Source organism: Stenotrophomonas maltophilia (assembly GCF_002799245.1).
Classification (GTDB): domain Bacteria; phylum Pseudomonadota; class Gammaproteobacteria; order Xanthomonadales; family Xanthomonadaceae; genus Stenotrophomonas; species Stenotrophomonas maltophilia_S.
Genome location: NZ_NEQV01000002.1, coordinates 1 through 113062, shown reverse-complemented (window position 1 = coordinate 113062; position 113062 = coordinate 1). Strand labels below are relative to the sequence as shown.

Sequence of the window (113062 nt, the reverse complement as noted above, 5' to 3'; positions counted from 1 at the left end):
CAGCAGGGTCAGCCACAGCAGCTGGCGTGCTTCAGCCACGATCACCGCATGCGGCATCACCACGCCCAGCGCGAAGCGTTGCGGGGCGTTGCCCACGCGCAGCGGCACATACACGCGCACGTTGCCGGCTGCGTCGGGGCTGAAGGCCTCGAACGGTCGGTCGGCGGCGATGTCGGCCAGCATGCTGCGGGTCAGTGCATCGGTGCGCGGCGTGCCGATCTCGGCGGCATTGGCCGAGGCCAGCACCACACCCTTCGGCGACAGCAGTTCGACGCGGCCCGCCCCCATCGGCTTCAACGTTGCCAGGTGCTTCTGCAGCGCCGCCAGCGAGAAGTCCACGGTGAACACGCCCAGGAACCTGCCGTTCTCGATGATCGGCGTGCTCAACGTACTCATCAGCACCTGCTGCCCGGCAATGTCATAGGCATAGGGTTCGCTGACTTTCGGCAGCTTGTCGCGGCTGGGCACCATGTACCAGTCACCGGAACCGCTGGCGGTCTCGGTGTAGTCGGTCATCTGCGATTGCTGCGGCTTGCCGTCGTGCCAGGCCCAGTAGCTCATGTAGCGACCGGTGGCGTCATGCGCTTCGGTGTTGACGAACTCGGCATCCTTGCCGTCGAAGGCATCGGCCTCCCACATGGTGCTCTTGCCCAGCCATTCCGGATGGGTGCGCAGCTGCTCGCCGAGCACCGCCGCGAGGCTGGCACGATCGGGCACATCGCCACGGGCACGCTGGGCCAGCACGCTCTCGACCATGGCGTCATTGCTCGCGAAAGCAGTGCCCAGATCGGCCGAGACCTGGCGCGCTTCGGCGTTGGCCTCGCTGGCCATGGTCTGGCGCGAGGCGCTGATCAGACTGGCGCTGGCCTGTCGGTAGATCAGGAACGCGGTCAAGCCGAAACACAGCAGTGCGATCACGGCGGTGCCCAGCATCAGCTTGTGGGCGATGCTGCCCGGGCGGCGGGCAGTGGCGGAGCGGGAAGAAGGCATGGGAGGGTCCGCAAGGCAGTTCAGGACGACCGGCACCACGAGGGCACCGCGCAGGCGCGCGATCCGTCGCGCAGGCCACCGGCCGCCGGGGCGGGCCCGGCGCTGGAAGCGCACCGGGTTAGCGGCCGCCCGCCAACGAGGTTGAGGCGCCCCGCCTGCACATTCCTGAATCCGCTCAGGGTCGGCTCAGCTACCCGCCCATCGCGATACCCTCACTCGGCCACGCGGTCCTTGATCCACTGTGCGCGCGGCAGTACCTCGATGCTGCCGACGGCATACTGCTGCAGCACGTCGTCCGGCCCGAAACACGGCTGCCAGCCCAGCACGCTGCGCAGGCGGGCACTGTCGTAGACCCGGTCGATGCTCAACGGCAACGGCCAGCCACGGCGTTCGAACTCAGCCAGGAGCTGCGGCGCGCGACGGGCCAGCGCGCTGCGTGGGTGGGTGGCCAGTTCCAGGCAGTCCTCGCGACGGAACGGCGTCGGCGCACAGGCGAGGTAGCGGGCGAACCCGGCGCCTTCGTCGAGCAGCAGTGCTGCATGTGCACTGGCCACATCGCGGGCGTCGATGCCGCGATGCAGGCGGAACATCGCCATGCGTTCGGGCGGTTCCGGGAAGCACCGGCCCATGCGCAGCACGCGAACGCTGAATCCCGGCGTGGCGGCGGCTTCGGCCAGGGTCTCGGCCTGCAGCTTGGTGCGATGGTAGATCGTGCGCGGCAGCGGCTCGGTGTCTTCGTCGATCCAACGGCAGCCACCGGCCACCACGGCATGGCCGTACAGCGCCGTGGTGCTGGTCAGCACGAAGCGCCGTGCACCGGCTTCGCGTGCCGCCTGCAGCAGGTGCGCGGTTGCATCCACGTTGATCTGCTGGAACACCGCGTCCGGCACCAGGCCGACATGCGGGGCATGCAGCGCCGCGGTATGGATGACCGCGTCGACGCCCTGTACCGCGCGCGCGACGGCCTGGCGATCAGTGACATCGGCAATGATGCGCGTGGTGGCGAACGGGCTGCGGTCCAGCCCCACCACTTCGTGGGCGGCCGCCAATGCACCGAAGATCGCGCGCCCGATGCGCCCGGAACTGCCGGTCAACAGAATCTTCATTGAGTCCATTCACTCGAAGCGCCCGGGAACTACCGGGATGCTTCGATTCTAGGCATGCATTCGCGCATCTGCGATAGCACGGCCATGCAATGGTGCGTTCATCTTGACGACTTCGCAGGGGCCAGCAGTTGCCGTGCGACGAACAGCGGATCGTCGCCACCGGCCACATCAGGCTTCACACCGGTGCGTTCCCAGTTGCCGCCGGTGCGCAGGTTGATCGGTTGCCGGTCGGGAATGCTGATCTGATAGCCATCGGGAAGCAGCACAGGATCTCCGAACATATGCGCAGCGCCACCGCTGCGCGTGCCGACAATGCGTGCGCGGCCGAATGCCTGCAGCGAATAGGCGACGAACTCGGCCGCCGAAGCGGTGCGGCGGTCGATCAGCACCACCAGCGGTTTCAGGTACCCGGGCAGGCTTGCGGGCGGCAGCGGTACCGGCGTGCGTCGGCCGCGCTGGTCCAGCTGCTGCACGGCGTCGATCTTCGCGTCCAGCAGCGTGCGTACCAGCAGGTCGGCACTTCCATCGTCACCGCCTCCGTTCTGGCGCAGGTCCAGCACCAGGCCATCGGTGTCGGCCAGCAGCGTGAAGGCCGCAGCGAGCTTCGGCCGGGCCAGATCCAGCGGGTAGAAGGTACTCAGCCGCAGGTAGCCAACGTTGCCCTCCAGCACCCGCACCTCGCGCACGCCGGCGCCATTGCTGCGGGCATCGGCGCGCCAGGCCATCAACCAGTCGTCCTGGCCGGCCGCTGCGTCCACGCGTTCAACGTGGAAGTGGCCATCGAACATGTCCAGGTCCTGGTTCAGGCGTGCACTGAAGGCCGCCGGATCCGCACAGCTGCCCGCATAGCGCTGCTGCGCCGACCAGGTGCGCAGGGCATCGGCGATACGGGCGCCCTCCGACGCGTCCAGGTACTGCGCCTGCACGGCAGTGGCTGCCGCCTGCAGTACCCCGTCCTGCGCCGGGCAGGCCGCCGCCAGCAACGCACCGAGCATCCAGGAGACCGCCATCATCCACCCCCGCATTGAATATATGTAAGTGCTTATATATCATCCCGGTCATGGATCTCCAACACGCCACGCTGGGCACCCTGCTGCGTGCCCTGCTCGACCAGCTGGACCCGGCTGTGGAGCAGGCCTACCGGGACCTGCAACTGGACTACCGGCCCCGCTACACACCGGTGCTGCGCACACTGATGGCGCAGGGCCCCTGCCGGATCAAGGACCTGGCACTGGCCTGCGGGCTCAGCCATTCGGCGCTCAGCCAGACCGTGGCGGCGATGGTGCGCGACGGCTGGCTGCACGCAGCCAACGGCGACGATGGGCGCGAACGGATCCTGCAGTTGAGCCCGCACGCGCAGCGGGCGCTGCCTGCGCTGCAGGCGCAATGGCAGGCCACCGCACTGGCGGCGCGAAGCCTGGATGCCCATCTGGGGCAGTCGCTGGAACAGGTGCTGCGCGAAGCACTTGCAGCGCTGGCACAGCGGCCCTTCGCGCAGCGCCTGCAGGACGCCCGCCGGCGCTGAGGCGTTACTGCTCTGCCGCCATTTCGATTTCGCTGAGGAAGGCCCAGCTGCCGTTGGCCACGCGCAGCTCCAGCGTGCGGCACTGTGCGGCCAAGGGGGCTGCATTGCCGAGCACATACTCTTCCTCGGTCGAGCCCGTCACACCAGCCTGGGTGAACGGTGCCGACAGCGTGCCGATCATCACGGCGGCAGTTCCCGGCTCGGCACACATCACCTCCGCCAACGTCGGCGTGACGATGCCCCATGCCGGACGGGTCATCGTGTGCAGGCCGATCCAGTCCACCCGTCGGCGCTGGCCCAGGTCGATGGTGATGCTGAAGTTGCCATGCAGGCCGACCCAACCCGCATCCATCGGATTGCGAGGGTCGCCTACCCTGCGGTCGAACAGCTCATGGCCGCTGCTGTCGGGATAGCTGGCCCCCGGCGCCACGCTGTAGTGGTAGGTGGTCTGCACCGGATCGACGATGTACGAGGCACCCAATCCGTACAACCCGCGATAGGTGTTCATCATCCGCGGCGCCTCGCCGTAGCCCTGGCCAGGGCCGACCACTTCGGACATGTGGTACTGGTTGAGCCAGGCAACGCGCTTGCCAGCCGAACGCGCACTCCACAGCTGCTGGTTGATGCGCTGCACCGAAGCCGGCCGGTAGGCACCGGACAGGCCGTGGCCGGTGTCCAGGAACAGCGGGCTGCCATGGTTGAACAGCTCGATGTCGGCCCACACAGCGCTGGCGCCCAGCTGCGCCGACAACGCCTGGTAGTACTGCTCGGTGGAGTAGCCCGGTCGATCCCACTGGAACAGCTTCGCGTGCGAGGCCGCGCCGATTCCGTCCTGCCAGATCTGCACGTCGACACCGGTGGCGGCGCGGAACCGCAGCGCAGCGCTGGCCACGCTGGCCGGATCGACGCTGGAGGACGCCAGGTAGGGCGCCACCATCACCGGCCTGGACGGCGTCGCCGCTTTCAGTGTGGAGACGATCGAACGGTAGAAGGACGTACGGTCGGCGGGCACCTGCGCGGGCTCATCGGTGATGTACCAGCCGGCGAACGCCGGATGCGCCGCGTACTGCTGGGCCAGCTGCGCCATCGACTGCGCAGCATCCTGTGCGACCGCGGCGGCGTTTGATCCCTGCCAGAACGTCGCGCACTGGCCCGAACTGTAGGTGGTGCCGACCACGACCTTCATCCCGCGCGCTGCGGCGGCGTCCAGCACCACTCCCAGCTTGGCCGGGAAGCCGGCGATCCATTCGAAATCCTGCGCGCTGTTGGCGCAGCCCACGCCGGCACGCGTGGCACGGGTCTGGCCGATGATGAGCGTGTCATTGCCCAGATCCTGCAGTTCATCGAGGAACAGCGGCAGCTGCGCCGCCGGCAGCTGCTCATCGCTGGACGAGTAACCGAAGTGGACGAAACTACCGCTCAGCAGCGCACTGTCCGCATGGGCCGGCGCAGCGCAGGCCAGCAGTACGAGCCATCCGAATCTGTTCATGGTGTCCTTTCCTGTCTGGGCCGCCTTCCGGCATGCCTGCCCATCCTAGCCAAGCGGCGCTGTCCGCACAGCCGCGTAGCCGCGCCGTGAACGACAGTACGGCGCGGCGTGAAGGCGGCGACGCCGGTGCGGACACTCCCTTAGCCGGGCACCGGCAAGGATGAGCTTCCCTTTCATGCAACGGGAGCCTTCCCATGGCCGACCAGCCCCACGGCACCTCCCATCGTGGCTTCGCCTCGATGGACCAGGACAAGCAGCGCGCGATCGCAGCAAAGGGTGGACGCGCCGCGCATGCGTCCGGCAACGCACATGAGTTCAGCGCGGCCGAGGCGCGCGTGGCCGGCCGCAAGGGCGGCGAGGCGATCAGCCGCAATCGCCAGCACATGGCCGCGATCGGCCGCGAAGGCGGGCACGCTCGCCACGCCAACGCACGGCAGCAGCAACCGCAGCAAGCGCCCGAACCCACGCCAGCAACGGAGGGGCCGCAACGCCAGCAGGGCTGACCGGGGCGCGCTCAGGCGCGCCTGCGCTGCCGGAACAGCCCGAGTGCCGCCAGCAGGGCCAGCACGCCGGCGATCGCCATCGCGCAGCCGAAACCGCTGGCGATTGCGCTGCGGTACCAGGCCAGCGCCTGCGCCCTGGGCAGCAATGACGACGGTTGCAGGATCAGCACCTGCGCCTGCGCGGCCAGCGCGGGCTGTCCTGCCGCGTGCGCCGTTGCAGCGAACTGCCGCACCGCGCGCAGGCCCATCAGGCTGCCCAGCAGCGCGATGCCCAGGCTCATGCCCGCCTGGCGCAGGGCGTTCATCGTGGCCGATGCAATACCGGCGCGCTCGGCGGGTACGCAGGCCATCACCGCCATGCCGGTTGCCGGCACCGCCAGGCCCATGCCAACGCCGAGCAGCATCAGCAGTGCGTTGGCATCGCCACGCCCAGTGCCCGGCTCGAAGGTGGCGATCGCGCACAGCGCCACGCCGGTCAGTGCATACCCCGACACCAGCGCGGCATGCAGCCCGATGCGTGCCACCAGACGGCCGAACAGCAACGACACCGCGCCCATCAGCACGAACTGCGGTACCAGCTGCGAACCCGCCTGCGCCGCATCGTGGCCCTGTGCCTGCTGGAAGAACAGCGACAGGAAGAACAGGCTGGCATAGGCGGTGAATCCAAGCACGAACGAGGCCAGGTTGAGCATGCCAAAACCGGGCATCGCCAACAGGTCCAGCGGCAGCAGCGGTCGCGCCACGCGACGCTCGACCCACGCAAACAGCGCCAGGCCGGATGCCGCGATGGCGAGCGCCAGCAGGGTGGAAGGCGCCAGCAGGCCGTGCTCGCCGATCGCGATCAGGCCGTAGCTGAGCGCACCCAGCGCGACGATGCTGAGCAGCTGCCCGGCCGGGTCCAGCGCGGCATGCTGCGGATGCCGTCGCTCCGGAATGCCCCAGGCGCCCAGCACCAGTGCAAGCGCGCCCAGCGGCAGGTTGATCAGGAAGATGCTGGGCCAGCCGGCGCGCTGCACCAGTTCACCGCCCAGCAGCGGCCCCAGCACCAACGCCAGCGCACTGAACGCCGACCAGCCCCCGATCACGCGCGCACGCGTGCGCGCTTCAGGAAACGCATGGCTGAGGATCGGCATTGCACTGGGAATCAACAGGGCACCGGCCACACCCTGCACCGCCCGCCCCGCCACCAGTGCAGGCAGGCTGCCTGCGCAGGCACACAGCAGCGAGCCGGTGATGAAGGTCGCCACGCTGAGCAACCACATGCGGCGGTGGCCGTAGCGGTCACCCAGCGGCCCCGCCGACAGCATTACGGCCGACAGGGCGATGGCGTAGGCGTTGATCACCCACTGCAGCCCCGCCATGTCGGTGTGCAGTGCCTGCTGCAGCGTCGGCAGCGCGACGTTGACGATGCTGATGTCCAGCGAGGCGAGGAACGTGCCCAGATAGGCCGCCAGCACCAGGGCCGGCCGTCGGAAGCGTTGCATGTACGGATCCCGGGGAGGATGTGCGCGCATCGTAGTTGACTGACTGACCGTCGGTCAATGACTGGCGGTCAGTCATTGCAGGGGGACGGCTAGAATGATGACCGTCGCACCCGGACCCCGCCCCATGCAGATCCCCGCCGTCGCCAGGCCCCGCACCAAACCCGCTGAAACCCGCCAGGAAGAGCTGATGGACGCCGCGCAGGCGCTGTTCCTGTCAAAGGGCGTGGAAGCGACCACCATCAGCGACATCGTGGCCGCCGCCGACGTGGCCAAGGGTACCTTCTATACCTACTTCGCCTCGCGCACCGAGATCCTGCAGGCGCTGGCACAGCGCTATACGCAACAGTTCATGGCCGAGGTCGACCACGCCGTGCAGCAGCATCCTGCCGACGATGGCGTGGCGCGCCTGCGCGCCTGGATCCGCGCCAACATCGAGATCTACGCACGCACTCACGCGCTGCACGACGTCGTCTATGCCAACCATCACCACCACCAGCGCGGCAATGCCGAGCGCAACGCGATCCAGCAGCAGTTGCTCGGCATCCTGGAAGCAGGTGTGTACGCGGGCCTGTGGCAGCTGCCGGCACCGCAGGTCACGGCCTCGCTGATCTATGCCGGCGTGCACGGCGCCACCGATGACCTGATCGCTGCGCCGGCACAGGACGCGGACAGCTTCATCGGGGCGGTGGTGGCCGACTGCCTGCGCATGGTCGGCGTGTCGCCGGCCCTGAAGCGTGGCGGCACGCGCCGCTGAAGCCCTCGCCGTCGCTCAGGAATGGGCGAGGATATTCAACAGCCGGCCGAACGGGTCGCGGACAAAGAAGCGCCGCACGCCCCAGGGCTCATCGGCCGGGCCATATTCCAGCGCAATGCCGGCCGCGTGCATGCGCTCCAGCACGTCCTGCAGATTGTCCACTTCGATCGACAGGTCCGGCACCGGCGTGCCCGATCCCCCTTCACTGGCGAAGCTGACCTGCGCCAGTGCACTGCCCTGCCCGCCATGGGTGACGATCCAGCCATGGTCCATCACCACCGGCATGCCGAGCAGCTCGCCATAGAACGCAGCGGCACGGGCGGGATCGGACGTGGCGATGTTTGCGACGACACGCTTGACGGCCATGGACCACTCCATCGGGAAGAATGCGTCGAGACTGCCCGACCCTGCGCACAAACAGAAGAGCCCCGCCACGGACGGGGCTCGTCATCCGCCGAACATGGCGGGGCTTACACCGCGCCGCAGCGCTCCATGATGCATCGGTCGTATTCGTACTGGCATTCCATGGCATCACCGCCACCGGATACACATGCCTGGTAGGCCTTCCAGCAGGGCAGATCGCAGGGCTGAACCGGTCCGGCCACGGCCACCGAGCCGCTGCAGGCCATGGCGAACACAGCACCGGCAATCACTTTCCTGAAAGTACGCATCGACATCACTCCTTGATAAGCCTGGTGAGCCCAGGCCGAGCCACAGTAAAGAGATCGAATGGAGACCAGGTGAACCCACGCGTCACACACGCTTAACGCGTTCATAAAATTTCCTTCACACTACTGGGGGATATCGCCATTCCTTGGCGTTAACGGCCTTGTTGTCCGTCAACCAAGGAAGTTGTCCGATGAATCACCCGCTGTACGGCCGTTCGTCCCGCTCCCTGTCGCACCGCCCGCTGGCGCTTGCCGTCGCCAGCTCGCTGCTGCTGGCCGCCGCATTGCCGGCCATGGCCAGCGAATCACTTGATGCCTGGCAGCAGCAGCGCCAGCTGCAGGCTGCATGGGCGCAGCCGACGAACACTTCTTCCCCTGCGGTTTCCGTCGCTGAGGCGATGCCGGCTGCCACAGGCAGCTCCTCGGTTCTTGGCACCCCCGGCGACCCCGCCAGCTGGCGCACGGCCGAGTTCAACGCAGATTGGGGACTGGCGGCGACCAATGCCGACTACGCGTACGCCCGTGGCCTGACCGGCACCGGCATCCGCCTGGGCGTGTTCGACAGCGGCACCGGACTGGATCATCCGGACTTTGCGGGCAAGAATCATCGCAGCATCCATATCGCCGACCTGCTCGCCGACGGCAGCCCCTGCACCAACACCACCCGTCTTACTGGACCAGGCGCGTGCTTCTCGAGCGACGGCAATGACGTGCAGGTGACCTATGTCGGCTTCAACGCCAACGTCCCGCAGAACATCCGTGACCTGATCCGGGCCGGCAACTACGTGCAGGCCGGCATCAAGTACGAGGTGCATGGCACGCACGTTGCCGGCACCATCGCCGCGAACCGCGATGGCAATGGCATGCATGGCGTGGCGTTTGGTGCAGACCTGAGCGTCGCCCGCCTGTTCTTCAACAGTGCGAGGGAGTGGCAGCGAGTGGGCACCAGCTACTCGGTCGTCTCTCTGGGCGGCGTGGGACCCAAACCCTCCGCCGTCATCGACATGTATGCCCAGATGAACGCACAGGGCGTGCGCGCGGTGAACCACAGCTGGGGCCTTACCAATGAACCCAATGCCACGCTGATGGACCAGATCTACAACGACCCGGATGACAGGGCGTACCTGGCCACCTACGCAGACGGTTCCCGTGCCAATGGCATGATCCAGGTCTGGGCAGCAGGAAACTCACCTGCCCGAGCCGTTACCGCACCGGTATCGGCCAGCCCGATCGCCGGCATGTACGCCACCCTGCCCCGCGCCTTCGCCGACATCGAGAAGTACTGGCTCAGCGTGGTCAACGTTGGCCAGGACTTCACTCTCAGCCGGACTTCCAACAAGTGTGGCCTCAGCGCCAACTGGTGCCTCGCCGCGCCCGGCTCGGACATCAACTCCACCGTCTACGGCAGCGATTCCGCACTGGCCGCAGCGCTGGGCATTGATGCCAACGGCAATCTTTCGCTCGACGTCAGCCAGCGCGTGCCGACCTACAGCTACGGACTGCTCAGCGGCACCTCGATGGCCGCCCCGCACGTCACGGGCGCATTGGGGTTGCTGTTCGAACGATTCCCCTACCTGGACAGCGCACAGGTCCGCGACATTCTGCTCACCACGACGCGTGACCTTGGTGCACCGGGAATCGACGAGATCTACGGCTGGGGACTGATGGACCTGCGCAAGGCCATCGAAGGCTATGGCTCGCTGCGCGTGGACACCAACGTGGTGATGAACCAGAAGGCCGGCGGCCTGAAGGTCTGGGAAGGCGATGCCTGGGACAACTGGACCAATGACATCGGCGGCCCCGGCAAGCTGACCAAATCCGGCATCGGCTGGCTGCGTTTGAGCGGCAACAACAGCTTCAACGGCGCGGTACTGCAGGACGGCACGCTGGAATTGAACGGCGTCAACACGCTCACTTCGGCAGTCGAGGTGCAGGGCGGCCGGTTCCTGCTCAACGGCAGCCTGGTCTCCACCGCCCTGACCACCACCGGTGGCGTCAGCACGGTCAGCGCCAGCGGCGTGCTGAACAACAGCAACCTGGTGGTCAACGGCGGTGTGGTGTCCTTCAACGGCACGCAGACCGGCGGCACCACCACGGTCGGCGCCAACGGCCTGCTGAAGGGCGTCGGCACGCTTGGCAACACCCGCGTGGACGGCATCATCGCGCCAGGCAACTCGATCGGCACGCTGACCATCAACGGCAACTACGTGCAGGGCGCTACCGGTACCTATGCAGCCGAGCTGGCACCGGGCGGCCGCAGTGACCAGCTGCACGTGACCGGTACTGCCACCCTCGGCGGCACCCTGGTCGCGCTGCCGGAACCGGGCGTGTACTACCTCGGCGAACAGTTCAACTTCCTGCGTGCAGACGGTGGCATCAGCGGCCAGTTCGCCAAGACCGACTTCAGCGCGTTCTCGCCCTTCCTGAAGTTCAGCCTGGCCTATGGGGCCAATGGCACACGCATCGATGTCGCCCGTGGCGCCTCGCTGACCACGGCTGCCAACACGCCCAACCAGCGTGCAGTGGCAGCGGCAGCCGACCTGCTGCCGATCGCCCAGGGCCTGCCCAAGCCGCTGACCCAGCTGTTCCCGCAGCAGGTCGGTGGCGTGCTCGATGGCCTCAGCGGCGAGCTGCACCCGGCCACGGCGATCGCCCTGGTCGAGGGCAGCCGCTACGTGCGCGACGCCGCGCTGTCACGCCGTGCCGGCGCGACCGCGCCCGGTGCCGACGTGGGTGATGCGACCGGTGCATGGGTGCAGGCCATCGGTGGCAACGGCAAGCTGGACGGTGACTTCAACACCGCCCGCACCGAAGCCAACAGCAACGGCCTGCTGGTCGGCATCGACCGTGAGTTCTCCGGCTGGCAGGTTGGCGTGCTGGCCGGCACCGGCCGTACCGACGTGAAGCAGCAGGACCGCCGCGCCAAGTCGAAGATCGACAACACGCACTTCGGTGCCTATGCCAGCCACAGCTGGGGCGGTTTCGGCCTGCGCGGTGGCGTGGCGTGGAGCAAGCACGAGGTAAAGAGCACGCGTGATGTCGCCTTCGCAGGCTTCAGCGACAGCCTGAGTGCGCGCTACGACGCCCGCACCCGCCAGGCCTTCATCGAAGCCGGCTACCGCTTCGGTGGCCCGGAAGCCGGGCTGGAACCGTACCTGCAGGTCGCACGCGTGGAAGTGGATCTCAAGCGTGTCAACGAACGCGGCGGCGCAGCGGCCCTGCAGGGCAAGGTGGACGATACCGGAACCACGATCGCCACCGCTGGCGTGCGCTTCGACAAGGGGCTGAAGGCTTCGTTCCAGCAGGACAGCTGGCTGCACCTGCGCGGTGGCGTCGGCTATCGCCGTGCTTCCGGTGATCGCAGCCAGGTCGCCAACCTTGCCTTCGCCAACGGTGCTACGACCTTCGCCGTCAACGGCGCACCGATTGCCGACAACGCGGTAGTGGCCGAGCTGGGCCTGTCAGCCTGGCTGACCCCGCGACAACAGCTGGAACTGGGCTACAGCGGCCAGTTCGGCAGCGAAAGCCGCGACCACGGCGCGAACGCACGCTGGTCCGTGCGTTTCTGATTCCGCAGCAGTGTGCCCTTGAAGGGTTGGGGCGGCCTCACGGCCGCCCCTTTTTTTTCAACACACCGGGAAAGGTGGCCGGGGCAGCGCACTGCCCCGGCCGTGGCGGTTCCGGGGAGAAAACCGCCTTGAAGCATCAGGCTGCCTTCATCGCATGCTTGCGTGCACGCATGACGTTGTGGCACTCCTGCACCTCCGGCAGCAGCTGGGTCACTTCCTGGCGTACCGCCGGCGGAAGCTCGTTGTCCTTCAGCACATCCTTGAACGCGCCCAGCAGGCGGTCCTCCGATTCTTCCAGCTCGGCCACATAGCCATAGTTGGTATCACCGAAGGCTGCACGCACCTTGCCGTAGAACTGCTGCATCGAACCGACCACGGTGCCATGCTCTGCAGGCTTGCCGCCGCTGGCGGCCACCGAGCTGCTCAGCGCCGCAACGATGCGGCCCTTGACGCCGGCGATGCGGGTGAACAATGCCGACAGCTCAGCATCCTTCACCTTGGTGGCCGCTTCCTCGTAGAACGTCTTGCCATCGCGGGCGATCTCGATCAGGTCGTTGAGGCGATGCTCGATGGTGGACTGGGTGCTCATATCGTCATTTCTCCATGCTCGGAAGTGAGTGCACGATGGCAACAATGGTGCTGTTGCCTGCGACTCCACCCTGGAGGATCGGATGTGCTCCCCGGGTGAGCAGCGATTGATCCGCGCATCACTCTGCACAACTGCAGCTGTCGATTTCACTTGACGCTGCGCAGCATTCACGCCGAACAAGCGAACGCACGTGCATCGCCAGGCGCAGCCGGCCACCCCGCGATGCAGTGCCCCGCGCTGCACGGCATGAACGCCGTGCAGGACGCGCGACGATAACGCGTCCATAACGTAATTGAAGTGTAAACGGGGTGTTAGGTTCCTCCCGATTCCGCACAGCGGAGTTTCAGATCGGTTCCGACGCAGCCATGTGCGGAACCCATACAACTGGATTTGGAGAGAGCCAAATGCATCACTCGTACACCCTGCTTTCGCTGGCAGTGGGAACCGCGCTGGCCGCTGCCTGGGCACCGGCCGCGCACGCACAGACCGACGGCGACAAGACACCGAAGAACCTCGACCGCATCCAGGTCACCGGCTCGGCCATCCGCAGCGTGGACATCGAAACCCAGCAGCCGATCATCGCCATCACCCGTTCGATGATCGAGCACCAGGGCTTCACCACCATCGCCGACCTGCTGCAGAACCTGACCTCCACCGGCGCGCCGGCCATCTCCCGCGCGCGTGCGCTGGCCTCCGGCGAGAACGTCGGCGGCTACTACGCCGACATTCGCAACCTCGGTGCCACGCGCACGCTGGTACTGGTCAACGGCAAGCGATTGGGCGCAACCACCGGCGGCCTCCAGGACCTGAGCCAGATACCGATGAGCGCAGTCGAGCGCATCGACGTCCTGAAGGATGGCGCCTCCGCGCTGTACGGCTCCGATGCCATCGCCGGCGTGGTCAACATCATCACCCGCAAGGACTACGACGGCCTGGAAGTCTCGGTGCAGCACGGCCAGTTCAGCCAGGGCGACGGCAAGGACAGCACGTTCTCGCTGGTCACCGGCGCACGCGGCGAGCGCGGTGGCTACACGCTGGCCCTGGAATACCAGAAGTCCGATCCGGTGTTCGCGCGCGACCGTTCGTTCTCGAAACATGGCGGTGCCGGCCCCGGCTATCCCGGCGCGGACTGGAGCAACATCAGCCAGAACGGCTCCTGGTGCGCCCCCGCGCTCTACAGGTGCAACACCGGCGATGCCGTGTTCAAGACGCTCAACCGTGGCGGCAACCCGAAGAACCCCAACGACTACCACCCGATCACTCCAGCCGAGTTCGCCAATGGCAATGAGCAGATGCTCCTGCAGACCGGCATCGAGCGCCGCTCGTTGTTCCTCAGTACCGACTATGCGCTGACCGACCAGATCAAGTTCAGCACCGACATCGGCTACAACGAGCGCGTCACCGACCAGCAGATCGCAGGTTACCCGTACCAGTCCACCAAGTTCGGCACGCCGCTGTCGGCCGCCAGCGTGTTCAACCCGGTCGGCCGCAACGTCGAGTTCAACCGACGCCTGTGGGAGCTGCCGCGCACCACCGAAAGCAAGCTGAAGTCACTGCGCATCGCGCCCAGCCTGTCCGGCTATTTCGAGCTGGCCACCAAGACCTACGACTGGGAAGTGGGCGCCTTGTTCAACCGCAACGAAGTCACAAAAACAGGCCGTGGCGACATGAGCCTGATCGCTTCCCGGCAGGCATTGGGGGCTTCCTACCTCGATGCCAACGGCGTGGCACGGTGTGGCACGGCGGCATCGCCGGTCTCCGGCTGCCTGGCCTGGAATCCTTTGCTGCCATTCGGTGTCGCGGGGGCAGGCTCTCTCTCCGACCCCGAATTGCAGCGCTTCTTGTTCCCTACCTTCACCGATACCGGCATCACCAAGACCCGCAGCTACTTCGCCAACATCTCCGGTCCGGTGATCGACCTGCCTGCCGGTGAACTGTCGGTGGCGCTCGGCTACCAGTACCGCAAGGAAGAGGGGCGCTTCGTGCCCGACGCCTTCGCGCAGTCGCGCCAGAGCACCGCGCTGGGCGCATCGACCACCGCCGGCGACTACAGCCTCAATGAGTTCTTCGCCGAAGTGAACGTGCCGGTGCTGCGCGACCTGCCGTTCGCCAAGGAGCTGACCGTGAACCTGGCCACGCGCTATTCCGACTATAGCAACTTCGGCAGCACCACCAACTCCAAGGCGAGCTTTGCCTGGCGCCCGATCGAGGAGCTGATGGTCCGCGGCACCTTCGCCGAGGGCTTCCGTGCACCCAGCATCTCCGACCTCTACGGCGGGCTGGGTACCAGCTTCGAAACCTACGTCGATCCCTGCGGCACGGGTGCCACCAACAGCGTCAACGGCAACGCGGCGTGCAATGCGGCCGGCGTCCCGCTGGGCTACCAGCAGCTGAACCAGAGCCTCAAGCCCTGCGCCAGTTATCCGTGTGCCACCCCCGACGAGTTCACCACCGGCTCCAACCCGAAGCTGCGCCCGGAGGAATCCAAGAGCAGGACGGTGGGCGTGGTCTGGAGCCCGCGCTGGGTCGACGGGCTGGACATCAACCTGGACTGGTACAGCTACAAGATCACAAACATGATCATCCAGGACAGCGTCGACCGCATCCTGCGTGACTGCTACGTGCTCGGCAATGCGCCGCGTTGCGGCAGCATCAAGCGCGCGGGCGACGGCCATATCACCAGCATGTTCTATGGCCTGGCCAATCTCGGTGCGATGGAAACCGAAGGCTGGGACCTGGGCATCCGCTACCGGCTGCCGGAGTTCTCGTTCGGCCGTTTCACTCTCGACCTGCAGAACAGCTACGTCTCCAGGTACGACGAGCAGAACCAGAACTCGGCCGGCGAAACGATCATGATGGGCCGCATCGGCCAGCCAGGCATCTTCCGCCTGCGCTCCAACCTCGGCGTGAACTGGCAGCTGGGCAACTTCACCACACAGTACACCCTGCGCTACTACTCCGGCATGGTGGAGAGCTGCGTGCCGAATCGCCCCTGCACCCTGCCCGACCGCTATGCCTACGGCGAACCGGACGCGCAGCGCAGGGTGGGTGGCAATGCCTTCCATGACATCCAGGTCAGCTACAAGCTGCCGTGGAACGGCACCGTCGCGCTGGGTTCGAACAATGTGTTCAACCACCAGGGGCCGATCATGTTCTCCAAGCCGTCCAGCTCCTTCCCCTATTACGGTGGATTCGATATCGGTCGCACCGTGTATGTGAAGTACTCACAGCGCTTCTGACCTGAACGGGCCGTGCGCGTGGCCGGCGGAAGGGGAGTCCGCCGGCCACGCTGCACACTTCCTCCACTCAATCTCCATCGTTATTCGACGGAATCTCCAAGGTTTCCGGCAACACTGATGTCATGACGGCAAAGGAGCCAGACCGCATGGATCGCCACGCGCGCCGATGCTGCATGCCCGTCTCCAGGTTCACCACTGCATGCAATGGCACAGCCCGGTCGGTCAATGCCGGTCGGGCCGTTGCAAGGGAAGTACGAGATGACGACGGCAGTTCGCACCGGCCTGACCGACCTGGTCGCTGACGCGCAGCGCTACCTGCGCAGGGTCCTGCCAGGGCTTGCCTCGGCGGTGCATCCGGTCACGGTGGCACACGCCATTCCGCACGCGATGGCCTCGCGCTACCACATCGCCGAGCTGACCCTGTACGGTGAAACACCCGCCATGCTCGCCGTGGCCCGCGAGCCGGGCGAGCCCAGCAGCCGCGTCATCCAGGACGTGCGCAGCCTGCGCTCGGCGGCAAATGCGCTGGTGTTGTATGTCTCGCCCTACCTCACACCTACCCAGCGGCGCTTCCTGGTCGAGAACCACATCGATTTCGTGGTGCCGCACGCGCAGCTGTTCGCGCCGAGCCTGGCCATCGAGTTCCGCGACGCGCCCGACCACGAGAAGAAAGCGATCTCGCTGCTGCCTTCGGCACAGGCCGTGCTGATCCACGTGCTGTTGTCCGGGCAGCCGCGCTGGTGGTCGCCCCGCGAAATCAGTGCCAGCGCAGGGTATACCTCGATGACCGCATCGCGATTGTCCGCCGAGCTGGTGGGGCGTGGCCTGGCCGAACGCTCCACCGGCGGCCGCGAACGCTTCCTGCGCCTGGCGGGCGATCGCCGTGATGTCTGGGCCAAAGCACAGCCCTTCCTGCGCTCACCGGTGCTGAAAGAAGTCGATGTCTGCTGGGAACAGGTGGGCACCCTGCTGGCCGATGCAGGCCAGCCGGCGCCGCGTGCAGGTCTGGATGCACTGGACGCGGACAGGTCACCCGCCGTGGTGACCACCCGTGCGCTGCATATCGATGCCTGGCGCGCGCTCGCTGCGCAGCCGGTGGACGCCCACGGCTGCGCACAGCAGGCGCGGCTGCAGGTATGGGCCTATCCACCGGCATTCACCGGGGGCGGCGCAGTGGTCGACCCGCTGTCGCTGTACCTGAGCCTGCAGGGCAAGCGCGGCCACGACAGCGATGCGCTGGAACGGCGGGTCGAACAGGCACTGGCAACCGCGCAGCACGCCTGATCGCCCGTCTCAGCCTAGGCCTGCGGTTCCACCGTGGCCTGTGCCGCGCGCTTGGCGCTGAACTCAGCAAATACCACGCCCGACACCGCCAGCAGGCCGCCCCCCAGCACCCATCCGCTGAGCGACTCGCCCAGCAGCAGGACCGCCAGTGCCGCCGTCACGATCGGCACCAGGTTGAAGAAGCCCGAAACGCGTGCCGCCCCCAACCGCGAAAGACCCGTCATCCAGGTCAGAGGCGCAAGGATCGACGCGCACACAGCGGCGAAACCGATACAGCCCACGGCGGTCAGGTTGTTCACCCCACTGCCGACCAGCAGCTGCAGTGGCAGCAGGATCAGCGACGCGGCCGTGGCCTGCAGGAACAATGACTCCAGCACCGACAGCGGAATTTTCCAGCGCTGCATGAGCACGTTGTAGGCGGCAAATGCCAACGCGCCGATCAGCATGATCGCATCGCCGCGATTCAGGCCGTGCGCCGCCAGCCGTGCCAGGTCGCCCTGCGATACCACCGCCACCACACCGACCGTGGAAACCACCGCACCGGCGATGGCGGCGCCGCGTACCGGATGGCCCATGAACAGGCGTGACAGCGCCAGCGCGATCAACGGGATCAGCGCCTGGATCACGCCCATGTTGGTGGCCGAGGTGAAGTGCGCCGCATAGTACGCCAGGCACTGGTACATCACTCCGCCCAGGCAGCCCAGCACCAGGAAGCGCCCCAGATTCGCGCGCACGACCGGCAGATGGCCGCGCAGCCGTGGCCATGCGAAGGGCAGCAGGATGATCGCGGCCACCAGCCAGCGGAAGAAGCCGATGTCGATCGGCCCGACCGCGCCGGAGGCGAGCTTGGTGACAATGGTGTTGGCGCCCCACAGCAGGCAGGCGAGGATCGGGAAGAGATAGTTCAAGACGGCAGGTGTACGTGGGAGAATGACCAGCGTACGCTTGGCGCATGTCAAGGACATCCTGAAAATGCGCCACTCCGACCCGGGCTTGCGGCAGCCGATGGAGCCCATCCCCACCTTCCGCCAGCTGCCCGGCCCGATCTACTTCCGGCAGGGTGCGATGGAACCCACCGACTGGGGCACGCACAGCCATCCCTGGGGACAGTTCAACTTCGTTGCGCAGGGCGTGATGGAAATGAAGATCGAGGGCGAGTGGATGGTGTCTCCGCCGCACTATGCGCTCTGGATTCCGCCGGGCGTGGCCCATTACTCGCGCAACCGCTCGGTGCTGGCCTATCGATCAGCCTACCTGTCGCCGGCGTTGTCGCAGCGCTTGCCCGCGCGTTGCCGGGCGCTGGAGGTCACGCCCCTTCTGCGCGAACTGCTGCACGAACTGGCGCGCCAGGGCGTGACCGATCCGCAGACGCCTGCACAACGGCGCATGGCAACTGTAGTCATCGACCAGATCGTCAACGCCTCGGTGCTGCCCAGCTTCCTGCCGATCGCCAGCAGCGATGCATTGAAGCAGGTGATGGCGTACATGGAGAAGCATCTGCAGGCCGCCGAACCGGTGGCCGACATCGCACAACGGCACCACATGAGCGTGCGCAAGCTGGAGCGCATGGCGCGCAGTGAACTGGGCATGTCGCTGGGTGACTGGCGCGGGCGGGTGAAGTTCGTGCGCGCCACCGAGGCACTGTGCACACGCAAGCCGATCAGCCGCATCGCCGAGGAGCTGGGCTATTCAGCAGTCAGCGCATTCGCCGAAATGTTCAAGCGGCATGCGCACTGCACGCCGGACCAGTATCGGAAGCTGCACCGGGCCGGGTGAAGGGGCGCGTCGAGCGCTATCGATTTCCCGCCCCGTCGTTCGTCGGAACAGGAAAGGCAGGCCCTCCGGCCTGCAGGAGCGCTCCAATGCCACCGATCCTCACCGCCTTCGCCACCTCCCCCGACCGCGGCCAGGGCCTGGCGCGCGACATGCGCGTGCGCTGGGCACTGGAGGAACTGGCCGTAGCCTATGACGTACAACTGCTCACCTTCGCCGAGATGAAGCAGCCTGCGCACCTGGCACGCAATCCGTTCGGGCAGATCCCCACCTGGCAGGAGGGCGAGCGGACCCTGTTCGAATCCGGCGCCATCGTCCTGCACCTGGCCGAACAGCATCCCGGCCTGCTGCCACGCAATCCCGACGACCGCATGCGCGCGATCATGTGGGTGTTCGCCGCGCTGAACACGGTGGAGCCCCCCATCGTCGAACGCTCCATGGCCTGGGTGCTGGAGCGCGAGCAGCCGTGGTATGGGCAGCGGTTGGTGATGCTGGACGAGCGCGTACGGATGCGCCTCTCACAGCTGGCCGCGTGGTTGGGCGCGGCGGCGTGGCTGGACGGCGATTTCAGCGTGGGCGACCTGATGATGGTCTCGGTGCTGCTGCGCCTGAAGAGCAGCGGCCTGCTCGACGAGTACCCACAGGTGGCCGCCTATGTGGCCAAGGCGACGCAGCGGCCCGCCTACCAGCGTGCCTTCGCCGCGCAGCTGGCGGTATTCCAGAACGCGTAATCCTGCGCCTCCTCCCAGGTAACAAGGGGCCGGCAATCACGCCGGCCCCCTGCGTTACTTCAACCGACGCGATCTCCAGTTCAGGTAGCCCCGCCAGCCAAAGGGGGCACTGAAAAGCGCAACTGCGCCGCACGCCAGCAGTCCGTTGAACATCCAGGGGGTCAGCTCCGGGGAACCTGCCGACATGGATGGGAACACGAACCCGCATAGCAGTGCTCCCACAAAGGAAGTGCCGAATATGACGGTGGAACCCAAGCCTGGTGAAACTCGCATCGATCTTTTCCTCATCCGTTCCGGTTGCACATCACCTTGACCTCGGTCAGCCTGATCGTGCTGGTGCAGGTGACAGACTGATTGCCCGCCCCCGTCACCGGGACACCGATGTTGTTGAGCGCATTGACGAAACTTCCCATATCGGTGGCATTCCCGTTCGGGAACTCGAAGCGATGCGTGCCGCCGCCTCGCCCCTCGCTCAACGGCGTGACGCCGAGCGGAATGGAGTTACCGAACCTATCCTTGTAAAGCAGGGCGTTTGGCTCCCAGCGACGGTACTGTCAGTGCAACCTGCGCCGGCAGGCGGCCTGCACCAGCATCAGCTGCGCCACCAGAATCAGCATCGCGCAGCCCGACAGCAGCCAGGGGTCGATGTACCACTGTTCGTTGAAACTGAAGTCGCCCGCGGAAATGCGCTTCCAGCCGTTGAAGTGCTGCATCGCCGCCACCACGAATGCGAAGGCGCCCATGGTGTACGACAGCCAGGGCACCACGATGCCGCCCGGGCGCGCGAACAGCGTCAGCAGGCCCAGCACGCCGATCACCGTGCGTTGCACGCGGCAGTACGGGCAGACATAGGCCAACCCGCTCCATTCCACCGCCCAGGCCAACAGGCTGACCAGCACGGCCGCGGCTGCGGCGGTGTACAGGACTTTCGGCGTGATCGTCATGCCGCCCTCGTGTGCCATCGCGTGCTCCTTGGTTGAAAGACCCGGGCAGCGTAGCAGTGCCGCAGTCTCATCCCTTCTTGATGACGGTCCGCTTGCCGATGGTGCTGGTCTTGCCAGCGGTCGGCCTGGCCAGGCCAGGAATCAGGAAATCGGTGGCCTTGTGGCCCATCGACACCTTGGACGCCAACCAGCGCGGCATGCGCCCGCGACCGGTCCAGGTCAGGCGCTTGTATTCCGGATCGCGATACTTGGGCGCGACTTTGCCGGATTTACGGCGGGTGGGTTTGCGGGCTGGCGCAGGTGCCTCCGAGGCTTCGCCACCGAAGAGTTCTTCGAGGGTGTAACCGGCTTCCGCCGCCGCGGCCTTCAGCATCCGCCGCACCGCACTGGCCGGACGGCGGCTGGAAACAAGCTGTTTGCGCTGTTCAGCGGCAACCACCAGGGCACCCAGCTCGCGAAGGCTGAGCGATTCAATATCGATCGTCATGGCGGGAAAGGTCTACTGCGGCGTAGCGGCTGTCAAGCAGTTCCGGCGGTCGACCTACACACCGGCTTCACCGTCGGTGGGCTCCGATCGCCTGCGTCGGCCATCTCCGAGGACATCGACGTGAGCCATTCATCGCATTCACTCGCCTACCTGCTGGCGCGCATCCTGCTGATGGCGTTGTTCCTGGTCTCCGGGCTGGGCAAGCTCGGCGATCTCAGCGGTACCCAGGGCTACATGGATGCGATGGGCGTGCCCGGCATCCTGCTGTGGCCGACCATCGCCTTCGAAATCGGCAGCGGCCTGTGCATCCTGCTCGGTTTCCAGACCCGGCTGGTGTCGATCGTGCTGGTGGGTTTCAGCCTGGTCACCGCTTTCATCTTCCACCACAACTTCGCCGATCAGACCCAGCAGATCATGTTCCTGAAGAACCTGGGGCTGGCCGGCGGGTTCCTGCTGCTGGCCTGCACCGGAGCTGGGCGCTACAGCATTGATGGGCGCGGGCGGCGCGGGCAGCTGTAACGAAAACGCTGCCCCGGGTATTGCTCAGCCCTGGCTTCGCGCGCGCAGGGCATCCTGTGCCTGCAGCTCGGCCTGGGGTGACGACGGTTCCCCTATGCCGACCGCTGGCGGACGTTCCTGAAGCCGCTGCAGGGACTCCTCTACCGGCGTCGCCAGCGCCGAGGCGGTGCTCATCTGTGCACGCCGGTGGGATGGATCGGCAAGATCGCCCTGGACGACGAACACCGTCTCGCCGCGCCCGGTGGTCGACGTCGGCTCACTCAGCAGGACGTGATCGATGCGCGACAAACCGCTGTCCCTCGCCAGGCAAGCCGCGCTGGCCGCCAGGCACCCACTCTGGGCATCAAAGGGGCGCCCACGGCCGGCCTCCATGCGAAGCACCGCATCCTGTGCCTGGGCCAACAGCGGAGGCAGCGCTGCGTGCAACACGCTGTCAGCACTCCCCTGCGGGTTCGGATAGGGCAGTCCAGGTTGATTCGTCGTGGGATGGAGCGTCGGCGGCAGCATTGCTGGCGCGATCCGCTGCAGCGTGGCCGGGTCGAGATCGCCACTGCGCGGCAGCTGCTGGGCCTCCTGGTAGTTGATGACCGCCTTCTGCATCGACTAGCGATAAACACCATCTTCGGCAAGTGGCTGACCGTCCGCACCGCGATAGCCCGCCGCATTCAGGCGCTGCTGCACAACCCTGACAATATCAGCCGATTCGCCAATGCGGATGATGCCGTCGTCGACGACAGCGCGCGGCTCGATACCCGCATCGCGCCGGCCAGGATCGATCGACAATCGACCGCTGGCCAGGTCCTCCACGTAGTTTCCATACTGCTGGAAGTAACGTGTATCCACTTCCAGGTGCACATGCTTGCCCGCGTTCGGCAGGCCCATGTTGCTCTGTGTCCCAAGCGCCTGGCCGTACTGGACGGTGTCACCTGGATGGACCAGGATCGGATCCATGTGCAGCACGCGCGCAATGAGTTCGCCGCCTTTCCGGTCATAGATGTCAACCACGCCAAGCGCGGGATTCACACGATTGATATAGCCAGAGAATGGCGACGGCACGTCGACGGATCGAACACCTCGCCCCCCTGCGGCGATCCGGCTGTCTTCAAGCATGAAGTCCTTGGTCAGCAACACCTGGTCCGGGCCCAGTGCGCTGCGACTTCCGCCATCGGTACGGCGCGTTTCCAGCTCCTCGATTTCGCCGCCGACCACGCCATACGATCGGGTCCTTGGATTCTCCACTCCGACAGGCACGCCATCGACCACCCGCGCACGCGCGTTGCTTCCCGGGTGATGCGTGACCAACCCATCCAGGTCGGCTACCGGCTGGTTGCCACGCGCGGGGCTGTGCAGCTGCGTCAAGCGATACCGAGGCAGTTCAGGCTGCGGCTGCTCCGTCGGCGTCTGTTCCTGTTGCGGCATGCCACTCTCCTTGTGGTGATGGGTGCAGGGATTCGCCTGTCGTCAACGGCAGCGGCGATAGGTCTTCGTGGTTTCACCATCGGTAACGGTGAGGTTGTCACCCTTCAATACATAGATGTCTTCCAGGGATACGCCTGGCGCGACGTTGGATTCGGATGCCACCGACCATGCCAGTACGCCCGTCGACAGACGGGTGATCCTGCGAGGGGTATCCACATTCTCGAAGCCGACCAGGCGCCGTGCCTCGATACGGATGACGGTATCCGAGTCTGCACTGAGTGGCAGCCTGCACGCCTCCGGGCCGATGTCCCAGGTTCCCCTCAGCTCCTTTGGGAATACAACGGCATCTGCAGCGCCTGCAAGCAGCAGCGCCGCCGGCAGAGCCAGCACCTTCAGCAATTGCGGAACCCGTGCATTCATCATCTGCTCCATGCTCCATTGTCCTATGGGCGTGTGACCACAAATGCCCACTGCCAGCGTCCTGTTCCTCGTGGCGACCCTAGCACGGGACCCGGATCTTCACGCCGATAACGGCGGGACAGCCGCCCGGTGACGGGCTCCGCTTACCGACGAAGCTCCGCCTCCAGTGCGAGCGTGTGGTATTCCTCGCCCTGCGCATCAGCGGCTGGCAGCCTCACCATCCTCTAGCGGCCAAATACAGACCCTGTCTCCCAGGGGACTATCTGGACGTCATAGATCTCGCATTCGGTTTGGTCCATCGGTTCCCAATGGTCGCTCGCCAGCTCAAAGAAGGCATCGGACACCTCCATGGAGAACGTTACGCCTTTCTCCCGATTGCGCTGACGGACGCGATCCCGACGAACGTCACGCGGGGCATCCAGGAGATACACGACCAGGTCGTAGCCCGCCTCTCTGACCTGCGCGTAGAAATGCTCGCGACTGGCCTTCTCCACCAGGCCCAGCTCAAGTACAACGTCCCGATCCGTATCGAGAACTTCGCGGGCCGTGACCCATATCTGATCCAGGCAGCGCGCCTTCCTTGCTGCATACCATTCCATCAGGTTGGCTGCGGGACGGTCCGGGCTGTATAGCCGTACGAACCACGCGTCCAGGATGAATCCCGCGGCTTTATGAAGTTCCCGCAACCCGGCAACAAACGTGGATTTGCCCGCACCGACGGGGCCTTCGACCAGGTGAATCCTTGCCATAGTGGTTGAGCCATCCTTCATGGCGTTCAGGAGCAAACCAACCATCGGACGCTACTGGAGACCCATCGCGGTATCGTGGTTGATAGTAGAGCCGTGCAGGATATCGCCGCAGACGGCCAAGACGGCGACGATCACGTTCGCCCACACTGCTGGCAACCAAGCGCCTCTGGCCCTCGTGAATGTTCCGGAGGCACAGAAAAGCAGTTGGATTCAGCGACACTGCTTCTCGACATCTATCCCGTCGCGATGCTTCAGCAAAAACTTTTCCAGTTTTCCGATTTGCACCGGAACAGGCCCAGCCACCCCCGGTTTACCTTCAGGCTCAAGGCGTTGATAAACATCCATTCGAAAGCGTGCGACATCAGGCGCACGAGAATCAGCCCCCATCATTACGTGAGACGTCAACAGAATAGGGCCGTTAATCACAAGCAACACCGGCACACCCTTGCAATAAATTTCGAAAGAAGATGAATTAGAATCCCCCGCGTTAATTTCAACCCCCTTAACCTCAAACTGATGCGCAAACTCCAGCGCATCTTTCCGCAACGATGAAAATTCGCTTTGAGACAAGATCCTGAACGTCTTCATCTCTGACTGCACCGAAGTAGGATAGAAAACCCATACACCCGCCCCCACAATCAGGCAAGAGCAAAAGATAATAATGGCCAACACCTTCATTTTGCAGATCCATTCTGACAACTCATAACCTTTGCACTCCCCATCACCCCCATGTGCCACAACCCAAAATATGAATATTCCGCAGCATAAATCTTCCCGAAAGCCTCTCCCACAGGTTCGCTCCTATCTGATGCTGATGAGCGACTCGAAAGACTGCTGGCGACGAACAGAACCAAAGCGGCCAATATGCCGCGCACTAGGCGAAGAGCTCAATAACAGAGGTCCGGCCCGGCCCATGCGGCAGGTTCCTTGGTACTTATGTACCAGGCTCCGGTGTCTCGACCTCCGCACAGAACCTGTCAATGCCTGCCTTCACCCAAACCGACCTAGCACCGATCTTGCGCGGGCCAGGGAAGGATCCCAGCGCCATTTGGCGGTAGATGGTCGCTCGGCTCAGGCTCTTTCTGGCCATCACTACCTCGATGTTCTGGAGGTCCGCCTGCAGGACCAAAATTTTCGCTTGCTTCCGAGCCATAGCCTCCACCTGTCACAGGCCCATACGGCCAATTCCGGGCCTACCCTCGGCCTTGCCCTGAACTCTCCCCGCCCTCTCCCATGCCTTCGGCGGGTCCTTTGCTCTGGGCTTGATCTCGGCTGACGACTCGCGCGGCTGAAGCGCGTCCTTGATTCGCGCCAACTCTCTTGCCACGGCCTCAGCAAGCCGTCGGGCCTGTCGCTGCTCAGGCTTTAGTGGCCGGCCGCGTAGCGGATGGAACGGTTCACTCGACGTGGTGTTCAGCAGCCTTGCAACGACCGCACCCTGGCGTGACTCAGGGTAGAGACGGCACGGAGCTCATGGGCCAAGCTATCGGCCATTTGATACAAAAGAATGCCCCACGAAGCTGTAACCATTTCTTCTCCATGGCTTCCGACTCACGCCCACAGATTCACGCAACCAAGGCATCAACGACTGGAAATCTGAAAAATTTGAGATACGGCGCAGGCTCAACATCGAAATCAACCGAATTCAACTGCCAACTACTGGGGTCCCCCTCAAAAAGGGCGCCTAGCCGGCCGTAAAGTTTCTCGCGTAGCAGATGATCAAGACCTTCCACATCTGATGCAGCGAGCAAGCCTCCAATCGTTCGCCTCTCCCGTGGCAGAAGATTGAAAACGAAATAAACCCTATCCAGTGCGGTTTCGCTAAAATCTGCGGCCACGCATATTGCATAGAAGTAACGCCCTCCATCTTCCATCACTTGCTGCAGCTCACCGTCGTACCACTCCACAAGCAAGTCGATCTTCATTTGTAAACCTCATTGAACTTTTGAGCCACCTTCTCCGTCACTGGCTTGGGCAGTTCCACAGTATGGTGGCTCGGATTGTTCCCTGTTTGAGGTGTATTGAACGTACTCTTCGCCTCCGCTTGATCGGCGACCCGGTGTTTGATTCTATCTGCCGCACTCACCTTCTCCTGCGCTTTGACCGAAACCCCATGCGGGAACCCGGCCTTCTCTGCCTTGGCGGCTTGAGCTGCCAGCGACTCAACGCTCTCTGCGCCTTTGCCAAATCGGACAAAGAACCCTGCCGCCTTGACCCCGCTTTTTCCGCCTGGGGCACGGGACAATATGGCGCCCACGATCATCCCCTTGAAATCCCCATTCAAGGCATCCGCAACAGTTCCCAGCGGGCTTCCGATCGTGTTCAGGACCCGACTTGGCTCCCCTTTCCACGCCTGTTCAAATTCAGCTTCCGACATACATGCGCCAGTGCTGGTATAGCAGCGTCCATCCGGGTCCTTGAATTTGTAGGGATTGTTCGCAGCATAGCGATACCTATTGAACATTCCGACGGGGTCCTCGTGGGCTGCCACAGGATCTACCGACAGAAATACACCCAACTGCGGATCCATGTACCGCTGCTGCATGTAGTTCAGGCCAGTGGTCGAGTCGCTCACGTGCCCGGTGTAGCCCGGCCCGTCGGTGACCTGACCATCCACCACTGCCCCATAGGGCTCGTAGTCGTAGCGCTTGATGACTTTGCCGCTGGCGTCAGTCTCCGCCACAACCGAGCCAAGCGCATCGGTATGAAGGTAAGTAACAGTCTGCGCCCGGACATCCAGAGATGAGGAAAGCGCAATCGCAAAGACTACTGCTATCAGCAATCCATCTCTGAAGTTCACTTGATCACCCCCGGGGATTTCGGGCTGACAGGACACGGCAATCTGGTGCAGACTTCCTTTGGAGCATCTGGCGGAAGCCCTTCAAATATAGCTGGATCTCTTACGGCGCCCCCCCATTCCGTGCATTCCAACGCAGTGCAGGCACGAACAAAGTAGCTGCCAAAAGTGATTCCCTGCCCCCGGGTGTAGGTCCAGGACTTAACAAGAGAGTCACCAACGTTGTAGGTCAGTTCGAAGCCATCAGGAGCAACATCCTTGACCTCATAGAACTGAGCCCCTGGAGATCCGAGCCAGGTCACCATTTCTCCCGCATCGCCCTGGAACATGAATGCTTGCACTTTGATGCTTTTGGGAATGGATAGGCGAACACGGTGATTCAAGGCATCACTGTAAGGCCCGCACCCAGCCTCGCTGCATCCTCTGACGCGGTAACTGTATATGCTTGGCAAGCGCGCCGCGAATGAGTGGGAAATCAAAATGTCGTTACTGATCCGAGTCCAACCGCCGCCTTCACTTTCTTCCAGCTGATAGAACGTTGCATCGATGGTTTCATTCCATGTCAGCTGATAGTCGCCATTCGATTCAGCTGGTCCCGACAAAACCGGAGCAGCACCAGGGACTGGAATGGGAAGATGTCGAACGAACATGGAGGCACTCCACGCACTGCATCGGCTCGCATCACAGGAGCGGACCTGATACTGCCTTACGCCCTTTGGCACACCCGTAAGTGCATGGGAAAGGGCACTCCCCGCATACAAGGTGCTCCAACTCAGCCCACCATTGGCCGTCATACGAAGCTCATAGCGTGAGGCCTGGCCAACAGCCCCCCACGACAGGGTGTAGCTGCCGGTTTCCACGGTCGCCGGTCCCGAGAGACGCGGCACGGCAAGACCGGTGCTTTTCTCAACCTGGGCAATCAAGTGAGTCCCCAAACTGATGTACTCGATCTCCTTCATCGTGCGCTTGTTGTCCTGCCGACGCAGCACGCCATCATTTCCATAGAAGGAGAGAATGTCGCCCTCCTGGCTGCTGTAGCTGCCAACGCGGCGACCATGCGCATCATAGGCATAGGTCTCCCGACCGGCCACATCGCGCAGGCGATTGCCCAGGTCAAACCGGAATGCCTCACCATTCTTCTTGGCCAGATTTCCCTGAACGTCGTAGTCCAGGCCGATGATCGCACTGCCATCATCGCGGTTTACGTTGGTCATCCGATTACGGGCGTCATACCAGTAGTTGTGCTGCTTCACACCGCCCAGCTTGGCACTGCGCAGGTTGTCCAGCACGTCGTAGGTATAGCGGTAGATCGTGTCGCCGCCAAAGGAGGCTGAGGTCGCCTGTGTCAGGCGATCCAGCGCGTCATACTGCATCTGCTTTGACTTGGCCGGAGCAATCGCGTCGGTAATGCTGGCTACGTTTCCGTTCCTGTCGTAGACGATGCTGTTATCCAGGACTCCAGCATCTACCGCCCTTGCCGGCAGACCCCGGCCATTCTGGGCCATGCTGTGCGCGATACCATTGCCATAGGTGAATGCACGCAGAGCACCATTCGGGTAGTAGCCGACGCCCGTGGCATAAGATCCGATACGAGTGGGCTGACCCAATGCGTTGGGGGCCAGCGCGAGTTGCAGGCCACTGGGATACTGCAGACTGGCGAGCGCTCCATTGGCGTCGTATCCATATCCCATGGACCAGCTGACGCCGCCTGGCTGCTGCAGCGTCTCCCCGATGATCAGGCCCCGCTTGCTGTAGACATAGGTGTTGGTGACTGCCTTGCCAGACGGATTGCTGGTGGTTACCTGGGTGGGTAGCCCTGAGCTGTTGTACTGCCACGCCTGATCGCCACTGGCATCAGCAAACACCAGTTGCTTCAGGCGGTTCCTTGCATCGTACGTCCGATCCACCCGGCGCCCTGAGGCCTGTTCTGCGGATGTGTCGCAGTTGTCGGCTACCCCCTGCGGAAGCCCCGCCGCCGACCAGGCAAGATTTCCGGCAGCATCGTAGCCCATGGCCATGGCTCCGGTTTCCGGCTCGATGCTTTTGCACAGCTCCTGTTGCGGGTTGTACACATAGGATCGCGTGAGGGCGATACCGCCACTGGCGTCTCGCCGCCTGATCGATGTGGTCTTGCCGAATACATCACGGCCAATGTCCGTGAACACACCGCCCGGATGCTCGATGGCAACCGGCGTATCGTAGGCTGGCGTGTCATACACCCGGTGCAGGGTCGTGCTCGATTGCCCACGGGCGTCAGTTGTCCTCACGCGCATGCCGGGAAGATAGGCAGTGACCGTCGTCAGTAAGCCCAACTCGCTGTCGGACGAACTGGAGGTGACACGGCCTAGTGCATCAAATTCTGACCACTGCCCCGCGCTCGGGTTGCTGGCCGAATCCGGATACGACTGGAACGTGGTACGGCCGGCATGATCGTAAGTAAATCGCTGGTAGCGCTGGGTCGCGGTCGGGTTGCTGGCATCCTGTTCACGAGTCAGGGCCGGCCGCCACATCGCGTCGAACCAGGTCACCTTGTTCCGATTGCCGGTATTGGTCGTCAGCCGCCAGTGGCCTGCACCCAACCCATGCTCCACGGCATCTACACGCTCGAAGATCTGTGTGGTCGGGTTCCACGCCACCGTATCGCCTTGGGCGAATGCCTTGCGGATCTGCCGGCCCATCGCGTCATAGTCAAAGCTGGTCTGGTAACCCAGCTCATTGGTTACCGAGCGGATCCAGCCATTGTCGTCCACGCTGGCCGACATCGACGAACCATCCGCAAAGCCAATCGACTGCGGGATGCCCCGCTTCCAACCGTTGAGTGTCGTGCTGTTGCCACGACCATCGGCAAAGCTGGCGACGTTGCCGTCTGCATGGTAGCTCAGCGTTTGCAGAAGCTTGCCGAAGCGCCGCTGCTCGGTCGGCATCGCCTGGGCATTGTAGGAAGTCTGCACCTCGACCAGGCCGGTGTTGTTGTTGATCTGGCTGGACACCTGGCCGAGGAGCCAGGCATTGGTGTCGTTGTAGTAGCTGGTTGTGTCGGTACGACTGGCGCCTTGCGAACTGCTGCGCGTAACGTTCGCGGGGCGGCCATAACGGTCAAATGAGTTGGCCTGCCAGGTCATCGTCACGCCATCGCGCGTGACCTGACGCCGTTGCAGTGGCCTGAGCAGCGCTGAACTTCCATCATTGCCCCCAAACGCCCAACCATAGCGATCCGGGAAGGGCATCGACGGCATCTGCGCATCCGGAACATACGTCAGGTCCTCAGATTCAAGCACCACTCCCGATGCTGCCCCGGTCCGTCGACCCAGGAGTTTTCCTTCATTGAACTGATAGACAATTCCGTAGATCTCTTCGATCCAGCTCCCGTCAGGCTGGTTGATTCTCACCGCCTTGGACTGCGTGCAGGTGGTGCAATAGCGGTCGCTGCCCGTCCAATAGTCCTGATAATCTCCCTTGTCGACATAGGTCCAGCGCATGGGAGCAACGCCCGGGCCTTCAATGGTCTTCTGCACCAGTCCGAAGCCATCAAAGTGATTTGCAAGCGCAAGATACTGAGATATCTGCCCGTCGCGGGCCTCGGTGATGCAGTAGCTCGCTGGAACGCCAGCACGGTAGTTTCGCCCGTGCTGGAACGCGAAGGTGCCCACTGCTCCGGATGGATGTTTCATCTGAAGTGTGTAGGTCTTGTCGCGAAGCGGCGGACTACCGCATCCCTGGGACGGATCCTCCGGCCAGTTCTCATAGGCGATACGCATGTCGGAGAGCTGGTTGATCTCCCACCAGACGCCATCCGGCTGGGTAACCCGCTGCAGTGAGTTGCCTGCATAGCCGTAGGTCCAAGTGCGGCCATTTGCCGAGGCGCTCTGCAGGCGATTTCCTGCATAGTTCAACGTGATCGAACGCCCATCGCTGGACGAGATGCTGGTCGGATGGCCGTTGCCGTTGTAACTGATGCTGACACTGTTGCCGAAACGATCCTCGATTCGACTTGCCAACAGGTAGATCTCAAGACGCGCCTGGGCAGCGTCGCCGCCGATAGATCCCATCAGACCCACAACGCGCTCGGTGCCAATGTTAAAGGTGTACTTGATGCCCGATGTGGTCTGCAGGATGAAGCCCTCTCCTTCCAGCCCGGCGATCATCGGCGTACAGCTGACGGTATCCATTGCACTGGTGGTCCAGCTCCAGTTCTCGCCCTGGCGGCTGGCTGGCTTCAGGCTGGCAGGTGGATCGCCCATCAGCGACCGGGCGCCTTCCCCGGGGAGATTGACGGTATAACCAGACCAGATGTCTTCAATGCGGAACGGCGGCGGCGTGTAGGGCAGGAAGTTGGCGCTGCAGCGCGGAACCTTCCGCGAGCCCCGGTAGGTCCATCCATACTGGGAATCGAATACGCCGGAGATGAAGGGCACATCGATGTTCCAGTCACCGGCACCGCCATAGATCAATGGCGGCAACCCGGACTCAGGGATGGGCCTCACATTCAATCGGCGCTCAAGACGAACCGGCAGCGCGTTGTTACCCGCCAGGTCGATATCGGTCTGCCTGAAGTATCCGCTCTGGTCGTATACATTGACCGAGTCACCGAAGAGCTCTGATGTCAGTGCACCGACCTGCTCTGCCGAGCGGAGCTTCTTGTCATATTCTTGATAGGGCTGCTGAACAGCCTGCTGTGCCTGCGCGGCGAAGGTGAGTCCGAGTAAAAGAGCAAGTCCCGCACATTCGCGCGTGCGCGGGCTGACCGCGACGTTCCTTGTGTCGATCCGCATTGTCGCCCCCTGATTGTTGAGAGCGACTCTTCCACAGAAGGCCTGAATCCGTCAATTCAGAATTCATTTCATCTCAGAAACATCTGGCAGATCTGCCCAGCAGTGCTTCACGACGCTCCGCCCTTATCACTAGCCATCTCCATCGGCCTCGTGTGGCTGGTCGACCCGACCGCACCGCTTACCCCTTCTGGAGATATCCGACCAGCAGACGATCTGCCAGCCACCTTCCTGCCCATCTGCTCGTTGAGGTAGCACGCCTGCAACTGTCCGGCCGCTATCAGGTCCGCCTGAGCCATGCCTAGCTCCGTCCCTCGCAACGGCTGCCCTGGCGAAGCCAGCTGGCCAGAAATGGGTTCCACCACATTAGGGCGACGATTGTCATTCTTGGCATAGGTAGTGGCCATCATCCGGCCGCTCTTGGGCGACCAGCCCCAAAGCGTCAGCTTGGCGGAGAGTTGCTCCATCGTAAAGTCCAGGCGGAGCTAGCCTGCAGGACCAACTCATAGACGCGAAGGAATAACTGGATAGAGCCGCGCATGGCCAACACCACGTTGTGCTGAGGGATCAGCAACAACTTTTCACCTGCGGAATGAGGACCCGTGCAGGCATCCTCACCCAAGTAGCGCAACGCCAATTGATACGTGCGTGGATCTGCAAGGGCCGTATAGAACTCCATGTTCGCAGAACGACTCATCAGATCGGCAATCCTGTTCCTCGCCTCCGTTGCAGTTCGACCAATGGCCGATTGATCCCATAAAGCGCTGCCCCCCCCCCCAGCTATGGTTCATAACCTTGACGCCCTGCTCGGTAGCCTGCACGTACATGTAACTGAAGGCATCTGCTTTTGCCTGAAGGCTCAAGCCCCTGCATGGATTGCCATTAGAGGAGCAGCCTCGCGCGTGCTTCAGCGTGTCGCCAAAGAGATTGGCAGCGCCCAGATCTGCGCCGAAGCCACGCCGTGCGTGCCTTTGACGCCCCTATTGGCGGCGACTGTCCCAGCCACATGTGTGCCATGACTCTGGAGGCTAAAAGAAAACTTCGGCTTTGGGGCACCTGGCGCAGTTGGGCCACTTGCTACGCCATCGATCTCAGCGTCATCGCCCTTCTTGTAGTAGCACGAGTCCGGGCCACCCAGGATCATCTGGTCACATCTTGATCCATCACCGCGCAGGCTTGCCATGATGAAAGCGCGATGATCCTTGCCCGCAAACTCAGGATGCTCCAACGCGGTGCCGGAATCGGTTACCCCAAGCCGGACTCCCTTGCCCGTCAAGCCGCGAGCGTAAGCGTACTCGGCCTTGATGGCGGCCAGACCCCAGTCTCGATTGAACTCTTCAGTACGCCAACTGGCCGGGTCCCCGAGGGTTCCCATGATCGTTGGCGGATCGCTCGCTTGAGACGACGGAGCGCCGCTGGTGCCAGCATTCAGGGGCTTGCTGTTCGCATAACTGCTTGACCACGCGGTCTGAAGCTGCCGTTGCTGCAACCACTGCTCATAGGTTTCACTTGCATGTGCAGAAACCAAAGGAGCTACCAGTACCGCAAAGCCCAAAGCCGCCGCCAGCGGAGTTGGATTCATACGGATCGTACGCAATGAACGGCAGTACAAGGCGTTTCTCATTAGATGATTCCTTCTGCTACGAACATTGACGTCTAGCGCCTTCAACGCTCCACCCGCGATAAGCGCGATAAGCGCGATAAGCGCGATAAGCGCGATAAGCGCGATAAGCATGAGCTGCCATGGGCTAGGCATAAGTTATGGCTTGGCGATTTTCATTCGGCACCGACGACCGCCAGCCGCTACGGCGTCCAATTGTGATGTGGCGATAGCTTTAGCTTTAGCTTTAGCTTTAGCTTTAGCTTTAGCTTTGGCTTTGGCTTTGGCTTTGGCTTTGGCTTTACGGAGTAAGCGCCATGCGCTTCGAATAGCAAGACGCCTGAAGGCAATCAATCGCGACTTGCCACCGGCTTACCTACCGAACGCCCCATGAAGAGTGTTCGGGCGAGCTTCTTTTGAACGCGTGGCAACGCTTCTTCGCACGGCGATGGGCGAGGAAGCGACTGAGGAGGAAGAGCGGTTCTCGATGTACGGTCTCAAGCACCGAGGCATCAGCGACACCAAGGGCGACAGGGGTAACAGGGGTAACAGGGGCGGCAAGCAGGATGCGGCCGGGCACAAATCGCCGACGACTACGGGCCGCTACGATCACGACGTGCCAGTCGTGAGACCACCGCGCAAGCGCTGAATTGTTCCGGCAGTTTTCCCGGCGGCACAAAAAAGGCACTTGGGCGTAAGCCCAAGTGCCTGTCTTTTATGGTGGCCCACCAGCAACCACAACGCAATATCAAGTAATTGATTTTATTAATATTCAATCTACTTTTATCTACTTTAGACTCACAAAACGACTCACTTAAGCGACTGGTATCCTGCCACTGTCTCCCTACAGGCCGCCTCGGCGGCCCCACCCAGATGGCGCCTCCGGACCCAGGATCATTTGTGGATTTGCCAGAATCTGACCCCGAAGCGCCTCCCCCTTGGAGCGCACTAGGAAAGTTTGCGACTGATAGAGAGCGGCCTTGGCTGTATGACTGTATCAGGAGGGCGAGCTTCGACATGGAAGTGGAGTTCCACCTTCGAGTGCTGCCACTGAAGCGAGGTGGCACCTACGCTGACATTTGGAACTCTCTGGTCGACCGTGTTGTTCAGGACCGCCACCTTGCCACGCAGCTGGACGACGAACTCCAGATGCGCAGAGCCATGAATGTCGTGCCAGAGGTCCACGAGTTGATCGAAGCGGCGATGCTGTTCCTGCTCGAAGCGCAGATGGCTCATGATGCCAATGATGCTGGCCGTGCTTGGGCCGCTCTTGTGAGGTGCAACTACTACCTCGGGACGTGCAGCTCGCACGCAACTCAGCTTGAGCTGACTGCTCTAGGCGGGCGAATCACCGGCAGCCGAATCGTGCCATTGAGGAACATGGTGGTGGAGATGCTGAAGGCGATGCCCGACAACTCCCGTGCCACAAAGCAAGATCTGTGGGCGGAAATCCTGCCGGCCATGGAGAAATTCGGAAAGGATCATCAGGCCCGAAGCACGAACCCGCGCCAGCTACTGCAGCGTTGGACCAACCATGACCCGGCGGTCCATCCTCAGATCGCGCGAGTAGTAGAGGGAAGCCTCAACACTCGGGCTCGCCGCAAGATGCGTTAAGAGCAGAAGGGGGGATATCCCCCTCCCCCACATCCACTACATCCTGGGCCTCCCTAGCTTTCGGCTCGAGTCGCCCCCGGCCTGCCCCTTGCCAAAGGTCCGGCCCAGACCAGGCTCACTTAGGCGAACGTAGTAATCCGCCTTGGTCAGGTAGAGCAGGCTGTACTCAAGCCGCCGCCGCTTGGCCTCATCATCGTGCTCAACCATCCCTATGCCTAGGGAGTTGGTCCGTTCGTAGAACTCCTTTCGGGCATTGCAGTTCCAATAGCTCCCGTCGAAATGCGTCACTTCGTCCTGCCAGAACTCACCTATCGCCTGCGCAATCCGCACATCCTGGCGAACCAGATGCCCATTGAGGAATGCCATAAGGTGAACGTGGTAGGACTTGCTCGGGCCGAACTCCAACTTCCAGACGTACCCCATCAAGGCTGGGTAGCTTCGGCGCAACTTGCGCAAGCAAGTGGCCAAGTCGCGCTTGATACGCACGGGATCCACGTTCCGACCTGGCAGCAGTTCGCGATGTGCTGCGCTGTAACCTACGTCCAAACGAACGACGCAGAGACGAGAGTGTTGCCGATACAGGGTCTGCAGGTAGCCCAAGGCAGCCTTTGCATTCTTCCGAGCACTGCGCTCCTGCGTAGCCACCCGGCGAGTGAATTCGCTGCTCCGTGCGATCGTTCGGATGTGTTCGACCCACGCGTTTGCTGCTGCCACTTCCGGGCTTGCGCCTTCGATAACATCCGCTCGATGGCTTAGGAATTCTTCCGCCAGCAGCTCAAAGTAAGGACTAAGCTTCTGCTTGCAGAAGTGACTCTTTATGCCTCCATAGTCCATGTTGGCGCATTTCCGGAGGGCCCTGGCGATCGGGTGTATCGCTGTCCGTGCCATCCCAGCAACACGGCGGCTCCAGAACATTTCAGACCTCGACTTCACAAGCGCGCGCATCACTCGATCAACGCGGACGATCTGCTCTGGGTAGTCGCTTGAGGGACGGAAGATCCAGGCGTCGCCCTCGTGCTCAATCATCCGGTCAGCCCATTGGGCGACGATGTTCTCTTCCTTCTTGTACATACCTCTCCATAGCGACCGAAGGGTCGCGTAGACAGGGAGAGAGGTAGGAGCGAACCGGCTCCATTGATTCATTGGAGACTAGCGTCCAATGGTAAAGATATAAGTTCCGGAACTACCCCTGCCATTCCCACCCTTTAATTGATGGGGTCGGTGCGCGAACTACCCCAAGGTTCTCTGGGGTAGGACGGCGGTTGAGTCCTGTCGAGTTGGTGACTAGACGGGGACCGCACCCCGCTCAGCAATGCGGAGTTTGATCCAGTCTTCGATCTCACTTTCGACCCAGGCCACCGAGCCCGGGCCGATGCGAACTGGTCGCGGGAAGCTCGGATCGAAGCGCTTGTTGGAGCGCTGCAGCGACGCATAGATCGTAGAACGACCTTTACCGGTCCGGCGCTCCACCTCCTGCCGGCGAATGAAGCGGATGTTCTGAGCAGAGTCCATGTGGTTGTCACCTCGTTGCGGAAGGGACACCCAAGGTATGAACGATTTCAGCAAGTGTCGATTACTTAAGCTACCTAGGTACGTTAACTATCCAATGACTACGTACCCCAACTCGTGCGGCCTGCGTCCGAGTTGGTTCTGCCTGCAGGGGAAGTTGGTTCCGTTGGAACGATTGGGCTTCGGTGGGACGCCTACACCGCCTCGGAGAGCAGGCGTCCCGGGCACAGTGGTCAGCGCGGCAAATGGGCGCTAAGCACGCCTGCCATGAAGACGACCGCGAAGGCGGCCAGGTACTCGAGGGGGGAATTGGATCGTTCGATGAACACGATAGGCTCCTAGTCAGTAGGGAGCCGGCATTGCGCCGGCATAGAGGAGAGGCTGCGGCCTCTCCCTATCGTGTTATGGGTTTGAAATCAGGTTGACTGATCTCCGGGCTTCCGACCTGGCTCGTGCTGTGGCAGGGTGCAGGTAGGCACGCAGGATCAGATCCAGATGGACACCTCTGAACCCGATATCTCCCTGCAGGACGAGATCAAAGCCCTGCGCCAGCAATTGGCGGCCCTTCGTTTCGACATCCGTGGAAAAGACTGGCTCACCGTTGACGAGGCAGCCCATTACTGCGGCGTGTCGTCCCGTCAGTTTCGAAGGAACGCCCCTGATCTCGGCCTAGTGCCCAGAAACTTCATGGGCAAGCAACTCTATGAGAAGAACGAGCTGTACAAAGCAATCGAGAACTCCGGCAACTGGAAATCCCGGGGGGCACCGGGCACCTCTCTGATCCCGACCTCCCCCCAGATGGAGGAGGCCCTTGCTCGACTGAGGCGCTACGACCAGCGAAGAGGAAAGGGGTAATGGTTCCGACTGACAAGCTAATGACGCTCGCTCAGGCTGCGGAGCTTTGTGCCTGCCACCCTCGAACCCTTCGCAGGGCGATCAACGATGGACAACTCACTGCGATGCGTCTGGGGCAAAGCGCGAAGTCCGATCGTATCCATGCTGCCGATCTAGAGGCTTGGTGGCAGCGATCTCGATATATGCCCCCACCCACAACAGTCTTCCCGAAAGCCTCTCCCCCAGGATCGCTCATATCTGATACTGATGAGCGACTCGAAAGACTGCTGGCGACGAACAGAACCAAAGCGGCCAAAAAGCCGCGACCTAGGTGAAGAGCTCAATAACAGAGGTCCGGGCTGGCCCTGGCGGCAGGTTCCTTGGCCCTCATGCACCAGACTCGGGTGTCGCGACCTCCGCACAGAACCTGTCAATGTCTGCCTTCACCCAAACCGACCTAGCACCGATCTTGCGCGGGCCAGGGAAGGAGCCCAGCGCCATTCGGAGGTAGATGGTCGTGGAGAGCCATGCCGACGAGCGTAGAGAAGCGACCAACGACTACCTCGATGGTCTACGCCAAGGCCTCAAGTTCGTTATTGAGCAGATTGACGCAGCCGCAGAACGGCCCTGCGCTCCTCGGAGATAGTTCCGAAGGCCGATCTAATCCTCGGTCACTTGATCGCGCCCTGCCCTAGGGAGAATTCCCTTCGATGGCCCAAGCGCTGTCCTGGTGGCCGACCTTTGCGCCCTTCCTACATTGCCTGGCCAGTTGCCAAAGAATGGCAGCAGCGACAAATGCGTTCGCGTCCACGGCGACCCCAGCATGCTGATTAGAGGAATTCTTCAGTTCCACGACCTGCAGGAACTCTGCCAGCCAGGCAAGAGGCCTAGGCTCGCCACTGTGATCCGATGGGCCAACGAATGCGGGATCCGCTTCTTGTATGACGGAAGCGGCGGGATCTGGACGACTATGGACGCGCTCCATGAAGCGCTCGGCCTAGCCAGAGCAACGCCACATCTTGAGCCCTACGATCCTGATGACTTCTGACGGGGCCATGGCGCCTGCTGGTCGAGAGCGCCCCCGACGAGGGGGATGATGGGCGCCCAAAGTTGGGGAAATGGCGTGAGGTGCCATTGAACACCCATGCCGCCGCAGCTCTAGCCCTGCCCGACCCACTGGTGAGCGTCCACAAGGACACCGTGAGCGACTGGTTCAGGGATGATGCGACTGCAGCAGGCGTTGGAGCCTTTTAACCAACTCCGCCATTAAAAGCCGGTTGAGCTATCGTGGGAACGCTAGAGAACGCCTCTCCCAAGGAGGCGCTAGGTTATCATTGCTGCACAAGAAGAATCGGCGTCCAAGATGTCAGCACTCCACACCTCCAGCGCCAACAGCGACCGCAAGCCCCTCGTGCCGTTTCTGAAATGGCCTGGGGGCAAACGCTGGTTTATACGCAACCACTTATCTGAGCTTCCCACAAGTTTTAACCGCTATTTCGAACCATTCATGGGTTCGGCGTCGGTTTTCTTCGCACTTCAGCCTCAAGAAGCAATTCTCAGCGATCAGAATGCAGAGCTAGTTAACCTCTTCAACCAAATGAAAACGAGGCACAAGCAACTGTACAAGGCGCTTAGCGATCATGCCAAGGCCCACTCTGAACTGCACTATTACTTGGTGCGAAGTACTGTTCCCACCGATGCCCTAAGCAGAGCTGCCCGAACTCTTTACCTTAACAGATCATGCTTCAACGGTATCTACCGTGTGAACATGCAGGGTGAGTTCAATGTACCCAAAGGCTCAAAGGAGAGCGTGCTTCTCGAAACAGACGATTTCTCCGCAATTGCCCAAGCTCTGCGTGCAGCGAAAGTCGTGCGTGCGGATTTCGAAAAAATCATTGCTAAAGCAGCGGAAGGCGATTTGATCTTCGCCGACCCACCTTATACGGTTCAACATAACAATAACGGCTTTGTCAAATACAACGAAAAACTCTTCTCTTGGAGTGATCAAGAGCGACTTGCCCTCAGCCTGCGTCAAGCTCGCGAGAGAGGCGCTCACGTCGTTGCCACAAACGCGAACCACTCGTCAGTTGTGAAGCTTTTCAACGATCACGGCTTCAAGACTACGCCGCTCTCCCGATTTAGTTCTATCTCGGGAAACGGCGCATCTCGAAAACAGTACGAAGAAATAGTGATCAAGGACTAGTTTTTCGTCAGCTAGAGCGGAAGACCCCACGCACAAACGCTTTCCACTTTGGAAAGACGCGCAGAGTATTCAGCCGCCTCACCCAGCCACAAGGTGCTTGGCAGCTCCGCACCTGCGGAGAAGTCGAGCTCGGCAATAGCATCCTCAAAGTCCACCACCAGATCTTGGACTTCAAATTCTCCAGCGGGAATCACGCCAATTGCGGACAACCAACACTTGATCCAACTCTTACAGCTGCGCGCCGAGCTTTCATCATTACCAAGAGCGCGCGCCACGCTAAGAGACGCAATTCGGACCAAAAAAAGCGCTCGTGCAAGCACATTTACAACATCCTGCTGCGGCTCTGAGGCAGCGGCAAAGAGACGGTCGTCAGCACCGGGGTCTGACAAGCGTCTTAACAGAGCCGTCGCGTCCTGACCAGTGGCACCCGCCACCTTAGTAGCAATTTCCTCAAGCTGCTGCTCACGAGAAATGATCTCGTCATCCGCTCCGCCAGATGCAATAGCGTCAGTGACGGCAAGGTCAACCAAGTATCTAACGAAGGCAGCATCGAACGCGATTGCGGAGTCATCACTGAGCAGCAGCCGCCAGATTGAGCGCACAATTGATACGTGGTCAGAAGTCAGAACAGGAATTGGGAACGGCGCTTTTGAATCATAGCTAGCGGCATTCCTCGCAGTTTTCTCCGTCGCGCCAACCGCGAGGTCAAAGCCCCAGCGTTCCAGCACCCCACCTGGACGCGGCGAGGGAACAATGTCAGAAAGGCTGACCAAGGGCATAAGCTTGATCTGGTCACCGATCAGATCCTCAGCCCGGCTGCCCTTAATCCACTCCCGCCAAAGCTCCCATACGAAGGTGTGCGTGCCAGCCGCTGAGAAATTATGCCTCGTGCCAGATGAGTCGAGGTAGAAATATGCCCCCTGCTGTACGAACACGCCTTCACCCGAGAACACTGCCATTGCCGCGCGTAGCTGGGCGTAATAGGCGAAATGAATTGCGTTGTATGGTGAATTGACGAGCAGAGCATTAACGGACGCGCCGAAGTACCGCCAAGCCTCTAGCATGTGCGACACGTGGGCACCGGCGAGCTGTACGGCATCCCCACCACCCGCAACAAGCGGCTGGTGCGCGTCCGCCCCAGGCGCAAGCGCAGGATATGCAAGCGCCAGCGAGGAGGGGGAGGCCGATGCACAGACTATAGAGGCGATACTCGGACTGGCCGAATGAGGATTGGGCGGCGAGGACCTGCGCGGCGCGCCAGCTCCCCGATTGCGTCCACCAGGGGCTCCACGGCTCCGCCGACCGGAACTCATTTCGACCTCCCTGTCATCTGCTGGACTGATGCGGCCGTCTCGCTAATTTCGCGGTTATCTGCTTTAGTCAGATGCTCAATGACGTTGCCAAACAGTGCAGTGTAGCCGCTACTACCACGATAAGATGCCTGCAGCGGCTTTTGATCACTCGTCAGACCCGGTCCAGTGGAGGTACGCCAATCAAACCCAGTCCAAGTCAATTCACGGGCGAGCGTTGCACTGTACTGAGTGATTCGGGTGTGCTTCTTCAATGAATCCAGTGCATGGGACACACCATCATCGGTCATCAGCGACTCGACGTCGTCCAGCACCCAAGAGTCCAGCCCAATTTCGTCGTAACGCACTTGGAACATGGCATTGAACACGTGCAGGATCGCGCGAACACCTTGGTCTGTACCTAGCAATGAGTGCGGACCGGCAAAGGCTGCATCCAATCCTTCCGGATTGGTCCGTTGTCGAGCTGCATCAGGTAGTAATGCATAAGCTTCTCGGCACGCAACAGCCCATTCATTCTGACTGCCTTTAGCTGCTGCAGCGACATCTGACCAGATCTGAATCAAAAAGGCAGCTTGCTGGGACCTATTCCATCGCAATATGCGCTCGTCGCCCGCCTTGTCGACAGCACCAAAAAGCCCCCCGACCTTGTGATCGCTACCCCATCTTCTGATAAATGTCGCGATCAGTGATCGAATGAACGCAGCGTTTGAAACATGCCCTTCCACGCGATTTCCGAGCAGCTCAATTCTGCCCTTCCACGGACTCTTCGCATGCCTCCAAAGTGCTTCTGTAAGCTCCTGGGCGCGGTGTTCTTGATAGATCTTTAGCCCCTCCCCTCGGTCCAGCCAAAGCTGATTCCGAAGCTCCGGATACAAGTCGAACGCGAGACTCGGATTGATCTTCTTGGGTTCGACGTTGATTACCCAGAAGAGGTAGGCTTGCCAAGATGTGGTCAAACCAGAGAAGAAGACGACGGGCACATCGTAGTCAGAAAGAAGACTATCAAGGCCATCGGCAGAAAAGACTCGATGCTGGCCGTCGATGATCTCAAGAGGCTCGATGTCCGTTGAAGCAACGCTCGGTAATTCGAGATGGTATAGGCCATCCGTTTCAACGACGTTGATCGCCGCGTTCCTAGCCAGCTCGACTGCCACGCCACCTCGATAGCGGACATCGCCAGGCTTCAAGATGTTGACCAAGATTGCCGTGGGCAGCCAGCCAGGGTGGATGAGATCCGGCGTGGTCAAGGGCACATCGCCCCGAGTGGATGACGCTGGATAGCCGTACTGGATATATCGAGCGATCTTGTCAGATCTATCTCGGTCATGCCCGCGCTGATAGCCTGCAGGCGCATCCTTCATGGCGCGTTCCTCCACTCGACGACGGCTCACGCCCGCCAGCTTGCGAAGTTCGGACAGCGACACAGAACCCATGAAGAAATGATCTTCAGGCTTAGGAAGGTGGTCGGTCCAATCGGACTGGTCCCACGTATTCACCCACTGCCGAACCTTGAGAAGCGGAATCTTTGCCGTCATAGCGCCCCCTGCGCATCCTTGTCAGAACATGATGATAGCTGGTAAAGGGCGATGAGAGAGATAGACAAGCCCCCGCTTCGTGGTCGTCACGCTGCCGCGTGGCAGTCTTGATCTGTACCACATGTGTCAATCGCCAAGCCGAAATCTAACCAACACACGGCAGTTCACAGAAGAAGGAGTTCCGTAAGCGATTGAATTTATTAGCATCCATGCAATTCGAACTGCCCCTCCCCTTTAGAACAGGGGGCGGGATCAGCTCTACCACGACATCTAGTCCTGTCTGTGCCAGCCATGTACCCAATCACCTCACCCGAACCGTCGCCATACCATCTGGCGCATTCAACGCCAAGCACCCTTTTATGACCTGACAAAACTCAGTTGATGGGGTGTGTGCGGTAGGCATATTGGCTATCCACCATGACCATGGCGGAAGGCCCTACGAAGGCCACGACAAGGCCACAGGCACACGCCTCACCGACCTCCCCAGGGCACCCGTCTTCATGCAGGAGGTAGTGCCAGTTGATCCTGCCGATCAGGTCCTTCGCCAAGCCGGCGCGGGTGATCAGGTCTACATAGTCCACCTCCCCCTCTGCCGAAAGGACTTGAGGGGCATCACAAAGCAACATGGAACCACTCCTGTTAGGGACTCCAAAAACTGGACGTAGGGCCTACCTAGGCCGTTCCGCTCGCATCGCGCGCCCGCGTAAAGGCGTAGGAAAACTCCGAAGACCCGGCCGGCCCCGCGCGCGTGTGCGTACTGGTCTCGAAACTCCGGGGTCGCGGTCGGCGGGCTCGCCCGCGTAGAGATGTCCATTAATTCCAGCGCCCTCGCCGATGGACCGATCCCGACCCGATAACTCATTGATTTCCAAGCACTACACAAAGCTGTTCCGCGTGAGGACTCCTGCGTTAACACCTGACTTCCCGGAGCACAGCGGCCAGCTGACGGAGCGCCTTCCGCTCCCCGCCCTTCCAGGCGTTCCTAGCCGCCTTGGCCTTTCCTTCGACGCTGCGCGGGCCGGTTGCCTGCTCCCACGGTCGCCAAGTCCGGATTGCCTGCGCCTGCCGCTGGCGCCGCTCTGGGGTCCAGCCATTGCGCATCTGAGATCTCCTCCAATAGTTCGTTCGGCCGACTTTTTGTTCCCGCGCGCCCGGCCTCTTCCGGGACTGGCCCGGGACTTTCCGGGGCAAGGTTGTTCACCTGCTGGTGGCCACCGGCAATATTGGCCTGCTTCACGAACGCCACGGCTCTGGGGTTCTTGATCTCGGCCAAGGTCTCCAGAGTCGTCCGGCACTGGGACTGTGCCTTCAGGGCCAGCCGCATGTATGTCTCGGTCGCCCTCAGGTGACCACCCATGTTGAGGGCCGCTCGCCGACTCATCTCCAGAAATACCGCGTTGAGGGCTATGGCCTGACTGGTGAGAAGTGAGTCGGCCTGCTCGGTTCCTCCACGCTTAGCTCGCTCCACAGCCTGTTGGGTAGCCTCAATCAGTTCGCCTATCTCCGAGCCCTTAGCGAATCCGGAATGCTGAGCGAACAGGAGGGCCAAGAAGGCGTTGCTGTTGACCCCGTCTACCAGTTGCTCGGCCTGCAGCTCCTCGTCCGATTGGCCAGGGCGGCGTGTGATCTTCAGCTCGGCGATGCTTGGGTCCATCTGGCACTTCCCCTAGATGTCTCATTCAGAATGCTGGATCTATATGGATGCTGCTATACGGCCCAACGCGCGCTTCCTGGTGTCAAGCGTCTCGGATGGCGGTAGGCAGTCCCGCATATACGGGCGTCCGAAAACTGCGATTCCATTGGAACTTGGCCACCCGAAACCTAGCCAAGGGCCTATATCTACCGCTCGCTTCGTTCGGGCAGAAACGCTGCCCTGCTAGTGCCACAAGAGGAATGGTGCTACCGCCGCGATTCCGTGCAGCAGCTTTCCAAGACCGAACATAGCCAGAACACCCAATAGAGAGTAGAAACGCCCTTGGGGAAGGTTACTTATGGTTTCACACAGTTCCTTTAGTACTTTGATATCTTTCAGCAATGCGCTCTCCTTGGTCAGGACAAGGTGGGTTGCGAGAGGGGTCACCAGTTCGTGCTGGTGGCCCTTCGCCGTTCTGGGCATAGCTCCGCCAGCAGGACCGATGTCGGCCCTGGACGAAAATCGCTGCCCCTCTCTGTTGCCGCCTATTCTCCCATTGGCGGTTCGGGCGTTTGCGTCCTAACTGCCACGAATGCATCCGGGGTTAGGAGGCAGGTCCTCTTCTGTTGTACGTGTACCAATTCATCCTTCGCATCAGCCCGTGCATGTCTAAACTCGCCCCGATCCATGTAGCGGATGGGGTGCAACCTTAAACGGTGGGTGTCTCGGGATCTGCGTCGGCTTTGGCTATATAGGTCCCAAATCAGCCCGGGGTGTTTCCCCACCCACTACGTTCCGATCTGCCCAGGCTCTCCCGCTATACAGGTACTGATTCAGAACCTGGCCCGGCTCAGGCCCTTCTAGTGTCCCGAAAATCCTGCTGGCGGCTGCTGTACTACTTCGTTCCGAATTAGGCCCCGCCAGCAGCCAGCCCAGACGGGTGGTAGGATTCCGGCCAATCTGACAAGGAAGGGGAGTTCCATGAGGGGGAAGACATTTGCCGCATCTGCAGTCTTAGTCTTGGCGCTACCGTGCTCAGGATCCTCCATTGCAGGGAATGTCTCGCAGCTTCGCGATCCGTCGGTGCAAGCATTTGTATCAGTCTGCTCTCCCGCAAGAGATCAGTTTGCCGGAAAGAACATTTCGAGTGACAACGCAATCTTGGTTTCATTCTGCTTCGGGTATGTCTTTGGAGCAGCTGAAGCATCGGCGGACAACCGGATTGATTGCGCTCCTTCAAATGTCACTGTTCAGCAGAGGATCCTGATCCTTCTCAAGTGGGCCGAGAAGAATCCAGAGCTAATCAACATGGATCGAAGCTTGGGTTTGGCGCTAGCAATGGCAGAGGCCTTTCCCTGCCAGAACAAACAGGAGAAATGATGAGCAGCAAAACGAAGTTCGACCTCTCCAACGTCGGCGGCCAGCCGAAGGACTGGATGCAGCAGGAGCATGAGAAGCAAGTCGCATCAAACGCGATTGATGGATGGAAGGTATTCCTATCAGTTGGAGCGATCATTGCCTTGTTCGTCTTCGCTGCCTGGATGCTGATCTCGGTCATTTTGGGCCCGTTCCACTAGGGCTTTTGCGATCTCTTCCAGTTCTGGATCGTTCGCGGCAGCTGCCTGCTTCTGCAGGAGAATCGCCTGCGGCACTGCCGCCCCACTCGGCATGTTGGTTTGTGAGGCAAGCCACCTCACTGCGATTGGGCTGGTGAATGCGCGAGCAGTCGCATTTGCTCCAACTCCACCCGCTGCCACGCCGGCTGCAGTCCTGAAATGGCCACTGCCCAAAGCATTGAGAAGGCCAACCCAGTAAGCGATCGCGGTGACCTTGTCGCCGCTGCCAGATGGGTTCGCATAGACCTTTGCGCCCTCTTTGATGTTGTGCGCAACCCGAGCCACCTGGTTCATCGACTCCCTGAAGTTCTTGCCATAGCGACCGAACAGCACCGCCTTGGCCTCCTCGCTCAGGTCATTCCAGTTGCGCATGAAAGTGGACGAACTGAAAACGTCGCCCTCTACGTTCTGATTCCCCGGCGTGGCTAGCCCCAAGCGCTTGATCACAGCTGCGGACACGGCCTTCTGCTCGTCCTGCGGTAGCGAGTACATCACGGCGCGGAGCGTGGTTGCACCATCCCTGGTGCCCGAAGTAGCTGCCTGGTAGACCTTCTCTGGGCCTCCATGTTTGTCCAGAATGCGCTGAACCAGATCATTCCTTTCAGCGACGTTCCGGGTGTAGTTGTTAGCACGTGCTGCGGCCCGCACTGCTGCCGGTCCACTGTTCTGTGCAGCTGCAAGCATGTCCTCCGACAGGGCCCCATAGACCTTCTGGAGCTCCTGCAGATCAGTGCTAGGGTTCAGGGGCGACGAGCGCCCGATCTGCTCACCGATGTCGGTGCGGATGCGCTTGAGCGCCTCATACGTCAGGTTTCCGCCATTCGCCTGGAGATCCGCTTCGAGGTTGTTCCGAAGCCTAGACATGCTGGGCTGGATCAAATCCCCGGTTGTTGCCCGTGCACTCGGGTTGGGAGTGGTGAGCCGCTGAAGAACGCGCTGCGTGTTGAACATGGGAGTCGGCGCGGTTCCAGGGATCTGCTGATCGACCGCCCAGTACAACGCGCGTTTCACCGCGTTTGTATCGCCCTTGAAGGCATTCATGCCTCTTTCAATTGCGAGACCAGCGTTCTCTGAGCCCGGATTTGGCGAAAGATTGGAAGCCTTTGCCTTAAGTCCTGCGCCGATCCGATCAGCCTGGTCCTCGGCAAATCGACCGAATACTCCACCACTGGTTGGCCCTTTTGATAGCAGGCCTTCCATCCCCTGAACCCACCCCGGTCCCGCAGCCTGGCCAACGGAAGGCGTCGCACCAAGTGCTTGGAAGTCAGCAAGCGTGTTCTGCATGCCTTGACCAGACCGGCCCCGAACCGCACCGCGCAATGTAGCCGCGCCGCCAGCCGTCGCAACACCGGGGGCGAGTCCACCCGCAAGCCCGGCAAGGAGCTGATTGCGTTCAGATGCTCCTGATTCGCGTGCTACAGAAGATGCTCCAGATCCGGCAATGGAAGACACAGTCTGCAGACCCGGCTGGGTGGTCAGGAGATCTGCAAGGCGATTCCTGACGGGAGCCACATAGCCCGGGGTTCGTATCGCGGCATTCCTACCAAGATTGGCAAGGGCGTTGATCCCGACGCCAGCACCCATGGTGAGGCTAGTGCCCGCTAGTGCTTCAGCAACATCGCCCAGAACACGATCAGCGCCAGTCTGCGCCTTGGGTAGGCCGAGCCGATCCGCCAGCGCTTCAGCCTCTTCGCGGTAGGGGCGGGCCTCCTGCATCCCCGCAGCGCGCGCCACTGGATTGGCGACATAGTTGTTGAAGGCGTCGCCGCCAACTGCCCCTAGCAGACCGCCAGCACCCTGCAACGCCGAGCGAACGCCGAATGCGAAGTCACGCCCGCTGCCCGGCATCCAGCCATCGGCTTGGCGACCATCTGCAGTACTGTAAACACTGGAGGTCACATCCGAGAAATCAGCCCGCTCGGGTTTCCCGCCAACAACTTCGAGCTCCATTGGAGCCTGTCCAGGCCAATTCACAGTGCGCGAGGTGTCACTGTCGAACGCCTGACGAACCTGAGAATGCTCATCAGCAGGCACATGCGGAGCAACAACCTCGTTCCAGTATTGATTACGAGCCTCCTCCTGCTGCTCTGGCGCAAGGGCCTGATAGGCAGGGGAAGCGGCTACGTCAACCCATTTCTTGGCCATTGGTCAGTTCCAGAGATTGCTGTAGTTGGAAGAAGGTGACGTTGATGAAGGAGCTGCGCCTCCGTAGTGCTGTCCAGCCCCTACAGCGGGCGCTGCGCTCTGAGCCCGTTCCTCGTCCGCCAAGGACTGTTCCACCGCGGACCTCCACTTCTTGTAGTGTGTCTTTACACGTTCAATGTTGTCTCTGATCTGAGCCTCAGACTGATTGGGATCGAGGTTGGCAATCGTTGATTGCAGCGCAACCAGCTCCTGTACCGCGATGGCGCCGAGCGCACCGCCCGTGGGCGACGAATCGCGCATCTGCTGCAGCCTGTCGAAGCCGAGGTTGGCCTTGATGGTTTCCAGTTCCGCAGCCAGGTTGTAGGAGGGGCTCCCCTCAACGTCACGAGAGCGAGCGCCTACGAAGCCAGTCGAATATGGGCTCACTAGGCCGAGCGCCTTGTCCAGCGACGTTTCCACGTTCCCGGCTGCGGTCAGAGCCTGCCTGTACTGCTGGATGCGCTTCGGGCGCTGCGCTGCGTCCTTAGCCTGTGCTTCCGCCGCTGCTGTTCCGGCTGCCTGAGTGATCGCCCCCTGAGTCTTCACATCCTGCAGCTGACGCTCCTGATTGAGCTTGTTCGGGAAGTTGGCGTTCTCCACATTCGTCGTAGCCTGCGCAGTACGCGCAGCCTGATCTTCGGGACTGCGACCAACTGCAAGTGCAGGATTGATATTGTTGGACGCGCCACGGGGGAGTTGTAGGTGAATGTGATCGCCCTCATCGATGGCGTGATAGCCGAGCTGGCGAGCGCGGGAAATAAAGGCAGGCTTTTGGTTTGCAGGAACGGCATAGTCAGCCGCGGTGCCGTTGAGATGCTGGCTGTTGGGCTGGCCGCCCACCTGGGCATTACGTTCGGCGGAACGCATACCGCTGGTCATCGTCACAGTCGGGAACTCGGTCGCCAGCTGGCTGAATGCCGCGTAGTGATTGCCGCCTGCTGGGGCGGCTGCGGCCTGTGAACCAGATGCGGCTTGCGGTGCAGCACCCATGCCAACGGCTCCCCCCAATGGGACAAACTCCCCAGTGGACTCGTCGTACACCTCACGCGAGCCCGTGCGCGGATTGTTTCGGCCCATGCGCTTAAGACCGTCCGCCCCTTGGAACTCGAAGAATCCGTAACCCGCGTTGGAGGCTCGTCCTTTCAAGCCAAGCTGGATCTGGCGTGCCTCTTCCTTCTGTTCCGGCGACAGGCCTGTAGTCATCATTTCGAAGGAGCGAACATCGGTAGGCGTTTGACCGCTGATGTTTGGGGTGTTGTTCGCTACCGAGAGGACCTGCTCAACGATGGGCATCACCGTAGTGGCATCGAATTGGTCGGGGATCTCTGCGCCGAAGTTCCTTTTGAGGTAAGGAACTGCGCTGCGATAGATACCCGCCTGCATCTGAGGGCTGTTGGCGTACTGCTTCAGGGATTTCGCCAAACCAATCAGCTTCTCGTGCTGACGGTCTCCTTCAGTCTGATAGGCCTGCGCGGTCTTCGGATCAAGGGCAAACGCCCGATCGGTCGCGGACAAATCTCCCGCGATGACCTTGGGTGCCAGCTGCTGCAACTCTGCCAGCATGTTCCGCTGATTGACTGCCTTTTGGCGCTCAAGACCGTTCTGCATGCCTTGAGCGAAAGAATCATAGAAGGTGGCCATTGGATTCGGGTACTCCGTCTGTAGTCGCCTGGCTGCGAGTGGAAAGGGGCGCCTGGCGCGCCTTCATCGGCAAAAAAAGAAGGCGGCAGCTCTCGGGGGCTGCCGCCTGGACCCGCCCTTGGGGGAACATGGGGTCCTACTAGATAGGTCGGGATTTGGGTGCTTCTGACTCCCGCGTCCACCTAGGTCTAAAGCCGTCCATTCACGAATGAATTCGATCTTGGTCATTTGGATCGCTCGCCTCACCTCACCCTTAGCGTCGATGTAGGTAACGGACGCAATATTGCGTCGGTTGAACTCCCTATCGCGATCCAGTCTGTCGTAGGCCCTCAAGACAACGCTGCGGCGCTTCTGTGCCTCACTCGCAAGCGCTCCCCATGGCAGCGGCGACTCTCCGGCTGGCGCGACTCAACCATTCAAGCAGGCGCCTCTCAGCGGACTGGACCTCGGTACGAAACCGTTGTTCTTGGAGGGCCTGGTCTTTCGCCGACTCCCGATAGGACCGCTGAGGCCGACTCACCAGCAATCTCCGCGCCGCCTCCAACGCAGCCCACTCCGGATGGCCGCATGCGGTCATGTGCATACAGACCAACGGCCAGCGTCTCTCGTCACCCATGGCATACAGCATCAGCCAGGCAGCAAGTGGACCGTCCAGTTGCGCGTCCGTCAGAGCATGCAGCACCAGCCTGCCCGGCCCCGTGACAGGCGCGGCCGTAAGCGATCCCTGTGTCTTCCAGCTCCGTAGCTGGCGAGTACGATCAGCCGCGGCCGGCGCGCGCATCACCGCCATCTGGTCAAAATCCAGCACTGCTTGGCGATCCTTCGGGCTGAACCTATCCAGCGCTTGCTTACGAGCCGCCACCTGCGTTGGTAGGTACTTGGATGCGGCCTGCTCAATCGAGTGCACGCGATGGATTGGCAGGTACGCACCGTCATCCGGGCAGCACTCCTCGCTGGAGCTCCGCCTCGTCGCATGCCGGATTGCGGGCCGTGTTGGCGCCCCGAAGCCAAACGCGCCAGCGATGCTCCTCACAACCAAGTCGACTGCCTCGTTCTCCAGCAGCACCATCTCCAAGTACCGCTCATGGTCTCGAGATGCCATGGGCGGCCTCCCAGCGCGACCCGTCCGGCAGACGGACTACTCCGCCTGGCGAATCGGTTCGCGCTTCTCCATGGAGGAGTCGCGAAACGACCGCCGTGATCTGAAGCCCTAAGGCCAATGCCTTGGAGCAGGAAGAGCTCGCTCCGCTTGGTATATATCTAGAAGGGTGTACACATAGCGACCTCGAAGGGGTGTGGATAACCGCCTGACTGGCCTGCATTGCGACCTCGTAGGTCTCTATGTGGGCCAACTCAAAGCTGGATTGGCCTGCATAGCGACCACATTGGCCCACATAGCGACTACCCATTGCGATTCCTCCACAGATTCGGTGGAGTTACGGTCGCTGGCTCAAGGTGCTTTCCGGACTCGTCGACGGCGTAGTAGGACAGCGCGTACAGGCTGCACATGTTCTTGCCACCTTTGCGCGTCTCGATGATCCAGCCTGCGGCAAGGAGCTCAAGCTTGGCACCGTGCACCGTCGCTTTGCTCCTCCAACCACGGGTCGAGAGCATCGACCAAGGGATGCTCAAATCACCGTTCTTGCCAGGCCTGTATTGCCTGGCCAGCTCCAGCAGCAGCTTTACGGCATTACCGGACAGTTGGCCGAACTCCGGAGAGTCGGAAATCCTGTGCTCAAGCATTAGGAACGGCGCACCCTTCGCCCGCCCTACGAACTTCTGCCGTCGCCTTTCATTGTTCTTCTTGAGTTGCGCCTGGCCATAGCTGGCGCCGCCCTCTGGAGAACGCTGGGCGCGGTCCTGGCTTGTACTCTGCATGTGCCCCCCAAGGGCTAGGAACACGGCGTCAGCCGCGTTTGGGACGTTTGGCTCTACAGGTCGTCCCTGCATCGACGTGATGCCAGGTCTTCTTCTTGCGAATACACCTGATGGTTGAGCTATTTACGCCGTAGCGGCGTGCCCAAACCTTGGTTGGAACGATTCCCACCGTGCGCAGGACCGCTTCCACCTCTGCAACGCTGAGCTTGCACTGGGAGGAGGGGCTGCCGAACTTGGCTATGTTCCGTGCACGTTGAAGTCGGCGATTCTCCGAACCAGTCACCAATTGCAGGTTGTCCAGCCTGTTGTTCGACGAATCACCATCGAGATGGTCCACCTCCATCCCCTTGGCTACAGGACCGTGGACGGCCTCCCACACGAGCCTATGGGCATACCAGGTTGTGCAGGATCCACCTGCTCGGCGTTGAATGACCCTGATGTACCCGTCACGGCTTCTCCGGCCTACTGCCCGTCCGCAGGCGCTCCATAGCTCCCCAGTACTCGGCGAGACAAGGAGGCCGCTGGCGCAGTGCTGTAGCCTGTCAGTCGCGCTAGGAAGCATTGGGGGCCTCCCAACCGATTTCCTGAGTGCGGCACCAAGTGACTGCATGCTGCTCAAGGAGAGGCTTGCGCTCACGGTATGCCATCCCCAGCCCGATCCACACCGCGTTCTGCATCCTGAGCTCTTGCTGCAGCTTGAGCTGGTCTGTAGAAAGCGAGTCCTCGCAGACACCGCCAAAGACCCCAGTGATGCAGTGATTAACGAGTCGATGCTCGGTGGCGTAGTCGTAACCCTTCGGGTCCCGGCCCAGCCCAACCAGCGTGTCGTGCAGGATCCGGCACATCACGGTGCCTGCAACGCGCTTTGCCATTGCCGCATCCTGCCTAGTGCCATTCGAGAGGAATGCCGCCGCGAGAACGTCGGCCGCCCGCTCCTGGAACAGAATCACTCGCTCCCTGATGGCAGCCTTCACCTTGTTAGGGTTCACTGTGGCCAGCCAGAACGGGAGCCTAGACAAGGGCAATGCCTGCATCTGGCGACCTTTGCCATCGCCAGCAACCATCCCCCTTAAGGTAGACAGTTGCCGAGCCAGAACGGGGTGAGATTTCAGCTTCTCGAGCTGCTTGGACCAATCCAGACCCATGCCTTCCACGATGGGCCGCATGGCGACAAAGGGTTGTCCTTGGTGGAGACGGCCGATGAGTTCGGCACCGTGGAACTCGACGTGGACGATTCCAGTTGCCATTAGGCAGCCCTCCCCTCTTCGCAGCGTGAGTCGATCCAGCACCGCACCGCCTCCGAGTCCCAGGCAGACAAGCGGGCAGCCACTCGGATCGGTCGGGGAAACCGGCCTTCCTTCGCCATCTTGTAGATGAGAGAGCGGGACATGCCGCAAGCGGCGATCACCTCGGGCAGGCGCATTAGGGTTCGGCCCTGAGCGGCCACGCGCCCAAGCCGGATAGCATCTGAGGTCATACCGAGCTCCCCTTATGCTGAGCCCAAGCCCGGCGGGCCGTGTCCGGCACCCGGTACTCCGTGAGGGAGTAAGAGCCGTAGCTGTCACGCCTCCGAACGCTGACAGCGAGAAGGAGCCCGCGCTCGATCAAGCCCCAGGCATCCTTACGGCCCGGCTTGGTCTCGGCATGGGGGTGATCTGCGGTCCAGCCACCGAGATCCAGCAGACGTCGCTGATCTGGGCTCAGATCGGAGAAGTCGAATCCGCTCATCGCACGGCCTCCAGTCTGGAGGACAGAACGCGCTGGAGATCGACCTCAGGGATCAGGGATCGAGTTCCAATTTTGACCGAGCGGATCTCGCCCGCTTTGATCAACTCGTAGAGGGTCGTCCGACTGACGCTTAGCCGGCGGCAGGCATCAGGGATTCGGTGGAGCAGGGGGTCGAGAGCGTTCGTGGAGATGACCATTGTCCGTACCTGTTAGCTGGGTACGAACAAGTGTCCGCACCCGCCCGGCTGTGTCCGGGCGGATGTAAAACTAAGCACACAGCATCTGCACTAGAAGGGCCAAATGAGGCCCTCATTTTGTTCCGGCCGTATTGCGACACTTCTACTTTCCGGAAGATTTCTCCCCCCCTGAATTTTCCTGCATCTGCGCCGCATCCTCATTCGCAGCCTGAACTGCCAAAGCCTCTATGTTTTCCTTGGAAGCCCAGGCTCGAGCGTTCGGCAGCAGAGTCTTTCGGATGTCATCAACCTCGACTCTACGCCCGGCTGGAAACGCCGCGTCGCACATGTCCCCGTACGTGATCTTGTCCCCCGTGAGTCGACGCCAGTGATCCAGTACAAGCAGTGGCACGTAGCCACTCTGTATCCAGCGGGAATAGTCTGCTCGAGAGAACGGGCGCTTTGCCGCACGGTGACTGTCTAGCTGCCTCATCGCCGCCAGCCACTTATCAAAGTCCTGCCGGATGGTCGCATCTGGGACGCTTAGATCAATCGCGACAGCCCTATTGTTGGTCAAAGGCAGTGCTGACTTAGCGAACTCAGTGGAGTCACGGAGCGCGACAAAGAACGGTATACGACCGAATTCTTCATAGGTCTGGACCTGATCCTTAGCTTCCAGCCAGGCTTCGTAATCCGCACTTAGCTCACATTCGATGACGCGCCGGGAGCTACGAACCAAGTCCTGAGAGCCCTCCAGTTGTTCTAGACGCGCTGCCATTTGCGCGACCGTCCAATTGGTGATAGATGCAACGCTCCCAAAGGCGTAGACCTCCGGGTTGGAGGCATACTTTTCTTTCCACCACTCGTGCCCCTGCCTTCCCAGGCTCTTCTGAAGGTTGCTGAACATCTTTTCGAGCTCCACTCGATGCTCAGCGTCATCCTCTACAACAGAATGCAGGATCTCGCTGACGTCACTCACGATGGAGAGCTCAACTATGAGATTCAACCAGTCCTCGGTAGCGAAGTCCGCCAAATCGCCGTAAGCATTCAGATCGAACCAGTCGGGAATTCGGCTGGCGGATTTCGTGCGGGCCACGTAGTTCCTCCTCAATTGAAACTGCCTCTTACCGATGCCCTGCATCCATGGGTGACAATTCAAAGGCGGGATGATCAGACCTATCAGGGATCAGCGACCGGACAGGAACGTTGCGCCTTCCTGCGTACTCCTCAACACTGACAGAAGACAGGTCGGTGAGTGCTGCCTCCAGTTGGTCCATTGTGTAAACCTCTTCGACACCCTTGTCAGCGCAGATACCGCGAAGCAAGGCCCCTATCAGCGGCGATCCGCACCCAAAGAAGCCATCTAAGATTCCCCTCTGTACTTCCCCAACGCTACCGCCGTGAACCTCAGCCACGGAGCAGACAATATCGGCCAGATGGGCACTCCCGCTAGTACGCGGGTCCGCTGCAGCCGCCCTGAGAGCTTGGAGGAAGGCGATGCAGCAGACCCTCCCCACCTCCCGGCCCATCAGATGCCCACGGGCTTCCGGCATCCGCCAGTAGTCCCCGACCTTGGCATGGCTCTGGCGGTAGAAGGGCAAGCGCTGGATTGGGTTTGCACGGGTCCGATTGAATCGGACTGGTCGTCTATGCCGGGGTGTGATTGATCGATTCACGCGATCCTCCTAGTCTTCGTAACGGCTTTGGCCGCAGCCAGGATGGAGACCGCCTCACACGGCAGCGATTGGCCTTGATCCATGAGGGACAGGCAGTACACATATAGCCTTCCACCACCTCGGTCCTGTACGAAGCGAACAACGGGCTCTCCGTTGATATCTACGACATAGACGCCGTCATATCCCCATCGGGTAACACCGAGATCCACCAACAGAACGTCGCCAGCCTCCAAGGCTGGTGCGTTCAGATCATCCTTGACGGACACGTAGGCAACACTTGCCCCAGTGCGCTCGCCGGCCGAGCAGTCACCCAAAGAGACCGCCTCCATGGCCGTCGACTGATTGACGAGCCCTCCTCCGTTAGAGCTTGTTATAGCTTGGCTGATTGCCCGGCTCACAGGACCTCCTCAATCTTCTTGGCAACAGCGGTGGCCCTTTCGTTGACCAAATTGACCACAGCCCGAACCGCAGGAGGGATCGCCGACTCTCCCATCTCGCCGGAGTTGAGGAGCAGGTCGGTTACACCCTGGATATCCCATACAGCCTGCGCTGCATCGTTGAGCGCATGGCGCAGCTCAGTGAGGCGCTCTTTCATCGCTGTCGCTTCCATTAGTCGACCCTCGATGCACGGCGGAGTGCTTGGGATTGCTCCAAGAGATGATCCAGAACGGCAAGATCATCGAACGAGGGAACCGAGTCGTTCTCCATGCAAGTCTTGAAGAAGGAACGAACAAAACTGACGTAGAGGCTGGCGTCGCCAAGTGCGTGCAGTGTGTCGATGCCGGCGCAGATTTTGTACGTGGGTGCGTTGTCCTGCACTGGGATCCCCCCATACGCGGCCTCAACGGTCACTTCAGAAGCAGCCATGGATCACCTCCAGGCATGTAGCGACTGACGTAGGGGAAGCAGTGGCCAACGCCAGGGCGGCGACAAACAGCACCGTGCAAAGCTTGTATGTGTTCGCGTCGTCGTTGAGGGCGAGCCAGCGGTGGACTCGGACGAACGTGGTGGGCCGAGCAGCCCTGCTGATGATTGACGGCCGTTTTTCGGCCAAGCGCGCCCGTTCAGGCGCAACAAGTACAATGCTGCAATCCATGATCGACTCTCCAATAGTCGGTTGTGGTAGGCCGAGCTAGGGGTTCCCGCCCCTTTCTCGGCCGCTTTGTTTATGCGGTTCTACTGCCCTGATGGCCCTCCTTAAGGCCTCTGTGAGGTTTAGGCGCGCTTGGCCTTGAAGGTCAGCACGTTCGGTTCTGCAACCCGCAGTTGGTCGAGGTAGTCGGACCAAGCCTGCATCATCTTCCGGCGTTCCGGCAGGTGAGTCGCCCGGTTGTAGGCCCGCCCAAGCGGATCCTTCACGGCATGGGCCAACTGATGTTCGATGTAGTCCGGGCGATAGCCAAGCACCTCATCCAGCACCGTTCTTGCCATCGCTCTGAAGCCATGGCCAACCATCGTGTCTGAGTCGAAGCCAAGGTTTCGGAGCGCCGCGTTCATCGTGTTCTCGCTCATTGGCTTCAGCGCGCTGCGGACGCCAGGGAAGACAAATTCGCTCCGCTTCGTATACGGGTACAGCTCCCGCAGAACCTCAACGGCCTGATCGGACAGAGGGACGATGTGCGGCGTTTTGGTCTTGCTGGTGACGTAGCGCCACTCTGCTGCATCAAGGTCGATGTCAGCCCACTTCGCCTGCCTAAGCTCACCCGGGCGAACAAACACCATTGGGGCCAGCTTTAGGGCAGCTTGCGTGACGAGTGCCCCCTGGTAGCCCCACAGCGCGCGCAGGAGCCCTCCTATGACGGCAGGATCAGTCACGCTGGCAAAGTGCTTGGTCTGAGGCTGTTCAAGCGCTCCTGTGAGGTCCTGAGCGGGATTGCGGTCTGCCCGCCCCGTAGCGATGGCGTAGCGAAATACTCGCCCAGCATGCGCCCGGGCGCGATGCGCGGTTTCTACGACACCGCGCTGTTCCAACTTCCGCAGTGCAGCCAGTAGCAAGGGGGCCGTGATGTCCCCGATGGGCAAGTCCGCGAGCCCAGCAAGGTCCTTCTCGATCAGACGACGCTCACGCACGACCGATCCAGGAGAAAGGCCTTCCTTCGTCCGCTTGGCGAGCAACTCCAAGCCGATGGCTCCGAAGGTGTTTGCGGCCCGCTCTCCTTGCACCGCCTTCTCGACCCTCGCCACTTGAGCGGGATTAGCCCCGCCGCGCAGTAGCGAGCGCAGACGGTCGCGTTCGACGCGGGCAGCCTGCAGCGACATCGACGGGTACTCATCGAGCGTGACGATGCTGGCCTTTCCCAGATAGCGGTAGCGGTAGCGCCACACCTTGGCTCCCGAGGGGCGCACTTCAATGCACAAGCCGTTGGCATCAGCCACACGGAAGGGGCTGGCCTTCGGCCTGAGCGAGCGCAACTTGGTGTCGGTCAGCATGTGAGTCGAGCGCCTGTGAGTCGTCCAGGGGCGTCTAGCCCGCTGACACACAGCCTGACTCACTTTTTTTGTGGATGCAAGTGGATGCCGCTGGACGGCTATGGATGCGTCGCAGCGCTGAAATCAAGCAACTCAAGGACTTCGCGGACGTCTCTGGACTTCGCTGGACGTCAATGTGGTGGGCCCACCAGGATTCGAACCTGGAACCAAGGGATTATGAGTCCCCTGCTCTAACCGTTGAGCTATAGGCCCTATAAGGGTTTCAGGCGGTTTTGCGCGGTCGCCGTTGTAATTTCGGTGTAATCGCGTCGCCGGAAAGCTGCTTCTGTAGGGCCGCCATAGCGTCCTGCATCGAAGCCGCGTGAGTGTACCGTTCGGCCATGGCTCTTGTCTTCCAGCCGCCCATTGCCTGGATAGTTGCCGCATCGAGACCGGCATGCGCAGCGTTGGTCGCAGCCGTGTGCCGCATCGTGTGCGGGGTCACGTGCTTGGTGATGCCCGCGCGCTGCACGCATCGACCGAAAACAGCATTCATCTGATAAGCCCGGCCGCTGCCCGCGCGCTGTGACGGGAATAGGTAGGCCTCAGCCTCCATGCCTTTGATGACCTTACCGAGATACTGCGCCAGTACCTGCGGCATAGGCTGCTCGCGCCGGCCCGCCTTGTCCTTGCCGATCCACAGAATCCTGCGCTGCACGTCCACGTCGCCCGCGCGCAGGTTGAGCGCCGCACTGTGCCGCAGACCGGTGTAGAGCGTCACCATCACAAACCGATGTGCCAATGGCGACACGTCCTCCTGAGCAGCCAGCAGCAGCCGCTGCGCCTCTTCCGGCGTCAGATACACCAGCTTTCCCTGCGGCTCGCGCTGGCGGGCCAGCAGCGGCGCAGCGTTGAGGATCTTCCGGCGCCGCATGGTGTTGAGCATGTGCAGCAGTGCGGAGCGCTCACGGTTGATCGTGCCCGGGCTCGCGCCCTCGCCTTTCCGCCTGGATACATAGGCAAGCCAGTCGTCATCGGTCAGCCTGGCCACTGGCCGGCGCCCGAGGTGAGGTTTGATGTGATCGCGGAACCGGCGCTCCTTGGTATCAATGTCCTTGCCGTCATGCCGGCGCAGATAGTCCAGGTAATCGTCCGCCGCCTGCGCGACTGTCTGCGAGGCGTTGCCCTTGCTTCCCTGCACCCCATGGGACGCGCTGCGCTTGGCGGCCTTGAGCGCCGCGACAACGTCTTCGGCCTGAGTCCGGGTGTACCCCTCCGACTCCAAGCCCACCACCTGGTGATGCCGGCGCCTGGCCACCATCACGTTGACGGACCAACGCCCATCACCGTTGGCGGTGCGGGTGTAGGTGATCCCATGTTCGCTGATCGCCTGCCCGGGCTTGAGCGCGCGCTGAGCCGACCTAGTGAGTTTTAGGAAAGCAGCCATGAGGCTGATTTCACTTCGCGAAGCTCAGCAAGCTTCTTCTGCAGACCATCGGCAATCACTTCAATGTCGTCCTCGACTCTGGCCAGGTAGACCTTGTTCTGCTCCAGGTGAGCTGTGGTCATCCTGAGTTCTTCCGAGATGGACTTGATGCCCCTGTCGACCATTTCGGCGATGCCCCCTTGCGCGGCATAGTTCGGATCAACCGTCTTGTACTCGTCCATCTCCTTGTTGAGCTTGTCGATGCGCTCCTGCCATTGACGAATTTCGTGAAGCAGAAACTGGCGTTCAGAGATCCGCGCGTACAGCAGCGAAGCCTCAAGAACGGATTCAAAGCTCGCCTCCAAGCGCAGAACGACCTCGGCAGTAAAGCTCCTGCCCGCCGACTCCGCCGCCTCAGTGATCCGCCGCTTCAACTGAGCGGGAATCCTCACATTTGTTTGCTGATCGTCTTTCTTGGCCATGGCCAACGATAGCACGTAGCAAAAATGCTTGCGCATTCCATTTCATCGGCGTAGCGTCAGCTATGTAGCACTTTTGCTATGTACTCGACGAAAAGGCCAATGAGTCCCACCAATGCCCACAATCCACCCGCCGAGAAGCTCAGCACAGCCCATGCAGCTGCAAGGCTTGGACTGAGCAAGAGCACGCTTGAAAAAATGCGCTGCGAGGGCCGTGGACCGCGCTATCTGAAGGTAGGGAAGCGCTGCTTCTACCGGCCTGCCGACCTGGATGCCTATCTGGAGGCCGCTGTAGTGGAGACGGCGGATAGCCGTGCCTTTGCCCGCTGAAAACAGAACGGCCCGGGAGCGCCAACTCCCGAGCCGTCGAAGCCATCGCCGGACCCTACCAAGGAACGACCTGACTATGAAGAAGACTGTACAGCAAACCGCCATCGAATCAATCGGGCAAACCCCTGCCTCACATTCAGAAAAATCTGATGCGCCCAGGAACTGGCAGGTGTGGTCGGACCAGGACTGGCTCGAGTCGGGAGCCCCGCCTTCTATTCACAACCGTCTGAGCGGGATCGACCGCGCGCTGCAGGGAATTCGAGCGATCCACGACCTGTTGGCGTTGAACTTTGAGCGCAACACGTTTATCCGCAATCACGGCGCAGAGGAAGCGGCCTGCTGCGCCCTCTATGGCCTGACGGATACCCACGAAGAAGGGTTGTACGTCGCCATGCGCGTGCTACTCGATACCACGGAAGGTCCCCTTCGCGAGCTCCGCAACAACCACGAATACTGCTGGGGCGGTAAGGGTGGCGCCAAATGAAGGTGCACTCCCTTGCCAGTAGACGCAAAGCCGGTTGCACGCCGGCGTTAGCCTCCAACGAAGCCGGCCAGCACAATGCTGGCCAACTGCTCGTGTTTCCGCGATCGGGCATCACCAGGATTCCAGAGGAGCTCCGTCAGGCTGCGGAATGCCTCGCCCATGCGGCATTTCATGCGATGCAGCGCCGCGGCAAACCCTGCTCGATGGCTGACTGCTACCGGCGAGCCTTCGGAGCCATCCGCGATCTGATCCCCACCGTTCCCATGGAAAGTGCCCGTCAGAGCCAGATCGTTTCCCAGGAGGCCAGAACGCTCGTAGGGAGCGAAGAAGGAGCTGGCGCCGCATCTCCAACGCCAGGTGGCCTGCCCTGGCGCAAAGCATGGGGTGGACAGCGATGAATACTCGCCGCCCTAAGATCGACCCAATCGCCTGTGATTGCTGTGGCAAGCCGCTGCTGCCGGTGTTCGGCACGTTCCATCGTGTGGAGCGGGAGTTCGGCTGGGCCTCCCTGCCCTACGTGCTGTGCGGCGACTGCGCCCTGCAGCACAGGGGCAACCCGTCTGAGGCCCGCGTGCGCGAATGGATCATGACGCGTGCGGCGCGCGCTGGAACGGCCTGGCTGCACGCGGTCACCAACGTGGTTACGCCACATGGCGGCTGAGAGGAACCGCCGCAAGATCACAGGTAGGCAGTCGAGCGACACATTCGTTCGGCTGCCTCACTCGATGATGCGGCACCCGAGCTTCTTCGCCCTCAGCGGGTCGGCGATGAAGATGCTCCTGTTCCTGGCCGCCCAGTACAACGGCCGCAACAACGGTGACCTGAGCGCCACAAAAGCGATGGTAGAAGCCGCCAGCGTGTGTGCGGCGAGCAAGAGCAAGGAACTGCTGACCCAACTGGAAGACGCAGGGTTCATCGTGCAGACGCGACACGGCATCAAGAAGCAATGCCACCTGTACGCACTCACTTGGGTGGGCATCGATCGTTGCCTGGGCAAGAACCTCGAGATCGCAGCAGGTCCACCTCGAAACGACTGGCTGAAAACGCATCTTCAACGCCCCTCAGGGGTGCAAACCGAAACGCAATCTCAACACCCCTCAGGGGTCCACGTAACACCCCTAAGGGGTGCAAAAGCAGCATGAGCCAGGCGATAAACACCCCTGAGGGGTGCAAATACAGGGAAAACGCCCGTTTTTTACACCCCTCAGGGGCCCCCCTTATAGATATCTACCAAGCGGGAGCGGAGCGGACGCTTGGCGCAGTTGCTCCACCGCTCATGCCGGTAACGCTCTCTGCGCTGCCGGCACTGCACCGCACGCCCCGCGCTGTCACGGGTAACGCACTGCCTCGGCTGAAATCGCAGGCCCGGGTAACAGGCCACACGCTAGGCACAACGCTGCACGGTCCGCAGTGGAACGCCGAGCAGCTGCGGCGCGCAATTCACCTAGGGCGCGCGCTGCACGATGAAGGCGAGATTCACCACCTGGTGAGCAACGTGCACCACCACTGCAGCCGGTGGGCGTCAAAGCCCGCGATCGGCGCGCGCTGCCATCGAGCCACCAAGGCATTGATCGCTGGTGGCCGTGGCAGCAGGCGCCGCGCGGTGACAGGCCATCGGAGGAACACGTGAGCAGTCGCGACGAGAGCACGCCAATTGCTTCCAGCACGCCGGCCTGCATTGCGGAAGTCCGCCAGCGCCTGGAGCGGGAAGGCCACTATGTGACGTTCGATGGACGCGTTACGGAGGCGGTGGCGGCCGCACTAGTCCCGTGTCCGGTGAGCCGTCTAAGGCGGTGGCGACAGGAGGGCAAGGGCCCACGCTTCTTCCAGCCAGCGAAGACACCGTGGTACTACCTGGGCGACGTGCTTGCCTGGATTCAGGCCGGCGAAGGATTTCGCTAGCAACCTTCTGTCCAGCGCAGACGAAAGCTAAATCCGGAGATCTCCGGATTTGAAGCAATGTCCCACCTACCACACCGACATGTCACACCTGCATGTCACGCGTGACAGGTGTGACATGCAGGTGTGACATAAGAGCGACGCGACAAGGCCGTGAGCCAGCTGCTGTGAGAGGTGAGTCGGCAGCCCCAAGCATCGATCGCCGGCGCGGCCCAGTAGAGAACAGCAGCCGATGAGGCCGCACGCAGGGGGAAGCGGTGGCCGCGAGGCCGCACAGTGAAACCGCAGCGGTGCGCGCGCTGCAGGAACCGGAGAACCTGACGCGGTGGCTAGCCTGCAGCCTAGTGCTGTCGCTGCTGGCTAAGCCGTGGTGTGGCCACCTGTGCCCGGCACTGGCCTCTGCTGGGCCAGGCGTTGCTGGTGCTGGTGCACCAGGTGCTGCTGGTGCTGGGGTTCTTCGCGGCGAGCCCGGCACGTGCGACAGGGGATGCTGCCGATGCCGATGGCGCCGCTGGCCGGACTACAGCCTTCTGCTGTTCGGCCACAGCCTTCTACTGCTCGCTACCGGCACGGGCGTGATGATGACCGACGGCCACTGGCGCTGGGCAGCTGACGCGGTGGTGATGCCAAGGCCGTGCGCGGGACCTGCGAGCACCACCAACAGCGTTTCACGCGAGATTGTTTCACGACACGGGGCCCCTGGCCTTATCCACAGCCACCGGGGGGAATTCGGACCCCGGTAATTGACCGTTTTTCGGCCTCCCTGATGCTCCACCGCAGGCCCCCCCGAATTCGCGGTTTTTCCCGGCGGAAAGTGCATGTTTTGACCTGTACACGCTGTACATCGCCCCCACCAATCGGGCGAGGCGGTGCACAGGCTCCTCTCCCCGAGTTCGCCATCAGCAAGTGCACGTTCCTACGCATTCCGAGGCGGCTCGGCATGGCCGCTTGGGATGAAATGGAACAGTCCTCACGGCCTGCCGCCATGCCTCGAATCGAGATCGACCTCCCCCAAGTTGTCAGCGACACCCTCTGCGACGCAGCGGCTGCAGCCGGCATCCCTCCGGCCGAGCTCCTCGCGGATGCGCTGCGCTGCCTGCCTGCCTTCCAGCGGGCGCTGGCGGCCAGGCCCGAACGGCTGCCCGCATTCGCCCACTCACCCAGGAGCTAACCGTGGCCGATCAAACCCACGATGTCCCGCAAACCCTTATCAAGCTGGAACAGCTGCGGATCCGCAGCGATCTGCATAGAGCCGCACGCGACGCACTGAACGAGCGCCGGAAAGATCTTCGCGCCCATCGGCGGGAAATCGAAGAACAGATGCGGGTTGAAGCCAAAAGCTTCAGCGGCCCGCAACCCGCCATTGGGAGCGCTCCCATGCGTGGTTACGACGCCGGCGTCCGCCAGGGCGGAAGCATTAGTTTTTCGAGTACCGCCAGCACGTTGACCCTCGATGAGCACCGGGAGAAGAGGCTCGCGGTGCTGGAACGTCACTTGGCCGCGGTCGATGCCGTCGCCGCCGTCGTGGAAGCCGCACTCGCTGAAACGGAGCGGACCAGCGGCGACGTCTCGGCGTTCCTAGCCGCCGAGTCCCACCTTCAGAAAATGCTGGCCGATTGGGGCCTGAGCAGCTAACCAGGAGAAGACCATGACCGATGCCCACCCCAAACTGACGCGCTTGCGCGCGCAGATATCCAAGCTGGCCGAGGATATCGAGGGTCTGCGCGAAGGCGTGCGGCCTGAGTCAGAGGCCCTCGCAGCCGTTGACCGGCATATCCAGCAGATGGCGGAGGGCGTGAGAATCCAGCCCTTTGCATTCGCGCACACCTCTGGCGGCGGTGACCCCGTATCGATGTATCCGGAAGACAGCCACAGGTATGCCTGCAAGTTCTTCCCCGACGTCATCCGGGCCCGCCTCTACGATGAAGTCAAGGCGCTCTACCAGAGCGGCCTGACGGTCGCCGATGACGCCGCTCGCGAAAAGATGGAAGCCCAGCTGCTGGACCTGGAGCATCAGGAAGAAGCATTCATCCGCCAGGCGGCTGCCGAGGGAAAGAGCATCCCTCGTCGCGCGGACGCGAACCCTGTCGTGCTTCTGGCCGACTAGCCAGAAGGGAGGGACCAGCAGGCGGTGTCCCCAACAACACCTGCAGCCCGGGCCGGCTCTCTGCGGATCCGCATACCTCGTGCCGGTGACTGGGCACCCCTCACCTCAGTTCCATCCGATAACTGGAGCCATCAATGAACCAGCTTGACACCATTTCTCCACCAAGCAGAACCTTGGAATTCCGAGGGAAAACGTTGCACCTTACACCGTTGCGCCTGCAACAGATCGGCCCCTTCATCACGGCCAGCCGCACCCTGATCGCTCGGGTCGCGATGATGGCCGGCGCGGTTGAGGGTTCGGAGCGCGCTGCTGTCGGCGCCATTCTGCTGGACCTGCTTGAGCAGGACGGGGCCGAGATTGCCGCCGCATTGGCGGTGGCCTCGGGCCGCGATGCCGAATGGATCGCAGGGGCAACCCTGGACGAGGTCGCCGACCTGCTGGATGCGGTGGTTGGGCTTAACCGGGATTTTTTCGCCCATCGCCTGCGGCAACTTCTGCTGCAGGCCAAGCTGCAGGCGGACGCGAATACGGGCTCGCCGACATTGTCCAGCACCTGATCGCCCACGGGCATTCCCGTGCTGACGTGATGACCTACACCCTTGCACAGCTGCGGGGCTTTACTGACGCAGCTGCCCAGGACGACCGCAATCAGATCGCGGAACTCGCAGTGGCCACCCGAATGGCCATGGCCGCGCCGCCGGCGGATTGGCAGCTGTACCTGGCCGCCCTGCGCGGCCAGACCCAACCACCGCCGAAATCAGGAACCTCGACCAATGGCTGAACCATCTGCAAATCTGCGCGTCCGCATCAGTGCGGATCTGGCCGACATCAGGCAGGGCCTGGGTATGCTCACCCGCCAACTGCGCGAAGTACGCGGTGAGGCGGCACGGCCGCTGCCGTCCAAGAACAACATCACTGATCTGGGCATCTCCGCCGGCCAGACTGCGCAAGCGATGCGGCAATTGCCCGCGCAATTCACCGACATCTTCACCAGCCTGCAGGGCGGCATGCCCTTCTTCACGGTGCTGGTGCAGCAGGGCGGCCAGATCAAGGACAGCTTCGGCGGGGTGGAACCTGCCTTGAAGGGCGTCTCGTCGGCGCTGCTGGGCATGGTCAACCCGTACACCGTGGCGGCCGCTGCTGTCGGCCTTGTGGTCGTTGCCTGGTACGACGCAGAGAAGCAGGCCGAGGCGTATACCAAGGCCTTGGTGCTGTCGCGCAATGAGGCAGCCGCGACGACCCTGACACTGGTCACCATGGCCCAGAAGACCAGCGAAGCACTGCAGGTGTCCGTAGGCGCAGGTGCGGAGGCGGCGCAGGCGGTCGGATCGAACGGCAAGATCGCCGCGCAGAACCTGCAGGCAGTGGCCAATGCGGCAGTGGCCATGAAGGAGATCAGCGGGCAGGCACTGGAAGACACCATTGCCCTCTATGCAAAGCTGGCGGAAGACCCGGTCAAGGGAGCGCAGAAGCTCAACGAGCAGGTCAACTTCATGACCGTGGCTCTGTACGATCAAGTCAGGGCGTTGCAGGAGCAGGGGCGCAATCAGGATGCGGTGACGGTGATCACCCGAGCGGCCTCAGATGAAACGGCCATGGCTCTGGCCAAGGTCCGTGCCAGCCAAAATCCTGTAATCCAGGGGTTCAAGGATCTCTGGAAGGAGGCTACGAAGGCATGGTCTGCGATGCAGGCAAGCACAGGCATGGGGCCGCAGGCACTGCAAATGCAGCAACTGTTGACTGCCAATGCACAGGATGTAGCGACGATGCGGCGCGGTGTTGCAGATGGAATGAGCGACGCTTGGGTTTACCAGTACACCCAGCAAATCAGGAGCAGGAACAAGGAGATCAACGCCATATCAACGGCACTGATCAAGGAGCGCAAGGACGCGGAAGTAAAGGCTGCTGAGGATGCGAGCCTTGAATATCTGCAACGCACTGACGCCATCATTGGCTCACAGGCCAGCAAAGAGCAGAAGAAGAAAGAAGAACTCTCGAGGATCACCGTGGAGGCGGAGAAGGTTCGTCGCCAGGCTGAAGCAGCTGGCTTGCTCGAAGAGGTGAAAAAGATCGAGGAACGGCGTGCTGCAGCTGTCGCCGCGATCGAGAAGAAGTACGCCGAGAAGCCGAAAGCCGGTAGCGGCACAGGGTCGGCAGCGCGGGCCGCTGGCCTGCAAGGCTACAAGGACGACCTGGTCGCGGAACAGGCCCAGATAACCGCCAGCACACAGCTCCTGCGTGCTCAGTTCTCGGCTCGTGAGATTACTGCCTCGGAGTACTACAGCCGCATGCGTGAGCTGGTGCAGCAGGGAAACGATGCTCAAGAGCGGTCAGTCCAGCAGCAGATCGACTATCTGAAGGAGAAGTCAGTCAGCGGCAAGGAATCCATCACCGTCAACCGTCAGCTGGGTGAGCTTGAGGTCCGCCTTGCAAAACTGCGTATTGAAGGGGCGGCGTCTCTCGAGGTGCTGAAAAAGGAAGAGGAAAAATCGGCCAAGGCTCGTACCAACGCAATCAAGGCATACGAAAGTGCACTTGATGCGAGCAATGCCGCTCTGCAGCGCCAGCTGGCGACACAGGTTGAACGTGTCGGTATGGGGGATCGGCAGTACGAGATTCAGCAACGCATCAACGAGGCGCTGAATGACGAGGCTGAAAAGCTGCGGGAGCTCAGTCTCCAGCGGAATGCGGACCAGATTGATGAAGCGACGTTCGGTGCCGAAAAGCTACTGCTGCACGCCAAGACCCTCGACCGCCTGCTGCTGATCAGGGATGGGTACGAAGAACTGCGCCAAGCCGAGGGCAACTGGTTGGCCGGTGCCAGCGCGGCGTGGGCGAACTACCAACAGACCGCGAGCAACTATGCCCAGCAGATGGGCGACACCGTTGGTACTGTCATCGGCGGGTTCGAAGATGCCTGGGTGAAGTTCACCACTACAGGAAAGCTCAGCTTCTCGGACCTGACGAAGTCGGTGCTTGCCGATTTGGCCAGGATCGCAGCACGCCAAGCCATCATGGGCATCGTGAACGCGGTGGCCAGCGCTTGGGGCGGCGGTGGCGTCACTGCCGCCGGCAACCAGGCCGTCAACACCGGTACCAGCAGCATCAACAACCAGCTGTTCCAGAACATGCGGCTCGGCGGCAGCTACTCCACCGGCGGCTACACCGGGGATGGCGGCGTGAACGAGCCTGCCGGCGTCGTGCATAAGGGGGAGGTGGTCTGGTCCCAGCGGGATGTTGCGCGCGCTGGTGGCGTGGACATTGTCGAGGCCATGCGCCGCGGCCTGGCCGGCTACGCAGATGGCGGCTCACCGGGCGCCGAGCCCAGCACCAGCGCATGGACCGCCAGGCCGGGCGATTTCAATCTGACCTTCAACTCGCAATTCGAGGTCAACAACGAAGGAAGTAGTTCAGACGAAGCCGCTGCAGGGAATTCCACCACCGCCCAGCAGGTGCGGGACAGCTTCAATGCCATGGCCAACGAGTGGGCCGTTAAGCAGATGCGTTCGGGGGGTGTCCTTTGGGCGCTGAAGAACGGCGGTTAAGAGTGCGGCAACAATGATGTCCTGAAGCCATTAGCGACTGCATTTGCGCCGGACCAACCGGGGAGTGTCCGCAACGCAATGGCAGTCGCTGTGCTGTTTCTCATGCCGGCGATCGGCGACCGGAAACGCCCCTGGGTCAGGGGCGGCATCGTCAATGCACGTAGGTAGGAAGATCCTCCCTGCGTCCCTGACCGGTGGCCAGCGGACCTACCAATCAGTTCAACACCACCCTCAATGTGGGCTCCGACGACACCCCCAAAAATCTCATCAGCGATGAGAATGGCGTGTTGTATAGTTCTCGCCGCAGGCATGCGCGAGACCTCAATCAGGTCGCTTTCGGGCGGCAGCGTCTAAGACGTGGGATCCTGATTCTCGGGGCCTGCCCTATTCAAGCCCAATCCGCCCCTTGGAGCCAGTCCGCTCCCGGGGGCGGATTGTTTGCGATGATCTCCGCCGGCAGGACTTTTAAGCCGTAGCCGAATCGTGCCCCCTTGTGGCGATACATCGTTCTCCGCAGCATCTCAGCATAGCGCGGCTCGGTGAATCCATAGCCATTGGGGTTGACGCCACTCCAAACCGCCGATGCAACCGCATCCGCAATTTGAAGACCCATTCGTTTGCTGTGCTCGAAGATTGCTACGTTCTGGCAATCAACAGCTGACCAATCAATTCGGACGTCGCGCCTCTGCTGCAGCCTGGCCAAGTAGGCGCACAGCTCGGTGTAGGACATGTTGCTACGATTCGAGAAAATCAACTTCGCTTTGTGTTGGGCATCGCGCCTCGCATCCCGGCAAAGCCAGGACACTCGCTCGAGCAACAGCCTGGTCGCATAGTTGTAGAGCAGCCCTTTTTCCGAGTACGCATCACTCTGTAGGGATGGCTTGTGAACAAGCACGCTTACCGTGCGCAGCGGCGCGCCCGATATCTCCGCGAGATAAGGGAGCCGCTGCCCGTGATTGAGTTTTCGGAAGTGGAGATCTGCGCGCGCTGGCTTGCCCAGCTGAGTCCTAACACGGTCTACGAGCTTCACGGTTTCCAGGTCGGTATCCGTCCTCGTGATGGCGGCAGACAATACAAACCATCGAGAGCTACCGCGATTATTGTCCCTGAACTGGAAGCCTTCGTCTCCTGACTCATCGATGTATACGTTGAAAGCGTGCATTCGCCTGCCCGTTAGCTGATGTCATCAGTCTAAGGGCATAAATCACCCACCGGCCATGGACAAGCCTGTGGATATCTTCCCGTGGCTGGAGTAGTCACCGAAACGACGGTGATTTAAATGTGAGGCCCACGCACTTTTGCACCCCCTGACTTGTATGGGGAGGAGCAGGGACAGAGCGCAATTTTGCGCAATGCACTCGCCCCACACTTACGCAAGAACCGGCTCAACGCCGGCATTTTGCGCACAGCGCTATTGAGAGGATTCCATCCCAAAATGGAGCAGTCACAAAGAGCGCGAGAATTGCCCAAAGAAGGAGCTTATCGGCGGCTATCATGGCCGACTGCATGTCGGCGTACGGCCGTGCTCGCAGCAAGGCGTATGCACTCTCTTTGTCTCGGTAGTAGGCGTAGTCCACTCCGCCATGCCACGAGCAGGTACCTTGGCCACGACTATCCGATCCCGTTCCGTCTATACAGCGGCTACTGTGAACAAAGGTTCCGTTCCGGATTTTGAGGGACGCTTCTTGCTGCGCAGCGACAGTAGCGGCGTACTTCCTCTCTATCTCCGGCCGAGTAATCCACGTATGCCAGCCAAGCATCGCGACAGCTAGGCCCCAGAACCCAGCAGAACGCACTCTCACTGAAATCCACCCAGCCTTGGACGCCTGCACCATTAGCCCACCTTGGTGTAATTCCGGTGTAACTGTGTCGGAAAATCCGGGATATCCGGTGCAATCAGCTGAAACACCGATGCACCGGAAACACTTATAAAAGGCTTGTTTCTGAGGGAAACGGAGAGATCCGGCGGCACCGTGAAACGGGGTGAGGGTGGATTATGAGTCCCCTGCTCTAACCGTTGAGCTATAGGCCCCGCGCAGCGTCACAGTGTAGTGGAGGCCGCGCTCGATCGGCTACCCGGCAGCAGCAAGAGCCTCCGAAACGCGCTCCAACCGCCTCTCTGCTGCTTCCGCAAACCATGCCTGCCGTCGCAGGTGGGCGTGGAACATCGCCACCGTCCTCCTGGCCTCTTCCAGCCCCTTCTGATTGCCCTCGCTGAAGCCGGCAAGCAATCCGGCCTCAGACAGCGTCAGCAGCGCATACGTCGTACGACGTGCAAACCCCAGACGATCCTCACACTCCTCCTGCATCACTTCATCCCAGCCCAGCAGCGGCGGGAAATCGGTTTGCACGGGCTCAGGCATATCGTGCTTCACATCATTCATGGCGTGACTCCAGATGCATGACGAATCAATGCAGCAGGCTGTACGAGGTGCACATGACCTGCCGCGCGCTTGCATCGGCGCCGGTGATGACCGGCCCGCCTACGGGATGTGTTGAGCATCTGCACGGTCAGCGTGCGGTCGCCGCAGGAAGAATTCAAACGGCATATGCGACATCGGAAAAATCCGCCGGACATGGCCCGGTGCTACCAAAGAAAAACCCCGCACCAGGCGGGGTTTCTCTCGAAAGAAGCAGTTGCCGAGCATGGCTCGGCACTACCTGGATATCAATCGATATCCAGGAAGCTGCGCAGCTGCTCCGAGCGGCTCGGGTGACGCAGCTTGCGCAGGGCCTTCGCTTCGATCTGGCGGATGCGCTCGCGGGTCACGTCGAACTGCTTGCCGACTTCTTCCAGCGTGTGGTCGGTGTTCATGTCGATGCCGAAGCGCATGCGCAGCACCTTGGCTTCCCTCGGGGTGAGGCCGGCCAGCACGTCGCGCACGGTTTCAGACAGGTTGATGTTGGTGGTGTTCTCGATCGGGGACTCCACGTTGGTGTCCTCGATGAAGTCGCCCAGATGGGAATCCTCGTCGTCGCCGATCGGGGTTTCCATCGAGATCGGCTCCTTGGCGATCTTCATCACCTTGCGGATCTTGTCTTCCGGCATGTCCATTTCCTTGGCCAGCTCCTCCGGCGTAGCCTCGCGGCCGTACTGCTGGAGCATCTGGCGGGAAATGCGGTTCAACTTGTTGATCGTCTCGATCATATGCACCGGAATACGGATGGTGCGCGCCTGGTCGGCAATCGAGCGGGTGATCGCCTGGCGGATCCACCAGGTGGCGTAGGTCGAGAACTTGTAACCGCGACGGTACTCGAACTTGTCCACGGCCTTCATCAGGCCGATGTTGCCTTCCTGGATCAGGTCGAGGAACTGCAGGCCGCGGTTGGTGTACTTCTTGGCGATCGAGATCACCAGGCGCAGGTTGGCCTCGACCATTTCCTTCTTGGCCTTGCGCGCCTTGGCTTCGCCGTAGGCCATGGCACGGCTGATTTCCTTCAGCTCTTCCAGGTCCAGCTGGGTCAGCTTCTCGATGTCGATCGTCGCCTGCTGTTCGGCGATGATCTGGTCCTTCACTTCGCGCAGGGCCGAAGACCACTTCTGCTTGCGCTTCAGTGCGTCTTCCACCCACTCCAGGTTGGTCTGGTTGCCTTCCCAGGAGCGGATGAAGTCCTTGCGCGGCATGCGTGCGGTGACGGTGGCCAGGTTCAGCACGCGGCGCTCATGGGCCTTGATCGACGCCATGGTGTCGCGCAGTTGCTTGGTCAGCACGTCGGTCAGCGGCAGCGGCAGCTTCAGGGTGACGAACACCGCCGACATCTCTTCGCGCAGGCGCGGCAGGTTCTTCTTGTCGCCCTTGGTCGCCGCCTTCCTGAAGGCGTTGAAGGCATCGCTCAGCGCCTGCATGCGCGCAGCGACTTCCTCCGGGTCCGGGCCGGTCGGTGCGGCTTCTTCCTCGCCACCCTCGACATCATCGTCCTCGTCCTCGTCGCTTTCGGCGTCGGCATCGTCGCTGTCATCAGTGGCAGCTGCGGCCGGCGCCGGGGCTTCGTCCGTCAGGTCGTTGAAGCCGACGATCACTTCGGCCAGGCGCTTCTTGCCTTCCTTGTGGGCTTCGTAGTCGGTCAGCAGCGACTCGACCGAGACCGGGAACTGGCCCAGTGCGGCCTGGACCTGCGACAGGCCTTCCTCGATGCGCTTGGCGATGGCGATTTCGCCTTCGCGGGTCAGCAGCTCGACGGTGCCCATTTCGCGCATGTACATGCGCACCGGGTCGGTGGTACGGCCACCTTCGGTGTCGAGCGCGCTCAGCGCAGCGGCGGCTTCTTCGGCCGCGGTGTCATCGACTTCGCGGTTACCGGTGTTGCCGTCGTTGAGAAGCAGGGTTTCCACATCCGGCGCAACTTCATGGACATCAATGCCCATGCCGTTGATCATGCCGATGATGTCTTCGATCTGTTCCGGGTCGACCATGTCGTCCGGCAGATGGTCATTGACTTCGGCGTAGGTCAGGTAGCCCTGTTCCAGGCCCTTGCTGATCAGTTGCTTGATTTCGGATTGGGCAGGACGTTCGTTGGCCATGTAGTGCTCGCGCCACCGGCTAGGGAGAAATAGGGAACGTAGCATTATACCAGCCCGGGGCCCCGCCTGCCGGGCGGTGGTCCCGCAGGCTCAGGGCCTGAGAAGGAAGGTCACGGGACCGTCATTGACCAGGCTGACGACCATATGGGCACCAAACCGGCCCGTTTCCACCCCTGGTGCGTGATTTTCACGACAGATCCCGACAAAACGATTGAACCCGCGTTCAGCCTCGTCCGGCGCTGCGGCGCTGGTGAAACTCGGCCGCATGCCCGAACGGGTATCGGCGGCCAGGGTGAACTGGCTGACCAGCAGCAGGCCGCCGCCGGTGTCGCGCAGCGACCGGTTCATCTTTCCTGCCTCGTCGGCGAACACCCGGTAGCCCAGCAGGCGTTCGGCCATGCGCTGCAGCTGGGCCTCGGTGTCGCCCGGCTCCATGCCGACCAGGGCCAACAGGCCGGGGCCGATCTGTCCCACCGCTTCGTCGTCGACGTGGACGGCGGCCTGGCTGACACGCTGGATCAGGACGAGCATCGTGGGCTTCCAATGAACGGGGCCGGCCACGATAGCAGCGCCCTTGGCTAAACTGGCGCCGATGAATCCGCAACGCAAAGCCCGGCTGGTCTACCGCGCCACCACCCTGTTCGCCCGCCTGCCCTGGCCGCTGCTGCGGGGGGTTGCGCACGCCCTGGCGTGGACCTGGGTCCGTCTCAACGCCCGTGAGAGCCGCGTCACCCGGCGTAATCTGGAACTGGCCTACCCGGAACTGGACGGTCCCGCGCGCGACCGCCTGCATCGCGAACTGCTGCGCTCCACCGCGCTGCAGGCGATCGAGACCCTGCGCCTGTGGAGCCAGCAACCGGCCGACAACCTGCGCCTGCACCTGAAGCAGCGCCATGGTGAAGCCCTGTACGACGCGGCCCTGGCCAGCGGCAGGGGCGTGATCGTGGCCGCCCCGCACTTCGGCAACTGGGAGCTGCTGAACCAGTGGCTGGCCTCGCGCGGGCAGATCGCCATCGTCTACAAGCCGCCGGAAGACGAGGCCAGCGACGCCTTCCTGCAGCTGGTGCGGGGCGGCCAGAACGTGCAGCAGGTACGGGCCGAGGGCCCGGCCGTGCGCCAGTTGTTCAAGGTGCTCAAGGACGGCGGCGCCACCGGCATCCTGCCCGACCAGCAGCCCAAGGCCGGCGATGGCGTGTTCGTGCCGTTCTTCGGCGTGCAGGCGCTGACCATGACCCTGGTCAACCGGCTGGCCGAGCGCACCGGCGCCACCGTGCTGTATGGCTGGTGCGAGCGCATCGGGCCGGACATGGAGTTCGCCCTGCACATCGAGCCGACCGACCCGGCCGTGGCCGACCCGGACCCGCAGGTGGCGGCCACCGCGCTCAATGCCGGCATCGAGCGCATCGCCCGCCGCGACCCGGCGCAGTACCAGTGGACCTACAAGCGCTATACGCTGCGGCCACCGGGCAGCGGCGAGGAAGACCCGTACGCGACCGAAGAGCATCCGCACTGAGGGCTGCCCGGTCGCCTGCGACCGGCAGCCGCACCACGTTGAATACGACGCCGGCGCCCCCATAGAGACTGCGATGTCCGCCTCCCCCGGTCCTGCCATGCCTGCTGCCTCTTCCCTGTTCGGCGACCCCGCCGCGATCCGCTGCGAACGTGCGGTGGCCGAACTGCGTGCCGGTCGCCCGGTGCTGCTCCACGATGGCCAGGGCCAGCGCCTGGCGGTCATTGCACTGGACAGCGCCACCGCCAGCAGCTTCGCCACTTTCGCCAGTGCCGCACGCCAGCGCCACTACCTGTTCCTGACCGCCACCCGCGCCCGCGTGCTCGGCGTGGAGGCACCGGAAGGCGCGCGCCTGCCGCTGGCCGGCGTTGCCTTCGATGCCCTGCCCTCGCTGGGCTACCTGCGCGAGCCCGGCCCGATGCCGGACGGCTGGGCGGCCGGCGATGCCTTCGATGCCGGCGCGGTGGAGCTGGCCCGCCTGGGCCTGCTGCTGCCGGCGATGGTGGCCGTGCGCCTGGATGCAGATGACAGCACCTTCAACGGCGCTGCTGAAGTGGCGCTTTGCGATCTGGCCGAGGGCGCGGCCCACGCCACCCACGACTACGAACTGGTGGCGCGTTCGCCGGTGCCGCTGCGCGACGTGGGCATGACCACCTTCGCGGTGTTCCGCGGCGGCGTGGCCCAGCGCGACCAGGTCGCGATCATCGTCGGCGAACCAGACCTGTCGGCGGTGGTACCGGTACGCGTGCACTCCTCGTGCCTGACCGGCGACCTGTTCGGCTCACTCAAGTGCGACTGCGGCGACCAGCTGCGGCGTGGCCTGCGCAAGCTGAAGGAGCTGGGCGGCGGCGTGCTGCTGTACCTGGACCAGGAAGGCCGCGGCACCGGCATCGCTGCCAAGATGCGTGCCTACGGCTACCAGCACGACGGTTTGGACACCATCGATGCCGATGCACAGCTGGGCTTCGGTGCCGACGAGCGCCGATACGGCAGTGCGGTGGCGATGCTGCACGGACTGGGCATTTCGCGCGTGGCCCTGCTCAGCAACAACCCGACCAAGGCACAGCGCCTGCGCAACGCCGGCATCGAGGTGCTGGACTGCATTCCGGTGACCGGCGAAATCACCGCCGAGAACGAACACTACCTGCGCACCAAGGCCGATCGTGCCGGCCACATGCTGGATGTCGATGCGCTGATCCAGGCTGCCCAGTAACGCGGTCGACCTGCTACCGTCTTCGCGGTGCGGCGGCCGCCGCCACCGCCCGCCCTGCCGCCTGACGGAGCCCGCGTGACCGACGTCGCCCCTACCGCCCCGCCCACCGATGCCTGGCAGTCGCTGCCGCAACGCGCCGCCCGCCTGGCCGCACTGGAAGGCGCGTTCGGCGGCCTGTTCGTGCCGGGACTGCCACTGGCCGCGGCCGCCTGGTTCTTCGATCTGCCCGGCGGCCTGTGGACTGCCGCCCTTGGGCTGCTGATCGGCATCGCCTTCGGCGCCTGGCTCGGCCGCCGGCGTTTGACCCGCACCCGCTGGCGATTGGATGCCCAGGGGCTGGGCCTGCGCCGCGACCTGATGTGGCAGCTGGAGACCCGCATTCCCTTGTCACGCGTACAGCACCTGGACCTGCGCAGGGGCCCGTTGGAACGCCGCGCCGGCCTGGCCACGCTGATCGTGCACACCGCCGGTACCCGCATGAGCGCGGTGACCGTAAGCGGCCTGGACGAGGCGGACGCCGAGCGCCTGCGCGACACCCTCTCGCACCAGCTCGACCAGGACGCCGACGCCCTGTGAGCCTGCCGCCGCCCCTGCCCGCATCGCTGCCTGCCGGTGGCGAGGACCATCGCCTGCACCCGTGGTCATGGCTGTTCGTTCTGCTGATGCAGCTGCGCCACTACTTCCTGCCGCTGGTGGCGCTGCTGGTGTTCGGCCAACGCGGCGACCGCGACCCGATGTGGGCGCAGCTGATTCCGTTGTCGGCGATTGCCGCGCTGGTGCTGGTCTCGGTGCTGCAATACCTCAGCTACCGCTACCGCATCGGCAGCGATGCGATCACCGTGCGCAGCGGGCTGCTGGCGCGCAACCGCCGCGAGATCCCCTTCGCCCGCATCCACAACGTGGAAGTGCGGCAGAACCCGTTGCACCGGCTGTTCGGCGTGGCCGAGCTGCGCCTGGAATCGGCCGGCGGCGTGCGTCCGGAAGCCGAAATGCGGGTGCTGAAGCTGGACCAGGCGCTGGCGCTGGAACGACTGGTGCGCCAGCGTGGGCAGGCACCGCAGGCCGCCGACGTTGCCGCCGCCCCCTCGATCAGCGGGGCCGACACCGAACAGGTACTGCTGCGCCTGTCGAGCTTGGACGTGGTGCGCATGGGCCTGCTGTCCAACCGCGGTTGGGCGCTGGCGATCGCCGCCTTCGGCGTGTTGTTCCAGACCGTGCCGCGGCCGGTGATGGATGCTGCCATCCAGCGCGGTGGCCGCGAAGCCTTCGGCTATGCCAGCCACCTGCATCCCGGCGTGGCCGGCGCCTTCCTGCTGCTGGCCGCGGCCCTGCTGCTGGGCTGGCTGGCGCTGCGTGCACTGTCGGTGGTGCTGACCCTGCTGCGCTATCACGGCTTCACCCTCAGCGAGCAGGATCGCCGCCTGACCGTCTCGGCCGGCCTGCTCAGCCGCACCCGCAGCAGTGTCGCGCGTCGCCGCATCCAGGCCTGGACGCTGCGCGAAACCACCCTGCATCGCTGGTTCGGCCTGCGCCAGCTGCGCATTGACAGCGCTGCCGGCGGCCCCTCGCGCGATGGGGATCGCGCCCTGCGTGAGCTGGCGCCGCTGGCCCCGGCAATGCGCTGCGAGCAGTTGGTGCAGCATCTGCTGCCACAGCTGCAGTGGCCGCCCGTGCAGTGGCAGCCCGTTCCGCAACGCGGTTGGTGGCGGATGTGCCTGGGCGCCCTGCTGCTGGTCCCCCTGCTGGGTGCGGCTGCGTACTGGCGCTGGGGGTCATGGGGGCTGATCGTGCTGGCCTGGCTGCCGGTAGCGCTGCTGGTGGCACATCGGCAGATGGCGCGCATGGGCTGGTATCTGGATGACCACTACGTGGCCGTGCGCGGCGGTTGGTGGAAGCGCTGGTGGCGCTGGGCCGAACTGGACAAGGTGCAGGGCCTGCGCCTGTTGCGTTCACCACTGGACAAGCTGCTGGGAACCAGCAGCCTGCAGCTGGATACCGCCGGTGCGCATGGCGATGTGGCGCTCACCCTGCACTACCTGCCGCAGGCGCAGGCGCAACACGTGATGGATCAGCTGGCCGCGGCGCTGGCACGGCGCAAGCTGCGCTGGTGAGGGTGCACTGCCCATCCACGCATGGCGTGGATCTGCTGTAGAGCCGAGCCCATGCTCGGCTTGCTGCAGCCGAGCATGGGCTCGGCTCTACATCACACCCGTCAGCGCTGCGACGGCCCCCAATACCCCAGGTCCTTGCGGATCTGCAGGTCGCGCATCCAGCTGCCGAACGGTTTGCGCCGCAGCACGCCCATTTCACCGGACAGGAAATCCTCGGTGGCCGCGATCACCCGTTCGCTGGACAGGCCATCGCGGTACGGATGGATGGCATCGGCATAGCGCACGATCTCCGCCTGCAGCGTGGCGTCCGGATGCAGCGCGCGCTGCAGCATCGCCGGCAACTGCACCGGGTCGTCGAAGTCGATCATGTGCGGCTTGGGCACGCGGTTGCGGAAAGTCACCACCGGCTTGTGCTGGACAATGAACTCCGAAACGATCGACGAGGTATCGGACACCAGCACATCGGCGGCGCGCTGTGCGGCCATCACCTGCTCCGGCTCGATGAAGCGCGCATTGGCACCGGCCAGCGCGCGATAGCGTTCGAACAATTCCGCCGGGCACTTCGGGTGCAGGGTCAGCAGCCAGTAGCGATCGCCCTCGGCGATATCGGCAGCAATCTGCGCATGCAGGTGCGGGGCTGCGCTCAGGCGCTCGGTGAAGGTCGAACCGAACAGGATCACCGGGCGTCCGCCGGCGGCTTCGCGCAGCGCGGTGCTCTCGCCACCATCGTCGCGGAACAGCGGGTCCAGCTTCGGCCAGCCGGTCTCGGCCACCGCGAAGTGACCCTGCAGGGCCGCGATCTCACGGAACGGCACGGTGGTGGCCGGCCCCTGCGTGCAGTACAGGTCGAACATGCCGCGCACCCTGAAGTGGCCACGCGCACTGTCCCGCTTCTCCACGTTGAAACCATGGAACAGCTGCACCTTGGCGCCGGACAGGAAGGTCGGCACCCAGTTGGCGGCACTGAACACGGCACGCGGCCGCATTGCCAGGGCCTGTTTCAGGCCGATGTTGGGCACCCCTGGCAGGTGGCTGCCGGCCGCACCGTCCTCGAACCAGGCCGCCACCTCCTGCCCGGAGGCGTGCAAGGCCTGCACCAACGGGGCGAGAATAGGCAGCGCATAGCGCTCCGTCGCAAACAACAGGTACCCGGCCATCATGTCCTCCACGACCGCTCCCATCGAACGGCCTCGCATCTCGGCCTGCATTATCGCGTTCAACGAGGCCGGCCGCATCGGCGACTGCCTGGCATCGCTGGCCTTCTGCGACGAGATCATCGTCGTGGACTCCTACTCCAGCGATGCCACCGTGGCCATCGCCGGGGCCGCAGGCGCCCGTGTGCTGCAGCGCCCGTTCGACGGCTTCCGCAGCCAGAAGGCGTACTGCGTCGAGCAGGCCCACCATGACTGGGTGCTGTGCCTGGACGCCGATGAACGGATCAGCCCGGAACTGCGTGCGGCCATCGAACAGGCCCGCGACGGTGGGTTCAGCGGCCATGCCGGCTATCGCTTCGCACGTCTGTCGGAATACTTCGGCAAGTTCCTGCGCCATGGCAATGCCTACCCGGACCGGGTGCTGCGCCTGTTCGACCGCCGCCGTGGTGGCTGGCGCGGCAAGCGCGAGATCCACGAGGCGGCCAGCGTTGATGGCAGTGTCGGCACCCTGCGCGGCGACCTGGTCCACTATCCCTACCGCTCCTTGCAGCAGCAGCTGGCCAAGACCGAGAAGTACGCGCGGATGATGGCCGAGCACGAGTTCGCGCGCGGCAAGCGGGCCACGCTGGGCAAGCTGGTACTGGCCCCGGCGTGGCGGTTCTGGCGCGGCTTCGTGTTCCGCGGCGGCTTCCGCGACGGCTGGCACGGCCTGGTCTACGCCTATGTGCGCGCCAACTACGTGCGCCAGAAGACCATCATGCTGTGGATGCTGGGCAACGGCCAGGCCGTGGCTGACCCGCCGAATTCCTGATCACCGGGCCCTGCCCGGCGCGCCGGCGCCTCACGACCCGGTGACTGCCCGGTGGCGCGCGCCCTCGACGATCGACAGGCCGGTCAGCAGGCCGACCAGGGTCACGTAGAAACTGGCGGTCATCTGATGCGCGAACATCGACTGGGTCAGTCCGCACAACGCGTAGGTGATCACCAGCATGATGCCGGCTGCGGCCGGCCCACGGAAGGTCGACCGTCCGCTGCGGCGATGCAGGCGCACGAACAGCCAGAGCGGGATGCCATACACCGCCAGCAACAGCAGCAGGCCAGGTATGCCCTGGGTCGCAGCCCATTCGGCAACATCGTTGTGTGCATGCCCCAGGTGGCAGCGCGCCTCTGCCGGGTTCTCGCGGCAGACCGGCACGCGCTGCATCGCACTGTCGAAATGACCGATGCCCACACCCACCAGCGGGTGATCGAGGAAGGTCTCCCAGGCCACCTGCAGGCGCTCCACGCGGGCACCGGCGGAAGAATCACTGTCGCCCAGCTCCATCCGCTGCACGTCACTGTGCAGCTCGCTCAGGCGGACCTGGTGGCGCAGCTCCGGTACCGACAGCAGCAGCGTCGCAGCGATCGCCAGCATGCCGGCCAGCACCGACAGGCGCGCCGCACCAGTGCGCCAGCGCAGGCTCAGCGCCAGCGCCACCAGCAGCGCCAGCAAGGCGGCAAACACACCGCGGCTGCCGGTCAGCACGATGGTGCCGCAGCCGGCAGCCATGCCGAGGATCACCAGCGACCAGCGCCGCGACGGGCGGCAGAACACCAGCAGCACCATCAACACCATCACGATGTCGGCCAGCACGATGGCGTTGGTGGACAGCTCCGCACGCGGGGCGCCGCCCAGCACCTGCCACAGCGACATCGCGAAGGTGGCGAGCAGGCCGGCCAACGACCCGTACCAGAGCCACCGCAGGTTGGGACGCAGCGCGCAGACCCAGAGCGCGATCCATGGGATCACCACGAACCGCGAACGGTTGTCGACGTCACGCAGGCCCTGCTCGAACAGCACCACCGACAGGACGCCGAGCGCCAGCACCGCCAGCATCAGCCAGGTCAGCACTTTCACCGGCTGACCGGCCATGCCACGCGCGCGCCACAGCAGCTCCGGCGCCAGCAGGGTGCTGAGCAGCAGCAGCAGGCCATACGGCAACAGATTGACCGGTACGGTCAGCACCAGTGCCGGCAGGCAGAACAGGCCCAGCTGGGCCACCGCGTGTGCGGCCCCGTGGCGCCCACCAACGGGAACGCCCAGCGGGTCGCCGGCCACGGGGTTCAGGTTGTCCGGTGAAGCTGGCACGTCGGCAAGTATCGCTGCAATCTGCTGGAAGAACGGGACGGGCCAGCGGGGGCCGTCCCATTCTGCTGTTTTACTGCCTTTGGACCCGCTTGGGCAGACTGGACAAGCGGGAATCGTGGTGGCTAGTCATGTTCCTGCAAATGCCGTTCACGTTCCCGCTCCTCTGCGGTGACCACGCAGGGCACCTTCACCGCCGCCGCCGGCACCAGCCACCAGCGCCGCCGGTTGGCCACGCCGGCCTGTTCAGAGCGGCTGCGGTCGATGCACGAGAGCATCGCGTATTCGTGGACCAGCAGCCATCGGCGCCCGGGCGCCAGCCGCTGCCAGCGCGTGGCGGCAACCAGCTGCTCGTCCCAGTCCGTCTCGAAACCGAAGGTCGCTGCGGGGCGGTCGGCCAGCAGCAGATGCTGTTCCTTCCAGGCCACCAGCCCCAGCTCGGCATCGGGACCCAGGCGTGTACCGACCGTGCGCATCAGGCCGCGGGCGGAACTGGAATCGTTCAGCAGCGGATAGCCGACCAGGCTGTACAGCACCCAGACCATCGCCAGGGTCGACACCAGCGCAAGATGCCGACGACGGCCGCAGGCCAGCAGGCTCAATCCACCCCACACGCCCATCGCCAGGATGGTCCAGGCCAGCGCGTCGACGGCGCCGGGCGCCAGCCCGCGGCTGTGGGTCAGACGCAGCTCGAAGGCCGGGTCGCCCAGCACCGCCATCGCGCCGGCCAGGGCCAGGCCCAGTGACAGCAGGCCGGTGAACAGCCCCACCACGGCCTGCACATCGCGCCGCTTCAGCAACCCCGGCAGCAGCGGCGCCAGCACCAGGCAGAACATCGGCAGCGCCGGCAGGATGTACACATCGCGCTTGCCGGTGGGGATCGAGAAGAACAACACCACCATCAGCCACCAGGCCAGCGGCAGCAGATAGCGTGGGTCGCGGCGGAGCAGCCGGCGGCGCCAGGCCGGAATCGCCCAGGGCAGTGCCAGGAACGCCGGGATCCACATCAGCGGCATCGTCGCCAGGAAGTACCAGCCGGGCTGGTGGTGGTCCCACGAATGCGTGTAGCGCCGCGCCGTCTGCTGGAACAGGATGTCGTCCATGTAGGCCCGGTACTCGTCCGAGCCGGTGGCGAAGCCGGCCAGCAGCATCGGCGCCAGCCACAACGACACCGCCAGCAGGAAGGCCAGCGGCGCCAGCCAGAAGCGCGCGTCGCGCGCATGCAGGCTCACCCGTGGCCACTGCAGCGCCGCGGCGATCGCCGCTGGCACGATCATCAGCAGCGCCAGCATGCCCACGCCCTTGGTGATCACGCCGATACCGGCGAAGAACCAGCCCAGCCACCACCAGCGCCAGGCCGGCCCCAGCAGCAGGTGGCGCAGCAGGCCGTAGTTGGCCAGTGTGATGAACAGCAGCAGCAGGGGGTCGATCTGCGCCTTCTTCGCCTGGAAGGTGAACTGCAGCGCGAACAGCAGCGCCCAGCCGGCGTACAGCCCCACCCGCCGCGTCCACAGGCGCCGGCCCAGATCAACCACGCACCACAGCGTGCCCAGTGCCGCCAGCAGCGACGGCAGCAGGAAGGCCACGCGCCACTGCCCGACCAGGCTGTACAGCGTGGCCTGCCACCACATCAGCATCGGCGGCTTGTCCGAGTACAGCTCGGTCCCGCGGTGCGGGAACAGCCAGTGCCCGCTGTCGATCATCTGCTTGGCCACCAGCGCGAAGCGCGGTTCGTCCGACGGCCACGGATCACGAAGGCCCAGCCCGGCCCCCAGCACCAGCAGGGCCATCACCACGAACAACCACGTCTCGCGCGACGCGCGGGATTTCAGCATGGGACTCGGAACGTCAGCGGGGGTCAGGCTGTTTTTAGCAGACGCGCGTAAAAGAAACCGTCAGCATCGCTGTCACCCGGCAGTCGCTGGCGCGCAATACCCTCGCAGTCCAGGCCGAATACATCATCCAGCGGCTGTGCCACCGCGTCCGGATGCCACTTCAGGAAGGCCCGCACCTGATCGACGTTCTCGGCACGCAGGATCGAACAGGTGGCGTACAGCAGCACGCCTCCCGGGCGCAGCATCGACCAGCAGGCCTCCAGCAGGCGGGCCTGCACGCCGACCAGTGCATCGATGTCCTCGGCGCGGCGATGGAACATCACGTCCGGCTGGCGGCGGATCACGCCGGTGGCCGAACACGGGGCATCCAGCAGGATGGCGTCGAACGGAGTGCCGTCCCACCAGGCACCGGGGTCGCTGGCATCGGCCACCAGGGTCTGCGCCGCCTCGCCCACACCGGTGCGGGTGTAGGTATCGCGGGCACGCGCGAGGCGACGCGCATCGATATCCAGCGCCAGCAGGCGCAGGCTCGGGTCACGTTCCAGCAGGTGCGCCGACTTGCCACCGGGTGCCGCACAGGCGTCCAGCACACGGGCGCCGGATGCCGGTACCAGCGCGTCCGCAGCACACTGCGCCGACAGGTCCTGCACCGACAGCGCACCGTCCGCGAACCCCGGCAGCTGGTTCACCGCAACGGGCGCCGCCAGGCGCAGCGCGTCGGCGCTGAGCGGGCTGGCTTCGGCAGCAATGCCGGCCTCGGCCAGCGTGGCCAGCGCCTTGTCACGGCCACCCTGCTGGCGGTTGGCACGCAGCCACAACGGCGCCGGCTGCAGGCTGGCGGCAAAAATCGCTTCGGCCTGGGCCGGCCAGTCACGCTCGATGGCGTCGGCCAGCCACTCCGGGAAGGCCTCGCGCGCGGGCTGTTCCGGGAATCCCTCACGCTGTGCACGGCGCAGGATCGCGTTGACCAGGCCGGCCTGGCGCTCACGGCCCAGCGCGCGGGCGGCGTCGACCGTGGCCGACAGTGCCGCATGCGCCGGCAGTTCCAGTACGTCCAGCTGGGCGAAGCCCACCATCAACAGGGTGCGCAGGTCGGCGTCGCGCGCCGACAGCGGCTTCTGCATCCACGACTGCAAGGCCGCGTCATAGGTGCTGCGGCGGCGCAGGACCGCAAAACACAGCGCTTCCAGCAGGGCACGATCGCGGCTGTCGGCCAGCTTGGGCAGCGCCCAGGCCAGTTCCGCCTTCAGCGAGCGGCCACGGGTGAAGACCTGTGCCAGCACGCGTGCGGCCAGCATGCGGGTGGCTGCGCCCGGCGCCGCCTTGGCGACGGAGAAATCATTCTGCTTCGACACCGCTTATGCCCCCACGTGCAGGTCGCGGCGGGCATTGAGGTAGTCGGCGGCGGTGATTGCCTTGCCGCCTTCGCGCTGCAGCGTGCGCAGGCGCAGCGCGCCCTGGCCGCAGGCGATATCGATGCCATCGCGGCTGGCCGCCAGCACCGTACCCGGTGCCTGGCCATGCGCCAGGTCCAGGGCGACCGCGCCGTGGATGCGCACGCGCTCGCCGGCCAGCGTGGCCTCGGCGATCGGCCACGGATTGAAGGCACGCACGGTACGCGCCAGCGCATCGGCGTCCTGCCCCCAGTCCAGCCGGGCTTCGGCCTTGTCCAGCTTGTGCGCGTAGGTCACGCCCTGCCCGGGCTGCGGCCGCGCGATCGGCTTGATGCCGGCACGCAGCAGGCCCAGGCCATCCGACAGCACCTGTGCGCCCAGTTCGGCCAGCTTGTCATGCAGCTGGCCGCCGGTATCGGTGGCGGCGATCGGCAGTTCCTGGTGCAGCAGCACCGGGCCGGTATCCAGCCCCGCTTCCATCTGCATCAGGCATACGCCGGTGGTCGTGTCGCCGGCCTGGATCGCCCGCTGGATCGGCGCCGCGCCGCGCCAGCGTGGCAGCAGCGAAGCGTGCACGTTCCAGCAGCCGTGGGTCGGAATGGCCAGCACCGCCTTGGGCAGGATCAGGCCATAGGCCACCACCACCATCAGGTCCGGCTGCAGGTCGCGCAGCTGCTGCTGGGCAGCCTCGTCCTTCAGCGATTCGGGCTGGTAGACCGGGATGCCACGGGCGACGGCCTCGAGCTTGACCGGCGATGGTGCCAGGCCACGGCCTCGGCCGGCCGGGCGGTCAGGCTGGGTATAGACGGCCACGACCTCGTGGTGGCGCGCCGCGGCGCGCAGCGACGACACCGCGAATTCCGGCGTACCGGCAAAGACAATCCTCATGGCTACCCCACTTGCAGGATGGATTCGTGCAGGAAAGAAAACGGCGCCGTCGGCCGGCGCCGTACAGCCCGCGCGCGTCGCGCAGGCACGGGCCACCCGAAGGGCGGCCCGGATTGGCGATCACGCCACGTGCTTGCGCTGCTTGGCCAGCTTCTTGCGGACCATCTCGCGCTTGAGCGGCGACAGATAGTCGATGAACAGCTTGCCGTCCAGGTGGTCCATCTCGTGCTGGATGCAGGTGGCCAGCACTTCACCGGCCTCCAGCTGCTGTTCCTGGCCGTTGCGGTCCAGGTACTTCACGGTGATGGTGTCGGCGCGGGTCACGTCGGCAAAGATGCCCGGGACCGACAGGCAGCCTTCCTGGTACACCCGGCCCCCGTCCTTGGCGACGATTTCCGGGTTGATGAACACATGCGGTTCATTCTTTTCTTCGCTGACGTCGATGACCATGAAGCGCTTGTGCACGTCCACCTGGGTGGCCGCCAGGCCGATGCCCGGGGCGTCGTACATGGTCAGGAACATGTTGTCGATCAGTTCCTGGAAGGCCGGCGTGGTGACTTCGGCGGCTTCGATCAACGCAGCCTTGGTACGCAGGCGCGGATCGGGGAACTCGAGAATGGGGAGAAGGGCCATGGCTGTTTCCGGATTGGGGGCCGGCACGCCGGCATACGTCGCAGATTCTAGCTCCAACGCTTGCCTTGCGCCCCGGTTTCTGGACTATAGTGCGCGGACCTGTTGGGGAATCAGGGCTTCACACCTATGTTGCTTCGTTTTCGTACGGTCGTCGCCGCGGCGATGCTGACCGTGGCTGCCTATGCTACCGCCGTGGAAGTGAATGGCGGGCACCCGGACACCTATGTGGTCCGAAAAGGGGATACGTTGTGGGATATCGCCGCACGTTTCCTGCAGAAGCCCTGGCTGTGGCCGGAGATCTGGCAAGCCAATCCGCAGATCGCCAACCCGCACCTGATCTATCCAGGTGACGTGCTGAGCCTGGCCTATCTGGACCGGGTGACCGTGTCCCAGGCCGGCCCGCGCCAGGAAGCCCCGATCGACGCCATTCCGCTGGCCCAGGTCGAGCCGTTCCTGAAGCAGCTGAGCGTTGTCGACAGCGTCAAGCAGCTGCCCTACGTGGTCGGCCTGGAGGACAGCCGCCTGCGCGTGTCCGGCGGCGACACCGTCTACGTGCGCCTGGCCGATGCCCAGGTCGGCCAGCGCTGGGCCGTGGTACGCCCGACCGTGCGCTACGCCCAGCCCAAGCCGACCGAAGACCTGACCGCCAATGGCGACGTCACCCCGGGCAGCGGCAACCTGTGGAAGGCCTACAACGCGCCCAACGCCCGCCGTGGCGTGCTCGGTTACGAGCTGGCCCAGGTCGCTACCGGCACCATCACCCAGATCGCCGGCGGCAAGGTCGAAGCCTCCACGCTGGTGCTGGACAAGAACGTCGGCGGCCGCGAAGTGCGCGCCGGCGACCGCCTGGTACCGGTCGAGGCCAGGCCGTACGACCTGCAGTTCGTGCCCCACGTGCCCGCCGCGGGTGTCGAGGGCGTGGACGTGCGCGTGCTGGCCGTCACCGACATGTTCACCGCCGGTGGCCCGCGCGACGTGATCGCGATCTCGGCCGGCCGCGCCCAGGGCGTGGACAACGGCACCGTGTTCTCGCTGTGGCGGCCGGGCCGCCATGTGGCGCACCGCATGAAGTACCCGACCTCCTCGCGCATGGACGACTCGCTCAGCACCGGCGCGGGCCGGGTCTCGCTGCCGGACGAGTATGCCGCGCATGCGATGGTGTTCCGCACCTTCGACAACGTCAGCTACGCGCTGGTGATGCAGGGCGTGAAGCCAGTGCAGGTGGGGTACAACGCGCTGCACCCGGACGCGAAGTAGGCGTGGTCAGGACTGCCGGCCGCAGGCCGGCAGTCACCTCCGGGATACTCTGACAGCGACATGCGAAGGCGCCCTAGGGCGCCTTTGTTGTGTGCAGCCGATAGTGGGGGATGACCACGCATGCACATGAGGCGCTGCTGCGCCTGTTGATGGCGGGAGGCGCACTGGCACCACGACGGGCCCTGCTGCAGGCCACGGGCGGTGCGGAAGCCGCCATCGCGCAAGGCGCCGCGAACTGGCGCGCACACGGTTGCACGCCGGAGCAATGCTCCGCGCTGGAACGCCCCGATACCCGGGCCTGGACAACCACCCGGCGCTGGCTGGAACAGGACAACCATCACCTGCTGCCCTGCACCGATCCGGTCTTTCCGCCAGCGCTGCTGGAGGCACCCAATCCGCCGCTGGCCCTGTTCGTGGCCGGTGACCCCAGCCTGGCCTGGCGCCCCTCGGTGGCGCTGGTCGGCAGCCGCTCACCCACCCCGGGCGGGCGCGCACTGGCCGCACGCTTTGCCGGCTGCTTCGTCGAGGCGGGCCTGGCGGTGACCAGCGGCCTGGCCGCAGGTATCGATGCGGCCGCGCACCAGGCCACGCTGGAAGCCGGTGGCTGCACCGTGGCGGTGATCGGCACCGGCCCCGACCGGGCCTATCCGGACAGCCACGCCCGGCTGCAGGCGCGTATCGCCGCCGAAGGCGTGGTGCTCAGCGAGTACCTGCCGGGTACGGCTGCCCGCCCAGGCCACTTCCCCGCGCGCAACCGGCTGGTGGCCGGGCTGGCGCTGGCCACGGTGGTGGTCGAGGCCGCGCAGCGGTCGGGCGCGCTGATCACCGCGCGCCTGGCCGCCGAGGCAGGCCGCGAGGTCTGTGCCCTGCCCGGGTCGGTGCTCAACCCGCGCGCGGCCGGCTGCCACCGCCTGATCCGCGAGGGCGCGGCACTGGTCGAGCGCCCCGAGGAGGTCCTGGAACTGCTCGCCCCCGCCCTTCGCCAGCAGCTGCCGGGCTTGCAATCGCGGTTGGCCACCCCCACTGAACAGGCACCGCCGGCGCTCCTGCCGGCGCGCTGGGCCGACGACCCTGACTACCAGTGCTTGTGGCGGGCCCTGGACCACAACCCAAGCGGTATGGATTCACTGATCACGCGCTGTGGATTGACGGCGTCACAGGTGTCCTCCATGCTGCTGGCCATGGAACTGGCGGGAATCGTGGTGTGCGTACACGGCCGCTACTGTCGAACTCCCTAGTTTCTTCACCTCCACAGCGTCGCGCGACGCAGGCCGAGGGGCAATGAAAGAGAGCATCCTGGATGTACTGCTGTACCTGTTTGAACACTATTTCAGCGAAGATGCGGACCTGATCCGTGACCGCGATTCGCTCCAGAACGGCCTGATCCAGGCCGGTTTCAGTCCCACCGAGATCAACAAGGCGTTCGACTGGCTCGATGCCCTGGCCGCCCAGCGGCCGAGCGTGGCCCAGGCGCGGGTCGATGGCCCCGTGCGCATCTACCATGGCCCCGAGCTGGACAAGCTGGACGTGGAATGCCGCGGCTTCCTGCTGTACCTGGAACAGCACGGCATCCTCGACGCCGACCAGCGCGAGCTGGTGCTGGACCGGGCGATGGCGCTGGACCAGGACGAACTGGACCTGGACGACCTGAAGTGGGTCGTGCTGATGGTGCTGTTCAACCAGCCCGGCTCCGAAGCGGCCTATGCCTGGATGGAGACGCAGATGTTCATGGACGAGCCAGAACCCCTGCACTGACCGTACACTTGGGGGCATAGCGCATTCAGGAGCGTCCCCGTGAGCGAGTGGTTCCATGCAGAAGGCAACCGGCAGCAGGGCCCGCTGCCGGCGGAACAGTTGGTCGAATTGTTCCGCAGCAACCAGATCTCCCTGGACACCCTGGTCTGGCGTGACGGCCTGCCGCAATGGCAGCCGTTGCGCACCGTTGTCGATGAGCTGGGCCTGATCGTGCCGGCACTGGACGTTGCCGCGCCAGCCGTGGAACCCGAGCCCGAACCAGAACCGGTGGCGCCACCTCCGCCGCAGCCGCCGGTGCTGCCGCCGTCCACGCCCTATGCCGCGCAGACGCCGGCCGGGATCCTGCCGCCGCCGAAAAAGAAGCTCTCCGGTTGCGCCCTGACCGCGATCATCGCCGGCGGCCTGCTGCTGGTGCTGGTGCCGATCGTGGCCATCCTCGCGGCGATCGCCCTGCCCGCGTACAACGACTACACCGTGCGCGCCAAGATCGCCAGCGCGGTCACTGCCCTGCAGCCGCTGAAGCAACAGGTGCAGCACTTCGCCGACGACGAAGGCCGCTGTCCCGGTGCCAACGATGCCGGCTTCCCGGCCCCGGGTGACTTCACCCAGGCCGGTCTGTCGGCGGTGAACATCGGCCGCTTCAACAACGGCCACTGTGGCATCGAAGCAACGCTGGCCGTGCCCGGCAAGAGCCTCGATGGCGACCTGCTGTGGCTGGAATATGATCGCGACAGCGGCCGCTGGGAATGCAGCGGTGAAAGCGACGACAAGTACCTGCCGCCGTCGTGCCGGGGCTGAGCCACGCGCACGGCAGCATCTCCAAGGACGATCCAACAGGGAACATGCAATGACTGAGTGGTACTACGCCGAAGGACAGCAACGCCAGGGCCCGCTGCCGGTCCAGGACATCCGCCAGCGCTTCCAGCGCGGCGAACTGAACCTGGATACCCTGGTCTGGCGCGAAGGCATGGCCCAGTGGGCGGCACTGCGCCAGGTGGTCGACGAACTCGGCCTGCAGACGCTGGCCGACGCCAGCACGGCCACCGCCAGTGGCGGCTTCGACCTGCGCAGCGACTACGCCGCCATCGACAACGGCACAGCACCGCTGCCTGGCACAGGCGCGCTCAGCAGCTCGCCCTACAGCGCCCCGGCCGCCGCCGGTGCCGGTGGCCCGCAGCCGGTGATCGGCGGCGAGGTGGTCTACGCCGGCTTCTGGAAGCGCGTAGCGGCTTACATGATCGACTACTTCGTACTGGCCGTTCCGGGCGGCATCATCGGCGCCATCATCGGCGTGGTGCTCGGCGCCAGCATGGGCGCGGTGGGCAGTGGCGAGACCTCCATCGAAATCGTCGCGCAGCTGGCCAGCGCCCTGATCAACATGGCCATCGGCGTGGCCTACTACACCTGGTTCCATTCCTCGCAGGGCGGCGCCACGCTGGGCAAGATGGCGGTTGGCATCAAGGTCGTGCGCAGCAACGGTGACCGCCTGACCAGGGGCCGCGCCTTCGGTCGCTACTGGGCCATGCTGCTGAGCAGCTTCACCCTCGGCATCGGCTTCCTGATGGCAGCCTTCACCGAGCGCAAGCAGGGCCTGCACGACATGATCTGCGACACTCTGGTGGTCGACCGCTGGGCCTACACCGACCAGCCGCACCTGCAGCGCCATGAGCTGGGTACGGTCACCATCGTGATCCTGGTGCTGACCGGCCTGCTGTCGCTGGCGGGCCTGGTGCTGCTGGTGGCCGCGGTCGGCTTCATCGCCAAGATGGCCTCATGAACGGCCATCCTCACGTCTGGCTGCTTGACAGGGGCTGGCCGGGCGTGATTCCTCTAATAAGGTGAAACCTGAACGCCCGGCACACTACCGGGCGTTCAGCGTATTGATTTGTCCGTGGCCGCTTCACTAATGCGGCCGTTTGCTCCACCCTAGCGGCCCCTCCCCTGCGGCTCGCCCCACAGACACTGCTGCCATGCCCAAGCACCTGCTCATCGTCGAATCGCCGGCCAAGGCCAAGACGATCAACAAATACCTCGGCAAGGACTACACCGTCCTGGCCTCGTATGGGCATGTGCGTGACCTGATTCCGAAGGAAGGCGCGGTCGACCCGGACAACGGGTTCGCCATGCACTACGACGTGATCGACAAGAACGAAAAGCATGTCGATGCGATCGCCAAGGCCGCCAAGAGCGCCGACGACATCCTGCTGGCGACCGACCCGGATCGCGAGGGTGAAGCGATCAGCTGGCACATCGCCGAGATCCTGAAGGAACGCGGGCTGGTCAAGGACAAGCCGATGCAGCGCGTGGTGTTCACCGAGATCACCCCGCGCGCCATCAAGGAAGCGATCAGCCAGCCGCGCGCGATCGCCAGCGACCTGGTCGACGCCCAGCAGGCGCGCCGCGCGCTGGACTACCTGGTCGGCTTCAACCTGTCGCCGGTGCTGTGGCGCAAGGTCCAGCGCGGCCTGTCCGCCGGCCGCGTGCAGAGCCCGGCACTGCGCATGATCGTCGAGCGCGAGGAAGAGATCGAAGCCTTCATCGCACGCGAGTACTGGTCGATCGCTGCCGAGTGCGCGCACCCGTCGCAGCACTTCAACGCCAAGCTGATCAAGCTGGACGGGCAGAAGTTCGAGCAGTTCACCGTCACCGACGGCGACACCGCCGAAGCCGCCCGCCTGCGCATCCAGCAGGCCGCGCAGGGCTCGCTGCATGTCACCGACGTGGCCAGCAAGGAGCGCAAGCGCCGCCCGGCGCCGCCGTTCACCACCTCCACCCTGCAGCAGGAAGCCTCGCGCAAGCTCGGTTTCACCACCCGCAAGACCATGCAGGTGGCGCAGAAGCTGTATGAAGGCGTGGCGATTGGCGACGAAGGCACCGTCGGCCTGATTTCGTATATGCGTACCGACTCGGTGAACCTGTCGCAGGACGCGCTGGCCGAGATCCGCGATGTGATCGCCCGTGACTACGGCATCGCCTCGCTGCCGGACCAGCCCAACACCTACCAGACCAAGTCGAAGAACGCCCAGGAAGCGCACGAAGCGGTGCGCCCGACCTCGGCCCTGCGCACTCCCTCCCAGGTGGCGCGCTTCCTGACCGACGACGAGCGCCGGCTGTACGAGCTGATCTGGAAGCGTGCGGTGGCCTGCCAGATGATCCCGGCCACGCTCAACACGGTCAGCGTGGACCTGTCGGCAGGCAGCGAGCATGTGTTCCGTGCCAGCGGCACCACCGTGGTGGTGCCCGGCTTCCTGGCCGTGTACGAGGAAGGCAAGGACAACAAGAGCGCCGAGGACGAGGATGAAGGCCGCAAGCTGCCGGCGATGAAGCCCGGTGACCGCGTGCCGCTGGAACGCATCCAGGCCGAGCAGCATTTCACCCAGCCGCCGCCGCGCTTTACCGAAGCGGCGCTGGTGAAGGCGCTGGAAGAGTATGGCATCGGCCGTCCCTCGACCTACGCCTCGATCATCCAGACCCTGCTGTTCCGCAAGTACGTGGAAATGGAAGGCCGCAGCTTCCGCCCGTCCGACGTCGGCCGTGCGGTGTCCAAGTTCCTGTCCAGCCACTTCACCCGGTACGTGGACTACGACTTCACCGCCAAGCTGGAAGACGAGCTCGACGCCGTCTCGCGTGGCGAAGAAGAGTGGATCCCGCTGATGGCCCGCTTCTGGGAGCCGTTCAAGGAACTGGTGGAAGACAAGAAGGAATCGGTGGACCGTGCCGAGGCCAGTGGCGCGCGCGAGCTGGGCACCGACCCGAAGACCGGCAAGCCGGTCAGCGTGCGGCTGGGCCGCTTCGGGCCCTACGCGGCGATCGGCAGCACCGCCGAAGACGCCGAGGAGAAGCCGAAGTTCGCGTCGCTGCGCCCTGGGCAGTCGATGCACACCATCTCGCTGGAAGACGCGCTGGAACTGTTCCTGATGCCGCGTGCGCTGGGCGAGGACAACGGCGAGCCGGTCAGCGTCGGCATCGGCCGCTTCGGCCCGTTCGCCAAGCGCGGCAGCACCTATGCCTCGCTGAAGAAGGAAGACGACCCGTACACCATCGACCTGGCCCGCGCCGTGTTCCTGATCGAAGAGAAGGAAGAGATCGCGCGCAACCGGATCATCAAGGAGTTCGAGGGCAGCGACATCCAGGTGCTGAACGGCCGCTTCGGCCCGTACATCAGCGACGGCAAGATGAACGGCAAGATCCCCAAGGATCGCGAGCCGGCATCGCTGACCCTGGCTGAAGTGCAGCAGTTGATGGAAGAAACTGGCAAGCCGGTGCGCAAGGGCTTCGGTGCCAAGAAGGCCGCCGCGAAGAAGGCACCGGCCAAGAAGGCTGCAGTGAAGAAGGAAGCGGCGCCGAAGAAGGCCGCGGCCAAGAAGGCGCCGGCGAAGAAAGCGGTAAAGAAGGCTGCCGCGAAGAAGGCCCCGGCGAAAAAGGCCCCGGCGAAGAAGGCCCCGGCGAAGAAGGCCGTCAAGAAGGCCGCGAAGTAGATCCACGCCCTGCGTGGATGAGGTGGTGAGGAGTGCGGACCAACGGTCCGCACCCACCCCAACGGTGCGCACCCATCCCAACGGTGCGCACCCACCCCAACGGCCGGCACCCACCACGGATGCCGGCCAACGGCCGGCACTACCGACAGGCTTCGCTCCACCCCTTCTGCACGCAGCAGGGGGATAATGAAGGCCCACGTCGGGCCGGTCGCCGCCATGAAAGAACTCACCCTGGACTCTGCTGTCGCCACGCTCCGCGCCGGCGGCGTGATCGCCTATCCGACCGAAGCAGTCTGGGGCCTGGGCTGCGACCCCTCGCATGAGGCGGCGGTGCACATGGTGCTGCGCCTGAAGCAGCGCCCGATCGAGAAAGGAATGATCCTGGTTGCCGCCGAACTGTCGCAGCTGGAGGGCTGGGTACGCCTGCAGGCGTTGCCCGATGCCCGCCAGCGCGCGGTGCTGGCCAGCTGGCCGGGTGCCAACACCTGGATCCTGCCGGCTGGTTCGCGCGCCCAGCCCTGGATCACCGGCGAGCACAGCGGCATTGCCGTACGCATCAGCGCCCACCCGCTGGTTGCCGCACTGTGCCGCGCCTGGGGTGGCCCCCTGGTCTCCACCAGCGCCAACCTGGCCGGTGAACCACCGGCACGCAGCCGTACCGAGCTCGACCCTCGCCTGCTGCGCCTGCTCGACGGCATCCTCGATGGCGAGACCGGCGGCCTGGCCCAGCCAACCCCGATCCGCGACGCGCTCAGCGGCAACGTGCTGCGCTCCTGAACCGACGATTGCACTGCCGCGGACAATCGCGCACCCTGCCGCCATGAACCTGCTGCGCACCGCCCTGGGCCTGTGCCTGCTGCTGCCGTGGACCGCAGCGGCCGCCGAGGACGTGCGCGTGTACCGCTGTGTCGCCAGCAACGGCGCCGTGGCCCTGCAGGACAAGCCATGCAGCAGCGGCCGGCAGGAAGTGCGTGACCTGCAGCGCCCGCGCGACCCGGCACCCCGGGTGGTGCGCAGCGACGCGACACCCGCACCGCCGGACGAGGTTCCGGTGATGCGCGATCGCGAGGTCCGCCACGTCTACATCCAGCCGCCACAGCCCTTGTACGAGTGCGTGAGCGACGACGGTCGTCGCTACACCAGCGACAACAACGAGGGCAATCCGCGCTGGGTACCGTTGTGGACCAGCGTCTGGCTCCCGCACGGGCACCACGGCCCGGTCCATCCCGGCCCACGCCCGGCCTTCGGCACGCCGATCGGCCCCCCCATCGGTGAAGGAACCGGCTACCGGCCGCCAGCGGTGGGCGTTGGCGTGCAGGTTCCGGCTGGCAGCGTGCTGGTCCGCGACAGCTGCCATGCGCTGCCGCCGCAGGAGGTCTGTGCGCGCCTGCGTGACCGCCGCTGGGAACTGGACCGCCGCTACAACAGCGCGCTGCAGAGCGAACGCACCGCCATCAGCAACGAACAGCGTGGCATCGATGCGCGCCTGTCGCGGGACTGCGAACGCTGAGCGCAGCGGCGGCCGTGGCATGTACGCTGTGCGCATGAAGAATCCGATCTGGCTGGCCCTGGGCCTGTTCGCCGGCAACGCATTGGCCGACGACGGGGTGATCTACCGCTGCACCTCCAGCAACAGCGACGTACCCACCCTGCAACGCATGCCCTGCCCTGCCGGCAGCAAGCAGCAGGTCGTGCGGATTCCGGCGGCCGCCAGTGCGCCCCCTGCGCCGGCCACACCGGCACCTGTGCCGGCACCAGCCGAACCGGCGGCAGCGAGTACAGCGCCCGCTCCCGCGCCCGGCCCCCGTCGCCCCGACGAAGGACGCACGATCATGGAAGCCGGCATGGTCGAACGCGAAGGCGGCGATCTGATACTCGACAGCGCAACGCTGCCGCGCCAGGCCGATGCCGCGCCCGACCGCAATGCTCCGCCGAAGCCGCCGCTGCCACCGATCTTCCAGTGCACCGACAGCCAGGGCGGTGGCTACCTGCACGAATACGAAGCTGCCCCCGGACGCTGCGAACTGATGACCGTGCAGGGCCTGGGTGGCGCCACGCCGGTCAACGCCGCCGGCTGCGAAGTGGTGCGCGACCGCTGCGAGGAACTGCCGGACGCGCAGCGCTGCAGCAGCTGGCAGCAGCGCTTCCGCGACGCACGCGGCCGAGAGCGGTTCGCCTCGCCGGAAAACCGCGACAACGCCCGTGGGGAACGCGAACGCCTGCAGGGCGTGCTGGAGGCCAGCAACTGCCCGGTACCAGGGTGACCGCAGCCACGCAATCCGTGCGTGACGTGGATCTGCTCGACCGCGGCGGCAGGGCCGCACCTGCGCGTGGGGTGGGTCTGTTGTAGAGCCGGGCCCATGCAATGCTGCCGAGCATGGGTTCGGCTCTACAGTGGGAGCACTCAGAACCCGTAGCGCAGGAAACCGCCATCCACTGCGATGCACTCGCCGGTGACATAGCTGGCCGCTGGCAGGCACAGGAAACCCACGGCTGCGGCCACCTCCTCCGGCTCGCCGATGCGGCGCATCGGCGTACGATTGATCACTTCCTCGTAGTAGTCCGGGTCCGACAACGGACCGGACGTGCGCCGCGTGCGGATGTACCAGGGAGCCACCGCATTGACCCGGATGCCATCCTCCGCCCACTCGACGGCCAGGTTGCGGGTCATCTGGTGCATCGCGGCCTTGGTCATGCCGTAGACCACGCCACTGCGCACGTGGGTCAGGCCGGACACGCTGCCAACGTTGACGATCGACGACGAAGCGTGCCGGGCCAGCAGCGGATGCGCGTAGCGCGACAGCTCGAACGCCGAGAACAGGTTGGTCTCGAAGATCCTGCGCCATTCGTCCTCGGAATACTCCGTGGCCGCCTTGGTGACATTGCCACCGGCATTGTTGACCAGGATATGCAGGCCATCGCTGTGGTCTTCCACCCAGTCCAGGATCTGGCGGCGGTCCTCGTCATCGGAGACATCGGCAGCCAGCGCGTGCACCTGGTGCTGCGGATACACATCCAGCAGTTCGTCGCGCGCCGTCTCCAGCATGTCGATGTCGCGGCCGACGATCATCAGGTCGGCGCCGAGGCCGGCCAGCTCATGCGCGATGGCCAGGCCGATACCGGCGCTGGCGCCGGTGATCAGGGCAGTCTGGCCGTCCAGGCGCCACCGTTGCTGGGTCATGTGTCCTCCGGGGCCGCGCCCGCTGTGTTTCGATGCAGCAAGGATACGCGCTCACGGCGGAGCCCTGCCGGAGATGCGACACTGCGTACACGCTCATCATGGAGTGCCGCCATGCGCATCCTGATCCTGTCCACCTCCCTGCTGGCCACCGTGCTGCTGACCGCCTGCCAGCGCCCGCCGACACCGAACCCGGAAAAGCCACCGGAACCGCGGGCCATGGCCCGCGCGATCCAGCAGCCGCTGGACCGTGCCAAGGGCGTGCAGAAGACCGTCGATGACGCCGCTGCGAGCGAGCGCAAGGCCGAGGCTGACGCGACACAATGACCGGTGGGGTCAGAGCCCTTTGCGCTGCAGAGGGATCCGGCCCCATGAACGAAAACGCCCGGCCAAGGCCGGGCGTTCTCATTCAATACCGTTGCCGGTCAGAACCCGCAGAAACAGTACGCCAGCGCCTTCACCGGTGCGCCATTGCCCTTTTCGCGGGCCGCGTTCTCGACGAAGCGCAGCTGCGTATCCACTTCCGGCATCGTGCGTGCCAGCATCATCCGCGCCATGCCCGAATCGGACAGCATCCAGGCACCGGCGCGGCTGCCAGCGAAACCGCTGACGAACTGCGCGAACGGCGTGGCCGCCTTCTCGATGTAGCGCACGCGGTAAGCGTCGGCCTTGCCGAGCTTGGCACGGCTGGCGGCGTCGGCCACGGCATCCTTCAGGCCGCCGAAGGCATCGACCAGGCCCCGTTCCTTGGCCTGTGCACCGCTCCACACGCGGCCGCGGGCGACCTCGTCCACCGCCTCGACCGGCTTCTTGCGGGCGTCGGCGACGCGACCGGTGAAGTCGGCATAGCCCTTGTTGATCACCGTCTGGATGACCTGGCCCACGGCCGGGTCCATCGGGCGGGTGACATCGAAGGCACCCGCGAATCGGGTGGTGCCGACACCATCGGTGTGCACGCCGATCTTGTCCAGCGCGCGGCTGAAGTTCGGCACCATGCCGAAGATGCCGATCGAACCGGTGATGGTCGACGGATCGGCGTAGATGCGATCGGCATTCATGCTGATCCAGTAGCCACCGGAGGCGGCCAGGTCACCCATCGACACCACCACCGGCTTGCCGGCGGCCTGCAGCGCCACCACTTCGCGGCGGATCTGCTCGGAGGCGAACACTTCACCGCCCGGCGAATCGACGCGCAGCACCACCGCCTTCACGTTGTCGTCGTCGCGCGCAGCACGCAGCAGCGCCGAGGTCGACTCGCCACCGATGCGGCCGGCCGGCAGGTCACCACCACTGATTTCGCCGGCAGCCACCACCACGGCCACCTGCGGACGCGAGTCCACCGGGTTGCGGCGTGCGTCGAGCAGGGCCAGGTAGCGGCCGAAGTCGACGTTGCGGAAACCGCCGTCGGCATCTTCGTCGGCCACGCCGCGCTCGATCATCAGGTCCTCGAACTCCTCGCGGGTCTTCAGCGCGGTCACCAGCTTCTGCTGCAGGGCGAACTTGGCCAGGTCGCCACCGGCGGCAGCGATGCCTTCCGGCAGCGTGTCGATGCCGGCGGCCAGCTGCGCCGGATCCAGGCGGCGGGCCTTGGCGATGTCGCCCAGGTAGCGCTGCCACACGTCGTTCATCCAGAACAGATCGGCTTCCTTGGAGGCCGGCGACGCGGCGTCGAGCACGTACGGCTCGGCCGCGGACTTGTATTCGCCCACCTTGAACAGGTGCACGTCCACGCCCAGCTTGTCCTGCAGGCCGGTGCGGAAGTACTGGCGGTAGCGGCCGAGGCCTTCGAGCACGACCGACCCCATCGGGTCCAGGTAGACCTCGTCGGCCTGCGCGGCCAGCAGGTACTGCGACTGGCCCATGCTCTCGCTGTAGGCCACCAGCTGCTTGCCGGAAGCGCGCAGATCCTGCAGCGCGGCGGCCACTTCGCGCAGCGAGGCGAAGCCGGACGGCTGCAGCTTGTCCAGCTCCAGCACCACGCGCTCGATCTTCTTGTCTTCCTTGGCCGACTCGATCACCCGCAGCAGGTCGCGCAGCTGGATCTCCTCGGCACCGTTGTCACCCACCGCCTTGGCCAGCGCGCGGCTGACCGGATCGGCGCTGAACTGCTCGACCAGGCGGCCTTCCGGCGCGATCACGAGCGTCGTGCGGTCCTGCAGCGACTTGCTGGCACCGGCGCCCATGCCGGCGGCGATGACGAACATCACCAGCAGCAGGAACAGCAGGCCGAAGAACACCAGGTTGAGGATCAACCGGCGGGTGAAGTTCATGACGTCCCACAGCCCGATGAAGAAGCTGGCGACGGGATTGCGACGCGCCGGGGGCAGCGGGGGCACGGGTTGATTCATGGAACGCTCCGGATGGCTTCTAGCCGTGGTACCAGCATAGCCGGTGCCGCGTGATGCGGCATCGGACACAAGTCAGGGGATCGCCCGCCATGGGTCGGCATGGCGGGCGGGAAGGTCAGGACAACATCGACTGGCCGATGCGCAGGCTGCTGCGGCGCAGGCGCCAGCCCATCAGGATGGCCGCGGCGGTCAGGCCGACGATCAGGCCGATCCACATGCCCTGCGGGCCCATGCCCAGCCCCAAGCCGAGCCCGGCGCCGAGCGGCATGCCCAGGCCCCAGTACGCGAACATGGCGATGAACATCGGCACGCGGGTGTCCTTCAGGCCGCGCAGCGCGCCCGCCGACAGCACCTGGATGCCATCCGGGAACTGGAAGGTGGCCGCGTACAGCAGCAGGGTCGAGGCCAGGCCGGCCACCGCCAGGTCGTTGGTGTAGACACCGACGATGGCGTCGTGGCCGAACAGCAGCACCGCCGCCGACAACGTCTGCGTGCCCATGATGATCGCGTAGCCGGCCCAGGCGGCACGCCGCACGCCGAAACCGTCACCCCGGCCGACCGCATGGCCGACGCGCACGGTGGTTGCCTCGGCCACGCCCATCGGAATCATGAAGCACAGTTGCGCGACGTTGATCGCGATCTGGTGTGCAGCCGCTTCGTTGGCACCGAGGCGGCCGATCAGCAGCGCGGTGACGATGAACAGGCCGCCTTCCATCAGCACCGTGATGCCGATCGGCAGGCCGGTGCGCAGCAGCTCCCAGATGGCCTTCCAGCGCGGCCCTTCGAAATGCGAGAACAGCTGCAGATGGGCGAAGCGCTTGGTGAACCACAGGTAGGTGCCGAAGGCGATCGCCTGCAGCCACATCATCACCGCCGAGGCGATGCCCAAGCCTTCGGCACCCATTTCCGGGAAGCCGAGCTTGCCGTTGGCCAGCACATAGCCTATCGGTGCCAGCACCAGCAGGCCACCGAAGCCCAGCAGCATGGTCGGCAGCGTCCAGTGCATGCCCTCGCTGAGGTAGCGCATGCAGAAATACAGGGTCAGCGCAGGCCCGCCCCAGCGCACCGCATGCAGGAACGCGGTCGCCCCCGGCACGATGTCCGGCGCGATGCCGAATGCCGGCAGCAGCGGCGGCACCACGGTGAGGAAGGTGAACATGATCAACCCCAGCCCCAGCGCCAGCCACAGTGCCTGGCGGAACAGCGGGCCGATCTCGCGCTCGCGGCCGGCGCCATGCAGCTGCGACACCGAAGCGGTGAGCGAGATCAGGGTGCCGATCGGAATCAGCATCGGCAACCACAACAGCGCCGTACCGATGGTGACTGCGGCAAGGGTCGCCGTGGCGTGGTGGCCGGCAATCACGTTGTCGACGAAGGAGATAAGACCGGTGGACACATGGCCCAGCACGAGCGGCAGGGCGAGCAGACCGGTGGCGCCGACTTCCTTGCTGAAGCGCGGCGTGGAGGTTGCAGTAGACATAAGGTGCTTGACGCGAACTGCGGTTGCGCGCGAAGGGCACAGGCACCGGGTTGCGGGCGCCCATCTTACGCGGGCGGCGCCTGCATTCCCATGACATGGCGTGAATGCTGGGTTTCAGCAGCCCCAAACAAAAAGGGGACGGAGGGGATTAAGTCGCATCCAGCACCAACGGTCCAGAAACGACTTAATCCCCTCCGTCCCCTTTTTTACTGGCCGGCCTGGCGTTTGAGCCAGCTGTCGCGTTCGGCGGCGGGCACGGCGAGGAAGGCGCTGCGCACCGTGTCGCGTTCCTGCGGCGGCGTGCGCTGCGCGACCAGGGTCAGCTGGGCCAGCTGCGCCGGGCTGAGCTGGCGCAGCACGGCCAGCGCGGTCTCGCGCTGTTCCGGCGGCACGAACCCGAACAAGCCATGCAGCTTGGGGAACTCCAGCCCCAGTTGCGGGCCCAGCCGCCATCCGTCGCGGAACGCCTGGTCCTGCTCGCGGAACTGTTGGCGCAGGCGCTGCTGCTGATCGGCGGGCAGCGCATTGAAACGCGCAGCCGCCTGGCGGATGCGCTCGCGCTCCGCTTCCGGCAACGCGCGCCAAGCAGCGTAGTCGGCGCGGCGCTGGCGCTGCTGCTGCGCATCGAGCTGGGCGAATCCGGCAGGCGCCGGGGTTGCAGTGGCCGGTACCGGCGCAGCCGGCGAACTGCCCGGAACCGGGGGCGGCAACGGCACGCTCAGCGATTGCGGCGCGGCAGACAGCGACAACGGCAGGGCCAGCAGCAGGCTGGCGAATACGGACTTATTCATCGGCAGCAGCGGTTTCCAGCGTGGCACTGGCCGGCTCCGGCCGGCTCGGCTTGGATTGCGATTCGTCCACCGGCAGCGGACCGCCCGCGGCAGTCCACGCGTACAGGTCGGCATCGGCTACCAGCGGGTAGTCACGATCGGCCAGCATCGCTGCGTCGTCATTGGCCTGGGCCTGGGTCGTATCCGGTGTGGCGCTGACTTTGCTCGGCGGCAACGCTTCCACCGTCACCGGGCCGGCTTCGCCAACCACGCCCTCCGGCAACGGTGCATCGCTGCCGAACGAATGTCCCTGCAGGTAGCGCCAACCCAGCGCGGCGGCCAGCAACACCGCGACGGTCACCAGCAGGATCAGCGGACCGCGCCAGCGCGGCTTGGCATTTGCACGACGGCGCTTGCCGTTGGCGGCCGCGCGCTCGTCCCGCTGCGGGGCGCGCCAGCTGGAGGTCGGGGCTTCATTGTGGGCGGCAGGTGCAGCCGGTTGCTGCAGCTGCTGCAGGCGCGTGGCCGGCAGGTCACGGACACGGGCCTGTACCTGCTCGGCCAACTGGCGCCAGGCCGAGGCATCGGGCTGGCCTTGGGCATCACGCGGGCAGGCATCGGCCAGCAGGTGCTGGTAGCCGGCCTCATCCTGGTCGAGCACGCGCATGGCGATGCCCTCGTCCAGGCTGCCGCCGACCCGCAGCAGCAGCGCCAGTCGCGGCAGCGGCGGCAGCGCGCCCAGCACGGCCAACGACGGCGCCCACTGCCCGCCCACCGGCTCGCGCAGTGCCTGGCGCTGGCCCAGCAGGGTCCAGAAACGGGTCGGCCACTGCGCCATCGGCAGATCGCTGGCGACCGCCGCAAAGGCGCGCATCACTGCCACCAGGGTCTGCTCGGCTCGCGCGGCATCGCCGCACTGCAGTTCAGCGACCACCAGGGCACGGCGCTCGACGCCGCGCAGGAACGCCGACAGCGCGCCGGCCGCGGTCGAGGAAACAGGGGCGGGCACAGCCGTCATCGGTCACTCCAAAGGTCTGCCGGCATGATAGCGGCAGGCCATCGACGCCCGTAGGACTTGCGCCCACAGGCACTTCGTGCTGCAGGTTGTGCACAGCACCACGCCCCCTCCGGCGAAAACTGTGGCATCGGGCTGAATTCACTCTGTTTCAGCATTGTTTCACACTTAAATGATTGATTTTATTATCTTTTGTTGTGTGGCGATTTTTTGACCAACCCGAGGGTGAGGCCGTCGCCATCAGCCTCCTGCGTGTCCGTCGGCGGGTAACGCACAGTGTTATCCACAGAACATGTGGATAAGACTGAATCTCCAATGGACACCGATATTTAGGTGACATTTATGATTCAACAGAGGCTGGCCGCCCCCCTCTGCCCCCTGCCATTCGCGCGCGCACGGCCCGTTACACTGGCCCGATGCTTTCACCGATTCCGACCCTGCAGGTCGCCCTGCCCGTCCCCCTGCCCCGCCTGTTCGACTACCTGTCGCCGCAGGGCGATGGGCCTGCGGTCGCGGTCGGCTGCCGCCTGAAAGTGCCATTCGGCAACCGCGAGCTGGTCGGTGTGGTGGTGGGTCACGGGCAGACCGACGACGGCCAGGGACTGCGCCAGGCCCTGGCCTGGTGCGACCCGCAGCCACTTCTGCAGGGCGAGCTGTGGCAGAGCCTGCAGTGGCTGGCACGCTACACCCACGCGCCGCTGGGCGAGGTGCTGAGCACCGCCCTGCCCGGCCCGCTGCGCCATGGCGAGGCCCTGCCCGACACCCACCACTGGGGCTGGCAGCTGACTGCGGCTGGCCACGCCCAGCGCGACAAGCTGCGCGCCGGCAGCCGCCCGCGGCAATTGGCCGAACTGCTGGCCGAAGCCATCGTGGATGAGGACGTGCTGGGCGAACGCATGGAGGACTGGCGCACCGCCGCGCGCAGCCTGGCCAAGCGCGAGCTGGCCGAGCGGGTTGCGTTGAGCATAGCCCCCCAGCATGCACAGCCCCTGCCCGGCCCCACGCTCAACCCGGACCAGGCCGAGGCGGTGGCCGCGATCAACGCCGCCGAAGGCTTCCAGTCGTTCCTGCTGGATGGCGTGACCGGCAGCGGCAAGACCGAGGTCTACCTGCAGGCGATCATCCATTGCCTGGCGCAGGGCAGGCAGGCGCTGGTGCTGGTGCCGGAGATCGGCCTGACCCCGCAGACCCTGGCACGCTTCCGCGGCCGCCTCGGCATCGCCGTGCACGCCCTGCATTCGGGGTTGAATGACAACGAGCGCGCGCGCGTCTGGGCAGCGGCCTCACGCGGCGAAGCACGGGTCATCGTCGGGACGCGCTCGGCGGTGTTCACGCCGTTGCCGCAGGCCGGCCTGCTGATCGTCGACGAGGAACACGACGGCAGCTACAAGCAGCAGGACGGCATCCGCTATCACGCGCGCGATTTCGCCCTGGTCCGGGCCAAGGCACTGGGCATTCCGGTACTGCTCGGCAGTGCCACTCCCTCGCTGGAAACACTGCACAACGCCTACGCAGGGCGCTACACGCACCTGCGCCTGAAGCAGCGCGCGGGGGATGCGCGGCCACCGCGCGTGCGCATCCTCGATGTACGCAAGCGCCCGCTGCACGACGGCCTCTCGGCCGATGTGCTGGCCGGCATCGGGGAGCACCTGCAGCGTGGCCAGCAGGTGCTGGTGTTCAAGAACCGCCGCGGCTACGCACCGGTGCTGCTGTGCCACGACTGCGGCTGGACCGCGCCGTGCCAGCGCTGCGATGCGCCGATGACCGTGCATGGCGGCGGTCGTCGCCTGCAATGCCACCACTGCGGTGCGCGGCAACCGGCGCCGCTGGCCTGCCCGGCCTGCGGCAGCCTGGCGCTGCAGCCGCAGGGCATCGGCACCGAACGCCTGGAAGAACACCTCACCGCCGCCTTTGCCGACTTCCCGGTGGTACGCATCGACCGCGGCACCACCTCACGACGCGACGCGCTGGAACAGCAGCTGGCGAAACTGGGCAACCAGCCCGGCATCCTGGTCGGCACGCAGATCCTGGCCAAGGGCCACGACCTGCCCAAGCTGACCCTGGTGGTGGTGGTGGGTATCGACGAAGGTCTGTTCTCCGCCGACTTCCGCGCCAGCGAGAAACTGGCGCAGCAGCTGATCCAGGTGGCCGGCCGCGCGGGACGTGCACGTGACCCCGGCGAGGTCTGGCTACAGACCCATCACCCCGGGCACCCACTGCTGGAAACCCTGGTGAGCGGTGGCTACCACCCGTTCGCGCAGGCCGAGTTGAACCAGCGCCAGGCGGCCGGATTCCCACCGTTCGCGCATCTGGCGCTGATGCGCGCCGAAGCGCAGCAGGTGGAGCACGCCAATGCATTCCTGCTGGCGGCCCGGCAACTGCTGGGTGAGCAGGATGTGGTGGAGGCCTATGGGCCGATGCCGGCACCGATGCCACGGCGCGCCGGCTACCAGCGCACGCAGCTGCTGCTGTCGGCCCTGCAGCGACCGCCCCTGCATGGGGTGCTCGCGCAGCTGGTACCGCAGCTGTATGCGCTGCCGGAAGCACGCAAGGTGCGCTGGTCGCTGGATGTGGATCCAACGGATCTGTATTGAGGGGTCAGAGCCCACCCGTCGGGTGGGATCCGACCCCGAACTGCCCCCGAACGCAGGCGCTTACGTCAGCGGCGACATCACGCCGCGCTGGTAGGCCGGCCGCTCGCGCAGGCGCGCATACCAATCAGCCAGGTGCGGAAGCTCCGGGCGCTGGATCGGCAGTTCGAACCAGGCGTAGATCAGCGAGCCCAGCGGAATGTCACCCATCGCGAACGTATCGCCCGACAGCCATGGCTGCCGGGCCAGGGTGGCATCGGCCATCGCCAGGTAGTCACCGGCGCGGACGATGGCGGCGCTGATGCGCGCTTCGTCGCGGTCGGCCGGCGCGGTGCGCATGATGCCCCAGACCAGGTCGCTGTACAGCGGCGCCATCCGCGACGTGCTCCAGTCCATCCACTTCTCGGCCTGGGCGCGATCCATCGGGTCTTCGGCGTACAGGGTGCCCAGCGCGTAGCGGGCGCTCAGGTAGCGCACGATGGCGTTCGATTCCCACAGCGGCAGACCGTGGTCTTCGATCACCGGCACCAGACCGTTGGGATTCATCGCCTGATACTCCGGCGTCTGCGTGCCACCATGGCTGCCACCGACTTCGATGGACTCATACGGCAGGCCGATCTCCTCGGCGCACCACAGCACCTTGCGGACGTTGCTGGAGTTGCGGCGGCCCCAGATCTTCAACATGCGGGTTTTCCTTGCTGGCAATGCGAGCGGCAACGATACGCCTGATCGGGTGGAGATGTGGGTGCCGGATGCGGAATCTGGCGCTTGCGCGTTGCCGGCCAGCGGCCGGCACTAGCGTCCCTTCTTGGGCAGCGCGCGCACGTAGGATGACTTGCCGTCCTTCTTCAGCTCGAACAGGCCGATCGCTGCCAGCAGATCGCTGAGTTTCCCGTAGCCATAGTTGCGCGGATCGAACGAGGCCTGGTTGCCGATCTGGCTGCCGACCGGCCCGAGGTGCGACCAGCCATCCTCGCCCTCGGCCGAGGACACTGCACGGCGCAGCATCTTCACCAGCCGGGTGTCGCTGCGCATCTCCGCACCGCTCTTGCGCGGGCGCGCGTCATCATTGGCGACGGGCTCGTTCGGGGCTTGCTCGCTCGATGCCTGTTCGGCATCCGGCACGCTGGCATGGGTCTGGCCCAGCGCTTCCAGGTAGGTGAATTTCGAGCACGCGTTGACGAACGGTTCGGGCGTCTTCTTCTCGCCGAAGCCGTACACCTTCACGCCATCGGTCAGCAGGCGCATCACCATCGGGGTGAAGTCGGCATCGCTGGAGACAATGGCGAAGCCATCAAGGTTGCGCGCGTACAACAGGTCCATGGCATCGATCACCATCGCCATGTCCGAAGCATTCTTGCCCTTGCTGTAGGCGAACTGCTGGATCGGGCGGATCGCATATTCGTGCAGCACTGCTTCCCAGCCCTTCAGTCGCGGGCTCTTCCAGTTGCCGTAGGCACGGCGCACGTTGGCCACGCCATAGCGGGCGACTTCCGCCAGGACCTCGTCGATTTTCGAGGCCGGCGCATTGTCGGCGTCGATCAACAGGGCGATGCGCTTTTCCGGTTCGCTCATGGATTCCTCGCGGGCGGTTGCCTGAACCCGAGTATCGCCGATCCACGCGGGCGCTGACGTGACAGGCGGCCGCCGTGCGAAGATGCCAGGCGCTTCCCCCAATGCCCCCACTGGAGTGAGTCGATGAGTCGCGAACGCGTTCCCCACCTGGTCGTTGTCGGCGGCGGTTTTGCCGGTCTCTGGGCCACCCGTGCCCTGGCCCGCGAGCGCATACGCATCACCCTGGTCGACCGCCGCAACCATCACCTGTTCCAGCCGCTGCTGTATCAGGTGGCCACCGCCGGCCTGTCCGCGCCGGACATCGCCGCACCGCTGCGCCACATCCTCGGCCACCAGCGCAATGTGGAAGTGCGCCTGGGCGAAGTCGTGGCCATCGACAAGCAGGCCCGGCAGATCCGCATGGCCGACGGCAGCGCGCTGGACTACGACAGCCTGCTGCTGGCCACCGGCGCCACCCACGCTTATTTCGGCAATGACCAGTGGGCCGATGATGCGCCCGGCCTGAAGACGCTGGACGATGCCATCGCATTGCGCCGCAAGCTGCTGCTGGCGTTCGAGCGTGCCGAGGCCGAACCGGACCCGGCGAAGAAGGCGGCGTGGCTGAGTTTCGCCATCGTCGGCGGCGGCCCCACCGGCGTCGAACTGGCCGGCACGCTGGCCGAGATCGCACGCCACACGCTGCGCAACGAGTTCCGCCACATCGACCCGGCCAGCGCCAAGGTGCGGCTGGTCGAGGCTGGCCCGCGCGTGCTGTCCTCGTTCCCGGAAGTGCTTTCGCTGAAGGCGCGCCGCCAGCTGGAAAAGCTGGGCGTGGAAGTGCTGACCGGTACGCCGGTGAGCGACATCGACAGCCAGGGCTTCAGGCTCGGTGATCAGTTCGTACCGGCACGCACCGTGGTCTGGGCCGCCGGCGTGGCCGCTTCACCGCTGGCGCGCACGCTGGACGTGCCACTGGACCGCGCTGGACGCGTGCAGGTGCAACCGGACCTGACCCTGCCCGGCCATCCGGAGCTGTTCGTGGCGGGCGACCTTGCCGCACTGAGCCAGGCCGACGGCAAGCCGGTACCCGGCGTGGCACCCGCCGCCAAGCAGATGGGCAAGTACGTGGCCGAGGTGGTCCGCGCGCGCCTGCACGGCAAGCCCGAACCCGGCCCGTTCAAGTACGCCGACTACGGCAACCTGGCCACCATCGGCCGCATGGCCGCCATCGTGCACCTGGGCCGGTTGCAGCTATCCGGCGTGCTGGCCTGGTGGTTCTGGCTGGCCGCGCACGTGTTCTTCCTGATCGGCTTCCGCAACCGCATCGTGGTGCTGCTGAACTGGGCGGTGGCGTATTGGAGCTACCAGCGCAGTGCGCGCATCATCTTCGGTGACGACCGCGACGACCGGCGACCGAAGCGGTAGCGCCGTACGCAACGGGGGCGGCTCCCTTTTCTCCGCAAAGGGCTCTGCGCCCTGACGGCACCCCGCACGCATGGCGTGGATCTACCTCGGGCCGCCAGGGCCACGCGGGCGTGACCATGCCTGACAGAAGTCTTCCTTCTTCGCGGTATCGGCAATCTGCGCCGCGCTCCAATGCCGGGTAATCCAGATCGTCAGTGCAGTGCCGCTCAGCTGCCAGCGCAGCATGCCGTGCCGGGGCTGCCGCCACAGGTGGCGGCGGGCAACCCAATAGGCCTCCCGCTCCACCTCGGGCACTTTCTTCTGCATCGCGTCCTTGCCGAACAACTGCGCGGCGAAGCGCCAGGGGTTCATCGGCTGGTATCCCGTTCGCGGTTCACTGCTGCATGCTGCCACACCACTGGGTGCGCGATCGGCCGGCTTCGGCCGACCTTCCACCAGCGCCAGTCCGAGCAGGTACAGAAGGCCAGGCAGCAGTGCGATGCCGGCGACCAGCACGGCGACGGAGATCCATGCTTTGCCGGCGGCACGCATCGATTACTGCGCCTTCGGTTTCGGGTACCACAACGCGTTGACGATGACCCAGCGCTGGTCGAAGCGCCCCATGTGGAAGTAGTCGACGAACCACGGGGTTTCCAGCCGCACCGAGGCCGCGTTGCCGGTCACGTCCAGCACCGTGCAGCGGCGGTCCCATTGATCCTTCGGCGTCTTCAGCGCGCCCTGCCTTGTCAACGAGACCAGCTCCTCCTTCGACATCCGGCGCAGGCCCAGGCGTTCGTCGGGGGTATCACCGAGAACCGCACGCTTGGCCAGGTCCGGGTGCAGGGAACGGGCGACGCGCTGCGGGTCGGCCTCCAGCTGGCCATCGACGTAATCGTGGCAGGTGGCTTCGATGGCCGCGATCGTGGCCGGATCGGCAGCGGGGCTGGTTGATGCGGAGAGCGCGAACAGCAGGGCAACGGTGGACATCCAGGTCTCCAGCGCTGAGGGCTGGCCGATCATGGCATGGACATCGGCCCCCATCCACGCCTGGCGTGGATCTCTACCGGGGTGGCCCCTGCTGCGGCCACAGGCCCAGTTCGGCAACGCCCAGCTGCATGTACATGAAGGCCGCGGCTTCGTCGGACATCGGCTGCCCCTGGGGGAACGTGTCAAGCCAAGCGGTGATGCGCTCGTGCCGATCCTTCAGGGCATCGGCCATCGCCTGCTTTTCCGCGTCGGTCGCCCGCTCCTGCATCTCGTCGCGCAACACGTCATCGCCGATGCCCCACTTTTCCGCCAGCGGGATCAGATCGACCAGATCGGGAGGCACGCGGTCGCGACGCAGGTGGATCGGTTCGGGCACCGTCGGGCCAAAGGCGGCCAGCTCGGCGGCGGTGCCGATCTGCCCATGCTGCAACGGTACCGCCGACGGGGCCTCGGTGCAGGCCTGCAGTGCGGTGCAAGCGATCAATGACAGCATCCAGCAGATCTTCATCGGACGGTTCCCTGCGTCGATGGGTGCAATGAGGATGGCATGACGGGGCCGTGCCCATCTACGCATGGCGCCGATCCCCAATGTAGCGCCGGGCGGCTGCCCGGTTCCCGTTTCGGGCAGCAGGAACAGCCGCCGAGCGTGGGCTCGGCTACAGAAGGCTGGAGTCCAGCGCCTGCAGCCAGGCCAGCTTGCGTTCGCGGGGCTGCTGCTTGAGTTGCCACTCGGCCCGCGACGCGGCGGCCCGGTCCGGGTACTCGCGCACGGCCAGCACGCGCAGCGGCGGCCGGGCCCGGGTGTAGCGCGCGCCCTTGCCGGCCTGGTGGGCGGCGAAACGCGCATCCACATCGGTGCTGATGCCGGCGTAGTAGCTGCCATCGCGGCATTCGAGCAGGTACAGGAACCACGGGCGGAGGGACGGGGCCATGGCCGGATTATGCCGTGCTGCACTGCAGCGGATATACTGGCGCCCGAATGCAGGAGAGAGGCGCCGTGCTGGCGCCCGCCGAAGGCGCAGGCTCCCATGATCGCTCAGGCCGGTGGGCTGGAATCCCACCAACCATGCATTCGACTCGCCGAGCTGGAGAGAGGTCACCGGGCACGCCCGGGACGATCCGCCGAAGGGGCACGCGGCCTACGCCGCTGAACTCTCAGGCAAAAGGACAGCGGGAGCGGCACCGGTCATCGTCATCCCGTCATTGCGCAGGCAGTGGCGGTATACGCGCATGGCCGGCCCCACCGCGCCCGGAGCCTGTCCCATGCTGTTGTCCATCATCTACCTGATTGCCATTTCCGCCGAAGCCATGACCGGCGCACTGTCCGCCGGCCGCCGCCGCATGGATCTGTTCGGTGTGGTCATGATCGCCTGCGTCACCGCCCTCGGTGGCGGATCACTGCGTGACATCCTGCTCGGCCACTACCCGCTGGGCTGGGTGAAGCATCCCGAGTACCTGGGCTTCACCGTCTGCGCGGCGCTGATCGCCACCTGGGTCGCACGCTGGATGCACCACTTCCGCCGCACCTTCCTGGTGCTCGACGGCCTGGGCCTGATCGCCTTCACCCTGATCGGCTGCTCGATCGCCCGCGAAGCCGGCCATGCGATGCCGATCGTGCTGATCGCCGGCATGCTGACCGGCGCATTCGGCGGCGTGCTGCGCGACATCCTCTGCAACGAGGTGCCGCTGATCTTCCAGAAGGAGCTGTACGCGATCATCGCGCTGCTGACCGGCGCGGCCTATCTGTTGCTGCTGCATTGGGGCGTGGCCGATGCCACGGCGATCCTGTGCTGCCTCGGCGGCGGCTTCGCGTTGCGCCTGCTGGCGATCCACTACCGCTGGGAAATGCCGAAGTTCGTGTACCACGACGAAGTGCATTGAGGTTCGCGTCCGCCGGGCCCACACCACCCCGGCGATGTACCTGGCGCTGTCGCTCATGCGCAGCGCCAGGCGCATCGCCGGTGCGGACGAGCCGGTCTCCAACTCCGACCGGCCCTGATCGCGGCCGCACCCCCGCAGGCGCTGGCCACCATCCACACACGTGCCGCACCCAGGCGGCTTCCATCAGGCGGCTTCGGACACCTTCACTTCACGACGGGCGCGCACGGCTGCGGCCAGCCGCTCCAGCACCGTCACGGTGGTGTCCCAGTCGATGCAGCCATCGGTGATGCTCTGCCCGTAGACCAGCGGCTGGCCTTCCACCAGTTCCTGGCGACCACCGACCAGATGGCTTTCGATCATCACACCCACGATGCGCTGTTCACCGTCTTCCAACTGAACGGCGATGTCTTCGATCACCTGCGGCTGGTTCTCGGGGTTCTTCAGGCTGTTGGCATGGCTGGCGTCGATCATCAGGCGCGTCGGCAGCTTGGCCTTGGCCAGCACCTGGCAGGCATCTGCGACACTGCCTGCATCGTAGTTCGGCTGCTTGCCGCCACGCAGGATCACATGGCAATCCGGATTACCGGTGGTCGACACGATGGCGGTGCCGCCCTGCTTGGTGACCGACAGGAAGTGATGCGGGTTGGACGCCGCGCCCACCGCGTCAGCGGCGATTTTTACGTTGCCGTCGGTGCCGTTCTTGAAGCCGACCGGGCACGACAGCCCCGAGGCCAGCTCGCGATGCACCTGGCTTTCGGTGGTACGTGCACCGATCGCGCCCCATGCCACCAGGTCGGCGATGTACTGCGGAGAGATCACATCGAGGAACTCGACACCGGCCGGCAGGCCGAGCTTGTTGATGTCGCGCAGCAGGCCGCGGGCGATGCGCAGGCCCTTGTCGATCCTGAAGCTGCCGTCCAGATCCGGATCGTTGATCAGGCCCTTCCAGCCCACCGTGGTTCGCGGCTTCTCGAAGTACACACGCATGACGATTTCCAGTTCGCCCGCCAGCGCATCGCGCAGCGGCTTCAGGCGTTGGGCGTACTCGATGGCGGCGTTCGGGTCGTGGATCGAGCACGGGCCAACCACCACGGCCAGGCGGTCGTCACGGCCGTGCAGGATCTGGTGCAGGGCCGCGCGCGAAGCGCTGACAGTGTCGGAGGCTTCATCGTCACAGGGCAGCATCGCCAGCAGCTGGGCAGGCGGTGTCAGCGGTTCGATGGTGCGGATACGCAGGTCGTCGGTGTGCGGGGGCATCGGGGGGAGATCTCCGGAACGTTGAGGGTCCCCAGCGTGGCGGCATGAAAAAAGCCGCCAGGTTCGCTGGCGGCTTTCGGGAATGCGTCTGAAGCTTTCTTCAGGGTGAGCGCAGTCCTTCCTCCGCCAGTGGCTTCGGAAAGTAATACCAGTAAAAGCGGGTGGCGGCTGCGTTCATGGGTTGTATTGATAGCACAGCTTCTGCGCAGTGCAAAATGTTTCATCCGCAACTGGAGATGTGGTTCAGCGAAGTGCGTGCCCGCCCTGCTTACGCGGCGGCGGCCACGCAATGCCGCTCATCTGCCATGTACTTCCACATCCAGCAACAGGCCTTCGTGGATGTCGGCCCAGCGCTCCAGCACACGATCCAGCTCCTGCCTGGCCTCGTCCAGCTGCTCGGGGTTGAGCAGGGAACGCGCTGTGTAGAGATCCGAGACCAAGCGCCGCAGCGCCGCCTCAGGGATGGCCACTGACGGCCCCTCCAGCCCCGGCAACTGCAACGCCGGGCTGTCGCCCAGCGGGCCGAACAGCGTCACCTGGAGCTTGCTCTGCATGATCAACTTCCCTGCGGATGGACATGGGCAATCTCCTGTTTACCGCGTCCGGGTGACAGGCGCATGTGCCATGTCCGTTTGGATGGCCCGGGGGCGCCGGCCAGCGGCCGGTACTACCGCAGCGAGCGCATCGCGCGCTTGCGGATGTAGGCATTGGCGTCGCCACCGTGTTCGCACTGCCAGCGCGCGCATAGCCCATGCAGCCACTGCGGCTGTGTCTTGCCGGCATCATTGAGCCAGTTGCCTACCGAGTCCTGTACGTAGCGATCCGGGTCGTCGGCCAGCGCTTCAAGCAGCGGCAATGCATGTTCCGGGTGCTGCTTGAACAGCGCGACATGCGTGGCCCACACGCCGCGCGGGCGCAGTGCTTCGCAGGCGAAGCGTCGCAGCCGGGGTGATGCGTCGTGCGTCCACGGCAGCAGGATCTCAAGCGCCTGCAATGGTGCAGCCACGATATCCGTGCGCAATGCCAGCCATGCCCATTCGCGTACACCAAAGTGCGGATCATCGGCCAGTGGACGCATCGCCTGCAGCTTGGCCGCAAGGGGTGCAGTGCTGTCGCCGCCAATCAGGTAGCAGGCCCAGCCACGCACCGTGTCGGATGCATGCACCTTCCAGTGCGCAGGATCACCCTGCCCGGCTTCGCGCAGCAACCGCGCAGCCAGCGCCATGCGCTGGGTGATTCCCTTGCCTGAGGCATCCCTCATGCGTTGCAGTGCTTCCGGCGCAAGCGCAGGCGCCACCACCTGCAGCAGCGCGCTGAAATCCACTGCCAGGCATTCGGCCAGATGAGTGGCAGCGACGCTGCCGCTATTGAGTGCACGCAGCCGTTCCGCTGGAATCGGCGTGCTCATGCCGCGGATTCCCGCCCGGTGTCCGCGTGCTGCCAGACCTTGCGCAGCAGCCGCGACAACTGCTGCTGTTCATCAGCATCCAGGCCGTTGAACAGGCCACCGATCCATTGCGCATGCTGCTCGAACAGCGCCTCGGCCAAGCGCTTTCCCGGCGCGGTCAACACGATCTGCAGACGACGGCCATCTTCCGCATCAGGGCGACGCTGCAGCAGGCCTTCGCGCTGGAGGCCGTCGAGCAGGCCGCTGATGGTGGCCCGGGTCACGCCAGCACGCTCGGCCAGATCGTGTGGTGGCAGTGTGCCACCGGCCCCGTGCAGCAGGAACAGCACGATGAAGCGACCCTCGCTGAGCCCGTGCGGTGCAAGCCGGGCAGCGCAGTCGCGATCGATCGACGAGGACAACGAGAGCAGCTGGAAGCACAGGCGCAGCTGCGCGATGTTGGCGTGACCGCGCCGCTGCGCTTCTTCCAGCAGGGCACGGTGCTTGGCTTCCAACATGGCTCGCTCCCGTATGATTAGGCGCCTTATCATATGCCGAAAGAAAGCAACCAGGGCAATCAGAACGGTTGTGCACACATAAAAGACCGATCCAGACGATCAATTCGCATTCAAGTACTTGCTTTACATGACAATTCCATCACATGCCTCACCGATTTCCTAGACAAAAGGGACTTGAACTATCGATTTAACG

The 113062-nt window shown here is 64.1% G+C and carries 108 protein-coding genes, 1 tRNA gene, 1 pseudogene and 2 riboswitches (1 of these 112 cut by a window edge); of the genes and pseudogenes, 41 read left to right on the top strand and 69 right to left on the bottom strand.

Annotated features, from left to right (window positions below):
* From B9Y64_RS22460 to B9Y64_RS06520, 3 genes are all read right to left on the bottom strand, one after another.
* Positions 1 to 990: the start of a methyl-accepting chemotaxis protein gene (locus B9Y64_RS22460; protein WP_100440010.1), read on the bottom strand. Its footprint begins 1542 nt before the window's first position; only the first 990 of its 2532 coding nucleotides appear in the window; it begins with the start codon at positions 988 to 990; its stop codon lies beyond the left edge, outside the window.
* Between the two features lie 212 nt (positions 991 to 1202).
* Positions 1203 to 2096: an NAD-dependent epimerase/dehydratase family protein gene (locus B9Y64_RS06525; protein WP_100440009.1), complete on the bottom strand. Its 894-nt coding sequence runs from the start codon at positions 2094 to 2096 to the stop codon at positions 1203 to 1205.
* A 98-nt stretch (positions 2097 to 2194) separates the two neighbouring features.
* A complete protein-coding gene (locus tag B9Y64_RS06520; RefSeq protein ID WP_100440683.1) occupies positions 2195 to 3106 on the bottom strand; it encodes a S41 family peptidase in 912 nt (303 codons plus the stop codon).
* Positions 3107 to 3156: 50 nt separating this feature from the next.
* Between B9Y64_RS06520 and B9Y64_RS06515 the strand changes: the two genes are divergently transcribed.
* Positions 3157 to 3621, top strand: a complete 465-nt coding sequence (locus B9Y64_RS06515) for a MarR family winged helix-turn-helix transcriptional regulator (RefSeq protein ID WP_100440008.1) — start codon at positions 3157 to 3159, stop codon at positions 3619 to 3621.
* A 4-nt stretch (positions 3622 to 3625) separates the two neighbouring features.
* Here the strand turns inward: B9Y64_RS06515 and B9Y64_RS06510 are convergent, their stop codons facing one another.
* On the bottom strand, positions 3626 to 5110 hold the full coding sequence (locus B9Y64_RS06510) for a DUF4434 domain-containing protein (protein WP_100440007.1): 1485 nt from the start codon (positions 5108 to 5110) through the stop codon (positions 3626 to 3628).
* Between the two features lie 194 nt (positions 5111 to 5304).
* Here B9Y64_RS06510 and B9Y64_RS06505 point away from each other — a divergent pair, with 194 nt between their 5' ends.
* Entirely contained in the window at positions 5305 to 5613 is a 309-nt protein-coding gene (locus B9Y64_RS06505) for a KGG domain-containing protein (RefSeq protein ID WP_100440006.1), read from the top strand.
* An 11-nt stretch (positions 5614 to 5624) separates the two neighbouring features.
* Here the strand turns inward: B9Y64_RS06505 and B9Y64_RS06500 are convergent, their stop codons facing one another.
* Complete coding sequence (locus B9Y64_RS06500; RefSeq protein ID WP_100440005.1) at positions 5625 to 7097, bottom strand: MFS transporter; 1473 nt, start codon at positions 7095 to 7097, stop codon at positions 5625 to 5627.
* Between the two features lie 124 nt (positions 7098 to 7221).
* Between B9Y64_RS06500 and B9Y64_RS06495 the strand changes: the two genes are divergently transcribed.
* Positions 7222 to 7851 carry a TetR/AcrR family transcriptional regulator gene (locus tag B9Y64_RS06495; RefSeq protein ID WP_100440004.1) on the top strand — a complete coding sequence of 210 codons (630 nt, stop codon included), beginning with the start codon at positions 7222 to 7224 and terminating at the stop codon, positions 7849 to 7851.
* 15 nt (positions 7852 to 7866) lie between these two features.
* Here B9Y64_RS06495 and B9Y64_RS06490 read toward each other — a convergent pair whose 3' ends face one another.
* Positions 7867 to 8217 (bottom strand): VOC family protein, encoded by a 351-nt coding sequence (locus B9Y64_RS06490; protein ID WP_100440003.1) that lies wholly within the window; start codon positions 8215 to 8217, stop codon positions 7867 to 7869.
* Between the two features lie 104 nt (positions 8218 to 8321).
* The gene (locus B9Y64_RS06485) at positions 8322 to 8522 is read right to left on the bottom strand and encodes a hypothetical protein (RefSeq protein WP_100440682.1); all 201 of its coding nucleotides are present in this window, start codon (positions 8520 to 8522) and stop codon (positions 8322 to 8324) included.
* 188 nt (positions 8523 to 8710) lie between these two features.
* On the opposite strand from B9Y64_RS06485, the gene B9Y64_RS06480 reads away from it, so the two are divergent.
* Entirely contained in the window at positions 8711 to 12088 is a 3378-nt protein-coding gene (locus B9Y64_RS06480) for an autotransporter domain-containing protein (RefSeq protein WP_100440002.1), read from the top strand.
* 136 nt (positions 12089 to 12224) lie between these two features.
* Here the strand turns inward: B9Y64_RS06480 and B9Y64_RS06475 are convergent, their stop codons facing one another.
* On the bottom strand, positions 12225 to 12677 hold the full coding sequence (locus tag B9Y64_RS06475) for a PA2169 family four-helix-bundle protein (RefSeq protein ID WP_100440001.1): 453 nt from the start codon (positions 12675 to 12677) through the stop codon (positions 12225 to 12227).
* Positions 12678 to 13081: 404 nt separating this feature from the next.
* On the opposite strand from B9Y64_RS06475, the gene B9Y64_RS06470 reads away from it, so the two are divergent.
* Together B9Y64_RS06470 and B9Y64_RS06465 are read left to right on the top strand one after the other, a co-directional pair.
* A complete protein-coding gene (locus tag B9Y64_RS06470) occupies positions 13082 to 15916 on the top strand; it encodes a TonB-dependent receptor domain-containing protein (RefSeq protein ID WP_100440000.1) in 2835 nt (944 codons plus the stop codon).
* Positions 15917 to 16174: 258 nt separating this feature from the next.
* Positions 16175 to 17200, top strand: a complete 1026-nt coding sequence (locus tag B9Y64_RS06465) for a hypothetical protein (protein WP_100439999.1) — start codon at positions 16175 to 16177, stop codon at positions 17198 to 17200.
* A 14-nt stretch (positions 17201 to 17214) separates the two neighbouring features.
* Here the strand turns inward: B9Y64_RS06465 and B9Y64_RS06460 are convergent, their stop codons facing one another.
* Positions 17215 to 18165, bottom strand: coding sequence for a DMT family transporter (locus B9Y64_RS06460; RefSeq protein ID WP_202909050.1), 951 nt, complete (start codon positions 18163 to 18165; stop codon positions 17215 to 17217).
* 7 nt (positions 18166 to 18172) lie between these two features.
* Between B9Y64_RS06460 and B9Y64_RS06455 the strand changes: the two genes are divergently transcribed.
* Positions 18173 to 18976 carry an AraC family transcriptional regulator gene (locus tag B9Y64_RS06455; RefSeq protein ID WP_100440681.1) on the top strand — a complete coding sequence of 268 codons (804 nt, stop codon included), beginning with the start codon at positions 18173 to 18175 and terminating at the stop codon, positions 18974 to 18976.
* An 86-nt stretch (positions 18977 to 19062) separates the two neighbouring features.
* Complete coding sequence (locus B9Y64_RS06450) at positions 19063 to 19704, top strand: glutathione S-transferase family protein (RefSeq protein WP_100439997.1); 642 nt, start codon at positions 19063 to 19065, stop codon at positions 19702 to 19704.
* A 554-nt stretch (positions 19705 to 20258) separates the two neighbouring features.
* Here the strand turns inward: B9Y64_RS06450 and B9Y64_RS06440 are convergent.
* Together B9Y64_RS06440 and B9Y64_RS06435 are read right to left on the bottom strand one after the other, a co-directional pair.
* Complete coding sequence (locus B9Y64_RS06440; protein ID WP_100439996.1) at positions 20259 to 20666, bottom strand: hypothetical protein; 408 nt, start codon at positions 20664 to 20666, stop codon at positions 20259 to 20261.
* 49 nt (positions 20667 to 20715) lie between these two features.
* Positions 20716 to 21135 carry an H-NS family nucleoid-associated regulatory protein gene (locus B9Y64_RS06435; RefSeq protein WP_100439995.1) on the bottom strand — a complete coding sequence of 140 codons (420 nt, stop codon included), beginning with the start codon at positions 21133 to 21135 and terminating at the stop codon, positions 20716 to 20718.
* Positions 21136 to 21255: 120 nt separating this feature from the next.
* Between B9Y64_RS06435 and B9Y64_RS06430 the strand changes: the two genes are divergently transcribed.
* Positions 21256 to 21654: a DoxX family protein gene (locus tag B9Y64_RS06430; protein ID WP_100439994.1), complete on the top strand. Its 399-nt coding sequence runs from the start codon at positions 21256 to 21258 to the stop codon at positions 21652 to 21654.
* A gap of 24 nt (positions 21655 to 21678) precedes the next feature.
* Here B9Y64_RS06430 and B9Y64_RS06425 read toward each other — a convergent pair whose 3' ends face one another.
* The 11 genes from B9Y64_RS06425 to B9Y64_RS22455 all read right to left on the bottom strand — a co-directional run bounded on the left by B9Y64_RS06425 (position 21679) and on the right by B9Y64_RS22455 (position 33432).
* The gene (locus B9Y64_RS06425) at positions 21679 to 22254 is read right to left on the bottom strand and encodes an XVIPCD domain-containing protein (RefSeq protein WP_100439993.1); all 576 of its coding nucleotides are present in this window, start codon (positions 22252 to 22254) and stop codon (positions 21679 to 21681) included.
* A 3-nt stretch (positions 22255 to 22257) separates the two neighbouring features.
* Positions 22258 to 23073, bottom strand: a complete 816-nt coding sequence (locus B9Y64_RS22125; RefSeq protein WP_202909049.1) for a peptidoglycan DD-metalloendopeptidase family protein — start codon at positions 23071 to 23073, stop codon at positions 22258 to 22260.
* Between the two features lie 42 nt (positions 23074 to 23115).
* Positions 23116 to 23493, bottom strand: a complete 378-nt coding sequence (locus B9Y64_RS06415) for a hypothetical protein (protein ID WP_157804498.1) — start codon at positions 23491 to 23493, stop codon at positions 23116 to 23118.
* 224 nt (positions 23494 to 23717) lie between these two features.
* The gene (locus B9Y64_RS06410; protein WP_238379848.1) at positions 23718 to 24287 is read right to left on the bottom strand and encodes an AAA family ATPase; all 570 of its coding nucleotides are present in this window, start codon (positions 24285 to 24287) and stop codon (positions 23718 to 23720) included.
* 165 nt (positions 24288 to 24452) lie between these two features.
* The gene (locus B9Y64_RS06405) at positions 24453 to 24920 is read right to left on the bottom strand and encodes a hypothetical protein (RefSeq protein ID WP_100439991.1); all 468 of its coding nucleotides are present in this window, start codon (positions 24918 to 24920) and stop codon (positions 24453 to 24455) included.
* 256 nt (positions 24921 to 25176) lie between these two features.
* On the bottom strand, positions 25177 to 25332 hold the full coding sequence (locus B9Y64_RS22225) for a helix-turn-helix transcriptional regulator (protein WP_265350054.1): 156 nt from the start codon (positions 25330 to 25332) through the stop codon (positions 25177 to 25179).
* Positions 25333 to 25807: 475 nt separating this feature from the next.
* Complete coding sequence (locus tag B9Y64_RS06390) at positions 25808 to 26167, bottom strand: hypothetical protein (protein ID WP_100439988.1); 360 nt, start codon at positions 26165 to 26167, stop codon at positions 25808 to 25810.
* A complete protein-coding gene (locus B9Y64_RS22220; RefSeq protein ID WP_238379847.1) occupies positions 26164 to 27042 on the bottom strand; it encodes an RHS repeat domain-containing protein in 879 nt (292 codons plus the stop codon). The genes B9Y64_RS06390 and B9Y64_RS22220 overlap by 4 nt, the downstream gene beginning before the upstream one ends.
* Positions 27039 to 31811 carry an RHS repeat domain-containing protein gene (locus B9Y64_RS21920; RefSeq protein ID WP_157804497.1) on the bottom strand — a complete coding sequence of 1591 codons (4773 nt, stop codon included), beginning with the start codon at positions 31809 to 31811 and terminating at the stop codon, positions 27039 to 27041. The genes B9Y64_RS22220 and B9Y64_RS21920 overlap by 4 nt, the downstream gene beginning before the upstream one ends.
* 439 nt (positions 31812 to 32250) lie before the next feature.
* Positions 32251 to 32505: a hypothetical protein gene (locus B9Y64_RS22215; RefSeq protein WP_238379846.1), complete on the bottom strand. Its 255-nt coding sequence runs from the start codon at positions 32503 to 32505 to the stop codon at positions 32251 to 32253.
* Between the two features lie 210 nt (positions 32506 to 32715).
* The gene (locus B9Y64_RS22455; protein ID WP_162292366.1) at positions 32716 to 33432 is read right to left on the bottom strand and encodes a S8 family serine peptidase; all 717 of its coding nucleotides are present in this window, start codon (positions 33430 to 33432) and stop codon (positions 32716 to 32718) included.
* A 993-nt stretch (positions 33433 to 34425) separates the two neighbouring features.
* On the opposite strand from B9Y64_RS22455, the gene B9Y64_RS06355 reads away from it, so the two are divergent.
* Positions 34426 to 35022: a hypothetical protein gene (locus tag B9Y64_RS06355; protein ID WP_100439985.1), complete on the top strand. Its 597-nt coding sequence runs from the start codon at positions 34426 to 34428 to the stop codon at positions 35020 to 35022.
* Positions 35023 to 35058: 36 nt separating this feature from the next.
* Here the strand turns inward: B9Y64_RS06355 and B9Y64_RS06350 are convergent, their stop codons facing one another.
* Together B9Y64_RS06350 and B9Y64_RS06345 are read right to left on the bottom strand one after the other, a co-directional pair.
* Positions 35059 to 36093, bottom strand: coding sequence for a YagK/YfjJ domain-containing protein (locus B9Y64_RS06350; RefSeq protein WP_157804495.1), 1035 nt, complete (start codon positions 36091 to 36093; stop codon positions 35059 to 35061).
* A 213-nt stretch (positions 36094 to 36306) separates the two neighbouring features.
* Entirely contained in the window at positions 36307 to 36534 is a 228-nt protein-coding gene (locus B9Y64_RS06345) for a helix-turn-helix transcriptional regulator (RefSeq protein ID WP_100439983.1), read from the bottom strand.
* Between the two features lie 492 nt (positions 36535 to 37026).
* Between B9Y64_RS06345 and B9Y64_RS06340 the strand changes: the two genes are divergently transcribed.
* Both B9Y64_RS06340 and B9Y64_RS22545 read left to right on the top strand, forming a co-directional pair.
* Entirely contained in the window at positions 37027 to 37386 is a 360-nt protein-coding gene (locus B9Y64_RS06340) for a hypothetical protein (RefSeq protein ID WP_100439982.1), read from the top strand.
* Complete coding sequence (locus B9Y64_RS22545; RefSeq protein WP_100439981.1) at positions 37386 to 37700, top strand: helix-turn-helix domain-containing protein; 315 nt, start codon at positions 37386 to 37388, stop codon at positions 37698 to 37700. The genes B9Y64_RS06340 and B9Y64_RS22545 overlap by 1 nt, the downstream gene beginning before the upstream one ends.
* 52 nt (positions 37701 to 37752) lie before the next feature.
* Here the strand turns inward: B9Y64_RS22545 and B9Y64_RS22540 are convergent, their stop codons facing one another.
* Positions 37753 to 37920 (bottom strand): helix-turn-helix transcriptional regulator, encoded by a 168-nt coding sequence (locus B9Y64_RS22540; protein WP_413482273.1) that lies wholly within the window; start codon positions 37918 to 37920, stop codon positions 37753 to 37755.
* Between the two features lie 808 nt (positions 37921 to 38728).
* On the opposite strand from B9Y64_RS22540, the gene B9Y64_RS06315 reads away from it, so the two are divergent.
* Complete coding sequence (locus B9Y64_RS06315; protein ID WP_100439979.1) at positions 38729 to 39568, top strand: DNA adenine methylase; 840 nt, start codon at positions 38729 to 38731, stop codon at positions 39566 to 39568.
* 11 nt (positions 39569 to 39579) lie between these two features.
* Here the strand turns inward: B9Y64_RS06315 and B9Y64_RS06310 are convergent, their stop codons facing one another.
* The 4 genes from B9Y64_RS06310 to B9Y64_RS21910 all read right to left on the bottom strand — a co-directional run bounded on the left by B9Y64_RS06310 (position 39580) and on the right by B9Y64_RS21910 (position 44067).
* Positions 39580 to 40632 (bottom strand): hypothetical protein, encoded by a 1053-nt coding sequence (locus B9Y64_RS06310; RefSeq protein ID WP_157804494.1) that lies wholly within the window; start codon positions 40630 to 40632, stop codon positions 39580 to 39582.
* A gap of 245 nt (positions 40633 to 40877) precedes the next feature.
* Positions 40878 to 42413, bottom strand: coding sequence for a DGQHR domain-containing protein (locus tag B9Y64_RS06305; protein ID WP_100439977.1), 1536 nt, complete (start codon positions 42411 to 42413; stop codon positions 40878 to 40880).
* Positions 42414 to 42787: 374 nt separating this feature from the next.
* Positions 42788 to 43039: a hypothetical protein gene (locus B9Y64_RS06300; RefSeq protein ID WP_100439976.1), complete on the bottom strand. Its 252-nt coding sequence runs from the start codon at positions 43037 to 43039 to the stop codon at positions 42788 to 42790.
* Positions 43040 to 43395: 356 nt separating this feature from the next.
* Positions 43396 to 44067: a hypothetical protein gene (locus B9Y64_RS21910; RefSeq protein ID WP_157804493.1), complete on the bottom strand. Its 672-nt coding sequence runs from the start codon at positions 44065 to 44067 to the stop codon at positions 43396 to 43398.
* Between the two features lie 960 nt (positions 44068 to 45027).
* Here B9Y64_RS21910 and B9Y64_RS21905 point away from each other — a divergent pair.
* Positions 45028 to 45426, top strand: coding sequence for a Rap1a/Tai family immunity protein (locus tag B9Y64_RS21905; RefSeq protein WP_157804492.1), 399 nt, complete (start codon positions 45028 to 45030; stop codon positions 45424 to 45426).
* Between the two features lie 119 nt (positions 45427 to 45545).
* Here the strand turns inward: B9Y64_RS21905 and B9Y64_RS06290 are convergent, their stop codons facing one another.
* The 15 genes from B9Y64_RS06290 to B9Y64_RS06205 all read right to left on the bottom strand — a co-directional run bounded on the left by B9Y64_RS06290 (position 45546) and on the right by B9Y64_RS06205 (position 59298).
* On the bottom strand, positions 45546 to 47807 hold the full coding sequence (locus tag B9Y64_RS06290; RefSeq protein WP_100439974.1) for a hypothetical protein: 2262 nt from the start codon (positions 47805 to 47807) through the stop codon (positions 45546 to 45548).
* 3 nt (positions 47808 to 47810) lie between these two features.
* Positions 47811 to 49487 (bottom strand): D-Ala-D-Ala carboxypeptidase family metallohydrolase, encoded by a 1677-nt coding sequence (locus B9Y64_RS06285; RefSeq protein ID WP_100439973.1) that lies wholly within the window; start codon positions 49485 to 49487, stop codon positions 47811 to 47813.
* A 1401-nt stretch (positions 49488 to 50888) separates the two neighbouring features.
* The gene (locus tag B9Y64_RS06275) at positions 50889 to 51365 is read right to left on the bottom strand and encodes a hypothetical protein (RefSeq protein ID WP_157804491.1); all 477 of its coding nucleotides are present in this window, start codon (positions 51363 to 51365) and stop codon (positions 50889 to 50891) included.
* A gap of 28 nt (positions 51366 to 51393) precedes the next feature.
* Complete coding sequence (locus tag B9Y64_RS22535) at positions 51394 to 51927, bottom strand: HNH endonuclease signature motif containing protein (protein ID WP_413482270.1); 534 nt, start codon at positions 51925 to 51927, stop codon at positions 51394 to 51396.
* Entirely contained in the window at positions 51917 to 52612 is a 696-nt protein-coding gene (locus tag B9Y64_RS06265) for a phage antirepressor N-terminal domain-containing protein (protein ID WP_100439969.1), read from the bottom strand. Before B9Y64_RS06265 ends, B9Y64_RS22535 begins: the two co-directional genes overlap by 11 nt.
* Positions 52612 to 52788: a helix-turn-helix transcriptional regulator gene (locus tag B9Y64_RS22530; protein WP_080053021.1), complete on the bottom strand. Its 177-nt coding sequence runs from the start codon at positions 52786 to 52788 to the stop codon at positions 52612 to 52614. The genes B9Y64_RS06265 and B9Y64_RS22530 overlap by 1 nt, the downstream gene beginning before the upstream one ends.
* Positions 52789 to 53089: 301 nt before the next feature.
* Positions 53090 to 53290: a helix-turn-helix transcriptional regulator gene (locus tag B9Y64_RS22525; RefSeq protein WP_019338908.1), complete on the bottom strand. Its 201-nt coding sequence runs from the start codon at positions 53288 to 53290 to the stop codon at positions 53090 to 53092.
* Between the two features lie 142 nt (positions 53291 to 53432).
* Positions 53433 to 54365: a DUF6387 family protein gene (locus tag B9Y64_RS06245; RefSeq protein WP_157804489.1), complete on the bottom strand. Its 933-nt coding sequence runs from the start codon at positions 54363 to 54365 to the stop codon at positions 53433 to 53435.
* Between the two features lie 576 nt (positions 54366 to 54941).
* Positions 54942 to 55343: a S24 family peptidase gene (locus B9Y64_RS06235; RefSeq protein WP_157804488.1), complete on the bottom strand. Its 402-nt coding sequence runs from the start codon at positions 55341 to 55343 to the stop codon at positions 54942 to 54944.
* Positions 55340 to 55540, bottom strand: coding sequence for a hypothetical protein (locus tag B9Y64_RS06230; RefSeq protein ID WP_100439963.1), 201 nt, complete (start codon positions 55538 to 55540; stop codon positions 55340 to 55342). Before B9Y64_RS06230 ends, B9Y64_RS06235 begins: the two co-directional genes overlap by 4 nt.
* 14 nt (positions 55541 to 55554) lie before the next feature.
* Positions 55555 to 55812 carry a hypothetical protein gene (locus B9Y64_RS06225; protein WP_100439962.1) on the bottom strand — a complete coding sequence of 86 codons (258 nt, stop codon included), beginning with the start codon at positions 55810 to 55812 and terminating at the stop codon, positions 55555 to 55557.
* 348 nt (positions 55813 to 56160) lie between these two features.
* Positions 56161 to 57375, bottom strand: coding sequence for a tyrosine-type recombinase/integrase (locus tag B9Y64_RS06220; RefSeq protein WP_100439961.1), 1215 nt, complete (start codon positions 57373 to 57375; stop codon positions 56161 to 56163).
* Between the two features lie 176 nt (positions 57376 to 57551).
* Positions 57552 to 57627, bottom strand: a tRNA-Ile gene (locus tag B9Y64_RS06215).
* 10 nt (positions 57628 to 57637) lie between these two features.
* Positions 57638 to 58801, bottom strand: coding sequence for a tyrosine-type recombinase/integrase (locus B9Y64_RS06210; RefSeq protein WP_100439960.1), 1164 nt, complete (start codon positions 58799 to 58801; stop codon positions 57638 to 57640).
* Positions 58786 to 59298 (bottom strand): Arc family DNA-binding protein, encoded by a 513-nt coding sequence (locus B9Y64_RS06205; RefSeq protein WP_100439959.1) that lies wholly within the window; start codon positions 59296 to 59298, stop codon positions 58786 to 58788. The genes B9Y64_RS06210 and B9Y64_RS06205 overlap by 16 nt, the downstream gene beginning before the upstream one ends.
* Positions 59299 to 59361: 63 nt before the next feature.
* Between B9Y64_RS06205 and B9Y64_RS06200 the strand changes: the two genes are divergently transcribed.
* The 9 genes from B9Y64_RS06200 (at position 59362) to B9Y64_RS06155 (ending at position 67624) form a co-directional block, all read left to right on the top strand.
* Positions 59362 to 59589 (top strand): helix-turn-helix transcriptional regulator, encoded by a 228-nt coding sequence (locus B9Y64_RS06200; protein ID WP_100439958.1) that lies wholly within the window; start codon positions 59362 to 59364, stop codon positions 59587 to 59589.
* A gap of 76 nt (positions 59590 to 59665) precedes the next feature.
* The gene (locus tag B9Y64_RS06195) at positions 59666 to 60073 is read left to right on the top strand and encodes a hypothetical protein (protein WP_157804487.1); all 408 of its coding nucleotides are present in this window, start codon (positions 59666 to 59668) and stop codon (positions 60071 to 60073) included.
* A gap of 394 nt (positions 60074 to 60467) precedes the next feature.
* Positions 60468 to 60734, top strand: coding sequence for a hypothetical protein (locus B9Y64_RS06190; RefSeq protein ID WP_100439956.1), 267 nt, complete (start codon positions 60468 to 60470; stop codon positions 60732 to 60734).
* Positions 60735 to 60840: 106 nt separating this feature from the next.
* Positions 60841 to 61215: a hypothetical protein gene (locus tag B9Y64_RS21895; protein WP_157804486.1), complete on the top strand. Its 375-nt coding sequence runs from the start codon at positions 60841 to 60843 to the stop codon at positions 61213 to 61215.
* A 1930-nt stretch (positions 61216 to 63145) separates the two neighbouring features.
* A complete protein-coding gene (locus tag B9Y64_RS06175; protein WP_100439954.1) occupies positions 63146 to 63607 on the top strand; it encodes a hypothetical protein in 462 nt (153 codons plus the stop codon).
* Between the two features lie 13 nt (positions 63608 to 63620).
* A complete protein-coding gene (locus B9Y64_RS06170) occupies positions 63621 to 64079 on the top strand; it encodes a hypothetical protein (RefSeq protein WP_100439953.1) in 459 nt (152 codons plus the stop codon).
* A 134-nt stretch (positions 64080 to 64213) separates the two neighbouring features.
* Positions 64214 to 64636: a hypothetical protein gene (locus B9Y64_RS06165; protein WP_100439952.1), complete on the top strand. Its 423-nt coding sequence runs from the start codon at positions 64214 to 64216 to the stop codon at positions 64634 to 64636.
* A 29-nt stretch (positions 64637 to 64665) separates the two neighbouring features.
* A complete protein-coding gene (locus B9Y64_RS06160; RefSeq protein ID WP_100439951.1) occupies positions 64666 to 64860 on the top strand; it encodes a hypothetical protein in 195 nt (64 codons plus the stop codon).
* Entirely contained in the window at positions 64853 to 67624 is a 2772-nt protein-coding gene (locus B9Y64_RS06155) for a phage tail tape measure protein (protein WP_100439950.1), read from the top strand. Before B9Y64_RS06160 ends, B9Y64_RS06155 begins: the two co-directional genes overlap by 8 nt.
* 388 nt (positions 67625 to 68012) lie before the next feature.
* Here the strand turns inward: B9Y64_RS06155 and B9Y64_RS06150 are convergent, their stop codons facing one another.
* From B9Y64_RS06150 to dtd, 4 genes are all read right to left on the bottom strand, one after another.
* A complete protein-coding gene (locus B9Y64_RS06150; protein WP_100439949.1) occupies positions 68013 to 68786 on the bottom strand; it encodes a DUF3800 domain-containing protein in 774 nt (257 codons plus the stop codon).
* Positions 68787 to 69696: 910 nt separating this feature from the next.
* A complete protein-coding gene (locus tag B9Y64_RS06145) occupies positions 69697 to 70008 on the bottom strand; it encodes a hypothetical protein (RefSeq protein ID WP_100439948.1) in 312 nt (103 codons plus the stop codon).
* 284 nt (positions 70009 to 70292) lie between these two features.
* Positions 70293 to 72146 carry an RNA polymerase sigma factor RpoD gene (rpoD, locus tag B9Y64_RS06140; protein ID WP_100439947.1) on the bottom strand — a complete coding sequence of 618 codons (1854 nt, stop codon included), beginning with the start codon at positions 72144 to 72146 and terminating at the stop codon, positions 70293 to 70295.
* 90 nt (positions 72147 to 72236) lie between these two features.
* On the bottom strand, positions 72237 to 72677 hold the full coding sequence (dtd, locus tag B9Y64_RS06135; RefSeq protein ID WP_100439946.1) for a D-aminoacyl-tRNA deacylase: 441 nt from the start codon (positions 72675 to 72677) through the stop codon (positions 72237 to 72239).
* 61 nt (positions 72678 to 72738) lie between these two features.
* On the opposite strand from dtd, the gene B9Y64_RS06130 reads away from it, so the two are divergent.
* The 4 genes from B9Y64_RS06130 to B9Y64_RS06115 all read left to right on the top strand — a co-directional run bounded on the left by B9Y64_RS06130 (position 72739) and on the right by B9Y64_RS06115 (position 76980).
* A complete protein-coding gene (locus B9Y64_RS06130; RefSeq protein ID WP_100439945.1) occupies positions 72739 to 73659 on the top strand; it encodes a lauroyl acyltransferase in 921 nt (306 codons plus the stop codon).
* Positions 73660 to 73732: 73 nt separating this feature from the next.
* Positions 73733 to 74869 carry a GTP cyclohydrolase II RibA gene (gene ribA, locus B9Y64_RS06125; RefSeq protein ID WP_100439944.1) on the top strand — a complete coding sequence of 379 codons (1137 nt, stop codon included), beginning with the start codon at positions 73733 to 73735 and terminating at the stop codon, positions 74867 to 74869.
* 75 nt (positions 74870 to 74944) lie between these two features.
* The gene (locus B9Y64_RS06120; RefSeq protein WP_100439943.1) at positions 74945 to 75445 is read left to right on the top strand and encodes a PH domain-containing protein; all 501 of its coding nucleotides are present in this window, start codon (positions 74945 to 74947) and stop codon (positions 75443 to 75445) included.
* Positions 75442 to 76980 carry a PH domain-containing protein gene (locus tag B9Y64_RS06115; protein ID WP_100439942.1) on the top strand — a complete coding sequence of 513 codons (1539 nt, stop codon included), beginning with the start codon at positions 75442 to 75444 and terminating at the stop codon, positions 76978 to 76980. The genes B9Y64_RS06120 and B9Y64_RS06115 overlap by 4 nt, the downstream gene beginning before the upstream one ends.
* A gap of 101 nt (positions 76981 to 77081) precedes the next feature.
* Here the strand turns inward: B9Y64_RS06115 and B9Y64_RS06110 are convergent, their stop codons facing one another.
* A complete protein-coding gene (locus B9Y64_RS06110; protein WP_100439941.1) occupies positions 77082 to 78140 on the bottom strand; it encodes a CDP-glycerol glycerophosphotransferase family protein in 1059 nt (352 codons plus the stop codon).
* Here B9Y64_RS06110 and B9Y64_RS06105 point away from each other — a divergent pair.
* Entirely contained in the window at positions 78139 to 78945 is an 807-nt protein-coding gene (locus B9Y64_RS06105) for a glycosyltransferase family 2 protein (RefSeq protein ID WP_100439940.1), read from the top strand. The genes B9Y64_RS06110 and B9Y64_RS06105 overlap by 2 nt on opposite strands.
* Positions 78946 to 78975: 30 nt before the next feature.
* On the opposite strand, the gene B9Y64_RS06100 is transcribed toward B9Y64_RS06105, so the two are convergent.
* The 5 genes from B9Y64_RS06100 to def all read right to left on the bottom strand — a co-directional run bounded on the left by B9Y64_RS06100 (position 78976) and on the right by def (position 85009).
* Positions 78976 to 80232 (bottom strand): O-antigen ligase family protein, encoded by a 1257-nt coding sequence (locus B9Y64_RS06100; RefSeq protein WP_100439939.1) that lies wholly within the window; start codon positions 80230 to 80232, stop codon positions 78976 to 78978.
* A gap of 152 nt (positions 80233 to 80384) precedes the next feature.
* Positions 80385 to 82094, bottom strand: coding sequence for an ArnT family glycosyltransferase (locus B9Y64_RS06095; RefSeq protein WP_100439938.1), 1710 nt, complete (start codon positions 82092 to 82094; stop codon positions 80385 to 80387).
* Positions 82095 to 82117: 23 nt separating this feature from the next.
* Positions 82118 to 83449 carry a 16S rRNA (cytosine(967)-C(5))-methyltransferase RsmB gene (rsmB, locus tag B9Y64_RS06090; RefSeq protein WP_100439937.1) on the bottom strand — a complete coding sequence of 444 codons (1332 nt, stop codon included), beginning with the start codon at positions 83447 to 83449 and terminating at the stop codon, positions 82118 to 82120.
* Between the two features lie 3 nt (positions 83450 to 83452).
* Positions 83453 to 84376: a methionyl-tRNA formyltransferase gene (fmt, locus tag B9Y64_RS06085; RefSeq protein WP_100439936.1), complete on the bottom strand. Its 924-nt coding sequence runs from the start codon at positions 84374 to 84376 to the stop codon at positions 83453 to 83455.
* Positions 84377 to 84496: 120 nt separating this feature from the next.
* On the bottom strand, positions 84497 to 85009 hold the full coding sequence (gene def, locus B9Y64_RS06080) for a peptide deformylase (RefSeq protein ID WP_008267110.1): 513 nt from the start codon (positions 85007 to 85009) through the stop codon (positions 84497 to 84499).
* Positions 85010 to 85135: 126 nt separating this feature from the next.
* Between def and B9Y64_RS06075 the strand changes: the two genes are divergently transcribed.
* From B9Y64_RS06075 to B9Y64_RS06035, 9 genes are all read left to right on the top strand, one after another.
* Complete coding sequence (locus tag B9Y64_RS06075) at positions 85136 to 86266, top strand: LysM peptidoglycan-binding domain-containing protein (protein ID WP_032958270.1); 1131 nt, start codon at positions 85136 to 85138, stop codon at positions 86264 to 86266.
* Between the two features lie 110 nt (positions 86267 to 86376).
* Positions 86377 to 87504 carry a DNA-processing protein DprA gene (dprA, locus tag B9Y64_RS06070; protein WP_100439935.1) on the top strand — a complete coding sequence of 376 codons (1128 nt, stop codon included), beginning with the start codon at positions 86377 to 86379 and terminating at the stop codon, positions 87502 to 87504.
* A 43-nt stretch (positions 87505 to 87547) separates the two neighbouring features.
* On the top strand, positions 87548 to 88021 hold the full coding sequence (locus tag B9Y64_RS06065; protein WP_005419622.1) for a DUF494 family protein: 474 nt from the start codon (positions 87548 to 87550) through the stop codon (positions 88019 to 88021).
* 39 nt (positions 88022 to 88060) lie between these two features.
* Positions 88061 to 88819, top strand: a complete 759-nt coding sequence (locus tag B9Y64_RS22450) for a pilin (protein WP_100439934.1) — start codon at positions 88061 to 88063, stop codon at positions 88817 to 88819.
* A 49-nt stretch (positions 88820 to 88868) separates the two neighbouring features.
* The gene (locus B9Y64_RS06055) at positions 88869 to 89798 is read left to right on the top strand and encodes an RDD family protein (protein ID WP_100439933.1); all 930 of its coding nucleotides are present in this window, start codon (positions 88869 to 88871) and stop codon (positions 89796 to 89798) included.
* Between the two features lie 193 nt (positions 89799 to 89991).
* Complete coding sequence (locus tag B9Y64_RS06050; RefSeq protein WP_100439932.1) at positions 89992 to 92499, top strand: DNA topoisomerase I; 2508 nt, start codon at positions 89992 to 89994, stop codon at positions 92497 to 92499.
* Between the two features lie 186 nt (positions 92500 to 92685).
* Positions 92686 to 93276 carry a Sua5/YciO/YrdC/YwlC family protein gene (locus B9Y64_RS06045; protein ID WP_100439931.1) on the top strand — a complete coding sequence of 197 codons (591 nt, stop codon included), beginning with the start codon at positions 92686 to 92688 and terminating at the stop codon, positions 93274 to 93276.
* Positions 93277 to 93319: 43 nt separating this feature from the next.
* The gene (locus B9Y64_RS06040; RefSeq protein WP_100439930.1) at positions 93320 to 94009 is read left to right on the top strand and encodes a DUF4124 domain-containing protein; all 690 of its coding nucleotides are present in this window, start codon (positions 93320 to 93322) and stop codon (positions 94007 to 94009) included.
* 34 nt (positions 94010 to 94043) lie between these two features.
* The gene (locus B9Y64_RS06035; RefSeq protein WP_100439929.1) at positions 94044 to 94763 is read left to right on the top strand and encodes a hypothetical protein; all 720 of its coding nucleotides are present in this window, start codon (positions 94044 to 94046) and stop codon (positions 94761 to 94763) included.
* Between the two features lie 140 nt (positions 94764 to 94903).
* On the opposite strand, the gene B9Y64_RS06030 is transcribed toward B9Y64_RS06035, so the two are convergent.
* Entirely contained in the window at positions 94904 to 95680 is a 777-nt protein-coding gene (locus B9Y64_RS06030; RefSeq protein WP_100439928.1) for an SDR family oxidoreductase, read from the bottom strand.
* Positions 95681 to 95791: 111 nt separating this feature from the next.
* Between B9Y64_RS06030 and B9Y64_RS06025 the strand changes: the two genes are divergently transcribed.
* Positions 95792 to 96004: a hypothetical protein gene (locus tag B9Y64_RS06025; protein ID WP_100439927.1), complete on the top strand. Its 213-nt coding sequence runs from the start codon at positions 95792 to 95794 to the stop codon at positions 96002 to 96004.
* A gap of 98 nt (positions 96005 to 96102) precedes the next feature.
* On the opposite strand, the gene sppA is transcribed toward B9Y64_RS06025, so the two are convergent.
* The 4 genes from sppA to B9Y64_RS06005 all read right to left on the bottom strand — a co-directional run bounded on the left by sppA (position 96103) and on the right by B9Y64_RS06005 (position 101293).
* On the bottom strand, positions 96103 to 98025 hold the full coding sequence (gene sppA, locus B9Y64_RS06020) for a signal peptide peptidase SppA (protein WP_075676073.1): 1923 nt from the start codon (positions 98023 to 98025) through the stop codon (positions 96103 to 96105).
* A gap of 115 nt (positions 98026 to 98140) precedes the next feature.
* Entirely contained in the window at positions 98141 to 99505 is a 1365-nt protein-coding gene (locus B9Y64_RS06015) for an MATE family efflux transporter (RefSeq protein ID WP_100439926.1), read from the bottom strand.
* Between the two features lie 206 nt (positions 99506 to 99711).
* On the bottom strand, positions 99712 to 100296 hold the full coding sequence (locus tag B9Y64_RS06010) for a DUF3106 domain-containing protein (protein ID WP_100439925.1): 585 nt from the start codon (positions 100294 to 100296) through the stop codon (positions 99712 to 99714).
* On the bottom strand, positions 100289 to 101293 hold the full coding sequence (locus B9Y64_RS06005; protein ID WP_100439924.1) for a hypothetical protein: 1005 nt from the start codon (positions 101291 to 101293) through the stop codon (positions 100289 to 100291). The genes B9Y64_RS06010 and B9Y64_RS06005 overlap by 8 nt, the downstream gene beginning before the upstream one ends.
* Positions 101294 to 101706: 413 nt before the next feature.
* On the opposite strand from B9Y64_RS06005, the gene B9Y64_RS06000 reads away from it, so the two are divergent.
* Complete coding sequence (locus B9Y64_RS06000) at positions 101707 to 103884, top strand: primosomal protein N' (RefSeq protein WP_100439923.1); 2178 nt, start codon at positions 101707 to 101709, stop codon at positions 103882 to 103884.
* 60 nt (positions 103885 to 103944) lie between these two features.
* Here the strand turns inward: B9Y64_RS06000 and B9Y64_RS05995 are convergent, their stop codons facing one another.
* Positions 103945 to 104565, bottom strand: coding sequence for a glutathione S-transferase family protein (locus B9Y64_RS05995; protein ID WP_100439922.1), 621 nt, complete (start codon positions 104563 to 104565; stop codon positions 103945 to 103947).
* A 114-nt stretch (positions 104566 to 104679) separates the two neighbouring features.
* Positions 104680 to 105456, bottom strand: a pseudogene (locus tag B9Y64_RS05990) (NYN domain-containing protein); the annotation flags it as partial.
* Between the two features lie 123 nt (positions 105457 to 105579).
* On the opposite strand from B9Y64_RS05990, the gene B9Y64_RS05985 reads away from it, so the two are divergent.
* The gene (locus B9Y64_RS05985; protein WP_100439920.1) at positions 105580 to 106860 is read left to right on the top strand and encodes an NAD(P)/FAD-dependent oxidoreductase; all 1281 of its coding nucleotides are present in this window, start codon (positions 105580 to 105582) and stop codon (positions 106858 to 106860) included.
* An 81-nt stretch (positions 106861 to 106941) separates the two neighbouring features.
* Here the strand turns inward: B9Y64_RS05985 and B9Y64_RS05980 are convergent, their stop codons facing one another.
* From B9Y64_RS05980 to B9Y64_RS05965, 4 genes are all read right to left on the bottom strand, one after another.
* The gene (locus B9Y64_RS05980; protein WP_100439919.1) at positions 106942 to 107391 is read right to left on the bottom strand and encodes a hypothetical protein; all 450 of its coding nucleotides are present in this window, start codon (positions 107389 to 107391) and stop codon (positions 106942 to 106944) included.
* A gap of 3 nt (positions 107392 to 107394) precedes the next feature.
* Complete coding sequence (locus B9Y64_RS05975) at positions 107395 to 107826, bottom strand: nuclear transport factor 2 family protein (RefSeq protein WP_100440674.1); 432 nt, start codon at positions 107824 to 107826, stop codon at positions 107395 to 107397.
* A gap of 73 nt (positions 107827 to 107899) precedes the next feature.
* Positions 107900 to 108334, bottom strand: coding sequence for a hypothetical protein (locus tag B9Y64_RS05970; protein ID WP_100439918.1), 435 nt, complete (start codon positions 108332 to 108334; stop codon positions 107900 to 107902).
* Between the two features lie 148 nt (positions 108335 to 108482).
* On the bottom strand, positions 108483 to 108758 hold the full coding sequence (locus tag B9Y64_RS05965; RefSeq protein ID WP_100439917.1) for a GIY-YIG nuclease family protein: 276 nt from the start codon (positions 108756 to 108758) through the stop codon (positions 108483 to 108485).
* Between the two features lie 40 nt (positions 108759 to 108798).
* Positions 108799 to 108888: riboswitch (glycine riboswitch) on the top strand.
* 13 nt (positions 108889 to 108901) lie between these two features.
* Positions 108902 to 109005, top strand: a riboswitch (glycine riboswitch).
* An 84-nt stretch (positions 109006 to 109089) separates the two neighbouring features.
* Between B9Y64_RS05965 and B9Y64_RS05960 the strand changes: the two genes are divergently transcribed.
* Positions 109090 to 109707, top strand: a complete 618-nt coding sequence (locus tag B9Y64_RS05960; protein WP_005411215.1) for a trimeric intracellular cation channel family protein — start codon at positions 109090 to 109092, stop codon at positions 109705 to 109707.
* 183 nt (positions 109708 to 109890) lie between these two features.
* Here B9Y64_RS05960 and B9Y64_RS05955 read toward each other — a convergent pair whose 3' ends face one another.
* The 4 genes from B9Y64_RS05955 to B9Y64_RS05940 all read right to left on the bottom strand — a co-directional run bounded on the left by B9Y64_RS05955 (position 109891) and on the right by B9Y64_RS05940 (position 112869).
* The gene (locus tag B9Y64_RS05955) at positions 109891 to 110964 is read right to left on the bottom strand and encodes a 3-deoxy-7-phosphoheptulonate synthase (protein ID WP_100439916.1); all 1074 of its coding nucleotides are present in this window, start codon (positions 110962 to 110964) and stop codon (positions 109891 to 109893) included.
* A gap of 296 nt (positions 110965 to 111260) precedes the next feature.
* A complete protein-coding gene (locus B9Y64_RS05950; RefSeq protein ID WP_100439915.1) occupies positions 111261 to 111518 on the bottom strand; it encodes a hypothetical protein in 258 nt (85 codons plus the stop codon).
* A gap of 113 nt (positions 111519 to 111631) precedes the next feature.
* Positions 111632 to 112372 carry a DNA alkylation repair protein gene (locus B9Y64_RS05945; RefSeq protein WP_100439914.1) on the bottom strand — a complete coding sequence of 247 codons (741 nt, stop codon included), beginning with the start codon at positions 112370 to 112372 and terminating at the stop codon, positions 111632 to 111634.
* Entirely contained in the window at positions 112369 to 112869 is a 501-nt protein-coding gene (locus B9Y64_RS05940; protein ID WP_100439913.1) for a MarR family winged helix-turn-helix transcriptional regulator, read from the bottom strand. The genes B9Y64_RS05945 and B9Y64_RS05940 overlap by 4 nt, the downstream gene beginning before the upstream one ends.
* Positions 112870 to 113062 lie beyond the last annotated feature (193 nt).

Coding starts and splice junctions, on each gene's coding strand:
- sppA (WP_075676073.1), bottom strand. CDS start 98,025: ATGAATCAACCCGTGCCCCCGCTGCCCCCGGCGCGTCGCAATCCCGTC.
- B9Y64_RS06105 (WP_100439940.1), top strand. CDS start 78,139: ATGTCCTCCACGACCGCTCCCATCGAACGGCCTCGCATCTCGGCCTGC.
- B9Y64_RS22125 (WP_202909049.1), bottom strand. CDS start 23,073: ATGCCGCAACAGGAACAGACGCCGACGGAGCAGCCGCAGCCTGAACTG.
- B9Y64_RS06475 (WP_100440001.1), bottom strand. CDS start 12,677: ATGAGCACCCAGTCCACCATCGAGCATCGCCTCAACGACCTGATCGAG.
- B9Y64_RS06290 (WP_100439974.1), bottom strand. CDS start 47,807: ATGGCCAAGAAATGGGTTGACGTAGCCGCTTCCCCTGCCTATCAGGCC.
- B9Y64_RS06095 (WP_100439938.1), bottom strand. CDS start 82,094: ATGCTGAAATCCCGCGCGTCGCGCGAGACGTGGTTGTTCGTGGTGATG.
- B9Y64_RS22455 (WP_162292366.1), bottom strand. CDS start 33,432: ATGAGAAACGCCTTGTACTGCCGTTCATTGCGTACGATCCGTATGAAT.
- B9Y64_RS06150 (WP_100439949.1), bottom strand. CDS start 68,786: ATGCACGCTTTCAACGTATACATCGATGAGTCAGGAGACGAAGGCTTC.
- B9Y64_RS06190 (WP_100439956.1), top strand. CDS start 60,468: ATGAATACTCGCCGCCCTAAGATCGACCCAATCGCCTGTGATTGCTGT.
- B9Y64_RS22525 (WP_019338908.1), bottom strand. CDS start 53,290: ATGGTCATCTCCACGAACGCTCTCGACCCCCTGCTCCACCGAATCCCT.
- B9Y64_RS06220 (WP_100439961.1), bottom strand. CDS start 57,375: ATGCTGACCGACACCAAGTTGCGCTCGCTCAGGCCGAAGGCCAGCCCC.
- B9Y64_RS06470 (WP_100440000.1), top strand. CDS start 13,082: ATGCATCACTCGTACACCCTGCTTTCGCTGGCAGTGGGAACCGCGCTG.
- B9Y64_RS06195 (WP_157804487.1), top strand. CDS start 59,666: ATGAAGAAGACTGTACAGCAAACCGCCATCGAATCAATCGGGCAAACC.
- B9Y64_RS06210 (WP_100439960.1), bottom strand. CDS start 58,801: ATGGCTGCTTTCCTAAAACTCACTAGGTCGGCTCAGCGCGCGCTCAAG.
- B9Y64_RS05940 (WP_100439913.1), bottom strand. CDS start 112,869: ATGTTGGAAGCCAAGCACCGTGCCCTGCTGGAAGAAGCGCAGCGGCGC.
- B9Y64_RS06055 (WP_100439933.1), top strand. CDS start 88,869: ATGACTGAGTGGTACTACGCCGAAGGACAGCAACGCCAGGGCCCGCTG.
- B9Y64_RS06015 (WP_100439926.1), bottom strand. CDS start 99,505: ATGTCTACTGCAACCTCCACGCCGCGCTTCAGCAAGGAAGTCGGCGCC.
- B9Y64_RS06110 (WP_100439941.1), bottom strand. CDS start 78,140: ATGATGGCCGGGTACCTGTTGTTTGCGACGGAGCGCTATGCGCTGCCT.
- B9Y64_RS06440 (WP_100439996.1), bottom strand. CDS start 20,666: ATGGCACACGAGGGCGGCATGACGATCACGCCGAAAGTCCTGTACACC.
- B9Y64_RS22215 (WP_238379846.1), bottom strand. CDS start 32,505: ATGAGTCGTTCTGCGAACATGGAGTTCTATACGGCCCTTGCAGATCCA.
- B9Y64_RS06345 (WP_100439983.1), bottom strand. CDS start 36,534: ATGGACTCTGCTCAGAACATCCGCTTCATTCGCCGGCAGGAGGTGGAG.
- B9Y64_RS21905 (WP_157804492.1), top strand. CDS start 45,028: ATGAGGGGGAAGACATTTGCCGCATCTGCAGTCTTAGTCTTGGCGCTA.
- B9Y64_RS06525 (WP_100440009.1), bottom strand. CDS start 2,096: ATGAAGATTCTGTTGACCGGCAGTTCCGGGCGCATCGGGCGCGCGATC.
- B9Y64_RS06510 (WP_100440007.1), bottom strand. CDS start 5,110: ATGAACAGATTCGGATGGCTCGTACTGCTGGCCTGCGCTGCGCCGGCC.
- def (WP_008267110.1), bottom strand. CDS start 85,009: ATGGCCCTTCTCCCCATTCTCGAGTTCCCCGATCCGCGCCTGCGTACC.
- B9Y64_RS06000 (WP_100439923.1), top strand. CDS start 101,707: ATGCTTTCACCGATTCCGACCCTGCAGGTCGCCCTGCCCGTCCCCCTG.
- B9Y64_RS05995 (WP_100439922.1), bottom strand. CDS start 104,565: ATGTTGAAGATCTGGGGCCGCCGCAACTCCAGCAACGTCCGCAAGGTG.
- B9Y64_RS06480 (WP_100440002.1), top strand. CDS start 8,711: ATGAATCACCCGCTGTACGGCCGTTCGTCCCGCTCCCTGTCGCACCGC.
- B9Y64_RS06455 (WP_100440681.1), top strand. CDS start 18,173: ATGCGCCACTCCGACCCGGGCTTGCGGCAGCCGATGGAGCCCATCCCC.
- B9Y64_RS06065 (WP_005419622.1), top strand. CDS start 87,548: ATGAAAGAGAGCATCCTGGATGTACTGCTGTACCTGTTTGAACACTAT.
- B9Y64_RS06265 (WP_100439969.1), bottom strand. CDS start 52,612: ATGGCAACTGGAATCGTCCACGTCGAGTTCCACGGTGCCGAACTCATC.
- B9Y64_RS06425 (WP_100439993.1), bottom strand. CDS start 22,254: ATGCAGAAGGCGGTCATCAACTACCAGGAGGCCCAGCAGCTGCCGCGC.
- B9Y64_RS05965 (WP_100439917.1), bottom strand. CDS start 108,758: ATGGCCCCGTCCCTCCGCCCGTGGTTCCTGTACCTGCTCGAATGCCGC.
- B9Y64_RS06355 (WP_100439985.1), top strand. CDS start 34,426: ATGGAAGTGGAGTTCCACCTTCGAGTGCTGCCACTGAAGCGAGGTGGC.
- B9Y64_RS06285 (WP_100439973.1), bottom strand. CDS start 49,487: ATGGCCACCTTCTATGATTCTTTCGCTCAAGGCATGCAGAACGGTCTT.
- B9Y64_RS05945 (WP_100439914.1), bottom strand. CDS start 112,372: ATGAGCACGCCGATTCCAGCGGAACGGCTGCGTGCACTCAATAGCGGC.
- B9Y64_RS06505 (WP_100440006.1), top strand. CDS start 5,305: ATGGCCGACCAGCCCCACGGCACCTCCCATCGTGGCTTCGCCTCGATG.
- B9Y64_RS06075 (WP_032958270.1), top strand. CDS start 85,136: ATGTTGCTTCGTTTTCGTACGGTCGTCGCCGCGGCGATGCTGACCGTG.
- B9Y64_RS06030 (WP_100439928.1), bottom strand. CDS start 95,680: ATGACCCAGCAACGGTGGCGCCTGGACGGCCAGACTGCCCTGATCACC.
- B9Y64_RS06205 (WP_100439959.1), bottom strand. CDS start 59,298: ATGCGCAAGCATTTTTGCTACGTGCTATCGTTGGCCATGGCCAAGAAA.
- B9Y64_RS06435 (WP_100439995.1), bottom strand. CDS start 21,135: ATGACGATCGATATTGAATCGCTCAGCCTTCGCGAGCTGGGTGCCCTG.
- B9Y64_RS06005 (WP_100439924.1), bottom strand. CDS start 101,293: ATGACGGCTGTGCCCGCCCCTGTTTCCTCGACCGCGGCCGGCGCGCTG.
- B9Y64_RS21895 (WP_157804486.1), top strand. CDS start 60,841: ATGAAGATGCTCCTGTTCCTGGCCGCCCAGTACAACGGCCGCAACAAC.
- B9Y64_RS06050 (WP_100439932.1), top strand. CDS start 89,992: ATGCCCAAGCACCTGCTCATCGTCGAATCGCCGGCCAAGGCCAAGACG.
- B9Y64_RS05960 (WP_005411215.1), top strand. CDS start 109,090: ATGCTGTTGTCCATCATCTACCTGATTGCCATTTCCGCCGAAGCCATG.
- B9Y64_RS22225 (WP_265350054.1), bottom strand. CDS start 25,332: ATGGCCAGAAAGAGCCTGAGCCGAGCGACCATCTACCGCCAAATGGCG.
- B9Y64_RS06465 (WP_100439999.1), top strand. CDS start 16,175: ATGACGACGGCAGTTCGCACCGGCCTGACCGACCTGGTCGCTGACGCG.
- B9Y64_RS06200 (WP_100439958.1), top strand. CDS start 59,362: ATGAGTCCCACCAATGCCCACAATCCACCCGCCGAGAAGCTCAGCACA.
- B9Y64_RS06490 (WP_100440003.1), bottom strand. CDS start 8,217: ATGGCCGTCAAGCGTGTCGTCGCAAACATCGCCACGTCCGATCCCGCC.
- fmt (WP_100439936.1), bottom strand. CDS start 84,376: ATGAGGATTGTCTTTGCCGGTACGCCGGAATTCGCGGTGTCGTCGCTG.
- B9Y64_RS06045 (WP_100439931.1), top strand. CDS start 92,686: ATGAAGGCCCACGTCGGGCCGGTCGCCGCCATGAAAGAACTCACCCTG.
- B9Y64_RS05955 (WP_100439916.1), bottom strand. CDS start 110,964: ATGCCCCCGCACACCGACGACCTGCGTATCCGCACCATCGAACCGCTG.
- B9Y64_RS06040 (WP_100439930.1), top strand. CDS start 93,320: ATGAACCTGCTGCGCACCGCCCTGGGCCTGTGCCTGCTGCTGCCGTGG.
- B9Y64_RS21920 (WP_157804497.1), bottom strand. CDS start 31,811: ATGCGGATCGACACAAGGAACGTCGCGGTCAGCCCGCGCACGCGCGAA.
- B9Y64_RS06350 (WP_157804495.1), bottom strand. CDS start 36,093: ATGTACAAGAAGGAAGAGAACATCGTCGCCCAATGGGCTGACCGGATG.
- B9Y64_RS06415 (WP_157804498.1), bottom strand. CDS start 23,493: ATGAATGCACGGGTTCCGCAATTGCTGAAGGTGCTGGCTCTGCCGGCG.
- B9Y64_RS06500 (WP_100440005.1), bottom strand. CDS start 7,097: ATGCAACGCTTCCGACGGCCGGCCCTGGTGCTGGCGGCCTATCTGGGC.
- B9Y64_RS21910 (WP_157804493.1), bottom strand. CDS start 44,067: ATGGACCCAAGCATCGCCGAGCTGAAGATCACACGCCGCCCTGGCCAA.
- dprA (WP_100439935.1), top strand. CDS start 86,377: ATGACCACGCATGCACATGAGGCGCTGCTGCGCCTGTTGATGGCGGGA.
- B9Y64_RS06515 (WP_100440008.1), top strand. CDS start 3,157: ATGGATCTCCAACACGCCACGCTGGGCACCCTGCTGCGTGCCCTGCTC.
- B9Y64_RS06410 (WP_238379848.1), bottom strand. CDS start 24,287: ATGGTTGGTTTGCTCCTGAACGCCATGAAGGATGGCTCAACCACTATG.
- B9Y64_RS06170 (WP_100439953.1), top strand. CDS start 63,621: ATGACCGATGCCCACCCCAAACTGACGCGCTTGCGCGCGCAGATATCC.
- B9Y64_RS06025 (WP_100439927.1), top strand. CDS start 95,792: ATGCGCATCCTGATCCTGTCCACCTCCCTGCTGGCCACCGTGCTGCTG.
- B9Y64_RS06315 (WP_100439979.1), top strand. CDS start 38,729: ATGTCAGCACTCCACACCTCCAGCGCCAACAGCGACCGCAAGCCCCTC.
- B9Y64_RS06165 (WP_100439952.1), top strand. CDS start 64,214: ATGAACCAGCTTGACACCATTTCTCCACCAAGCAGAACCTTGGAATTC.
- ribA (WP_100439944.1), top strand. CDS start 73,733: ATGTCCGCCTCCCCCGGTCCTGCCATGCCTGCTGCCTCTTCCCTGTTC.
- B9Y64_RS22535 (WP_413482270.1), bottom strand. CDS start 51,927: ATGCTTCCTAGCGCGACTGACAGGCTACAGCACTGCGCCAGCGGCCTC.
- B9Y64_RS06405 (WP_100439991.1), bottom strand. CDS start 24,920: ATGAAGGTGTTGGCCATTATTATCTTTTGCTCTTGCCTGATTGTGGGG.
- B9Y64_RS06495 (WP_100440004.1), top strand. CDS start 7,222: ATGCAGATCCCCGCCGTCGCCAGGCCCCGCACCAAACCCGCTGAAACC.
- B9Y64_RS05975 (WP_100440674.1), bottom strand. CDS start 107,826: ATGTCCACCGTTGCCCTGCTGTTCGCGCTCTCCGCATCAACCAGCCCC.
- B9Y64_RS22545 (WP_100439981.1), top strand. CDS start 37,386: ATGGTTCCGACTGACAAGCTAATGACGCTCGCTCAGGCTGCGGAGCTT.
- B9Y64_RS06390 (WP_100439988.1), bottom strand. CDS start 26,167: ATGAAGATCGACTTGCTTGTGGAGTGGTACGACGGTGAGCTGCAGCAA.
- B9Y64_RS06450 (WP_100439997.1), top strand. CDS start 19,063: ATGCCACCGATCCTCACCGCCTTCGCCACCTCCCCCGACCGCGGCCAG.
- B9Y64_RS06035 (WP_100439929.1), top strand. CDS start 94,044: ATGAAGAATCCGATCTGGCTGGCCCTGGGCCTGTTCGCCGGCAACGCA.
- B9Y64_RS06520 (WP_100440683.1), bottom strand. CDS start 3,106: ATGGCGGTCTCCTGGATGCTCGGTGCGTTGCTGGCGGCGGCCTGCCCG.
- dtd (WP_100439946.1), bottom strand. CDS start 72,677: ATGCTCGTCCTGATCCAGCGTGTCAGCCAGGCCGCCGTCCACGTCGAC.
- B9Y64_RS06460 (WP_202909050.1), bottom strand. CDS start 18,165: ATGTCCTTGACATGCGCCAAGCGTACGCTGGTCATTCTCCCACGTACA.
- B9Y64_RS06010 (WP_100439925.1), bottom strand. CDS start 100,296: ATGAATAAGTCCGTATTCGCCAGCCTGCTGCTGGCCCTGCCGTTGTCG.
- B9Y64_RS06310 (WP_157804494.1), bottom strand. CDS start 40,632: ATGCTAGAGGCTTGGCGGTACTTCGGCGCGTCCGTTAATGCTCTGCTC.
- B9Y64_RS06340 (WP_100439982.1), top strand. CDS start 37,027: ATGGACACCTCTGAACCCGATATCTCCCTGCAGGACGAGATCAAAGCC.
- B9Y64_RS05985 (WP_100439920.1), top strand. CDS start 105,580: ATGAGTCGCGAACGCGTTCCCCACCTGGTCGTTGTCGGCGGCGGTTTT.
- B9Y64_RS05950 (WP_100439915.1), bottom strand. CDS start 111,518: ATGCAGAGCAAGCTCCAGGTGACGCTGTTCGGCCCGCTGGGCGACAGC.
- B9Y64_RS06155 (WP_100439950.1), top strand. CDS start 64,853: ATGGCTGAACCATCTGCAAATCTGCGCGTCCGCATCAGTGCGGATCTG.
- B9Y64_RS06305 (WP_100439977.1), bottom strand. CDS start 42,413: ATGACGGCAAAGATTCCGCTTCTCAAGGTTCGGCAGTGGGTGAATACG.
- B9Y64_RS06275 (WP_157804491.1), bottom strand. CDS start 51,365: ATGCAGAGTACAAGCCAGGACCGCGCCCAGCGTTCTCCAGAGGGCGGC.
- B9Y64_RS05970 (WP_100439918.1), bottom strand. CDS start 108,334: ATGAAGATCTGCTGGATGCTGTCATTGATCGCTTGCACCGCACTGCAG.
- B9Y64_RS05980 (WP_100439919.1), bottom strand. CDS start 107,391: ATGCGTGCCGCCGGCAAAGCATGGATCTCCGTCGCCGTGCTGGTCGCC.
- B9Y64_RS06130 (WP_100439945.1), top strand. CDS start 72,739: ATGAATCCGCAACGCAAAGCCCGGCTGGTCTACCGCGCCACCACCCTG.
- B9Y64_RS06145 (WP_100439948.1), bottom strand. CDS start 70,008: ATGAATGATGTGAAGCACGATATGCCTGAGCCCGTGCAAACCGATTTC.
- B9Y64_RS06160 (WP_100439951.1), top strand. CDS start 64,666: ATGACCTACACCCTTGCACAGCTGCGGGGCTTTACTGACGCAGCTGCC.
- B9Y64_RS06300 (WP_100439976.1), bottom strand. CDS start 43,039: ATGTTGCTTTGTGATGCCCCTCAAGTCCTTTCGGCAGAGGGGGAGGTG.
- B9Y64_RS22530 (WP_080053021.1), bottom strand. CDS start 52,788: ATGCGCCTGCCCGAGGTGATCGCCGCTTGCGGCATGTCCCGCTCTCTC.
- rpoD (WP_100439947.1), bottom strand. CDS start 72,146: ATGGCCAACGAACGTCCTGCCCAATCCGAAATCAAGCAACTGATCAGC.
- B9Y64_RS06225 (WP_100439962.1), bottom strand. CDS start 55,812: ATGGCTGCTTCTGAAGTGACCGTTGAGGCCGCGTATGGGGGGATCCCA.
- B9Y64_RS06230 (WP_100439963.1), bottom strand. CDS start 55,540: ATGAAAGAGCGCCTCACTGAGCTGCGCCATGCGCTCAACGATGCAGCG.
- B9Y64_RS06485 (WP_100440682.1), bottom strand. CDS start 8,522: ATGCGTACTTTCAGGAAAGTGATTGCCGGTGCTGTGTTCGCCATGGCC.